Genomic DNA, 115,343 nt, shown 5'->3' on the forward strand with positions numbered 1-115,343 from the left:
TATCAATCAGCAGCACGCGCGCGCCATGTTCACTCGCTGCTACACTCGCCATTAGACCCGCCGAGCCACCGCCGATTACAATAATATCGTATTTCAAAATGAATCGTTCCTTTTATATTAATTAATAAATACATGTTCACTACGAATAGTATACCATGAATCCCAATGAATCAGTGTTCAGCTTGCCAACCACGCGCCAAAGAGACATATTACAACGAGTTGAGGATAGAGACGATCGCAATGTGTTTATAATGGGCAGAAACGCGGGTATTGTATAGGTGATTTGAAAATGCTGGAACAACAAACCATATATTGTAATGCCATCATGGCTGTGCTTTAATCGAAGTACGACAGAGACAGAGGGAGGGGCGCATCATTATTATTGCGGTCAAGGAAATCCTGCTGCAAATGCTTGCTGTAGGCGCTTCCGTTTTCGTATTCTCCGCGGTGGTGGAACGTAGTGGTGACGATTCCCTGCATCCCGGACGGTTGGTATGGCGTGGATACGCTCCAGTGCTTGTCATTTCCTTTGCGCTCAGTATTGTGGTCGGCTGGCTTCTAGCTGCTTATAGCGCGATTGATAGTCGGATTCCGCTCAGTGTAGTGTCGTTCATTGTAGGTGTGCTGTACATAGGTGCATGGCGCGGCTTATGGTTACTGCTGCTTAGTATATTTATGTACATATTGTTTAGTGATAACGTTAACATCAAGGATGGTATTATACAGACTGGCATATTGCTATATCCAGTAGCAGGGCTATGTTATCCAGTATTTCATCGCTCTTCGATCCGTCGTAAGCGGTTGATTGTGATGGCGCTGATTCTGCTGAGTACGTTGCTTACCCTCATCGTCATTGCTTTACATGTATCGTTATTCCAGCTTGGTACGGGGGTATGGCTGCTCATTCTATTTATCGTTGTGGCGGCAATCGTAGCTGGGGATTATTGCACAACCGCCATTGAACAAATTATTGAGAAAAAGCAGCTGAGTCGGCAGATGCTGGATCTATCGAATCGCGTCATTACCGAAGCGGAAAAGCTGCGCCAAATTATGAATGTGGCACCGATGATGGTGACATCGATTGATGCAGAAGGCAGAGTGACAGCGATCAATGAAGCGGCATTTACGCTTCTGGCAAGCACGCTAACTGGTCTGAAGCGCGACCGTATGAATGAGGTGTCTTTTTTCGATCTGGAGAATGGCGACATTCGCGAAGGGTTAAAAAGCACAATCCGACTGATTCGGCGCGTACAGCAGAGTCGAGTCAACGAGAGTGAGATTTTTCGTTTGGAATACGGTGTGTTCTACGTTAACGTAGCGCCGCTATTTCGCAACCCAGAAGAGGAATTGAGTGGATTCGTGATTGTGGGGCAGGATGTGACCGAGATGGAGCAGCTGCGCAATGAACTGAGCCATGTCGAACAGCTGAGTCTGGTCGGCAAAATGGCAGCCAGCATTACGCATGAGATTCGTAATCCGATGGCTGTTGTGCGCGGCTTCCTGCAATTGATGCACGAGAAAAGCCCATCCTCGCTGGATCATTATTATATGATCGTCATGGACGAGCTGGATCGTGCCAATAGCATCATCAATGACTTTCTCTCGCTTGCTCAGAACCGCATTGTGGAAAAGGAGCCGTCCAGTTTGCATGCCATTATTGAGGAATTGCTGCCGCTGCTGTGGGCGGATGCCAATCTGCGCGGACAGACGATTACCTTTGTGCCGGGACGTGATATTCCGCTGCTAGAGCTGAACTCCAAGGAGATCAAACAGCTGATTCTGAATCTGGCGCGCAACGGTATGGAAGCGATGGAGGATAAGGGCGAGCTGACGATTGAAACCGAGATGACAAGCGCCGAGGTCATTATGCACATCCGCGATACGGGACCGGGTATACCGCCGGATAAGATGGACAAGCTATTTGAGCCTTTTTATACAACCAAGACTAAGGGGACAGGATTGGGCTTATCGCTTTGCCTTAGTATTGTGGAACGGCATAACGGACGAATTACCGTCGATTCGTCGGAAGGAAATGGTACCACCTTTTCTGTCATTTTCATGAGAAAACCTGAGGAATTGACGGCGGCAGAGTCGGTCGGCGCACCGAGCTTGCCGTAACAGGGGCGTGCGGCTTGGATCGCAATGCAGGCAGCAGAATATGAAACAAAATAAACCTGTATTTTCCATGAAATCTACAGGGATACGGTGGTATTCTGATACAACCTGTGTATAATAGAGGTAATGCTTATGAAAAGTAAGGAGTGAACCAATATGTCAATGTCATTTGATCAATATATGAGAGATATGGTACAGCCTATGCGTGACGAGCTGACCAGTATCGGTATCCAAGAACTGCGCACACCAGAAGAAGTGCAAGAGCAACTGGACAATGCACAAGGTACAACACTGGTTGTTGTAAACTCCGTTTGCGGTTGCGCAGCCGGTCAATGCCGTCCTGGCGTAGCTCATGCTCTGCAAAGCGATGTAAAACCAGATCACCTGTTCACTGTATTCGCAGGTCAAGACAAAGAAGCGACTGCCAAAGCGCGTGAATACTTCGCGCCATACCAACCGTCTTCTCCATCGATCGCTCTGCTCAAAGATGGCGAGCTCGTACATTTTATCGAGCGTCACCAGATTGAGAACCATTCCGCTGAAGATATCGCGATTGCGCTGAATGACGCATTCGAGAAATATTGCCTGTAATTTGATACAAAATCCACATCCTGCCGCTGTCACTTTCATGTGACGGTTGCAGGATGTGCTTGTTTATGGGTATATATAAAGAGAGCCACTCCTGCGTTGGCGATGTTCAGACGCAGGATCAAGCAAATACGCAGATCGACCGATGTTCGATGTAGCGTATTTCAGACCAGTCGAAGGAGTGAATGATGAGTATGAGTCTTCAACAGGATATTATTAACGATTTGAAAGTACAACCGACGATTGATCCGGCAAGCGAAATCCGCAAACGGGTGGATTTTCTGAAAGGCTATATTGAGAAATCCGGTTCTCAAGGTCTGCTGATCGCCATTAGCGGCGGGATCGATAGTGCAGTAGCAACGGGTCTGTGCAAACAGGCAACCGATGAGCTGACCGAATCGACCGGACGCGAATACAAAACCGTTGGCGTGTTCCAACCATACGATACCCAATCGGATATTGAGGACAGCTACGCGGTTGCACAGGCATTTGACCTGAAGTACAAAGTCGAAACCAATGTGCACAAAGCAGTGGATGCCATCGAGCAAACCGTTAATAGCGTGATGCCACAGCTGGAACAAGATCCGCTTAGCCCACAAGCGAAAGGGAACGTCAAAGCGAGAACTCGCATGGTTGTTCAATATGCTATCGCCAACTCGCTTAACCTGCTCGTTGTCGGTACAGACCACGCATCCGAAGCGATCACTGGTTTCTTTACCAAATATGGTGACGGCGCAGTCGATATTACGCCGCTCAGCTCGCTCAACAAACGTCAAGTGCGCGAACTGGCTTCGCACCTGAGTATCCCGCAATCCATTCTCGACAAAGCGCCAAGTGCTGGTCTTTGGGAAAACCAAACCGACGAAAACGAACTCGGCATAACCTACGCCGACAACTCTGATTATTTGGAAGGCAAATCCATCGCACCAGAAGCGGCAGAACGTTTGGAAACGTACTACAAACGCACTGCCCACAAACGCGATCCGATTCCGGGTATTTAAGGTAAGAGAAGGATCAAGCAGCATTCCCATATGCGTAAAAAAGCGACTTCTATCCAATTGTGGATTGAGTCGCTTTTTTGTAGTGTAAAAAGAAAGAGAGCATGCAACCTTCATTGATGATTACCTGCAAGCAGAAGATTTTACCCATGTCATTTGATACAATAAAGAAATCGAAATGGCAGGAGGTCACTCAATTGATTCACGGAATAGGACATGATGTACTGGAGATCGCTAGAGTTGTCGCCTTGCTAGAGGGCAAACAAAAACAACGTTTCCTCCAGCGCATTCTGACGCCCGCCGAACAGACACTGGCTGAACAACGCGGACCCCGACTAACCGAATTTACCGCCGGTCGCTTTGCCGCCAAAGAAGCCATCACCAAAGCCTTCGGCTGCGGCATCGGCAAAATCATAAGCTTTACCGACATCGAAATCCTGCCCAACGCATCCGGCAAACCACAGGTCACCCTGTCCCCCGAAGCGTGGCAGCGACTAGACCTACAACAAGACCATAATACCTACCATATCCACCTAAGCATCACCCACCAACCCACCCTAGCATCCGCATTCGCTATCGTGGAACGATCCACCTAGATGCTCAGTGAGAATGGAAACGAAACAGATGAGAACTACGACTCCAAATACAGACACAAATTCATCTGTTACAATGAATAGATGCCTAAAAACAACAAATCAAGCACGAATCCCCTATTGCTTCGCACAAAAAGAATGTTGCACGTTGCACTAAGCGTAGGGAAGGGAATTGGAGAAAAGGACGACTTCTAGTGTTTGCGATTTTCAAACACGGGGTTCAATCAAGAATGATTTTTGCGAAAGCAAAATATCTTACCTCTTTGGAGCTGAGGGAATCTTCATGTACTCCCATTCCAAAGATTCCCGCGGCTCCACCGGAGTTCCGTTCTCCAATCCCTTCCCGGAGCGCCTGGTTGCACCAAAGCCAACGTTCAAAATAAGGGCGTTCGATGGGAACCCACGCCCCAAAAGGAGATTGATGATGTCCAACATAACAGAACAACACGAAGCCAAACGTTATTTCAGCCGCGAATTGCTGGCATGGTATGACGAGCATAAACGAGACCTGCCGTGGCGACGCAGCCGCAATCCATACCATATCTGGATTTCCGAGATCATGCTGCAGCAGACCCGTGTCGCTGCCGTGATTCCTTATTTCCAGCGCTTTATCGAACGCTTTCCAACCGTTGAATCGCTTGCCGAAGCTCCAGAGGAAGACGTACTAAAATGCTGGGAGGGACTCGGCTATTACTCGCGCGCGCGCAATATTCAAGCAGCAGCGAAGCAGGTGGTCGAGCGTCATGGTGGCATCGTACCAAATACACCGGAAGAGATTTCCGCATTAAAAGGGATCGGTCCCTATACCGCAGGCGCTGTACTCAGCATCGCCTACAATGTACCGGAGCCAGCAGTAGACGGCAACGTGATGCGTGTATTGTCGCGTTATTTTTGCCTGAGCGATGATATTGCCAAAGCCTCTACCCGCGTCAAAATAGAAAAGCTTGCGCGCGAATTGATCCCGACCGGACGTGCTTCCGATTTTAACCAAGCACTGATGGAGCTTGGCGCCATGGTTTGTACACCCAAATCGCCGCATTGTCTGACCTGCGCAGTCATGAAGCACTGTGAGGGACGACTCAACGGTATGGAAGAGCAATTGCCGATCAAAACGAAAGCCAAACCGCCGCGTCCAGAGCATCGCCTCATGGCAGTAGTCGAAGGACGTGGTGAGCATGCAGGGAAAGTATTGATCCGTCAGCGTCCAGCAACAGGTCTGTTAGCACGAATGTGGGAGTTGCCGCATGTACTGGCTTCCGACGCTAAAAAAGCCGGTTCTGGCTCGGATCTGACGCAGCCCGCTGCGATGGAACGGCTGAATCATGTGCTCAAAAACGAAGGCATCGACGTTCGTCCAGACCAGGAATGGATGAGTGCCGAGCATACATTTAGCCATATTCAGTGGTATATGCGTGTGTTCCACTGCACCGAAGCTGGGCAAATCGATGTACCGATTGATGGCAAGGACTGGCACGGCATCGGCGTGATTTCTGGCGATCAGGCGGCATCTGACGCTACTTCACACGCATCCGAGCAAGTAGAACAGAGCACAATGGACATCCGTTTGTCAGGTTCAACGCCAGAAGTGCGCAGCGCAATTCGTCAGCAACTGGCATCCAGCACAACTGCGGATACATTGGAGCCGTTAGAGCAGGCAAAGGTTGCTGAACAGCCTGCCCACTACGAAGTTGTACCGAGTACGCTTTTAGGCGAAGCCTTTGCGTATGATTATCGCTGGATCGGACCCGACGATATGGAAAAGTATGCTTTTCCGAATCTGTTCCTCAAAATTTTGCAGCAGCACTTTGGCATTCAAACATAGCACGAAAGCATAATCCAAGCAGCGAATCATCCAGTGACTAAGCGCTGAAGCATCGAAGTCCATACGTATCCAAGTAGGTAAAGACTGAAGCTGAATTCAATCACGCGGAGGGATCAACATGTCCAGAACGATCGCTATGGTCAAAGGCACCATATGGGCGCCAGAGTGGAGCACGTACACTGACCGTCGTACCGGTTTGAAGGTACACCAGCTGACCGATTATCGCGGTCATAGTCGTCTGCCGTATTTTACCGAACAGCCATTGTATGACAATGGCAAACGACTGTTGTTTATTTCCGACCGGGATAATAGTGCCAATCTATTCTCCATGCAATTGGAAACTGGTGAAATGACGCAGCTGACCACATATGCGAATAACGACGATCTGGATGTGGCGCTCACACCGGATGAGCAGTATGCGCTTGTATCGGACAAACAGGTGATTCGGGCGCTGCATTTGACCCATTTTCGGGAACGGATCAAGTATCGCTGCCCAGAAGGTTATGTGCTAGGCAATATCACCTGCACCGCAGACAGTCGTACACTGCTCACCTGCATTACGGAGGATCTATCACAGCGCATCGATACCGATCTGGGCAACGGGTATGTCGGGCATCGCGAATGGATGGATGCGCAGCCGAATAGCATCATCATTGCGGTCGATCTGAAAAGCGGTCAATCGCGCGAGGTGTTCCATACCCGCCATTTTGTGACGCATATCAACGCATCGCCGACGCTGCCGTGGCTATTGACCTTTTGCCATGAAGGACCATGGCATCTGGTGGATCATCGGATATGGGGATTGGACCTGCGAAATGGTGAGGTCTGGTCTATCCGTCAACGCCGCGAAGACGGAGAAGCAGTCGGTCATGAATGCTTTTTGCCAGATGGTGAGCAGATTGGGTATCATGGGATTTCGACGGATGGAACCTGCTTTTTTGGGCGGATACGCTATGATAATACTAGGCTGGAGGAGCAGGAGATTCCCTTTTCCACTTGGCATTTGTATCAGAATGAAGCATTGGCGGTAGCGGATGGACAGGGCGCAGTGGATACGCTACATCTATGGCAGCGTGATACAAACGGAAGCTATGATGGTGCTTACGAGGTATGCGAGCTGCGATGCAGCTTTCATTCGCAAAAGCTGCACGCTCATCCTCGTCTAAGTGAGGATGGACGGCGATTGTTCTTTAACAGTGACCGCCACGGATACGGCAATCTATATATGGTAGAGTTGCCTGAGGAGCTAGGGCAGCTGCCGCGCTTTAAACGTTCTGAGCATGATGGCGTTTGAATATAATGTAAATACAATAAGTAGGAAGATTATGAGGATGCTTCCATATAATGCTGTCATTGCATCCATACAAAAAGACGACCTGCATGATACAGGTCGTCTTTTTTGTATGCGCTGTGCGCTGATACGATGCTGGAATTACTTCGCAGCAGTGTAACGTGCATTTACAGCATCCCAGTTTACTACATTCCAGAAAGCGCTGATGTAGTCAGGGCGTTTGTTTTGATATTTCAGGTAGTAAGCATGCTCCCATACGTCCAGACCCAGCAGTGGAGTCAGACCTTCAAATACAGGGCTGTCTTGGTTAGGTGTGCTAGTGATTGCCAGTTTGCCGTCTTTGCCGACAACCAGCCATGCCCAGCCGCTACCAAAACGAGTTGTAGCTGCTTTTGCGAAATCTTCTTTGAATTTGTCGAAACCACCCAGCTCGCTGTCAATAGCAGCTGCCAGTTCGCCTGTTGGTGCGCCACCAGCGTCAGGGCCGATTACTTCCCAGAACAGACTGTGGTTATGGTGACCACCGCCGTTGTTGCGAACCGCTGTGCGGATGCTTTCTGGAACGCTGTCCAGATCGGAGATCAGCTCTTCCAGGCTTTTGCCTTGCAGTTCAGGAGCGCTTTCCAGAGCGGTATTCAAATTGGTTACGTATGTGTTATGGTGACGATCGTGGTGGATCAGCATCGTTTGCTCATCAATATGTGGTTCCAGAGCGTTATTCGGGTAAGGTAGTGCCGGTAATTCAAATGCCATCGTAAAATACCTCCTGAGATTTTGAATTTGAAGCGGAAGTTCCACTCCATATGTAGATAAACATCTTACCCTATATATTAAACCGTATATTTTGGACTAAATCAACATTTATGTTTAGAAAGTCCCCTGCATCGCCCTGACATCGCAAAAATATTTTTTCGCTGTTCATGGATATTTATTCAAAAATTGACCGCTGGAAGAAGGATCGTATGTTCGTTTTGTTAGCGCAATGTAAATACGGGGAAATAACCACTCTTTCCCTTATGGAATGGGTAAATCAGGAAGCTGCTTTCTACACTCTTTTCTTTTGTAGAGCGCTTTCATAAAAAGATCATGTAATTTTATGGTAAAAGAAAACCTGACGTCATTATGATAAAAAGTATAGTTACAGCCTAAAACTAATGATATAATCGTTTTTGTCGCTCCTATGTTTTCGCATTAAGATATCATTTTTCGGGGGAATATTTATAATTGGAGCTTTATAAACATAAATCAAAGCCCAATGTTGCCTAAAAGTATCCCGATCTATGGATATTTGGAATCATTTTTGGCGAAAAACGGAGTTATGAAGCGCTTTCACGAGAAAAATGATGTAATTGTCAGAAAGTTATGGTTTAATTAACACTGAGATTATATTGTGCAATAATATGAGGTTTTTTGCCGAAATTTGGGTACAATATAACAGGGGATTTTACACAAACCGAGATGTAGGGCTTATGGCTGGTATATGCAGATGTCCTTCTTTTTTGTGCTTCCCATATGTAGTGTTAAGGGGTATGTTTGCAAACGTTGCTTGATTAAGCTGATAAAGAGGGAGTTTGGATGATGAATATTCGTTCCTTTAAGCTGAGTGATTTGAACCTTGTCCAGGAGCTGCTCCAGGTAGCTCTGTCCGAAGAGTGTTACGAACACACAATGGGACCTTTTGCTAGACAATTGTCCTGGGATTCCGAACTGATTATTGTTGCGGAGCAGGGAGAAGAGATTATTGGCTTGTTAATTGGTACGATTGACCGCAACTTCGGTTGCTACTACCGTATTGCCGTTCATCCTGATGTGAGAGGCAGAGGGATTGGTACTGCATTGATCACGTCGATGGAGAAACGCTTCCAGCAGCGTAACGTTAGCGGCATCATGGTTGCCGGCGACGAGCACAATGAAGTGGTTATGCCACTGTATGCTGCACTTGGATATGACGAAAGCAAAGTGCTGCGCACATTTGAAAAGTTAAGCATTGTTGCGGCAAACGCCTAATTTTCTAATGGTACACTAGAGATAACAGAACAGAAATCATACTTGAATATACACGCTTGCACGAGCGGCCCGCTATCCTGTTAGGGATAACGGTGCTGCCGGACATTGCGGTGCGGACAATCATTGGGATAGATGACGGTTCGAACACCTCGCGATGATCTGGTCACCACGCTTTAGCTGCGTATGCTTTGTTAATGTAACACATTTTGTTTTCCGACAAGGATCGGATAAACGGATGTGTTTTTCTATTTTTTAGACGTTTTTCCAATGGGATGGAGTATAATGGAAGAGAAGTTTTGTGATGAATTACAGGAGGACTGTGTGTCTTTGATCATATATATACAACAAGAATGGCAGCACAAGATACAGGTTTGCGGCTTACCGCAACGGGAACAGGCAAACCGGCAATACGGAGATGGGGAAAGGAGGGCCGCTTCATGACACAGCAAACCCTTGCCGGAGAGACCGGCGCGGAATCAAACCGCTGGGAGCGGCTGAAGCAGGAAATCAAGGACGCGGGACCGGCACTCGGTATCGACGATATCGGCTTTACGACCGCCGATCCTTTTTTATATTTGCGTGAAGTATTGGAAGAGAATCGTCGGAAAGGCTATGAATCTGGGTTTGAAGAACCGGATCTGGACAAGCGAATTGATCCGTCGCTGACATTGGGCGGGGCGCGTTCTATTATTGCGATTGCGGTGACGTATCATTCCAAAATGGAAAATCCGCCAAAGTCTGTGCCTGGTGAATATCGCGGCATTATGGCGCGGTCAGCGTGGGGGCTGGATTATCATACTGTGCTGCGCAATCGGATGCAGCGGTTGGAGGATTTTATCCGTAAACGTGTGCCAGAGGCGCGCATTGAGAGTATGGTCGATACGGGCGCATTGTCTGACCGCGCAGTTGCGCATCGAGCGGGAATTGGCTTTTATGGGCATAACTGTGCGATCATCTCGCCGAAGCTAGGCTCGTGGATTTTCCTCGGAGATATGATTACGGATATTCCATTTGCCCCAGATACGCCGGTAACGGAGGATTGTGGAACCTGTACAAAATGTATTGATGCGTGTCCGACCGGTGCACTTGTGAATCCGGGTCAGCTGAATTCGCAAATTTGCGTTTCCTTTCTGACTCAGACCAAGGGCATGTTGTCCGATGAGCATATGCGCAAGATCGGCAACCGCTTATATGGCTGCGATACTTGCCAGATCGTTTGTCCGAAAAACAAAGGCAAAAGCTGGAGCCATCAGGAAGAGCTGCGCCCTGATCCAGAAAAGGCGAAGCCACTGCTGCTGCCTATTCTGGAGCTGAGCAACAAGCAGTTTAAGCAGGAATTTGGCGATACCTCGTCGGCATGGCGCGGGAAAAATCCGATTCAGCGCAACGCGATCATCGCGCTTGGTAATTTTAAAGATAAAAGCGCGGTACCCAAGTTGGCGGATATGCTAATCAAGGATGTGCGTCCCGTTATTCGCGGTACGATTGCATGGGCACTGAGCCGAATTGGTGGCGAGGAAGCATTGGCTGCCGTACAAAAAGGGCTGGAACGTGAGCAGGAGCATGAAGTGATTGAGCGGCTGCTGACTGCGCAGCATATATTGGAGGAGGCACTGGCGGATGAACAGCAAGCAGGAGAGCAGACAGGGTCTGCACAGCAAGTCTGATCAGACGGTACATCATCTATTTTACGATGAATTGGATACCCCACTTGGTACGCTGACACTGGTTCATTCCGGTACTGGATTATGCCATATCAAATTCCGTTCCTATGAGCAGGCTGCCGAACGATTAGCAGTCTGGTGTCAGCGTTGGTACGGCAAGCATGTGTTAACGCATTCGCCAGACCAATTGGCGGAAGTGACAGCGCAGCTCAAACAATATTTTGCTGGGGAGCGTCGGGAATTTGATCTGCCGCTGGATATGCGAGGGACAGACTTTCAACTGCGTGTCTGGGAAGCACTATGTAATGTGCCGTATGGACAGGCAGTGTCGTATAAACATATTGCGACGGAGATTGGTATTCCGTCTGCTGTACGCGCGGTAGGCGGTGCGAACAACCGCAATCCCGTTTCTATTATTGTGCCGTGTCATCGAGTGATCGGCATGAATGGCAAGCTGGTTGGTTATGGCGGTGGTCTGAACAATAAGGAATGGCTGCTTGGACTGGAAGGGTATAGTTCGTTGCACAATGAGCCTGTATTGTTTTGACAAGTAAGATAGATCGTATGTTAAACAAGAGATTCTGTTCAGGGCAGGGAATTGGGCAGGCTGTCTCATGATCGTAACACACCCTAGAATGTTCATATCAACGACGCAGCGAATCATGTATCGCAGCGGTAATCGTCATTCCGATTCCGGTTCTGTACCAAGGAGGATGTTGAAGTGAGATATGTAAGTATAGAAAATGTGGAAACCGGGCAGTATCTGGCAAAATCCGTCTATTCGGGCAACGGCACCATTTTGTTGTCTGCCGGTGTCCAGCTTACTGTCTTTATGATCAACACACTCAACCGGATCGGCGTCACGATGCTGTATATTCGGGACGAGAATTATGCTGATGTGGAGCCGGAAGAGATTCTGAGTGAGCAGACGAAGCAGCAGATGATTCGTGAGATGAGCGATACGTTTGAAGCGTTACGTTCTGGTAAGGAGTGGCATCCGATGCGGATTGCGCTTAGTGTGGATGCGCTGCTGGAAGATGTAATCGGTGCGCGTGAAGTGCAGGTGCAATTGACAGAGATTCGCACCGCCGACAACGCCGCGTATGTGCATGCGATGAATGTTTGTTTGCTATCGGCGATTATCGGCATGAATATTGGGCTGAATCAGCAGCAGCTACGTGAGCTAGCAATCGGTGCGCTGCTGCATGACATTGGCAAGCTGGGCGGCTCCGATATGCTGGATAGCATTCCGGGCTCGCGCATGCACCATACGTGGCGAGGCTTTGAACTGTTGAAGTCCAAGCGCGAATTCAATCTGATGATCGCCCATATTGCCCTTCAGCATCATGAGCGAATAGACGGCAGCGGTCAGCCGCGTGGATTGCCGGAGGAAGAGATTCATCGGTACGGACGTATTGTGGCGATTGCCAATACGTATGACAATCTGATCACTGCCAAGGAGCAGCAGGGCAAAGGCTTAATGCCGCATGAAGCTTGCGAGGAAATGATGGCATTATCCGAAACAGGACTCGACCGCCAGCTGCTAATCGAATTTAACCGAATCATCTCGGTCTATCCAAATGGTACTGGTGTGCGATTGTCCACGCGCGAAGCAGGTGTTGTCGTGCGTCAGCATCGCGGATTGCCCGGACGACCAGTCGTGCGGATCGTCAATGGCAGCGGTGATGCCTTAGAAATTAAGGAAATTGATCTAGCAAGCGCCACGACCGTATTTGTCGAGGCAGTCATGAATTAAAATAACCAATACAACCGTTCCGAAAAAGTTTGCCTGTCCCTACCTGAAAATGGTATGATAATTGCTGTTCATGCCTGGAACGGCAGGGAAAGTGAAGGCGCTTTTCCGCGAACGAACGACAATGAATATACAGGGGTGGCTTTATGATGTGGTGGAACTGGGTCATACCGATTGTGACTCTGATTGTAGGTCTTGTCGGGGGATTCTTTATCGGTGCGTACTACTTGCGCAAACAGCTTGAGAAAATGCAGAGCGATCCGCAAATGCTGCAAAAAATGGCGAAGCAAATGGGCTACAACCTGAATGCGAAGCAAATGCAGCAAGCACAGCAAATGATGAAAAACGGTGGCGGTCCACAACAAAAAGGTGGCAAACCACAAATGCCTCCAATGGGACGCGGCAATCAAGGCAAACGCAGAAGATAATCAACATGACAGGCGTCAGTACATGAAGGCCTTGAGTGTGGAGGGAGGTCAGCATGGCTGGCATTAAGGACTATACCAATCTGAAGGTCGGTGAACACCGCGACCAGATTGAATACCATATCAAAGAAATCCTGAACCTGATCGGTGAGGATACAGAACGTGAAGGGCTGCTGGAAACGCCTGCGCGGGTAACACGCATGTACGAGGAGATTTTTGCTGGATACAGCGTCGATCCGCGCGAGGCGCTCGGCGTTACGTTTGACGAGAATCATCAGGAGATGGTTATCGTAAAGGATATCGTGTATTACAGCCAGTGCGAACACCATATGGCACCTTTCTTTGGCAAGGTTCATATCGGCTACGTACCAAGCGGCAAAATCGCTGGTCTGAGCAAATTCGCTCGTCTTGTCGAGGCGGTCAGCCGCCGTCTGCAAGTACAGGAGCGCATCACTACACAGATCGCCGATATTCTGGATGAAGTGCTGCACCCAACCGGTGTCATGGTCGTCGTGGAAGGTGAGCATCTGTGCATGTGCGCACGCGGCGTCAAAAAGCCGGGTAGCAAAACGATCACATCTGCTGTCCGTGGTGGCTTCCGTCATGATGCTCCACTGCGTGCAGAGTTTATGTCTTTGATTCGGAATCATTAATTCCAGACACAAATAAGCGATGCTTCAACAAGGTATCGCTTCATGATTTGGTGATATATTCCAAAAACAGGCGATTGTCGATAAGACGATCGCCTGTTTTTTTGTATGAAATGATAGATGAATTGTATTCGCATTCTTCATAGTAAAGTCAATTTATACCTTCATTTATCTATTTCATCCTATCTATGCGATGAGCATTCTTATAGAGTACATATGTAGCGATTATGTTTATTTTTGGTATTTTATTAAATTACTAAAATAGTTCACATATATATTACAATTTTTATTGTAAATATACGTATAGAAGTAGTAATATATTCCTGTAAAGAAACATGAAAAAGGAACTATATAAAAGTTTGTTTATTCGTTGTTTCTTGCTTGTATTACACCATTCATCTCCCTGTATGCTTCGTATTCGATATGAATTCTCTTCTGAACGTATTCTCACTTCCTACCGCTACATCTCATACATACACACAAGCTTCTCTTCCAACAATATGATTATTATGCTTCTTCACCGCGTATCAGTTTTCCTTTCGATTCGGTAGTTGTTCCATCAAGGATTATTCTGCATGTCTGCTCGATATTATATAGTTTATAAGCTTATGTTTTATATAACCATTTTTTGTATCAAAATAAAAAAATATGAAATCAAAAGGGGCAATAAGAATGGAAAAATGGTTGAAGGTATCTTTGATACGAGTACTCTGTGTGCTACTCGTTATTAGTCCATTCCCATGGGCGGCGCATACTTCGTATGCGGCCACTCTCAGTTATGCACAATTAGGTTCACATGATTTTGAGGCGGGATATACCTCTTATCCAGATGATTATTTATATATGGGTGGTACTTCTGGTAATGCAAAAGTATCGCACAGTTTTGCAGTGTATAATGTGCCGAGTTCCTTTCCAGCAAGCGGGAATAAAGCTGTGTTATCTCTAAAAGTAAATCAAATTCAAGACAATAACGACGGATACCCGCCGATTCTTCAAGTATGGCAATATACAAGCGCTACAACATTTAATGTGAATGACAATAACGCTTGGCCGGCATCGATGTCGGCATTACAGAATGATTCCAGATTTACATTGCTAGACACGAAAAATTCAGACGTAGTGAAAGCTGGAGCAACATTACAGTTTGATGTGGATTCTGCTGTAAAAGCAAATGCAGGAGGATCGGTTAAGTTTCTTATTACTGGACCAGCAAGTTCGGTTAGTTCGGGTAGTCAGAATATGATTATCGTTACAGATGCTCCTCAAATTATTGAAATCGCAGGTGGTGCGCCAGCAAGTGCTGCACAATCCACTGTATCTGCATCTCCAACTACGGTTACAGCCGACGGAACATCTAGCTCTACTATTACGGTAACCGTCAAAGACGCAAGCAGCAATGTTCTTAGCGGAAAGACCGTTACATTAGGAAAAGGAACAAGTAACTCCACCATCTCACCAGCTTCACAAACAACCAATGCCAGTGGTGTAGCTACATTTACAGTAACCAATACAAAAGCAGAGCAAGCAACATATACAGCATCTGTAGCGGCTGACAGTGTGACGATTAACCAAACGGCAATCGTAAATTTCCAGCCGGGAGCGATCAGCGCTTCTACATCGACGGTAACTACTTCCAAAGCGAACGTCGTTGCTGATAATTCCGATAGTGCTACGATCAGTGTGACACTGAAAGATGCGAATAATAATGCAATCAGCGGACAATCTGTAACACTCAGTCAAGGAAGCGGCAGTTCCACGATTACGGCAACTCAAGGTACAACAGATGCGACTGGTGTTGCCACCTTTGCTGTAAAAAGTACAAAAGCAGAGGGTGTTACCTATACAGCAATGGCGGGTGGTGTTACGGTAACAGCGACAGCAACCGTGACCTTCAATGCGGGAACGACCAATGCAGGGCTATCAACAATAACTGCATCCAAAGCGAATGTTATAGCTAACAATACCGACAGTGCTACCATCACCGTTACGTTAAAAGATGGCAATAATAATGTGGTGAGTAATAAAGTGGTGACATTGTCACAGGGAAGTGGTAGCTCGACGATTACAGCCACTCAAGGTACAACCGATACCAGTGGTGTAGCTACGTTTACCGTAAAAAGCACCAAGGCAGAAAGTGTTACCTATACAGCATCCGTCGCATCAGACAATGTGACGATCACTCCAACGACAAGCGTGACGTTCCAGCCCGGAGCAGTTAGCGCTTCTCAATCTACTGTTGGTGTATCCAAAAATAGCGTATTTGCAGATGGAACAGATAGCAGCAGTGTGACCGTTACGCTGAAGGATAGCAATAGTAATCCGATCAGTGGCAAAAATGTAACGCTATCGCAAGGAAGTGGCAGCTCTACTATCAATCCATCTACCGCAGTGACTACGAATGCAAACGGACAGGCTGTATTTACTGTAACCAACACCAAGAAAGAGAGTGTGACCTATACAGCTACCGACACCGATGACAGCATTACCATTACGCAAACAGGCAACGTGACCTTTACTGCGGGCGCTGTAAATGCAGCAGCATCGTCTGTAGTTGCATCCAAATCGACTGCGACTGCGGATGGCATAGATAGTGCTACGATTACGGTAACGCTAAAAGATGGGAATGGAAATGCGATCAATGACAGAGCGGTAACGCTAAGTCAGGGTAGCGGCAGTTCTACGATTACAGCAACGCAAGGTACAACGGATGCTAACGGTGTAGCCACTTTTCAGGTGACAAGCACCAAGGCAGAACGTGTAACGTATACCGCCATAGCAGGGGGCGTCACGCTTACAGCAACAGCGGGTATAACGTTCCAGCCCGGAGCAGTGAGTGATTTTGCTTCTATCGTTCAAGTATCCAAATCCAATGTAGCGGCAGACGGAACCGATAGCAGTACCGTAACCGTAACGTTGATGGACGAGTACAACAATCCGATTGCCGGTAAAAGTGTAATCCTGTCGCAAGGAAGCGGCAGCTCAGCGATCTCACCATCTACCGGTGTAACGACCGATGCCAATGGGCAGTCTTCCTTTACCGTGACGAATATGAAAGCTGAGACGGTCACGTATACAGCGAAGGATACGACTGACAATGTAACACTTACTACAACGAAAACGGTAACGTTCGATCCAGGCGCAGTAGACGGAGCGCTGTCGAATGTAGCGATATCGAAGACGACTGTAGCAGCAGACAATACCGACACTGCTACAATAACGGTTACGCTACGCGACAATCAGAATAACGCCATTAGTGGTAAAGCGGTCACATTGTCACAGGGAAGTGGCAGCTCGACGATTACAGCTATACAGGGAACCAGTGATGCAAATGGTGTAGCTACCTTTACGGTAAAGAGTACGAAGGCAGAAGGTGTAACGTATACCGCGATCGCAGGCAATGTTACGTTAACGCTACACCCGGTACCTGTTACCTTTACACCAGGCGCTGCGAGTGCAGCAACATCGCAGATCAGTGCATCCAAGGCTAGCGTTGCGGCGAATGGATCTGATTCCGTAACTATTACTGTAACCGTCAAAGACACGAATGGTAATGTGATTGCAGGTCATACTGTGAAGTTACAGCAAGGAAGTGGCAGCTCGCTCGTTACGCCTTCAGAGGCGACAACGAATGTGGATGGAGTAGCCACCTTTGTCGTTACGAATACAAAGACTGAAAATGTGATTTATACAGCAAATGTGCTGAATGAGAATATTACGCTTAGTCAGACCGTAAATGTGAATTTCTTATCCAGTAATGCCAATCTGTCATCTGTACAATTGTCGGAAGGCGTATTGATTCCGATCTTCACTCCATCGCAGACGAGCTATATGGCTTCTGTACAGAACGATGTGTATCGTATTACCTTTACACCAACAGCGGCAGATCTCAATGCGACGATTCGAATCAATGGAAATGCTGTTCAAAGTGGAATGGCTTCTACACCAATCGAACTGCAAACCGGAACGAATACCGTTGTTATTGAAGTGCTAGCAGCCGATGGGCAAACAACTAAAACGTATACCATTCAGGTGATGCGTGAGCCGAATAAAGACGCACGTCTTAAAGCGTTAAACGGTACACCCACTGCTATAACACCTGCCTTTGATCCAGCCATTACGCAATATACAGTTAATGTTGCTAATAATGTAGAGCAATATTCTGTTCAGGCGGATGTGTATAATCCGTTATCTACGTTGACGGTAACAGGGGCAACTTACGATAGCAGCACTAACGTGTACAGCACCAATCTGCAAGTCGGTACGAATACGATCAGTCTAAAAGTGACTGCGCAGGATGGACAGACATCTACCGATTATACAGTTAACGTGATTCGTGCGGACGCGCTCACTGAGGTGAAAAACGCACTGAACAATCTCACGATTGGCTATACAGGTAATGATTCTTGGGAATTCGTTACTCGCGATCTGATCTTGCCGACAACGCAGGATGGGCTTCCTGTTACATGGATCTCCAACCAGTCGCAGGTCGTACAAAGCAATGGTGCCGTAACCCAACTAGCTAGTGATGAAGCCACTGTCATTCTGACTGCTACGATTCAGCATAATGGCGCGCAGCTCAGCCGTACCTTCCTCGTTGTGGTGAAACCACAGGGGTTACGTATTGTTAGCTCGGAAGTCACACGCAACGTACCCATTCGTATTGGCGACAATGGTGCAGACATAGAGCAAACGCCGATTACGCGCAAGCTGCTGTCTGATGGAAACAAGATCGACAAGGTTGTAGCAGGAGCTTCCCAATTGAATTCGGCACTGCAAGCAGCCATGACCAACAATGAAAGTAAAGTACGTATTGTTGCTACGGATGTGCCGAATGATCCAGCAAGTGAAGTGACGATTGATGTACCGTCAACTTCATATGAGACACTGGCGAACAAAGTGGATCTGAATCTGGATACCGAATTTGCTGGAGTCATTTTGAGTAAGAGTACCTTGTCACAACTGCAAACGGCGGGACAAAGCCTGTTCTTCCGTTTTGTACCGATTCGCGACGCAGGCGAAGTATCGCAGGTGGCTAATCAGGCGCTGAACGATCCGATAGTGAAGCAGACTGTATCTACAGGCACTGTAGCTCAGGTCGGCACACCGATGATGATCGAAACGAACTACAACTCGTATAATACAACGCTGTTGTTCCCAGCATCGAAGCTGAATCTTCCAACTGGTACACCAGCGCAGCAGGCAGCTTATGCGGCTGGACTGTACGTATACATTCAGCATAGTGACGGTGAAATCGCTCTGCAAAAGGGCACTGTACAGACAGCAGCAAACGGACAGGTGGAAGGTATTACAATCAACATTAGCAAGTTCAGTACCTTTACCATTTTGCATGTAGAACCGAAACGTTCTTCTAGTGGTGGAGGCGGAGGAGGTGGCGGTGGTACTACACCGGCGCCTACCCCAACACCAAGTAATCCGTCTACACCGACTCAACCATCAACACCAGCACAGCCGGGAACAATGGGTGAGCATACCGCTTATATTAACGGATATCCAAATCACACATTCCGCCCTGCACAAACGACAACTCGTGCAGAGCTGGCTGCAATGTTGTGGCGTGTGATGCAAGCAAACGGTAGTTCAGCTGTAACGTCTACATCGGCGCGATATAGCGATGTACCAGGCACACACTGGGCATCGGATGCGATTCGTCAGCTACAAGCACAGCAAATTATGATGGGTGTATCGGCAGACCGTTTTGCACCGAATCGTCCACTCACACGTGCTGAATTTGCAACACTGGCTGTACGCTGGCAGAAGCTGACTTCTACCGGCGCAGCAACAGCTTCGTTCAGCGATGTGAACGGACACTGGGCTGCATCCAATATCGCGATTCTGGTACAAACTGGTATTGTCAAAGGCTACTCCGATGGCACGTTCCGTCCTAATGAAGGTGTAACACGTGCTGAACTGGTAACGATGATGAACCGTCTGCTCAAACGTGGGCCACTTACTGGTGTTACCACGTCCACATGGAGTGATGTTCCTGCGACGCACTGGGCATTTGGTGATATTGAGGAAGCTTCGCTGTCTCATAGCTATGAGATACAATCCGATGGAACAGAGAAATGGATCAGTAAATAATAAGTAGTAAGTAGTAAGTAATCGTTCGTCTCGATAGTCGTATATACATCCTTGAGTCTGTTCGGGCTGGCTACCAAGCTCATACTATGGATGCCGATCAGGTGAAGCTGCTACGATGCCAAGCTGCATATCGTAGCCTTCACCTGCCCGGACAGACGGGATATATACGTTACAACTTCAATCAACCTTATCGCGGGAAATGGGGGAACGATATGCTCATATTCACGGAAGCAACACAACAGAATGAGGTTTTCTTGTTTGAAGTATTCAAAAGCACCAAAATGGAACAATTTATACCAATGAATATGCCAGAAGAACAGCTTGAAGTGCTCATGCATATGCAGTTTCGTGCACAGCAAATGTCTTATCGCAGTCATTACCCGTCAGCGCATCATGAACTAATTATGATTCAGGATCAGCAAGCGGGCTACATAATTACGGATCAGCATGGGGATGAGATCCGACTTGTTTTTATTGCACTGTTGCCACACTTCCGTAATCAAGGATATGGCACATCTATACTTGAACAATTGCAGAACAAAGCTGGGGTTATTTCACTGCAAGTGGATGAGCACAATCCTGCCAGATATTTATATCGTAAGCTCGGTTTTATCGAACAATCACTAGCATCTCCTTATGTATGGATGCAGTGGCAACGACAGTAAGTAAGCACCTGGAGAGGGGGAGAGGCCAGCTGAATGCGTTGCTGCGAATAACCATCAAGCGCGTATCCAGGCCCACATATTCAGTGAGACAACACATGGACTACAGTTCTTCAAAGTTGCACAAACTGAACGGAAGGGAGTTTATACGATGAGCGATCAGTATCTTGGTGAGATTCGTATGTTTGCAGGGGCAGGAGGAACGAGAGTTCCTGCAGGTTGGTCATTTTGCGATGGTAAGCTATTAAGTGTGAATGAAAACCAAGCTTTATTTGCATTAATAGGCAATGTGTATGGTGGAGATGGTAAAACCACTTTTGCATTGCCAGATTTGCGTGGACGCGTGCCTATTCATGCAGGTACTTCACCAAAGTCAGCAATGACGTATAATCTTGGGAGTTCTGGTGGGGCTGAGACGGCAACGATATCGGAAATCCAATTGCCTGCACATACGCATGCTGTAAATGTAGTAGATGGGTCGGGGAAGGCAACGACGGCTAATCCGGGCAATACGGTTCTTCCTGCCACTTCATTAGTGAATTTCTATATGACACCTCCTGCGACACCTACAGTGGTCAATATGAATACTGCAAGTGTTACAACAACGGGGGGGAGTGTGGCTCATAGCAATATAATGCCATATGTAACAATAGGTTTTATCATCGCGTTACAAGGAATTTATCCAACACCTTCATAATATATGAATAGGAGATGAAGCACGATGGCAGATCCTTTTATTGGCGAGATTCGAATGTTTGCTTTTGGAACGATTCCGCAGGGCTGGATTCAGTGTAATGGGCAATTGTTAGCAATCGCAAGCAATACAGCTTTATTTTCTCTTTTATCAATTACGTATGGTGGAGATGGGAGAACTACTTTTGGTGTACCTGATTTGCGTGGATGTGTTCCGGTACACCCAAGTGCAAATATTGCGTTGGGCAAATCAGGTGGGGAAATAGCTCATGCGCTTACAATAAATGAGATGCCGACTCATAATCATATGTTACAGGTCAGTGATGCGACTTCGACTAGTAAAACGCCAAAAGATAATTTTCTTGCAGCAACGACAACGGCGAATTCGTATGCAGCCGGAGCGACTTCGAATGCTGCTATGACGGCAAGTACAATCAGTACGGCTGGAGCCGGTGCTCCACATACCAATATGCAGCCTTATCTTACATTCAGTTTCTGTATTGCGACAATCGGGATATATCCTCCTCATCCTTAATCATTTATCTCTTATAATAGAAGGGAAGATAAAACAATGGATGCTTACGTTGGCGAGATTCGTTTATTTGCAGGCAATTATGCACCGGCAGGTTGGTTAATGTGTAACGGTCAAGAGCTTTCGATGCCTAACTATCAATTGCTATATGCTGTTATTGGAAGTGAATTTGGAGGTAATGGAAGTACTGTTTTTAATGTGCCTAATTTGAGCGGCAAAGCGCCCGTTCATAGAGGACAAGGTACTGGATTAACAAATTACCCATTTGCAAGTACAGGTGGTTCTGATACAGTCACTCTAGATAGTTCCCACATACCGAGTCATACACATACTGTCCATGCACTAGGTTCAACATCGAATGCAGGGACACCCAAAGATATGATGTGGGCTGTTATTCCCAAATCTGGTCAAATCTCAGCGTATAGCGGTACAAGCAATACGACATTAAGTCCATTGACGATAGGAGTTGCAGGCGGCGGTCAAGCACATAATAATATGCAGCCGTATGTAGCCATTAATTATATTATTTGTTACGAGGGTATCTTTCCTAATCTGAACTCTTGATAACGTATCTATTCCTTCGCTTTGTCCAATAGATTAGTAATCGCCAAAGACGGTATCTTCTACTGATATCGTCTTTGGCTTTATTCGTATAGTTGAGCAAAGCTCCAACTCAATTGTATGCTATGAATAGATTCCCTTTTATATGTGAGATGAGATAGAATTGCGTGATTATGACCAATATGGTTGCTTCCATACACCGCCTTGTATTAGACTGTTCAGCAAGCAGCATTTTCGGATTCGTGGAAAGAGCTGGGGATTATAGAGTGGATTTTGTTCTCAGCCGTGAAACGGATGGAGGCAAATATTCAAATACGGAGGGGTAAGATATATGGATATTCGTGAAAAGCTGGATCAACGTCTACTAGAGATGACAGAAGAGGAAAGAAACGAATTTATCAAACAGGTTTGCCTTGTGATGAACAACCGCAACAATTCAGACCTCATCGTTCGGGCGAAGATCAATGAACTGGTTCAACGGTTCGGTCTGTACGATTGAGATGCGTTCCCATTGAACAATAAGTAAATAGCTTTTCGTTGTTATCGACGAAAACCAAGAGGGCAATTCTGATATCATGCAGAATTGCCCTCTTGGTTTAAGATTAACCTAAACTCATTCAGCGCTTGCTCTTACGCACCACGTTGCGGCTTTTCTCTAAATAGGTAACGGATTGCTCATAGTCGCGACTGGCGACAGCGAGATACAGAATATCGATCACATTTAGCTGTGTGATGCGGGAGGAAGTCGCGCCGCTACGGATTTCATTTTCGGTAGAAGAGATATGCAGCGGGATGTCTGCTAGACTGCCGACAGGAGTATTGCCATAGCGCGTGATGGAGATAGTACGCGCACCAGCTTCGCGGGCGATCTTCATACACTCTACGGTCACTGGAGTTTTACCAGAATACGAGATGCCCACAACGGTATCATCTGGGGTTAGCATCACGGAGGAGATCAGCTGTAGGTCGGCATCCGCGAAGGCGAAGCAGGTTTTGTTAATCCGCAGAAACTTATGCTGGGCATCGGTCGCGATCAGGTTGGAAGCACCAATGCCAAAGAAGAAAATACGCTTCGCTTGCAGCAATGCCTGTACAGCCTGCTCAATGCTGGCAGGATTGAGGATTTTGATAGTATCGCGAATGGACTGAATATTGTTGGCGGATACGTTCTCAATGATGCGCTCAATTGAATCATCCGGGTTAATCTCCTGATAGCCGCTCTGCGGCTGGCTCTGCTCCTGCAAATCGCCAGCAACCTTGAGCATCAGCTCCTGATAGCCCTTGAACCCAGCGGATTTGCACAGTCGGATGACTGCTGCCTGACTGCCACCACTCTGTTCGGCGAGCTGTGCCACCGACATGCCGACTAACCGTTTTGGTTGCTCCAAAATAAAGCTGGCTACCTTGCGCTCGGATGGGGTGATCGTATGAATAATTTCCCGTAATCGGACTAATCCGCCATTCATAATCATTGCTCCTTTGTCGGAGAGTATGGGTGAAGCGCCTTCATGAGGGGGCTTACTGCTAGGCTGATCTATAGCAGGTTAGACCATGTATCCAGTTGTTGTGCCAGAGCAATATGGAAATCGCGGCGCAGCTGCTGGATGGGACGCTGGCGACCGTAATGCACCCGATTGGTCAGCAGCACAACGGCTAGCTCGCGTGCTGGATCTATATACAGGCTGGTGCCAGTGAAGCCAGTGTGCCCATAAGCAGCAGATGAAAAGGCTCCGCCAGACACATCCATTTCGTCCCCATCCAGCACCCAGCCCAAGCCACGGTGTATGTGGGGTATAGGAGGCGTTTGACGCTGGATAGCCGCTTGGTGAATATGGTGACAATCCGTATCGCCGGATGGGTTTAACCAAGCAAGACCATATTTCAATACATCATCGGCAGTGGCAAATAAGCCGGCATGCCCAACAATTCTACCCAATTGCCGTGCATTCTCATCATGAACGATGCCTTGTAAATAACTAGCCGTTACAGCGTCATATTCGGTTGCAGCGATGCGTGGCACCCATTCTGATGCCGGACGGAAGCAGCTATCCTGCATATGGAGGGGCTGGAAAATATACTGGGCAGCTCCTTCCTGTAGCGATAGCCCAGTTATGACCGTAAACAGCTGCCCCAGCAGCATAAAGCCCGGATCGCTATAGATACGTCCTGTGCCGGGCTCATACTGTAGCTGCATCTGCGCAATTTGTACAATCGCTTCATCCATAGTCCAAGGACGTTGCGCAAAGTCTGCCATCGCTGGCAAACCGGATGTGTGCGATAGCAGCTGACGAATGGTGATGATATTGTGCGGCGAATGATTCATTTGGGGGAGATAACGAGCGATGGGATCATCTACGTCCAATTGCCCATTGCGCCATAGATGCAAAATTAACGGCAGTGTAACGATCACTTTGGTCAGAGAAGCACAGTCGTATAAGGTATGTATATCTGTACGAATACGCTGATCTGGTGTATCGATTGCCCAGCCACCAGCATAGCGCAGAACCTGTCCACGATAGCTAATCGCAACGGATGCACCGGGAATGAACGTGTCCTGCATGCCGTGTCGCAGCGGCTCCCAGATCCGATCCAATTCAGCCGCTTGGATTAGCGAATCTGGTAGCTCGCCGTAATTGATATATTCGCTGTGTGCATCGTATGAGTATGGAGACACCGGAAAGCTCCTTTCTGATGAGAGTGAAATCGCGTTAGGAGAACCAGAATGGAATCACTGGACTGGATGTAATAGATGGTTACGCTCTAGCATTATATTTTTCGTTATTAAACGTATGATACGTCATCAAAGGGACGAATGGATATACACATTACGAATTTTATGCAGAAAAAGCGAAATATTTCGATTGTTATCAATGGATTCTAATGTGATTTCGGCAGGTTTTCGACAAACATAAGGTAATGAATTGTCTAGATGGTAGAGGTAATATGGAATAGGAAGATGAAAAGGAGTATGAAATAAAATTTTAAATGAAAATATAAAGAGTGTAGTACATCTCATTGAGGACGATCCTATATAGATGCCAATAATAGTATAGGTACTTGATAGACGAGTCTAAGTAAAACTTTGAATGATATAATAAAGTGAATTTTATTAACATATATCATACTGTGATTGATAAATAAACATAAAATTTTATTTTACAAATAGAAATCGGTGAACTAAAATATAAGCAATTATTCAGATGTGGAAGATAGTGTACACTCCAAATCGATATGTATGTCGGAAAAGATAACACCTATGTAGCGGAAGGGTGAGTCGATGCAGTTTGTACTGGGTTTGGATAGTGGCGGGACGAGGACAGAGGTGATGGCTTGGCAGTTGGATGGTGTATGGATTGGTAGTATGCAGGGGGCAGCAGGGAATCCGAAGTCAGTGCTGCATGGGCATGAAGTGGATGCGGTTATGGACACGATTGTTCGTTTATTAACCACGTATGGATTGGAGCAGCGGAACTGTATCGGCATCGGTGCTGGTATTGCTGGGGTATATACAGAGGAAGAATGCGAAGCCGCCGCCACAGCGATTCGTTCACGCTGGTGTGAGCAGGATGAGCAGATTGCCCAGCTGCATCAGAATCATACGGTATTTCCGATTCAGGTGATCAATGATGCGGAGATTGCTTTGTTAGCATCCAACCGTACGCGGCATGGGATTATCGCAATTGCTGGAACCGGCTCGATTGTACTCGGTATTTTGCCATCGGGGGAACGAGTACGTAGCGGTGGATGGGGGCATATTCTTGGGGATCAGGGCAGTGGCTATGCGATTGGGCTGCGCAGCTTGCAAACGGTCATGCTGAGCTATGACGGTGTGTTGCCACCTACGAAGCTGACAGAAGATGTGCTAACCCATTATGGAGTGACCGATCCGCCGCAGCTTCGCGATAAGCTATATACCGCCGATATTGGCAAGCAACATATTGCAGCAGTAGCAGGTGATTGTCTTCGCGTCGCAGCGGAAGGGGATATGCTAGCACAGCAGATCGTAACGGATGCGGCTCAAGATATGGCGCTCTCCATTATCGCTTTGCGCAATCGACAGGAGTCATTGCAGCAGATGACGGTAACTGTGAGTGGCTCGATGTTTACGCATTCCGAATGGTATCGTACTGCCTGTGTGAACCGTCTTCATATGAGCGATCCGCATGTACAAGTGATTCCGCTACAGCAATCTCCATGCTATGGCGCTGCGATGCTAGTAACGCCAGCGCTATTTTTGTAAGCGTGTATCAAATAGGGACGTCAAACAATTGTAGATCCATCCGAAATGATGATGAATTGATTCAAAGGTATTGTGCGCGTATCCGCCACAACATACATGTAAGGATGATCCAACTGCCATTATCGTTTGCATATGCCCTATATGTACCGCACAAGAATGACACGATTGTCAAACCCAAAGGAGCTGAATACTATGAAACCGCCTATCGGACAACTGGTGACCGAGCAGCAAAATCCGCGTACCATCCATATTGATGAACAATCGACTGAAGGTATTTTACGTATGATCAATCGGGAGGATCAGCTGGTACCGGCTGCAGTGGAAGCGTGCATTCCACATATTGCCGCTGCCGTCGATCTGATCGTGGAACGGTTTGCCAAAGGTGGACGCTTACTGTACATAGGTGCAGGCTCCAGCGGTCGATTGGGCATACTGGATGCTGCCGAATGTCCACCGACCTACGGCACGAATCCGCAGCAAGTAGTTGGTTTGATCGCTGGTGGACAGCAAGCCATTCAATCGGCAGTGGAAGGCGCGGAGGATCGTATGTCTCTCGGTCGCAGTGATCTGATCGCGGCAAAGATTAGCGCCAACGATACACTGGTTGGCATTGCTGCTAGCGGACGTACACCGTATGTGATCGGAGCGATGATAGAAGCGCGGGAGCAAGGCGCGGCAGTAATCGGCATCAGCAATAATCCGGGAAGCGAGATGGGTTCCTATGCCGATGTGATGATCGAAGCTGTTACAGGTCCTGAAGTAGTGCTTGGCTCCACCCGGATGAAGGCAGGCACCTCGCAAAAGATGATTTTGAATATGCTGACGACCGCCAGCATGATTCGCAGCGGCAAAGTGTACCGGAATCTGATGATCGATATGCAGCCAACCAATGAAAAGCTGGTCCATCGGGCGAAGCGACTAATCATGCTGGCAACAGACGCCGATCAGCAAACGGTAGAGCGTGTATATCTAGAAGCGGGTGGGCATATGAAGACAGCGATTGTGATGATTTTGCTGGATATAGATGCCGAGGCGGCGACGCAATTACTGTTGCAAACGGACGGCAATATTGGCAAAGCGGTTCAGCGGATTCCTTGATTCCATAGACATTTACCATATTACGCATCGGCTCAAGCGTAGCATAGGACCACGGCGTTCACACGATATGTGGACAAGGCGGTCTTTTTGCTGTTTCGCTGGGCGTTTACGGAAATCGCTTATCTGAATGTTCAACGTATCCTAGCACAAAAGAGGTTACAGAATCTGCGTCCTATTGTAAAAACATCCCTGTAAAAACTGGTATAATGAACAGATCAACAAAGCGGAAAAGTATATCGAACAGCAGACATCATGCCGCCAAAGGCAGGAGGAAACAACGCAATGGATGAACAGCAATATAAGCAGCATGGAGATGAACGCTATAGATTATCAACGGTGCCGGAAGGGCTGGAGCAGGCGATCTGGTACAAAACGCCGCTGCTGGGCAGCGATGTGTCCATATTAGAGCCGATGGCTTGGGAAGAACTGATGTGCCGTAAAGTTGGGCTTGGGCATCCCCCCGTTATTCATATGTGGACGCATAGTGATGCGATGACTATCGGTCTACGTGATCGCCGCTTGAGCGGAGCAGTGCAGGCGATGGAGCTATTTCGGCAAGAAGGGACATCGGTAGCAGTACGAGCATCTGGTGGAGCAGCAGTTCCACTGCATCGTGGTATTCTCAATCTGTCGATTATGCTGCCAAATCCGCGTAGTCGGATCAATATTCATGACGATTTTCGTTTTATGGCAGAATGGATTAGCCGAGCGGTACATCCGTGGACTACGGACGTGCAGACGGGTGAGGTAGAAGGCGCTTTTTGCCCGGGGGATTATGATATTGGCATTCATGGACGTAAGTTTTGCGGGATTGCTCAACGTCGGCAAGCCAAAGCGTATATGATTACCGCCTTCGTCATTGTGAACGGGCATGGCGATGAGCTGGCAGCACAGATTCGCCGCTTTTACGATCTGGCAGCCGGACCGGAGGATGCCGATAAAAATTATCCCATCGTTCGCTCCGGTACGATGGGTGGCCTGGATGAATTGGCAGGCGTGCCGTCGGTAGAGAGTTATATGGAACAATTACAAAAGCTGTTGAATCATGGTCAACTGGCGAAACTGCAATCCACGCACAGCGTATTGGATGAGCAGGAGGTACAGAAAACGATGCAGGAACTGCGCACTCGTTATGACGATTAGCTAGAAGTAGTAGGACAACGAAGGCATATAGATAGATGTAGACCACATGGACAGAGAGAGCACATATACCAATAGACAAGTATTTTAAACGATTAGAGGGATCAGTATGCAGCATCGAAAAGTAAAGATCTTGGGTACAGGCAAATACATGCCTAGCAAGGCAGTGACGGACGAACAGGTAGACCTTCGTCTTGGTGTCAAAGCAGGCTGGGCAGCCAAAGCGGGCGGGGTTGGAACACGTTATTATGTGAGAGAAGGCGAGACGGCTTCGTACATGGGAGCCGAAGCGGCAAAGGCTGCACTGCAAGCGGCAGGTCTAGAATTTGGCGATATTGATTGTCTTGTTTGTACAAGCGGTACGAAGGAGCAGCCGTTGCCAAGCACAGCGTCGTTTATCCAGCAGGCGCTGGGACAGCAGGATTCTGGTGTACCGGCATTTGATATAGACGGCACATGTCTAAGCTTTGTATTCGGACTAGACACGCTATCGTATATGGTCGCTGCTGGACGGTATCGTCATGTGCTGCTAGTTGCTACCGAGGTAGCATCAGCGGGCTTGGATTGGAGTCACAAGGAAAGTGCGGTATTGTTTGGCGATGGAGCGGCAGCGGTTGTCATCGGTCCATCTGCGGCAGATGAGTCGTCTGGCATTGTGCATACGTCGCTGCATACGTATAGTCGTGGAGCACGCTATTCCGAAATTCCGGGCGGCGGTACACGCTTTCCACCGGGCGATACACGGAATATGGATAATGCGTATCTGTTCCAGATGGACGGGCATGGTATTTTCAAAATGGCATCCAAGCTGCTGCCAGACTTTGTGGACGAATTGCTGACTGGTGCGCAAACGAAGATGGAAGATTTCAAGCTGGTGATTCCGCATCAGGGAAGTGCGATGGCGATGCGTTTGATGCGGAAAAAGCTGGGGATCGGCGAGGAACAATTCATGAACATTACGCCTAACCACGGCAATACGATTGCGGCGTCGATTCCGATGGGGCTGCATGAGGCGATTGTGCAACAACGAATCCGCCGCGGCGACCGCATTCTGTTGATCGGTACAGCTGCCGGTCTATCACTGGGAGGCATGGTGCTTGATTACTGATAGGGATTCCGCTGAGCTACAACGAACCATTTTGCTGACTGGCGGGCGTGCTCCGGCGACGCTAGAACTGGCACGTTTGCTGCATCAGGCGGGGCATATTGTCGATGTTGCTGAAAGTCTACCACAGCAGCTGTGCGCTTGGTCAAAAGCAGTACGGCGCAGCTTTGTGGTACCGCCACCACGTCAACAGCCACAAGCGTATATTGATGAATTGGTGCGGATTGTGAAGCAGCAGCAGATTGATTTGCTGATACCGACGTGCGAGGAGATTTTCTATGTAGCGCATGGTCGTGAACAACTGCGACAGGTGTGCGAGGTGCTGGTTCCCATGGCAGATCAGATGCGTTCGCTGCATCACAAGGGCGATTTTATTCGGCTTGTTCATGCGGCGGGAGTGGATGTACCGGATACGATGGTAATCAGTAGCGCAGAGCAGTGGGAAGTGGTACAGCAGGGGCATTGGAGCAGTCGATTGCCGCTATCCGATTCTATGCAAGACTTGGATGCGATGTATGATGCACCTAACGTTCATCCCTCTCGCTCGCTTGTATTCAAGCCTGCCTATTCGCGTTTTGCTTCTAAGGTCATCATGCCTGCACATAATGTAGCCGTGTCCGATCATTCTGCCATAGTTGATGATCAAGCTAAACGGTCCACAGCTCCATTTATTCCAGCGCCAGATGATATTTCGGAACAGCAACCGTGGATCGCACAGGCTTATGTGCCGGGAGAACAGTTATGTACATACAGTATCGTATATGAAGGAATGGTTGTGGCTCATGCCACCTATCAGAGTCGTTATCGCAGCAGTGAATCAGGAGCAAGCGTGCATTTTGAAGCGCTGGATTGCCCCGATACACTGGCATGGGTACAGCGCTTGGTGCAGCAGTGGAGCTTTGAAACCAATACGGCTGCTCCGTCATCTGATGATTCACACATGAATAATACAGCATCACCCACCAGCCAATCATCAAAAAAGCCGCTATCACCTAGCACATTTAGCGGACAACTGAGCTTTGATCTGATTCAGGAGCGGGAGACAGGCAAGCTCTATCCGATCGAATGCAATCCGCGGGCGACGAGCGGGATTCATCTGTTTCGCGCAGAGGATGGATTGGATCAGGCGATTACTGCGCCGCACCTCCTCGTGAAAAAAGGGCAAATGATCACACCGCAGCCCGGCAGACGGGTGATGCTGACTTTACCTATGCTGACAAGCGGCTGGGGACGAAGCTGGAGCAGCGCGCAGTGGAAGCATTGGCTCAAGGCGATGAAGGGATCACAGGATGCGGTATTTCGCTGGCAGGACCATAAGCCCTTTTTCGGACAATTTGCACTGGTCTGGGCGGCGCTTCGTATCAGCAGGCGAGAACAGATTACGATAACGGAAGCGCTGACGCATGATATTGAATGGAACGGTCAGCCGCCGGAAAGGAGCAGTATATGACCAAAGCACTTGTAACGGGCGCAACTGGATTTCTCGGCAGTCATCTGGCATATCGTCTGGCACGTATGGGCTGGGAGGTCACGGCAACTGGGCGTAATGAGCAGATTGGTCAGCAGTTGGCGGCGGCAGGGATTACTTTTGTCGCTGCTGATCTGCGCGATCGTGAGCGGATCATGAATGCATGTGCTGGACAGGATTATGTATTTCATTGTGGAGCGCTCTCGACGCCGTGGGGCAAGTATCGTGATTTTTACGGCAGCAATGTCGAAGGCACGGCGCATGTGGCGGACGGCTGCCTATCTGCTGGGGTAAAGCGATTGGTGCATGTCTCGACGCCAAGTGTGTATTTTGACTATCGTGAGCGCCGAATGATCTCGGAAGCCGATCCGTTGCCAGAGCAGCCTGCCAATCATTATGCAGCGACCAAGCTGGAAGCGGAGCAGTTGTTGAAGCGCTATCGGCGTGAGCAACAGCTACCGGTGATTATGCTGCGACCGCGTGCGATCTTCGGACCGGGTGAGCAGGCATTATTGCCGCGCTTGCTGCGTACCAATGCACAATCCGGCGTGCCGCTGCTCAATGGTGGGCAGGCGGAGATTGATCTGACCTATGTGGATAATCTGCTGGATGTGATGCTGCTCTGTTGCGATTCTCCAGCATTCACGCTAGGACAGGTGTACAATATTTCGAATGGGGAAGCGATGCCGTTTGAGCAATTGGTGCGGCGATTATTCAACTTGCTGGATATTCCGCTGCGGAGTAATGTGGTTCCGTACAACGTTGCCTACAGCGTAGCGGCAGTGCTAGAGACGATCTATCGGATCTTGCCGCTATCTGGTGAACCAGCGCTTACCCGCTACACGGTCGGCTCCATTGCGGTGCCGCATACGCTGGATATTAGTCGAGCACAGCAAGAGCTGGGTTATACGCCGATTGTCAGTGTGGACGAGGGCTTGCAGCGATATGCCGATTGGTGGAAAAGCAGTGGGCAACAATAAGGAAGACACGTATACACATCGCTACATCAAGCGGTGATGTATTGCAAAATAGTAGGTAGAAGACGAATGCGACAAGACGGAGCGATGATCCAAATCGAAAGCGAGGTGCAGTCCCCATGAAGCATAGCAATGTATCCCTGTGGCTTGGCGCTGCGGGATATTGCACACATCCAGAGATATTGACGATTCGTGGTGGAACATGGCGTCCGACAGCATTCCCCGCGGGCTTTGCCTGTATTCAGCATCCACAGCATGGGATGATCTTGTTTGATACGGGGTACAGCATGCGCTTTTTTGAGGAAACGCGCAGATTACCGCAGGCGTTGTACCGTTATTTGACCCCAGTGGTGTATACCGAGCAGGATCATAGTGGCGTACAGTTGGAGCAGGAAGCAGGCGTGCGGGCAGAGGAGATTCGATATGTGATATTGTCCCATTTTCATGGGGATCATATTGCGGCGGCGCGAGATTTTCCGAATGCACAGTTTATATATTTGCAGGAATCATATGCGGCGGTGAAGCGGCTAAATACGTGGAATGCAGTCCGAGCGGGATTTTTGGCAGGATTGCTGCCGGATGATTTTGAACAGCGATCCTTGCCGTTTACCCGCAGCGACCTGCAATACGATCATGAGCGGCAATTGGATGAACGAACCCAATCGGAGCAGAGTGGGAATGACGGATATGCAGCTGGCGGCTTAGCGACTACGATATTATCTACGTTGGCTACTCCGTTTGGTGTGGCGGCTTCTGTACTGCCCGATCTGGGCGTGCCGTATTATGATGTGTTTGGCGATGGCAGTATTCGTGCCTTGGAGCTGTCCGGTCATGCAGAGGGGATGATTGGTCTACTGCTCCATGCGGGTGGGGAACCGTATTTGCTCTGTGCCGATACGGTGTGGAGCAGCCGTGCCTTTGCTGAGAATCGTCGTCCGCATCCGTTAGCTGGCTTGATCATGTCCAATCGTCAGCAATTTCGCAGCAATATGGATCGTCTGCGCCGCTGGCATCTGAAATATCCGCAACTGCGCATCGTACCGACCCATTGCAGGGAAGCGCTAGCGATGTGGGGAGGGAGATGGCTGAAATGAGCGTGCTGCGCATTGTATATCATTACTGGCAAACGAGACAACGACGCAAGCGCTGGACCAACCGTCAGGCGCTGGAACGATGGCAGCAGCGGCAGGTACTGCGCCATATTCGCTGGGTACGCGCCCATTCTTCGTTTTACCAACGGCTCTGGAACGGGATGGATGATACGGAGTGGTGCGAATTCCCGTTGATCGATAAAAGCATCATGATGGAGCATTTTGATGTGCTGAATACGGTTGGGATCACGCGCCAGCAAGCGCTGGATACGGCGCAGCAGGCGGAGCAGACGCGCGACTTTGCACCGGTGCTACATGGGGTGACGATTGGTTTGTCGTCGGGTACATCGGGCAATCGGGGGATCTTTCTCGTTAGTCCGCAGGAGCAGGACGCGTGGACGGGCAATGTGCTGGCGCGGCTGCTGCCCGGTAGCTTGCGGGAGCGACATCGGATTGCCTTTTTCCTGCGGGCGAATAGCAATCTGTATGAATCGGTGCAGCGAGGAAGCTTGCAGTTCCGTTACTTTGATCTGACGCTACCAATGGATCGGCATATCACTGATATGCAGCAGTATGGGGCGGACATCTGGGTTGCGCCGCCTTCGCTGCTGCGAATGCTGGCAGAAGCAGCAGCGAATGGCAAGCTGACCGTTGCACCGTCCAAGCTGATTTCGGTTGCCGAGGTGCTTGATCCGCTGGATCGTCAGTATATTCAGCAGGTCTTTGGGCAAACGGTGCATCAGGTGTATCAATGCACCGAAGGCTTCCTTGGCACCAGCTGTGAGCATGGCACCATTCATCTGAATGAAGATGTGGTACATATCGAAAAGGAATATATCGACGAGGAGCGGCGGCGGTTTATGCCGATCATTACGGACTTTTCGCGTAGAGCACAGCCGATTGTGCGCTATCGGCTGAACGATATTTTGACGGAAGCGGCGGAGCCTTGTGCATGCGGATCAGTATATACGGCGATTGAGCGGATTGAAGGGCGCTATGACGATATTTTGTATCTTCGTCGTGTACATGAGCAGCAGTTAGATGGGCAGCATGCGAATGCGCAATATGTTCCACTATTTCCCGATCTGGTCACCAGGGCGATTATCGCGGCATCGCCAGATATTCAGCATTATCGGGTCGTACAGCATGATGCCGACCGATTGGATATTTCGTATCGGTTGCCACAGGGGATGGATGCTGAGGTGGAGCAACAGATACGGCAACGCATCGAGCAGCTGTGTACAGGACTAAACGGACATATGCCACAGCTTGTATTCAGCGAGTATGATTTTGTACCCGGACTGGTTAAATTACGCAGGGTGGAAAGAGGCTGGAAGCTATGAATCCTTCGATGATACGTAGGCATGATTATCCCGATGTAGGTTGTACAAGTTCCGATGAGGTTGATGTGGAGATTCGCTGGTATGACCAGCTGAATCGACATGAGATCGTGTGGCAGGATACCGAATACGGGCAATATGCGCGCAGCTATCTACTACCGCTATTGGAACACGGCACAGCCTCGCTATTTGCCAATGTGCAGACGCAGCTGCGTATTCTGACGGTGGATGGCATTCCACTACCGATTACCGTGAATGATGCACAATATGATAATTCCTACGTCTGCTCTCCATATACGCATTATGTCAGCTATGCGCAGCAGGAGCTGAGTATGCTAAAGATGCCATGGCTGGAAAAGGGGCTATCGCTGCTGCTACGCGGCATTGGCGCAGGCATGCGGGCAGCGCATGTTAACCGAGTGGTACAGATCAATAATTGGCTGCTATCCACCAATCTATATCCGACACTCACCGAGGCGCAAATTGAAAAGGTACAGGCGGAAGTCAACGCACAGTATCCACGTCATGTGATCATCTGGCGCTCCCTTAATGAAGTGACCACGCCAACACTCTGGCATACGCTACGTACGAGGGGCAATCGTTTCATACCAAGCCGTCAAATTTATCTGTTGGATCATACTCATATCCCTTCCAAGGCGCGCTGGATCATCAAACGCGACCGCAAGCTGATGGACACCTTCCAGTATACGGTGGTGCGTCCGCATGAATGGATAGAGGACGATATTCCGCGTATGCTAGAGCTGTACAATATGTTATACATTAAAAAATATTCGATACATAATCCGCAATTTACGGCTGCCTTTTTGCGACTTGCGCTGGAACAGGGAACCTTACAGCTATATGGATTGCGAACCGAAGCCGAAGGGCGGCTGGATGCGATTTTGGGCTTTTTTGCCCGCGATGGTGTGATGACCACGCCATTGTTCGGATACGATACATCCTTGCCAGCGGAAACAGGGCTGTACCGGATGTTGTCCGTATTGCTGATTGAATTGGCAACAGAGCGTGGTGATCTACTGCATGAAAGCTCCGGTGTTGGTCAATTCAAGCGCAATCGCGGAGCATACGGAGCGCTGGAAGTGTCTGCCGTTTATACTGCTGGACGAGGACTGTCGGTACGCTGCTACTGGTGGTTGCTAGAACAGCTGCTATATCGAATCGGTGTGCCGATCATTCATAAAATGAAATTTTGAGCAGCGATTGCATCAAGGGGAAGGGAGAGCTACCATGTCGACTTCGTTTCAACAGCAAGGGGTTCATCATGCTCCATCAATCGACGGCAAACAAATCGTGCTGATTACTGGCAGTTCCAGCGGCTTCGGGCTGCTGACGGCAATTACGCTGGCGCGTCAGGGCTGGCAGGTGATTGCTACGATGCGTGATGTATCTCGCAGGGATGAACTGGATCGACAGGCAGAAGAGGCAGGTGTACAGGGGAATATTCACTGTTTGCGTCTGGATGTGACAGAGCCTGAATCTATCGGCGAAGTGCTGTCTATCGTTATGAAGCAGTACGGACGGCTGGATGTGCTGATTAACAATGCGGGCTATGCGGTAGGTGGCTTTATCGAGCATGTGCCGATGGACGTATGGCGCGCGCAATTAGAGACGAATGTGTTTGGACTGATTGCGGTGACTCGTGAGGTGCTGCCGATCATGCGGAAGCAGCGTAGTGGACAGATCATCAATATTAGCAGTATCAGTGGCATTGCTGCTTTTCCGGGGTATGCGCCGTATGCGACATCCAAATTTGCCATCGAGGGCTTTAGCGAAAGTCTGCGTCATGAGATGGCAGCGTTCGGCGTTCATGTGGTGCTCGTCGAGCCGGGCGCGTACCAAACTGCGATTTGGAGCAAAGGATTGGACGATATTCATACCGGAGCAACAGGTGAACCTTCTCCATATGAACGTCAGCTTGACAAGATACTGGACTACTCTCGTCATTCTGCTGAGCACGCGCCACATCCGCAGCAGGTTGCCGATGTGATCGCTCGCATTGTACGCAAACGAAGACCGCGTTTACGTTATCCCATTGGACGTGGTAGCGGTCTGTTGGTATGGGCGCGCCGCTTGTTACCTGCTGGCTTGCTAGAATATATAATCCAGCGCGTATTGCGTTAAAATACGTTATTCCGTGATTAGATTACCGCTGCATAGGTTAATACTAGAATGGGCATGAGAAGCTGACTGATGCAATCGTCGCTAGCCCTTTTGTAAAAACTTCTGTACACAAAGGTGAGAACATTGAATAACACATATAACAGCAAGAAATATGTCGCATGTAACAAATGTGGGCACGAAATTCAAAACGTACTGGAACATGTAAAATATGTATTGAATGGTCATTGCGAGCACTGCGCGGATGCTCCTGTGCACGCTGCTATGACGCTGAAGCATACGTCCTGAAACGATCGCAATGCCGAAGACGATCGACCATATGAATGATAACCGTCCCTAACTCTTCCTATTACAAACTATAGCTGCAACGACAGTGTTGCTGCATCCATTACCATATATGCTTGTTCAAAGTCTGATGCCGGCTGCAAGGTCGGAGATCAGACTTTTCTGCATCTATAGGAAGAACTTTTATAAATATAAAAGAAGTGTAGGGTAAAGCTTAGACGCTTCATAAAGGGATGTTTCAAAGCATACATTCCTTATATCCTTTATTTATCTATCTATCAGGAGGACCCTACATGATCATTCCAACTCGTCGCACTCATCCTGTAATAACGATTCTTCGTATTGCCACACAATCCATTATTTTGTTGTTCGCCGGATTGCTGGCGTTGTGGGCGATTCTGGCGCAGCTACTAGCGATTATTCCTTCGCAGTGGCTAGTGCCTGTGCTGCGCTTTGGTAGCGCGCAAACGGTCATCTTGACCATTTCTATTATTCGTGACGGCATGGGCGTGTATGGTGTCATCTACACATTCGTCCCACTCGTATTGCTGTTGCTGCTTCTATGGTGGTTCCGACGCAAACCGCGTTGGCTAAAGGTATTGGTTACGTTATGTGCCGCAGCGTTTGTCGTCAGCCTGATTACCTATATCAGTCTGGTGGTGACGGTAGCGCGCGAGGGGGGCGGTGTCCATGCCTTTGCGCCAGCTACGATGCAGATGCAGCAATGGGGCAAGCCCGATCAGACCTTGACCTTTGGTAAGCCGGAGGGAACGCCGTTGAAGGCAGATTTATATATGCCCTCAAAGGCTTCCGCGTCAGCCACACCAGATGGTAAAATACCTGTCGTGGTACGTGTGCACGGCGGCGGCTTCACATCAGGCGATAAAGCGCCAACGCCGTATAATCGGTTTCTAGCAGATCATGGGTATGCGGTGCTAGATGTACAATATCGACTTGCAAATCCGCAGCAGCATACATGGCAGACCGAAGTGGGCGATGTCGGCTGTGCGCTGACTTGGCTAAACACCAAGGGCGCCGACAATTACCCGCTGGATCTTTCGCGGGTCGGCATATTCGGTGACTCGGCAGGCGGGAATCTGGCAATCAATGCAGCATATATGTCCAATAACAGTACTCTTCAGCCGACCTGCGGTAGTAGCAGTGAGTTACCCCATATTAAGGCAGTGACGGCGCTGTATCCAGTCGTCAATATGGTTGTTGCACAGCAGCAGTCAGCGATTGGGTATACCGTAGGGCAAAGCTATATAGGCGGTACGCCAGCGCAATACCCAGAACGATATGAATTTACTGCTCCGATGACCCATGTGAGCAAGCAGGCACCGCCCACGCTGATTATTCAGGGCGGACGAGATCATCTGGTGCTGCCGAGACCAGTGCAGGAATTCGCGACACAGATTGCCGAGAAGGGCATCGTTACACGATATATTGAGCTGCCATTTCTAGATCATCAGGCAGGAGATGGATTGTCTACGATCACGGTAGGCACGCTAGCACAGCAGCAATTTCTGCTAAGTTGGATGGATCAGTATGTAAAATAAAAAGCTAGGCAGAGTATGAATTGGATTTGCTGCATCCAATATACCTAATTCAGTAGAAAAAGCGCTCATTCTTCCCATGGGAGGAATGAGCGCTTTTTATTATTTAGAATGTGATTGATTGAAAAAAGAATGCGATGGATTAGAAACCAAGATTGATGATCGTAGCATAGATAGCCTTTGAAACTATTCTGTCGGATTACTGCTGTTTTCCTTAGTATCCGTAGATTGCTCCGATTGGGACTGCTTCTCCGCTTCCGATGCCGGAATCGGTACAGAGTCGGTAGTCGGATTCGTTTCATTACCACCTGTAGCATCATTCAGCATAGGCTCGTTGTTCACTTCATCCTCGCCCGCCAGATTCAGATTACTGAGGAAGTTGGACACATTGCGCAAATACTCGCGCGGATGCTCGCGGAATTCCAACTCATGGTGCGCCCCCGGAATAATCCATACTTCAGAATTCGGGTTCGTCTGGTGCGAGGCGAGCAATTGAGCAATCTGGTACGGTGCCTTGCTATCCTGCGTCCCGTGGATAAAGAAGATCGGGAACGGATAATCTTTACTTTTTACCTGTTGATACGGAATCTGATTCAGACTTGTGCCGTTAACGATCGGCAACAGGAATTCCAGAATCTCAATCGATGGATGCTGCGGCAGATCCAGCTGCTGGCGGATATTGTAGTACAGGGTATCCGGCTCTAGCAGGAAGGTGCTATCTAGAATCATCGCATCCACTTGGTCAGTCAACAGACCTGCCTGTAACGCGGTTCCGGCTCCCATGGAAAAGCCCCAGACAACCAGCTCCTGCGCACCGCGCTGCTTGGCCAGATCAATAGCGCCTAGCAGTTGCTGTGCTTCCTTTTTGCCGCCCGTGGCGACTTCCTTGTTCGTTTTGGCTGCGAAGCCGTAGTCGAACATAATCACATTGAAATTCAGTCGATGGGCGTAATGGGCGAGGTCATACATCGGAATCCATGTTTCCTCACGGTTCGCACCATAGCCATGACTAAAAATAATCGTTTTGCTAGATTTGGTTTCAGCCGGGATATACCAGCCCTGCATCATCCGGCTGCCATCGCGGGCAGGGAATGTAATGTCTTCGTACGCCATGTTTTTCGCCTGCATCGGGTTGGAATAGACGCTGGCTACCGTCGGATTGGACAGTACCCAAGCGATGTACGCATGCAGCGCGACAAAGCAGAATAAAAAGAAAAATACGATAGACAGCAAAAAGGCGATAATGATGTGCTTGAAGCGTAATTGCCGCGTTAGCACAATCGGTGTGTCTTCATGCTCGGATGATGGGGTCCCGTTATTCGGCTCGAGAGTTGTAGACATATGGGCCCTCCTGAAAAATATCGTTCCATTTCATCATTGTTCATTTTCATAAGTATTCATTGTAACAAAGACCTTTTTACGACTCCAGTATACCGTTTGAAGATTACAGTATTATATCGTCCTATTTTCCTTTACCTTTATAGATAGCTTCGATATAATTTATGTAACCAGGTTTCATTCAGTGAAACCAAATGACTGTATGTAGAGACATGGACCTTACGGTATGGAATTAATACCTATGATCATACGGCAATCGCAGGAAGATGGCAAAGGGCTGCCGAGTTATGGGTAGTCATCACAATAATGGACAGCCAATGGAGGCGAATGCAATGGAAGACCGCAAACTGACTGTGCGCGCTGTAGAGCGTGCGCTTGATATACTACTTTGTTTTACCCGCTCCGGCGATCTGGGACTCACCGAAATCGCTTCAGAGATCGGACTGCACAAAAGCACTGTCCATCGTCTGCTGGCAACGCTAGAGGATAAGGGCTTTGTTGTGCGTAATAGCGCGACTGACAAATACCGTCTGGGCATCAAAATCTGGGAGCTATCGACACATCTGTCTCAAAGCGATGATCCAGCGACGATGCTGCTGCCGGATATGGAGCAGCTACGCGATCGGTTAGGCGAGACGATTAGTCTGTACATCCGTGATGGTGCTGAGCGTCTGCGCATTCAAGCTGTGCAAAGCAATCAAGCCATTCGCCGTGTGGCTCCGGTCGGCGCACGCTTGCCGCTGACCGTCGGCGCATCCAGCAAAGTGCTAGTCGCCTTTTCTGGGGAATTGGAGCGTGAGCAAATTCTGAGCACAGCTGAATGGCCGACCAATGTCGATCCGGTGCTGTACCGTCAGCAATTGGAGGAAGTGCAGCAAAGCGGCTATTCTACCAGCTACGAGGAGCGCGAGCCGGGAGCAGCAGCGGTTGCTGTACCGGTGTTCGACAGTGCTGGACAGCTGCGCGCATCGCTGTCGTTATCGGGACCCGTTAGCCGATTATCGCTGGACAAGCTGCATGAATATGCGCCTGTGCTGGTTGAGGTGGCACATGATATGGGCATCAAGCTTCGCTAAGTGAAATGATAAATTGGAAACATAAATATGTAAAATAATGTATCTAGAGCAACATTTCTGTCTATCTGGTGTGTGTAAAGTATACGCACCCATTGTAGATAGGAGGTTGCTCTTATTATGTTTTCAGCTATTTATAAAACCTGTACCTCACCACCGCTTCTTTTTAAAGGGCTGGCGGTCCTTGTGCTGCTGCTTATCAGCTTATCGCCACTATACACTGCTCAGCCTGCGTATGCTTGTAGCTGCGCCCAAACCTTCGATGTAGCGGGGAAAATGAAGTATGCAGACACGGTATTTGCCGGGCAGATGACCAATGTCCGGCAAACGGTATCGATCTCCGAAGATCAGCCGCTATTGTACACGTTTAAGGTACAACAGGCATGGACGGACAATGTGCATGAGCAGACGTCAGTCATCACCAGTCGTGAATCCGCTTCCTGTGGCTATGTATTTGAAAAAGGGAAACACTATCTCGTCTACGCGCACACTCAAAATGGTGAATTGAAAACCGATATGTGCATCGGCAATGTCGTATACGATACCGCAGCTGCTCAAACCGATCTAGCACAGCTTGGCGAACCGCATACACTATTACCGGGTAGCAATCACATACTGGGTGGGAATCGGATGAATGTAGCTATCGCATTTCTAATCTTATTGGGACTGATCGCATGGATCTGGTTGTATCGCCGTCGACATTATCGCCGTATATCGTAACGGATTGCATGAAAAAGCCCGCTGCCTCCATAAGGAGCAGCGGGCTTTTTGGTATGCTATCGTGTATGCCAATGGGCAGGTGAATTATACGGTTTCACCTTTGTTGGCGCTCTTCATCATTTGACGCAGAACGGTTTGCAGGATACCACCGTTATGGTAGTAATCTACATCCACTGCGCTGTCCAGACGAACGGTAACAGGGAATTCAAACGTAGTGCCGTCTTCGCGTGTAGCGGTAACGTTCAGCGTTTGACCCGGTTTTACATCGTTGTTCAGACCGACAATATCGAATACTTCGGTACCATTCAGACCCAACTGTTTCCAGCTGTAGCCTTCTTGGAATTGAAGCGGCATAACGCCCATACCCACCAAGTTACTGCGGTGAATACGCTCAAAGCTTTCGGTAATAACCGCTTTGACACCTAGCAGGAATGTACCTTTGGCTGCCCAGTCACGGGAACTACCTGTACCATACTCTTTACCAGCGATCACGACCAGATTCTGACCTTCTGCTTGGTAACGCATGGAGGCATCGTAAATGGACATCACTTCGTCGGTTGGCAGATACTTCGTTACGCCGCCCTCTGTGCCCGGAGCCACTTGGTTACGGATACGAATGTTGGCAAATGTACCGCGCATCATAACTTCATGGTTACCACGACGGGAGCCGTAGGAATTGAAGTCTTTGCGTTCTACATTGTGCTCTTTCAGATACTGACCTGCTGGCGAAGATGGCGAAATGTTACCCGCTGGCGAGATGTGGTCAGTTGTTACGGAATCGCCCATCAGCGCGAGTACGCGTGCATGGCGGATATCTTGAATGTCGTTCATGCCTTTTGCCACGCTTTCGAAGAATGGCGGGTTCTGGATGTACGTGGAATTCGGGTCCCATTCGTACAGTTCGCCCTGTGGTACAGGGATATCGTTCCAGCGTTTGTTGGCAGTGAAGACATTTTCGTAACGGCTGCGGAACATTTCAGGGCTGATCGACAGACCGATCGCATCGCGAATTTCCTTCGCTGTTGGCCAGATGTCTTTCAGATAAACTGGCTCGCCTTGTGGATCATGTCCGATTGGATCGTTTGTCAGGTCAATGTCGACTGTACCAGCAAGCGCGTAGGCTACAACGAGCGGTGGCGAAGCCAGATAGTTCATTTTCACCTGAGCATGGACACGACCTTCAAAGTTACGGTTACCGGACAGCACGGAAGCAACGGTCAGATCGTTATCTGCAATCGCTTGGCTTACTTCGTCTGGCAATGGACCGGAGTTACCGATACATGTTGCACAGCCGTAACCAGCAAGGTAGAAGCCGAGTTGTTCCAGTGATTTGTCGACGCCGGCTTTTTGCAGATACTCGGTAACAACCAAGGAGCCTGGAGTCAGACTTGTTTTCACATAACCTGGTACAGTCAGACCGCGTTCGACTGCTTTTTTAGCAAGCAGACCTGCGCCGATCATAACGCTTGGGTTAGAGGTGTTCGTACAGCTAGTGATCGCTGCAATGACAACTGCGCCTGCGCCCATTTCGCTTGTTTTGCCGTTAGGATGTTGAACTTTGATCTTCTCGGCAATTTTTGCGTCGGACAGACCGTAGCCGCCGGATTCAACCGGTGTGCGGATCGCTGTATTGTAGCTCAGTTTCATATCAGTCAGTTCGATACGGTCTTGTGGACGTTTTGGACCTGCAAGACTCGGTACAACGGAAGCCAGATCCAGCTCGATTACATCGCTAAATACCGGATCAGGAGTTTCAGCTGTACGGAACATGTTTTGTGCTTTGTAGTAAGCTTCTACCAGTTCTACTTGGTCATCAGCACGACCTGTGTTGCGCAGGTAGAACAGCGTTTCGTCATCGACAGGGAAGAAACCGATTGTTGCGCCGTACTCTGGAGCCATGTTGGCAACTGTCGCACGGTCAGCCAGACTGATGTTGCCCAGACCCGGACCGTAGAACTCAACGAATTTGCCGACAACGCCTTTTTTACGCAGCATTTCGGTAACAGTCAGCGCGAGGTCGGTTGCAGTTGCACCTTCGCTCAGGCTACCTGTCAGTTTGAAGCCGATAACTTCAGGCATAACGAAGTACAGCGGTTGACCGAGCATACCAGCTTCGGCTTCGATACCGCCGACACCCCAGCCGACAACGCCCAGACCGTTGATCATGGTCGTGTGGGAGTCTGTACCAACGAGGGAATCTGGGAATACTTGCGTTTCGCCGTCAACTGTTTTGGTTGCTGCGACGGAAGCCAGATACTCCAAGTTTACTTGGTGAACGATACCAGTGGATGGAGGTACAGCACGGAAATTATCAAATGCCGTTTGCGCCCAACGCAGGAAACGGTAACGCTCTTCGTTACGTTCAAATTCAACATTTACGTTATATTCAAGTGCATCCGGTGTACCGAACGCATCTACCATGACGGAGTGGTCAATAACCAGGTCAACCGGTACAAGCGGGTTGATCTGCTTCGGATCGCCGCCCTGACTTTTTACAAAATCGCGCATAGCTGCCAGATCGACAACGACAGGTACGCCAGTGAAATCCTGCAATACGATACGTGCAGGGATAAATGGAATCTCTTTTTCCTCACGGCCTTCAGCCCATCCCGCGAGTTGTTTTACATGCTCCTCAGTGATCGCGTGTCCATCGAATTGACGAACAGCTGCTTCCAGCAATACGCGAATGGAGAATGGAAGCTTATCAATGCTGGAAAACCCTTGCTCTTTCAGCGCTTCAAGGCTGAAATAACGGTAACTTTTGTCTTTCACTTTCAGTTCACGGCCAACGGAAAATGAATCTTTAACGGACATAGATGAACCTCCTTGAATGAAATACGGCTTTACAAGTTACAGGAAAAAATAAACATGGGTGAAAAAAGAGTCAATCTGGCGGAAATGATTCTGGATATACAGAATCTAAGTTTCGCAGAGTGAAACTTGATTTCAAAATTAACCACTACTACAAGTATACCGTTTACATGAGGGCGCGTAAAGTTATTTTTGGGAAGAAATTGGGATTCTATGGTTGATAAAACCTATAAAACAAAAACAAGTTCCTCATTCGCTGGGAACTTGTTTTTGTTTTGCAGATTGGATGTGGATATAGAAAGCGGATCAGTCGCATAGGATGTGTAGATCGGTTGTTTGAGTATATCTGCATTATTCGTCTGCTTCTTTATATATGTAGAATAGTATCTGTTCATGGGTAGATTACGGTTGAAGAGGCTATATTCATGGAAAAGGATACAACATCGTTTCTATTGATCTCCATGAACATGCTTGTTATTCCGCGTCTGACCATTCAAAATTTGCTCATTCCCATCAATATGATACTCGTATACATTTTGCGGCTCGTCTTTAAATACAACCATAGCAGCATACGCATCCTTGTCCGTTTTGAACGAGTACGCACCTTCCACACTTGCGATGTCATCCGTTGTATAGCCTTTTTTCTCTACCAGATATTGCTTCACTTCATGCGCTACCGCGTATGTTTTAAACGGATTGCCATGCAGACCTACATATACGGCGGACGAACCGATTATCACCACGGCAGCCAATCCACCGAGAAAAGGAATCAGCCCCTTCGGAATGTCATACTCTTCTTTCCATGTTTTCCAGCTCATTTGCCAATCACCTCCTATGTAAATGGTACAAAAAGCTTGGTTCTTATTGCAACTTTTGCCATGATCCTGCTCCACCAAAGGGAAGATGAAGGATGCTGTTTGCGTTGCGAAGGTCTTCGTTTCTTCCATTCCTTCCAGTTCATTTTGGCAAAAACAGGGTGGAGTGTAGGGAGTCGGGTAAATAATAGAATATGCTGATCCAACACTATATGCTCACCCTATAGTCAAATCTCAGATTATAAGATTCGGTAGGCAATCTCCAATCTCTTTTCTATCCATTCCTCATGACATAAAAGGAAGCGGAGGCGCACAGATGCAGCAAGCAACTCGGATGAATGATCAAGACAAGCGGCATGGATTGACCGCATTGCTTCCATATATCGTCGCAGCCGTCATCGCTCGTGGAGCGGACGCAGGCGCTGGAGTCGGGCTGGTGCTGTTAGCTTCATCGAATCAGCAATTGGCGCATCCGCAGCTAACTGGCGCGCTGCTGGCAGCAGCCTTAACCGCGCCGCATGTGCTAGGACCGTTAACCGCTCGCTTATTGGATCGGGCAAACGATCAGCGGCGTGTGCTGGCTGCTGCTTCGCTATTATACGGATTGTTCGTGCTGCTCACTGCTTGCACGGTTGGACAGATTCCGTTGTTCGTTTCGATTGTATTTGCTGCTTGTGCAGGGCTGTGTGGTCCGTTACTGACTGGTGGACTCAGCAGTGTGCTGTCGGGATTGGTGCAGGGAGATGAGCAGCAGCAGCGCCGTGCGGAAAGCTGGGATGCACTCACGTATGGCATTAGTGGTACACTTGGGCCAGCAGCGGTGGCAGTGATAGCGACGATGTTCAGTCCGCTACTGGCGCTAATTCTGCTCTCGGTAAGTGTGCTGGTGGCGGTAGTGCTGATTCTCTGGCTACCTTTGCAAAGGCGAGATCCACATACCAAGGAGAGTGCCGTATCATCGGAGCAAGGTGTATTCCATATTTTGCTGCATACAGGACCGCTGCGACGAGCGATTATAGTGATGATGGCGGCGGCATTTCCGGGTGGGGCGATCTCTGTCATCGCCGTTGCTTTTGCCTCAGCGCAGTTGGGAAATTCGGCAGGCGGTGGCTGGCTGGTAGCAGCGTTTGGGCTGGGGAATCTGGCGGGATCGCTGTTGCTGACGCTGTTTCCGCTACGTGGAGAGCCGGAGCGTAATATGCTGCTGTATACAGCGCTGGTGGCGGTTGCCTTTGGCATTTGTGCATTGGCGGCACAGACGTATGTGGCGCTGCTATTGGCATTGGCGGTGGCTGGTGCGGCGAATGCGCCGTTTTTTGCAGCGACGCTCGGTGTGCGGTCGAATTACGCGCCGGATCATGTGCGAGGGCAGGTATTTACAGGGATGGCAGGCTTTAAAATTGCCAGCAGCTCAGCAGGCACAGCGCTTGCGGGTGTGTTGACTGGATTCGGTGCGCCATTGCTGCTGCTTGCTGGCGGTATTGTGGTTGGTGTGGCATATGGCTATGCGCTGCTGGATCGGAAAAGGAGCAAGTAAGAATTATTTACTGAGAGTCAGAATGAATCATATGATAAAATGCCATATCAGGATCATCACTATCATAGTAATCTAAAAATTCTTGGTAAGTACCTTGGAACTCAAATTCTCCATGATGAAGTAAATGCAACTTACAAGGATAGTTTTTAAGCTCATGTAGTGTATGTGTTGAAAGCAAAACTATCTTTTCAGGATCATTAACCAGCTTTGTAATTCTATTTAGTACACGTACTCGAGCTTCAGGATCTACACCTGAAGTAGGTTCATCAAAAATATAAAATTTCCTTTTAATTAAAGTTATAGCTAGTATGCTTAGATATCTACGCTCACCTATAGACATATTTCCGTATTTAGTATTCCAAATATGATTCATGAAGTTGACTTCATTTTTACTCATATCTTCATCAGTATAAGGTTCATTTTTTATTTTTAAATTACTAGAAATATCAGTATATAAAAAGAAGCGAAATAAATCTTTTCCAGTTAAAGTGGTTGGGAAAAATAATCCCTGTAATTGATAAATAATATCTTTATCAGAAGGCAAACCAGTTATAGTTCCTTCTGTTCTAATTATACGAGTTAAAATATCAAAGAGTGTTGTTTTTCCAGCTCCATTTTTTCCAATTACTACATTAATGACACCAGGACAAAAAGTTACTGATATGTTTTTCAGTATATGATGAGGGGAATTTTCATATTTATAACTCAAATTATCTATAGTTATCATGCTGTAAACTCCTTTATTTAAGTGCGTTGAGTAATAGATGATACTTTTATATATGGCATAGATAATATTCCTATAAGTAAGTAGACAATCAATATACATATGATTAGCGGGAGTGAGTGTACTGGAATTGAAGTTTGAATGATTAAATTAGATAATTCAAAAATAAATTGTCGTATAACTTCTAATGGATTAAAAATAAGCATTATAATTTGGATTGTGTCTGGCAATTTAAAGTTATTTGCAGATATTAAAAAGAAACATAGTATAATTATGTTTAATATTGTAATTAATGATTCTTGTTTAATTGGCAAGAGAAGTAAGCTAAGAAAAAATAATGATAAAGGTAAAGCTGTAATTAGAACTACTAAAAGTACAACTGAGATAAGCATTACAAATTCAATAGGATCTCTTATAAAGATTATACCTATAAAGCCTGAAAATATAAGGCATGCCATAATCATTGTTATTATTTGTGTTAGAACTTGAGCCCATATAACGATATACTTAGATCCTGAAATGAACTTAAATACTTTAAAAGCACCTGTCTCACGTAGACGAATCAAACTTACTGAAGCATCGAGGGAAAGTACAAAAATAATATATGCTACAAAAACACTAAATTGAAAATAGAATTCTCCACTCTCAGGTTTGTTTAAAAACCAACTATAGTGTGAGAAGAAAAAGAGTGCAGTAGGTAATATTAGATACCATAAAAAAGTGATTTTACTACTTATAATCATTTTGAAAAAGAGTATTATATATTCTTTTAATACTCTTTGATAAATATAAGCTTTCATAAAATTAATCTCCTAACCAAAAGGAATAGTTTGATAAATATTTGGGTATGTTGTTGATTTCATTTTTTTTAAAAAAGGAATGCTTTCTGGATTGATTGTTTTTGTATGCATATGTGGAAATCCTTTAGTAGTTAAAACTTTAATTATTTTTGTATTTATATTTAAAAAAACAGGAGGAATATAACAAACTATAAAGTCTAAGCCGATATCTTCAAAAATTTCTTTGGTTATCTTTTGTAAACTCATTTTTCTATAGGATTGATATAAATTAAAGTTGTCGATAGGTAAACTATTATCAATTAAATAACTGAATTGTTTTACGAATTCTTTTGTATCTAATTTTTTGAAAAAGTAATTACCATAATAGTAGGGATCATTTTCTGATAGTTCCTCATATTCACTTCCCTCTTGTTCGACTGTTATATATTGAAATAATTCTAGCAAAGCTCCTTTGATTGCATCAGAATAGTTCCAACCAGCGCTTACTCCAGTGCCTTTAGTAAATTGCCCATATCCTAAACATACAATTACTTTTACAGATTTATGTAAGGATATATCAAAAAAATGCAAATGATTTGTATATTTTTGCGCAATAGAGATTAATTTCTTTAAGGTGTAATCTTTTTCGATTTTATTTAATTCGATTTTTTTTCCGGCTGATTTGGTTAACCAATTATAAATTAAGGATTGTCGTTCAAAACATTCCAAAAAACCTGAATTTATAGAAGAATCAGAATCAACATGACTGGCCAAACCACAACTATCATTAAAGAAATCCTCTGTTTTATAATCTTTGAATACAGAAGATTTAAAAGATAAAAGAATGCGATGGATTGGAATAGCTTGTATGTCTCCAGTAGCAAGGTTGATTCCTTGTATATTTTTAGTAGTAAAGCGATTATTATTTGTAAATAAAGAAATCCGTTCTAAATGCTCTCCTATTGCTGCTTTTATGGTGTTTTTTAAATGAATATTAGAAGCAGAGGCCACAACACCATGTTCTTCAAATGGGACAATTTCACATGTTTTCATTGATTCACGAAAGAGACTTCTTGTAACATGCATATGGTTTAAAATAAAAGGTGTTCCAATATTCGGTGTCAAATACATATTAGCTCTCCTTAATGTTAAGTGACTATACAATCTGGTATTTTAGCCATTTGTTCACTTTTTAAATTTATAGTATAAACATTCATAGGATTATTTAGATTTATGTTTTTTTTAGAAGGAATGTGATTATACATATATGGTGAGAAAATCTTAATACATTTTAAATGCTTTGAAATGCACTGTGTCAGTGGAATTAAATAAATCTTTTCAATCCATGGTGGCAAAGTATCTAATAAATCAGGTATATGCTTATTTTGACTTTTGTAGGAGAAAATCTGATTTATTTCTTTTGCTGTAGGAAATTGATTTAGATAGGTAAGAATATTTTCTGGGGATTCTGAATAAGTCCTATAATCAGAATCATTTCGATAAAACAGAAGTAATGATTCATTTTTCCAAAGTAGTAAATAAGCTTCGTTGAAAGAATGTTGTAATGCTTCTTCAAAACAAAAAGAAGACCCTACACCACTGCTAACTATAATGTTTTGATCTATAACGATTGTATAAACAATATGAAGTGGGTGAAAAAAATCCGATTCAAAAACCATTAATTTTTTAGTGTTATTTAAATGATTAAAAACAGTATTTTTACTTAATGACTTTACCTCTTTTAACTGTTGATTCGTAATTCTATGTCCTTTTTTTCCATACCAAAATAAAAACAAAGCATTTTTTTCAATTAATTCTAACAAAGCAGAGTAAATTGCGGATTTTGATGAGTAATGCGCAGCACTTCCAGTTGTATCGGTAAAAAGGTCTTCTTCTTGATTATACGTAGCATAATTACTATTAAGTACTGCAGGTTTATTACTTATTAATTCAAATGCATCAATATATGGTGTGTTATTAATATTTCCAAACATCAATGCTCTTCTTTCAACAATTTCTGAGAATGCTTTTTTAATAGATAGCTGTTTATTTATATCAATAGCTGAAGCAGTATCGGGACCAATATATCCATTTTTTACTGTGTTTCCAATTCTACATATTGAAGTGTATATAGAATTCTCTATAAATTTTGATTGCGGAATATTAAAATGATCCATAAACCTCATATGCAGCATAAATTCACGTCCCTTCGGTATAACCAAACCATTGCAGTAAAGTGATGGGGGCTAACTTAACATTTAAACCCGAAAGATAAGTTAATTGGTTATCATTAAAACCTGACCAACTTACTTCTGCTAAATTTGTATCGAATTGATGCAAACATTCTTTAAAGCATTGTGTCATAGCTCCAATTTCTATTAGTGCATGTCTATAGCCTCTATAACGATATTTGAATAAAGCTTTTCGCATATCTATACTGTACGCTATACATGTATCTGACAATGTTTCTGTAAACATACAGCAATCTTTTTTAATAAATAATGCTTCTTTCGAAGACCAAGACTTAATTTGCAAAAGTTGATTACTCTTTTCGTTGTAAGCATAAACACCTGGAAGAGCATAATCTTGTTCTTTAAATATGAGCAATAGAGGCATAACAGGATATAATGCGCCTGCAGAAGGATATTGTTTAGAGTTGGATGCTTTTCCTCTACCAAATGCATTGTACAAAAGATGAGAAAGATGTTCTAAAGTTAATTGTTTATCTTTAGATAAAGTTCTATTGCTACTAACTTTATCGTATCTATCGATTGGCAGAAGATTGATTGTATTCTCATAATAACTAGGTAAAGTATCTGTATTCTCAATTGTGTAAGCCCAGTCCAATACTTCTTCAGAAATGTATTTATGTCTTTTTGAAGCTGCTAAGGTAAAGTTACCTGATTGATGAAATTTACTGACAATATTTTCGATTTTTGAAGGTAAGTATTTGTACATATAATCTGTAAGAGATCGTTCTACTGTATTAGTATCAAGTTTGTTATTCATAGCAATCACACAACTCCCAATGAAGAGAATAGTCAGTAAAAACTTTCCCAGACTGTAGATCAAACATAGTACACTCTTGAAACTCTTCGTTATTGATTGTTAACTCATCATAATCCACAATATGTTTATAAATAAGTTTACTTAGCATAGAAGTTATTTGTAAAAGTTGATTTTTATTTAAATGCATATAAATTGAAAATTTGGGGTTATCATAATAAATAGAGTCTATAATTTGTTGATAAGTAATTTGATTGTCTGTATTAACCCGCAATTGCGATTCTATATGCCCCATATGACAAAGATGACATGGGACATACAAATCTGGGAAATACAAAGAGTCTATATAAAAATTACTATTGTATGTATAGCTCATTAATAATAAAGATCCGCTTGTTTTTCTTAAAGCTTCTCGAATAGCAAATGCTAATTTTTTATTATAAGGATTAAGAAAAACCACTATCAAAGAATTATTAGTAAAATTTGCAATGTTGTTGTCAACAGAAGAGTGATAGATTAATTCTTTGTTTTCTATATTTAGATCTTGAAAATAAGTTTTTTCGGAAAGTTCAAGAAAATCTTTGTTATTGCTAAGAATACTCAAATTTTTAATATCATAGTTTAAGTGCTTTTCTTCAAGAAGAACAGCGTTCTCAATTAAGAATGTAATAGCTTGATGGCATTGCTCTTGAAAAGTATTCTCTAATGTAAAATATGTGACGATTTTATCATCTTGAGTATCCCACTCTGTTATAAGCTCAATCATTCTGGGATCGTAGATTTTGACTATACCTTTATTATGCATTACTACCAATTCATTTGGAGCTAAAGCATAAATCACAAAGCTATTAATCGAAAATTTTTGATTTACATCATACATGTAAGTTCCCTCCGCATTTTAAACGCGTCTGTTGCTTGTTATGAGCAACAGACGCAATGAAATTAGTATTTTTTACTGCTATCTGCGCCGCCGCCGCCGCTAACACAGCAGCAAGCGAGTATACAGCTGACATTTACACTGCCACTACCACTACTATTTCCGCCACTACTACCAGAGCCTTTGAATCGAACAGAGCCTTCTCCAAACATTCCAGCTGACATAGTCTCGTACTTATTAGATTCTTTTTTTCCGATGTACATAGTATCGCTCCTTTATACTACTTTCGAAATATGTGTTTAAAAACTTGGGTAATGATTAGTATTTTTTACTGCTATCTGCGCCGCCGCCACCACTAACACAGCAGCAAGCGAGTATACAGCTGACATTTACGCTGCCACCACCACTGTTATTTCCGCCGCTACCACCAGAGCTTTTGAATCGAACAGAGCCTTCTCCAAACATTCCAGCTGACATAGTCTCGTACTTATTAGATTCTTTTTTTCCAATATACAAAGCAATCACCTCCTTTTCGAGGATAATATACCAGTATATTCATATCGGTGTCAAATTTACTAAAAACCAAACTTTTTTTGCAGCCATCCATCTGAACATTTATACTAAGAAAGGGCCATAACACAGCCCGTTCGTCTGACTTTTCCTGTATGCACAGGATCGTGCGGCGGACGATTCCGACTGTACACTTTGACCTTACCTTTTATGCATGGTTTCTAAATATGAACAATAGTAACGGGGGTTCCAACATGACAGCAACAAAATTGACCGTAGGCTTGATCTACGGCGGCAAATCCGGCGAACACGAGGTATCGCTGCAAACCGGATTTTCGGTATTGAATGCACTGGATTACAACAAATACAACATCGTCCCGATCTATATTGATCGCGATGGACGCTGGAATATGGGGCAAACGTACACCGCGCCACCTGCCCAACCGGAAGAACTGCAAATCCACGGCGGCGAACAAGCCACATCCGAAGCGATGAGCGTACTTTGGCGCAAGCTGGGCGGACAGGAGAGCACAATTGACGTCTTGTTCCCGCTGCTGCACGGTACATACGGCGAAGACGGCACCATTCAAGGGCTGTTTGAAATGATGGATATGCCTTATGTTGGTGCTGGCGTGCTAGCATCGTCCGCAGGCATGGACAAAGCGATTATGAAAAAGCTGTTCGCTCAAGCTGGTCTGCCGCAGTGCAAATACGAAACCTTTATCGCTGCCGAGTATCAGGAGCATGAGCATGAGATTCTGAACAGCATTGAGCACAATCTCGGGTTCCCTTGCTTCGTAAAACCAGCGAATCTCGGCTCCAGTGTCGGTATTACCAAAGCCAAAGACCGTCATGAGCTGGAACGCGCAATCGAATACGCACTGCGTTTTGACCTGAAGGTTGTCGTGGAAGAAGCCGTGGATGCACACGAAGTAGAAGTGGGCGTACTCGGCAACGAACTGCCGCTTGCTTCCGTGCCGGGAGAGATCGTATCCAGCGGCAGCGACTATTACGATTATCAGGCAAAATACATCGATGGCACGTCCCGTATGATTATTCCAGCGGAGATCGACAGCGAGCTGGCGGAGAACCTGCGCGAGATGGCATTGCGTGCATTCAAAGCGATTGACGGTAGCGGTCTGTGCCGCGCGGACTTCTTCGTTCGTCGCAGCGACAATGCCGTGATGATCAACGAAGTGAACACGATGCCGGGCTTTACCGCATACAGCATGTATCCGCTGCTGTGGCGAGAAACAGGCAAATCGTATCCAGAGCTGCTGGACCAGCTGATTCAGCTTGGACTGGATCGCTATGCAAAGCGCCATGCCCTGCAATTCGGACGCGATTAAATCAAAGTATATAAATAACATAACGGTCGTACTGCACAGATTTGGCGGTGCGGCCGTTTCTTCGTTTACCAAGGAAGGCTGTATATTCTGGCTGTGATTGGCATGGAACTGTTAGGACGATGCGCCAAAAGGTTTATAAATGAGACGACACTTTAATTCAATGATTAGGGAGGCGAAAGGGATGGGTTTTCAAACTGAATTCAATTCCGTATGCAAATTCAAAAGCGAACAGGAGCTGCTCGACCTGCTGGAATACGGCAAGGGCAAGATGGTCAAGCAGGGCTTTCGCGTCTATCCGACCGGGCAAAAGGTAATCGCCTATAACCCGGAGAACACGGCAATCGCTATCGTCAAAATTACCGGCTGCATCGCAGAGATCAACTTCCAAGGCAACGAGGTCACCGAAGTCGAGATGGAACTGATCCGCAAGCTAACACCAGAGGAATCCAGCGTGCAAACGCATCTCGCCTATGAAATGTTCTTTGGCGAGCAGGATCAGGACGCCTGATGATCGTCCGTTTTGGGTATGTAGCGATCTCGCTGGAAGTGAAAGATTCCTCTCCTTCCAAAACGATGACCATGTCCAATTTCCGCAAGCTACCCGACCGGGAAGCGGGTCTGCGGAGACTGGAACAGATCGCCCGTACCAATTTGCAAAATACACTGCGTCTGCTCAAGCATAATGTGGCAGAGGATATTCATATGTACCGCATGAGCTCCAAGCTGATCCCGCTCGCGACGCATACTGAGCTGGCAGATTGGGACCCGTTTCCGGCGCTGGCAGAGGATTTTGCCGCGATTGGGGAGTATGTGCACAAGCATGAGTTGCGGGTGTCGTTTCACCCGGATCATTTTACCGTGCTGAGCACACCACGCCCAGAGGTGCTAGAATCGTCGATCCGCGATCTGCGCTATCATGTGAAGATGCTGGATGCGATGGGGTTGGATGCGCGCTCCAAGAACAATATTCATATTGGCGGAGCCTACGGGGACAAGCCGACAGCGGCAGACCGTTTTGTCGAGCATTTTGCTACATTGGATGACGATATTCGCTGCCGGATCACGCTGGAAAATGACGACAAAACATTTACCACACCGGAGACGCTTGCGGTAGCGCAGCGTACCGGTTTGCCGATGGTGCTAGATATTCACCATCATCTGGTCAATTGCGAAGGCGAACCAGCATCAGACTGGTGGCCGCAGGTAGCGCAAACATGGGAATCATCGCTGTCACGTACAGATGTGCCAGACGGTGTTCATTTGCCACCCAAAATCCATGCGTCTAGCCCGAAAAGTCCAACGGATCGTCGCAGTCATGCGGACGGGGTAGAAGCCGGACCGCTGCTGGACTTTTTAAGGGAGGCGGCTCGTACGTCCAGCCATCTCGATGTAATGCTGGAAGCGAAGCACAAGGATGCTGCACTACGCCAACTGATGAACGATTTGCGTAACTATACCGAGGATGGCGTGCGCATCATCGACAACGGAACCATTGAAGTGTTACCTTAATAGTAGGCATATCGAAACAACACAGGCGGACATGCCACCGTGTATGTCCGCACCTATACTTAGCTTACAGCCATCTGGCTTGCGGCGGCAGTCACACACTGTACGCCCATCATAATCAGGGGGATTGAACATGGAAAAAGACCAAAAGCAGCCCTATGTTGTCAGCAGCAAAAGTCGTGTTGCCGTAGCGATCAATGCGGCATCCAAAACCGGCGAATGGATCAAAAGCAAAGTCGGTGACCATCGCCAACTGAATACCAAAACATCGTCTCAAGATCTCGTTACCGAAGTCGACAAAGGCGCAGAGCAGATGATTCGCAAGCTTGTCCAAACGTACTGCCCCGGCGATGAATTCCTCGGCGAAGAGAGCGCAGGCATCGGTGCGGAAGCATCTACCAACGCCGTGAACGCGGTCAAAGACGCTGAATACGTCTGGATCGTCGATCCGATTGATGGCACGACAAACTTTGTGCATGGTTTCCCATACTTTTGTGTATCCATCGCTGTCGCACACAAAGGCGAAGTGATCGTTGGTGTTATTTACGACCCGACCCATGACGAGCTGTTTGTAGCTGAAAAGGGTAAAGGAGCGTATGTACACGGCAACCTGATGAAAGCCGCTGACCACGCCACACTGAACGAAAGTCTGGTCGCAACGGGCTTCCCACCAAGCACAAGCGTGGAAGTCAAAACCAAAGCCCTGACCGACATCCTGCCCAAAGTCCGCGGTGTCCGCAACGTCGGCTCGGCTGCCCTGCACTTGGCTTACGTCGCAGCTGGACGCATCGACGCTTACTGGGAAATCGGCTTGAACGCATGGGACCTCGCCGCAGGCGCCCTACTCGTCACCGAATCCGGCGGAACCGTCACCGACGTCGCTAACAACCCATACGACATCACCGTCCGCAACATCGTAGCCAGCAACGGCAACATTCATAACGAACTGATCCAACAACTACACGATTCCGGCTTAAACGACTAATAAACGAACTAAGCATTCCAATAGCACCCAGATCACTCACAACAAACAATCATCACACTGACCGAAATACTGAACCCTACACCCACCCTATCCTGGTCAGCTATCAACTGATTTTCCAAAACCCAAAACGGGTAAATAACCGACAGGCCCAAACGCCCGCCGGTTATTTGCTCATACCAATAATCTCTAAACACAATTAACCATCGGCATTACGCGAACGTTCCAAATAAAAAAGAAAAAGCCAATCCCTTCCCGAAGCGGCCCCACGCATCCAAGAGGCAAAATCTTGCTCCATCCTACTAAAAAAACAAGTGAGGTGTCTCCCCATGTCATCCGATGAACTCGAACGCGAATTATCCGAACGCCTAACTGAAGGCGAGATGCAAGAAGAAGACCGAGAAGCCCGTGAACGTCGACTGATCCAGTCCAAATACGAAGTGCGTATCCAAGCCGAGCATGACCCGATCGTCGAAGAAACGCTGCACTACCGCAAGCTTGCCAAAGAACTCGACGACCGCTACGACAAATACTTGGAACGCACCAAGCACAGCGATACGGACGGCAATCATCCAGACGACAGCGACAATCCACCGAAGTAACATCACACGATCACCATGCACACGCATGAAATCAAAAGGAGTACCTGAATGCGCACCAATACACCTGCCGACTATCACAGCGGCACCCTTCATTCGTTGCACCCGAAGCATGCCCAACCGGCAGTACGCCGCACACATCAGGTCAGACAGGAGACATGGCGCATGATTGTACCATACATGATGATACTTACCCTACTGCTCGGCGGTAGCGGTATTACCGGAACGACTCCCGTATACGGAGCGGCAGCGAGCGGAGCATCGGCGACCCAAGCCTATGAGCATATGGTATTTCTCGGCGATTCGCTCACCGTCGGCTACGAGCCGGGTGTAGCTGCTGCCGATTATGACGGCTTTGCTCCACGCTTGGAAGAGCAGGAGTTATTCCGTGGACATGCACAGGCAGACAACGAGGGCATTCTCGGTCTGACCAGCACGGGTCTGAACAATTATATGAATGCAATCACCGCTGGACGCAGTGTGAGCACAGCGACCATTCAGAGCACCTTACCCGGTGCAACGCGCACACTGGATGGAGCGGCAACCCGCAAGGAGATTCAAGCTGCCGATCTGATCACCATTACGATTGGGGGCAATGATTTTCTGAATGCGCTCGGTTCGTTGACCGCATTGCCGCACGATTTGTCGCAAATCAACTTGCAGCCGGTGTTGAATACGTATCGTACCAATCTAGGATCGATACTGGATCAGCTGACTACGTTGAACCCGGATGCCGTCATTGTCATCGCGGATCAGTATCAACCAGTACCTCTGCTGGCAGGCGCCACGCTGTATCATGATCTGAACGAAACGGCTGCTAAGTTCAGTAGCATTATCGACGATACAGTGTCCACCTATACTGCCAAAGGCAATGATATTCGGGTTGCTCATGTCTCGCCGTCCTTTCAAGGGAAAGAACTGGCGATGACCCATATTGCGGCGGGGGATATTCATCCCAATGCGACGGGTTATCAGGCGATGGCTGTTGCGTTTAGCATGGCAATCTGGGGCGAAAAGGGCTATATGACGCCATCTTCGGCAGTGAATGGTACCGACAATACGGTTCTGTATACCAATGGCAAATTACTGCAAAGCCAGTCCAAGCCTATCGTTCGCAATGGGCGTACGTATGTGGCGTTGCGCGATGTAACGACCGCTTTGGGTGCTAAGGTCAGCTGGTCTAGTACTAGCAAACAGGCAACGGTTACCAGCGGCAGCAATACAGTGATCGTACCGCTGAATAGCAAAACGCTGACGGTAAATAAGCAATCCGTCACCACCGATGCGGCATCCTTTATGCAGCAGAGCAAGGTATATGTACCGATTGCTGTCCTTGCCGATCAATTTGGCTATGATGTGCATTATGTGAATCGTTGGAAAGCTGTCTTTATCCGCCAGTAATCACGAGTCGCAGTGGAGTGATATAAAACCAAGGTAAGGGAAGCAAGCCAAGGTAAGAGAAACAAGTTTAGCGACATCTCTTTTCACTTTTTCATAACCGCTGTACCCACTGTGTTTGGCAGGAAGGGTACAGCGGTTTTTTGGTCTGGAGCAGAATGACTTTTTTCACTTGTCGGATAAAACAACTGCAATTTTCTATATTCCACGCTATAATATACATTAAATTACAAATGATAAATAAATATGTAAATGAAGAGACAGATGTAGATGAGTAAGAAGAACGCTGGCTAGCGTACCACGCTTAAATCAGGGCTACAAACTGCTTTACATGATAGACGGGACAGAAGATCATCCTTTGATGGGGGAAGGCATTATGCTATCTCGTTTTAAAAGCGCTTACATTAATCTAGGTATTCATCGGCAAATGCTGTTGCTCATCTCGACGTTGATGCTGGTTAGCTTTGCTTCGTATCTGATCGTGCTGAACACGGTGTACAGCACGTACGACAATCAGATGTACGAGAAGACGTCGGAGCTGCTCAATATGTCGTCATTCGAGATCGAGAATCAGCTCAAAGATATGGAGAATCTGACCTTTCGTGTGGTGACAGATGAACAGCTACAGCGCTACTTGCTGCAATTGCAGGAAGAGCCGTCTGTGTATGAAAAAAACGTGATCCGCAAAAAGATTACCAACCGACTCGTCGCGTTTGCTGGATCGGAGCAGTTTGTCTATTCCATGATGGCGATTGATCGTGAAGGGGAGATTATGTTTGCCGGGAATCGCGAAGGTGTGCCTGCTGATTTGCGTCCAGCATTAACCCGACTGGCACAGCAGTACAGCGGCTCGAACGCATGGTATGTGGGCGAGCAGGGGGAATTGCTGGCGGTGCGACAGTTTAAGCAATTCAGTGATTCTACCTTTACCCTTAATGATCTGGGTACGATTATGATCCGCGTACGCATCGAGCGGATTGTGCAGGAGCAGGTGGAGAGCAGTGCAGGCAGCCAGCTAATCATCTCGGATGGCAATAAAATCGTATACCCAGAGGAGCCGCCGTTTTCGCGCGGACAGATCGATAACCAGCTGCATAATAGCAAGCCGTATGGCGTCATTTCTGAACCGGAGGGAAGTTATTTCTCCGCGCGTATTCAATCGCCGTACACAGGCTGGACGTACTTGCATATTACACCGTTTGACCGCATGTTCCAGCGTATTATATGGATCAAGCAGCTGGTGACGATTATATTTATCGGTATCTTCTTATTGGCATTACTGTTCGGTACACGCTTGTCGCGCAGCATTACTCGCCCGATGGAACGACTGCTGCAAAAGATGCGTACCGTCGAAACAGGCAATCTGGATCAGCTGGGCGAGCTGCCTGCCGATCCGTCCATTACCCGTGCGCAAAATGAAGTCGGTCTGCTGCATCGAACGTTTAACCGCATGCTGCGCCGCATCCGCGAGCTGATCGACGAGAATTATGCCAAGCAACTGCTGATCCGCGAAACGGAGCTGAAAGCATTACAGGCGCAGATTGATCCGCATTTTCTATACAACACGCTGGAATCGATCAACTGGATGGCGAAGATGAACAAGCAACCAGAAATCTCACGTATGGTAGAGGCACTCGGCTTTCTGTTGCGGAGTTCAGTCAATATGACGGAAAAGGTCATCTCACTGGAACGAGAATTGGACATTGTACGCAGCTATGTAACGATTCAGCGGATGCGATTCGAGGAACGGCTGAATTTTGATATTGATGTACCAGAGGAATTGTACGACACCTGTATTCCCAAATTCACGCTACAGCCGCTAGTAGAGAATGCCATCCATTACGCGCTAGAGCCGAAGATCGAGGAATGTCATATTCGTATCGCTGCCCGACTGGAAAGAGAAACTGTGCATATTACCGTACAGGATGATGGACCGGGAATGACGGCGGAATTTCTGGAACGGCTGTATCAAGGGCAGGTGCAGACACGCGGCAAAGGCATCGGGCTGAACAATATTACGGAGCGTATCCAGCTGACCTTTGGACCGGAATACGGCATTGATATTGAGAGCGAGCCGAACGTGCGAACTGCATTTCATATTCGGATTCCATATCAGAAAGGGGATCAAGATCATGTACAAAGTGCTGTTGGTGGATGACGAGCGTATGATTCTGGAAGGCATTTCTAGCGTAGTAGACTGGCACGGTAGCGGAACGGAGCTGGTTGGAACCGCACGCAACGGATTGGAGGCGTACGAACGCATTGCCGAGAAGCGACCGGATATTGTGATCAGCGACATTTCCATGCCGGGTCTGGATGGCATTGGTCTGGTAGCGAAGACATATGAGCAATTTCCCGATGTGCGATTTATTATGCTATCAGGGTATAAGGATTTTGATTATGCGCGTCGTGCCATGCAGTATGGGGTGAAGCATTATCTGGTTAAGCCATGCAATGAGCAGCAGATTCAGGAGGCGATTGCCGAGCTGCTATCTGAACGTGCCGCCGAGCAGGAGCGTGAGCTGTTCGTCAGCAGCATGCGTGACCAGTTTACCCGGATGCTACCGCAGGTGAAGGAGCAATTTTTGAAGGAATTTATCTCTAACAAAATGTATGGCAGTCGTGATCTGGCGTATTACGAGGGATTATTTCATATGCAGCTGACCGAACGAACCGTACGGATTGTGCTGATGCGGGTGGAGGAGTCGCATGAATATGAGCATCTGTTTGCACTGAAAAATATCGCTGAGGATGTAGTGGAGGGCGTGCTGATGGGCACGACAATCCAGCTTCAAGACGAGCTGCTGCTGCTGATCGATGATCCAGCAGATACAGCACGGCTGATCAAGGAATTGAATGAAGTGAAGGATGTATTTGGTAGCTTTTATAAGCTGGATGTGACGGTGGCGCTTAGTGAGCCAGATGCGCTAGAACAGCTACGGCGCATGTACCGAGATGCCCAGCAAGTAATGAATCACCGCTTTTATATCGGTGGTGGTAGTCTGATGACTCGTCAGGATATTGCGCTGCACGATTGTCGCATGGGCAGCGGATTTGAGTTGGATGAGGAACAGTTTACGCTGATCATCAAGTCTGGTCAGGTGGAGCAGGTGGAGACGGAGATTGGACGATTGTTTGCCACGCTATCGGAGCTGCGGTTAGACATGGCGGTGACACGTTCGTATGTATTGCAGCTGTATGCGGTCATGCTGCGATTGTACCCAGAAGAGGAGCGTTCCTTGCCAACAGCACAGCTTGCCGAGTTGTCACAATTAGATACGCTGACTGGACTACATGACTTTATTCGTCATGCGGCGATTGAACTGACGGGCAGCTACTACAAAAGCAATATTAATCGCCAATCCTCCGTCGTGAACAAGATGCTACAAATCATCGAGGAAAACTACACCAATGCCGAATTATCCTTGAACGGCGTCGCTAACCAGATGCTGTACATGAACCCCGATTATCTAGGGAAGATTTTCAAAAAGGTGACGGGCGATAATTTCTCACATTATGTGAATCGGTATCGGATTGAGCGTGCAACCGAGCATATTCGTCGTAGTGGCGATGTGAAGGTGTTTGAGTTGGCGGAGCTGTTCGGATTCGGTGGGAATTCGCAGTATTTTAGCCAAGTGTTTAAAAAGGTGACGGGCATGACGCCGACAGAGTATCGGCGGGGATAAGAGGTAGCAGTCAAGGGAACGATAAGGAAATGACCAGATACAACAAACCAAACAACCGTATTCACCACTGTTGATGAGAGCATCGAACAGCATGAATACGGTTGTTTGGTCGGATATGAACAAAGGAGGATACTTGCCTCTCGTTTAATTCAGCTCATCCGTAATAGGTTGGGTTGGATACAAAAATGTACCTTGATAATCATCAATCGTAAAAGTAAGCGGCTGCTTGTAATTGGCAGCTCCATCCAGCACTAGCTGGTATAGGATGCGGCCACTGGAAACATGCTGTTCCTGACTCTTGATCGTATAGCTACGATTCATTGCATCGCGGAACTCATAATTTATTTTCAATTCATACCATTCACCGGAAGGAAGAGTAGGCACGGATAGATCGACGACCATATCACCAGTAGCTGCATCTTTTTTGACATTCGACAGTTGAATATCCGAAGTAGGGGAATCCAACAATTTGGATTGAGCTACATCTGCGACCAGAGGAAGAGGTTGTGCCAACTGGAATTTGATCCGCTCCAATTGAAGGGACAGACGCTGATCCTGAGCAAAATAACTGCCCTCATAATACAATGTAAAATGAGTGGTACCCTTCTCCTGATAACGGTTAGAGCCTTGAATCCCCAGCATCGTAAGAGCAGAGGTATCAGGGTCTTTGGAAAAGAGTCGTACATCGGCACTTTCGATTGTTTTGTTATGCTGCTGTACCCACTCTAATTCCGCATCTGTACGTAATGGAGTGCGCGTAATACGAGCAAGCTTTACCTGATAGCCTTGAATCGTATAGGTCTTGTTCCATACTTCCGTACGCTTGAGATCATCCAGCTGGCGATTGTTCCATGTAAAATCAACCTGCACCTGCTCAGTCTGCTGCTTGTTCAAACCGCTATACATATCCGCTTCTAGTCTAAGCGTATGGGGAATCGACTGCCCATCAGGATAATCAAACACAAGCGCGCCATGACTAGTAGAAGAGTCGGTTGCGGGTAGCTCTACATTATAGATATTGGGCAGACTCTTGTTGTGCTCGGAATCAATCAGCTGCGTATATTCGCTATTGTTGATCTGCGGTGCATTCTGTCCGGTGCGATCCACAGCGGTATACAGGATAATCATCCGCTGGCTATCCGCCACTATACCGTCAATCGTTAGCTTATAATGCTCTGATCCACTGCTGCGATGGATCGACTGATACAGCCCATGCTGAATGGCAGGTTGGAGCGACAGCTTGAACATCTCCTGTTGATATAACTGAGTCACATAGTCTGGAAGATCGGCAGGGCTTTGCTGATCTGCGGGAGCAGCAGTATGAGCAAAAGGTGCATGTTGATCATATAGGAATGCTCCGGTTCCGATCAGCAATACGATAGCAGCCGTGGCGCCGATCAGTGCTTTCCAATGCTTGCGCCAGCCATCGCTTCTACGCTGACGAGCCTGCCGCATACCGCCCCGAATCGCTGCTTCCAATTGTGCATCGTCCGTTTGTGCCGCTTGCTGCTTGCGTTCCTTCGCTTGGTCATGCAGCGATGAGTTAGATGGGCTCATGGGGAATGTCGCCTCCTTTATCTAGTTTTAAGCGAATTTGCTTTAAGCCTTGATGCAGCCAAGTTTTGACCGTACCCTCTGGACGTTCTAGAATACTCGCGATTTCGGTTAGCGTGAGGTCGTTATAATATTTCAAAATCAATACGTGTCGGTATTTGGGTTGCAGCCGCTGCAAGGCATGCTCTAGATCAAGGCGATCTTCATTCTTCATCTCGACCATCGATTGATCTGTATGATGCTCCATCAGCGGAACACTGCGGCGCTTGCGTTTCAGCTCATCCATACAGCAGTTGATCATGATGCGAATCAACCACGGGATAAAGCGTTCAGGATTGCGCAGCTTCCGACATTGCAATAGTCCACGGCATACCGTCTCCTGAAGCATATCAAGTGCGTCCTGTTCATTGTGCATATATCCATAAGCGATGCCGTACAGCTTACGGCGGTGCATAGATACAAGTTGGTAAAAGGCTTCTTCATCGCCCTTACAGGCTGCGATTGCCCATTCCCTTTCTTCCATAGATGATTCCTCCGTCCATGCGTCTCTATCTACTCTGTTGCTACGATCTTTACCCATCCGGCTATGTACATCGATTAGGCTATACATATAAATAAGACTGCTCAACCGTATAAACGGTTTTTTTATTTTTTGACATTCTAGGTTATGACATGAAATTGCTCGGCAATCTACACTGTAAATCCGTTTTGTCTCATTTTATGTCCCTCTGTTTTTTAAACCAAAACCTCGGATTTGTGTATTCATTTGCGTATGCCCATCTGCGAGAATAAAGATAGTTCAAAAATGTAAGCGTTAACAAAATAATTGTTTTTCAGAGTCGCTTCCACGTCCAGCTACATATCGGCTTCGCTCTCTTCACGTATCCACCATGCTTTACATGTTATGGATTGTCCATTATCGAAAGGGGAGACTACGCATGAATTTTAAAAAGACAGCTTCTATCTTAACCCTGATCGCCATTTTGCTCACCATTACTGCGTGCGGCAATTCCGGTAGCAGCAGTTCTGGTGCAAGCGGCGGACAAGATGGCAAGACGATTCGCATCGCTTGGTGGGGATCGGATACACGCCACAGCTATACCCAGCAGGTTATCGACATGTACAAAAAGGAAAATCCCGGCGTGAATATCGACATCGAGTATGCGTCCTTTGACGACTACTGGAAAAAGCTCGCTCCGCAAGCAGCTGCCAACCAATTACCCGACATTATTCAAATGGACATCTCCTACATTAGCCAGTATGCCAAAAATGGTCAATTGGAAGACCTGAAGCCATACATCGGCAACCAGATCAAGCTGGACGATGTGAGCGAAAGCGTCGTTAGCACAGGCGTGATCGGCGGCACACAGTATGGTATCCCAACTGGGGTCAATGTACTCGGCTACCAATACAACCCCGAAACGCTGAAAAAAGCAGGCATCACCGAAATTCCCAAAGACTGGACATGGGATGACTACGAGAAGCTTGCCGGACAAGCCAAGGACAAAGGCATTTACTTTGACGAGTCGATGGCACCGGATATTTTCTTCAACTATTTCCTGAGAACGAATGGCTTCTCGCTCTACAATGCGGAAGGCACTGCGCTCGGTTACGAGGACGATGCACTGTTTACCGAATTCTTTGGTCGCCTTGCCAAGCTGCTTCAGGAAGGCGCTGCGCCATCTCAAGAAACATTGAGCCAGAACAAAGGCATTATCGAGGAATCCACCGTTGTTAAAGGCACAGGCATTGGCACATGGCAGTGGTCCAACCAGTTTGTCGCGCTGCAAAAAGTAGCGGACAAGCCGCTGGAACTGGCACCGATGCTCGGACCGGATATGCAAAAAGGTATCTACATGCAGCCAAGCATGTACTGGTCGATCTCCAAAAACTCGCAATCCAAAGACGAAGCTGCCAAATTCATTAACTTCTGGATCAACAACCAAGACGCCAACAAGCTGATCAAGGGCGAGCGTGGTGTACCGATCTCCGCCGCTGTGAAGGAAGCGGTAACGCCAGATCTGACAGAAGCCGAGAAACAGGTATTTGATTTTGTCAGTGAAATGGAGCCGATCGCATCGCCGATGAGTCCACCGCCACCAGTAGGTTCCGCCGAGGTGATCGCGACACTGGCGGATTATGTAGAGCAGATTAACTTTGGACAAATCACAGCCGCGGAAGCCGCACCGAAGTTCCGCGCCGATGCCAATTCGATTTTATCCAACAATCAGCCGTAATGCGTAAAGGAATGGTGCAATCGTGATACTCAGCCATCATGACATGGTGTAGTCGTAAGCAGACGGGAATTGGGAAAGAGACGCAGGGTAGCATCTACACGCTGCTATGTGGTCGGCTTTCCTTTTCCCGCTCATGCCTATGCTGTTACTTATTGCTTCATGCCAGAGATATCGGTCATGCTCAGTTTTATATTTTCCCAAGGAGGTGTGCGGATTCATGCGGAATACTCATTCGCTAAAAGCCAATTTGACTGGGTACGCGTTTATCAGCCCATTTATTATCGGATTTCTGGCGTTTACGCTGATCCCGATGTTTATCTCGCTGTATCTGTCGTTTACGAGCTATAACCTGTTCAGCCCACCGCGCTGGGTCGGATTGAATAATTTTGAAAAAATGTTCACAGGTGATACGAAGTACTGGAACTCGGTCAAGGTTACGCTGTACTACGTGTTTATCGGCGTACCGCTGCGGCTGACGTTTGCGCTATTCGTAGCGATGATCCTCAACACCGGCTCACGCATGATCGGTGCGTATCGGACAATTTATTATTTGCCATCCATTATCGGCGGCAGTGTTGCCGTGTCGATCATGTGGCGCAATATTTTCAGCGAGCAGGGGATCGTGAACGGTCTGCTGATGGCGCTAGGTGCCGCACCGATTCAATGGTTCGGCGATCCGGGCGCTGCACTCGGTATGTTGATTACGCTGTCGGTATGGCAGTTTGGTTCGTCTATGCTTATCTTCCTCGCTGGTCTGAAAAACATTTCCCCGGAAATGTATGAAGCAGCAAGTGTCGATGGCGCGCGTCCGGCACGTAAATTTTTCAGTATTACACTCCCGCTACTCAGCCCGATCATCCTATTCAACCTGATCATGCAGACGATTAGCGCTTTTATGACCTTTGTACCCGCGTATATTATTTCCAAAGGGGAAGGCGGCCCGCTGGACGGCACGATGCTGTACTCACTGTATCTGTTCCGTCAGGCATTCATGTTCAACAATATGGGATATGCGTCTGCAATGGCATGGGTGATGCTGATCTTCATCGGTGTGTTGACGCTCATTCTGTTCAAAACGTCGAAGTTCTGGGTGTTCTACGAATCGGAAGGAGGTCGCTGATCCATGGCAGATACCAAAGCGGAACGTTATAACAATACGCTCGCTGGTTCAGCGGCAAGTCAGGGCAGTCTGTGGCGGCGCATCAAATGGCCAGTGTACCATATCTGCGTCGCTGCACTGGCACTGCTGATGCTGTATCCGATCATCTGGATGTTTTTCAGCTCGTTCAAGGAAAGTCGGACTATCTTCACGACGGCAACGACGTTAATTCCAGCAGAATGGATTTGGAGCAACTACGCGTCTGGCTGGAAAGGTATTGGTGGCTACTCATTTGGGCATTATATTTGGAACTCACTAGTAATCGTCGTACTGTCTACGCTTGGCGTAGTAGTATCGTCGGCATTGATCGCGTTCGGTTTTGCACGGCTACAGTTTGCCGGCCGCGCCTTCTGGTTCGCGGTCATGATGGTAACGCTGATGCTGCCGCATGACGTAGTACTCGTGCCGCAATATATTATTTTCACCAAGCTGGGCTGGCTGAATACGATCTGGCCTATCGTCGTACCGCAATTTTTCGGCGCCCCGTTCTTTATTTTCCTGATGGTGCAATTTATCCGTACCATTCCCAAAGAATTGGACGAAGCTGCAACGATTGATGGCTGCGGGAAGTTCCGGTTGTTTATTCAGATCATCATGCCGCTGATCAAGGCATCGCTGGCGACGGCGGCGATCTTCTCCTTTTACTGGAGATGGGAAGACCTGCTCGGACCGGTACTGTATCTGAATTCGCCGGATAAATACACTGTCTCGATGGGGCTGAAAATGTTCCTCGATAGCGAATCCGCATCCAACTGGGGCGGTATGTTCGCAATGTCGATGGTCAGTCTGCTGCCCGTTATTCTCGTATTCTTCCTGTTCCAAAAGCATATCGTGGAAGGCATTAGTAGCAGCGGGATCAAGGGCTGATTATGGGAGATTCCACACATTCGGAGCATGAGCAGCATTCGCAATCACAGGAAGACTATGCATCATTACAGGAAAAACATTCACCACCACAAGGACAAGATGCATCACCACTGGAACAGGAGCAACGCACGCAATCCGAGCAATCCAATGAATACCAGACAAATCTTGCCGCTGTGCCACAGGATATAGCACTGGATGCAGAGCGGCAAACGGCAGAAGGCTGGCGATTCGATGCGGGTCCCGGCATGCCGGTTGAAGGATATTTGCCATTAACGCCAGATACGGTCTATACCTCAGAACTGGGCTATGGATTCCTGCCCGGCAGTGAGGTGTATGCACGTGATCGCACTGCCTATCGGGAGGAGGAAGGTACGCCAACCTGTAAACCAACACAGCATCTGCAAGCTGCCTTTTGCATCCCACTGCAAGCAACCTTTGTGCTGGATGTACCGGATGGCTGTTACCTGATCCGCATTCAGCTGGGCGATTGGCAGGCTGCTACGCATACGATCCTTCGCGCCGCAGGAAGTAAGATGATGGTACCGCCGATTCGGACGCTGTCAGGACATATGCAGGAGGTGCTGTTCAGCGTTCCAGTGCATGGCGGACGGCTAGAACTGAATATGAGCGGACAAGCACCGCGCTTGAACACACTAAACATCACACCCGCACCGCATACGCTGCAACTGCTGCTGGCAGGCGATTCCACTGTAACCGACCAGCCAGCGGATGGGTATCCATATGCAGGCTGGGGACAGCTGCTACCGGAGCGATTCAAGCATGATGTGTGCGTGGACAATCACGCCATCTCTGGTCGCAGTTCCAAAAGCTTCGCCGATGAAGGCAGGCTGGAAACGATCCGGGAGCAGCTGCGCGCAGGTGATTATCTATGGATCGCATTTGGACATAATGATGCAAAAACGGACGCTGCTCGCCATACCGACCCATTTACCACATACAAGCAGCAGCTGACCGAGTACATTTTGACCGCTCGTGAGAAGGAAGCACATCCGGTGCTGCTGACGCCGATTCAGCGTCGTTATTTTACCGAGGATGGTCAGCTGGAGGATACGCATGGTGACTATGTGACCGCCGTACGAGAGCTGGCAGTCGAACAGCAGGTGCCGCTGATTGATCTGGCAGCGAAGACCGCAACCTTATTGCAGCAGCTTGGACCGGAACAGAGCAAAGAGCTGTTCGTCTGGCTGTATCCGGGCGAATATATGAATTTCCCAAATGGGGTGCAGGACAATACGCATTTGCAGGAGCAGGGCGCACGGCAGATTGCCGGACTAGTGATCGAAAGCATTCGAGAATTACATTTGCAGCCGTTGGTCATGTATATGAGATAGACATTTGGATATTGAGTTTACAGGAGGAAAGGATGGATCATATGCCAGCATTGCATTTTGACGAGGAACATATTCAACAGGTGATCGATCGTGTCGTGGAACGTACGTTTAATATGGATTTTAGTTGGGATTGGCCGGGCGGTGTTGCCTTTTATGGTGTGTGCGAAGCGTATCAAGCGACGGGCAAGCGACAATATCTGGATCAGCTGCGGTTATGGGTGGACGAGAATATTGCGGATGGGCTGCCGCCGCTATCAGTGAATGGCGTATCCATTGGTCACTGTCTGCTAACGTTGTACGAAGCGACGGGCGAAGAGCAGTATTTGCAGATTGCTACGGAGATGGCAGAGTTTCTGGATAAGCAAGCCGAGCGGTTCGGAGAAGGGATTTTTCAGCATACCGTTAATTCGGTGACGGATGTGTTTCCAGAGCAGGCTTGGGTGGATACGATGTTTATGGCAGGGTATTACCTATTGCGCATCGGTCATCTGCTGGGCAACAAACGCTATTTTGACGACGGCTTACGCCAATATCATGGGCATGAACAGGTGTTGCAGGACGAGCAAACGAATCTGTATTATCACGGCTGGGATAATGTGAATCAGAATCATCTCTCCTCCATCTTCTGGGCGCGCGGCAACTCATGGGCATCGTTAACGATGTCAAAAGCATTAGCATTCGTGCCTGTACAGCATCCGTCGTATATGATCATCGATGGTTCGCTGCGGGATCAGCTGAGTGCGCTAGTACGTCTGCAATCACCGGAAGGATTATGGCATACAGTACTGGATGATCCAACCTCATATTTGGAAACATCCGGTTCGGCAGGTATTGCTACTGCACTGCTCATGCGCGGCAGACTGTATAACAAATATTCGCAAAAAGCGATTGACGGCATTCTTTCCCGCATCCGAGAAGATGGCACTGTGACAGGTGTTTCGGCAGGAACAGCGATTATGAACGATATTGACGGCTACCGTGAAGTACCAGAGAAACGTATTCAAGGCTGGGGACAAGGATTAACGCTGGCATTTCTAGCACAGCTGCTGCGCACTCGCGACGATCTATATGGACAAACAATGAACCCAACCAACAAAGCCGCCACCCCAGAAACTACCCAGCCGCCGTCGCAGCTGGAAGAAGACCCTACTAATACCCAGACTGGTGTAGAGTCGCTGTAAATTTAGGTTACACCACATAGCGAGCACACCATATAAAACAAAGACCGTATCTCCTTTACTGGAAATACGGTCTTTTATTATGGAAACCATTATGGATCATCACGGTCATGCCAGATGGATGCCCAATCTATACTACCGCCTCCATCGTACTGCACCAATACCATTGCGATCGTTCTCTATACGAGTGGCTGCTTCACGATCCGAAATTGCCGATTCTGATCCTCTACCAGTAGATACAGCATTCCCTTCTCATACTTGATAAATCGAAATAGCAATTGATCCGATAAGGTAGGCATCCGCCACAATTCCTTGCCATTTTGATCCCATCCATACAAGCGCTGCTCGCTATCCACCTGTACAAATACCTGACCATTGTTATAATCGGTACGCCAATTCTGCTGCGCATTCGTAAAGACGCGTGTTTTTTGTAACAGTAGCTTGCCCGTTGTTACATCATAGCGAGAATAGATCGGATATGAGGTGGAGCCGTCCTTTTGCAGCTTGTTGCCGGTATCATTGGAAAGGTAGATCACTGCTTGCCCCTGTTCCAGCTTAAACTCGCCAATTGTACTGAGCGGCGCACGCACCAGATGGGAGCGAGGGGAAGCAGCACTCGTATCCAGCAATTCAAATATATATCGCTGCTCATGCAGCTTGCCACTGCTGTAACGAATCACCAGCTTGTTCGATTGATAATCCATATTCAGCACGGTGAGTGCTTCATTGTTATTCTGGCTGTACGCCTGCAATGCCAAAGTACGTATCGGTTTGTTCCACGGGGAACGGTAGATCATTACCTGCTGCCCAATTTGCAGTGCCAAACGTTCGGCAGAACCAGCGGTCGGAGCCGACCAGACGAGATGAGCCTGCTGCCCTTCGTTGCTAGTTTGCAGCTTGTTCAGCAGAGTCGTTGGGTAGGTGAAGGTAGAGAGCGTTTGACCATCGAGTGACCATACGATCTTTTGCAGCTTATTGTTCTGCTTAGCAATCACGACGATTTTGCCGCTATCATCCAGCACACGGTAGCTATACAGATGATCATACGTATGACTCCATAGCCGCGTACCACGGGACAGACTGGTCATATACAATGTGCCTTTTTTGGTATTCACGAACAAGGTACGCTCACCGGACAGATTGACAATATCCGTCTGAATGTAGAAGTCACGCGGAAAGGACAACTGGTCTTCGATCGCCTGACTCCGACTGCTATCATCGTGAAAGTCGGGCAAGATCGGTGTCGCCGCTTCGCTGGAAACAGGCAATATCGTTGCTGTCAGAACGAACAGCGTTATAACCAATAGCAGTCCCTGTTTGATATTCACGTCCCATTCATTCCTCTCCGTATAAAATAATGAAGATATAGTTAGGTATACAATGTAATCCTCTGTTACTACTATACCTTATTTCGATACGGAAGCGGTAGAACGCGTCGTCATTCACATCTTATCTTCACACCTCATATGATCAGCTCAAGGACGATGGGACTGCCCACGATCTGTATCTGTTTGCTTATCAAAGGATTGTTGCTTACTTGCTCTTGCGTCGCCCGTTCCAGTTCGTACCGAGCACGCCGCCAATAATTAGCACTGCACCGATCACATGATATACCAGCAATTGCTCATGTAAAATCACCGTTCCAGCAATCATCGACACAATCGTAGAAATATTGCTGAATACGCTCATCTGCGTTGCTTTTAGCCGCGACAAAGCATAGCTCGACAGCAAGGTCGTACCGAGCGAAGAAAGTACACCGAGATACAGCAATGCCAGCACATAGCTTGGCTGCGTAAAGGGCTGCACATAGTCAACTAGGTTGCCTGCTGCCAGATGGCGAATCAGCGCGATGCCGTTGAATATAACTGCTGCTGTCAGCATCGTCACCCATGTCAGCTCTAGCGGACGATATACCTTAGTCAGCGGACGCATCAGTACACTATATCCAGCAAATGCCAATGCTGACCCGATCAGTAGCACAATGCCACCAAGATGATCCGCCTGAAATCCGGCATTGCCCTGCATGACGAAGATCAGAATGACGCCAGCGACGGATATAAGTAGCGACAGCTTTTGCAGCCAGCGCGTTCGTTCTTTGAGAAAATAAGCAGCCAGCAGTAACGTAAACACAGGAACGGTCGCCTGAATAATGCCTGCCTCCGAAGAGGAAGCATATAGCAGCCCGAATGCTTGCAAGGTAAAATACAGCACGGGCGATAACAGCGCGAGCGGCAATATGCGTTTCAAATCTGCCGCCCGTACCGAGATTTTGATCCAGCCTAGACGAATCGGAACCGCCATCACCAGTACAGACAGCAGAAAGCGGTGAGCCAGCACATCGAGTGGACTGGCGATATACACGGTCATTTTTACAAAGATAAACGAGAATCCAATAATGAGCGCATACGCAACAGCCGCCGCATAGGATGTCCATGTACGGGATGGAGCCAGCTCTGTGTTGGATACGGAAGATGTAGATACGGAATGTGGAAAAGAATGTGATTTCATCAGTGTAAAACCTCCTGCTCACGCATAGCGTGAATCGAATGGAAGCGATACTGTGCACAAGCATCGTCTCTGTGTCTTTCACTATAGTCTTCGCTTCTACGTAGCAGCAACGCTTATCTTTGCGATCTGTATCGGTACAGATGGGCACAACAGCCCAACGATATATGGTGTGTATACGGTATAATGATAAAAAAAGAAACGGAGGATACACGATATGGCGAGCAAGCACAGCAAATTAGCAGCTGAGCTGCGTCAGCAGATCATCTCACGTGCTCGTCCAGCAGGGGAAAAGCTGCCTTCGATTCGGCAGATGGCGACCGAGCAGCAGTGCAGCGCCGCTACGGTGATTCGTGCCTATGAACAGCTGATTGCGGAGCATTATGTATATGTGCTGGATCGCAGTGGATATTACGTGGCATCTCACGGACCGCAGCAGCATAGGCTACAGGAGCAACTGCTGGATCTAGCATCGGCAGCACCAGCGGCGGAGATTTTCCCTTTTGCCGATTTTCAGAGCTGTTTGAATCAAGCGATGCAGCTGTATCGGGATCAGCTGTTTACATACGGGATGCCGCAGGGATTGCCAGCGTTACTGGAAGAAGTGCAGCAGCAGCTGGAAGAGGTACAGGTCTTTGCACCATTATCACGGCTGTATATAACGTCCGGCGTACAACAGGCACTGTCGATTTTGACGATGATGCCATTTCCCGGTGGACAGCAGGCAGTGATGATTGAGCAGCCGGGTTACCATTTGCTTATGGAATTGCTGGAAGCGCTGAATGTACCGATTGTGCAGATCGCCCGTACGATCAACGGATTGGATCTAGGGGAGGTAGAGCGACAGTTTCGCAGTGGAGAGATCAAGTTCTTTTATATCATGCCGCGCTTTCACAATCCGCTCGGTCACTCGCTGAGTCATGCTGACAAGAAGAAGCTGGTGGCATTAGCCGCACAGTACGATGTATATTTGGTGGAGGATGATTATCTTGCCGATCTGGAGCAGCATAGCGGCGCCGATCCGTTGTATGCGCACGATCTATCCCAGCACGTCATTTATCTGAAAAGCTATTCCAAAATGCTCTTCCCCGGTCTGCGGATCGGTGCGGCTGTCTTGCCAGAGAAGCTAAAAGCGTCCTTTGCCCGGTACAAAAATCTGCTAGACATCGACAGCTCGATGCTATCGCAGGCAGCGCTGCATATGTACATTCATAATGGCATGTTCGCCCGCTATCGCCGTCTGCTGCTGGATGCGTATCATCGCAGAAGCAGACAGCTGCATACCACCTTGCAGGAGCTCATCCCTGTTTGCTCCTTATTCGCCTATGTGTATCATGTGGATGCGATTCATGCCGTTCTTCCACTGCCCTCACATTTTCCGACCAAGGCGCTTATTCGCCAGCTGGCAGAGCAGCAGATGATCGCCGATTCGCTAGAGCGTTATTTTTTGCCGGACAGCCCACATAGCTGGAATGGATTGCGCATCAATGTATCCAATGTGCCAGAGGAACGTATCCCATCGGCACTGCATACAGTTGCGCTACAGATCAACAAACTATGGATCTCATAGACGTTATCAAACAATAGATATGTCGAATTTGACAAAGGAAATGAAATAGTTTAATTTGAATACAGAACGTTTCGTTTCTTAAATAAAGGGGTTACGAAATGAACAACATCAAACGAAAGCCCGGTCGACCACCGAGCCAAACATCACGCCAAGCGATATTTACCACGACCATGGCATTACTCAAAGAATACGGCTTGCGCAAAATGACCATCGACAAAGTTGCTGAGCAGGCGGGAGTGAGCAAAGCAACCATTTACCGCTGGTGGAGTGACAAGGTAGAGATGTCGATGGATGCCTTCCTCTATCACGTAGAGTTGGATGGGGTAATTGAAGATAAAGGAAATTTCATCGACGATTATATGGATTGGTTCGGCAAGCTTAATCTGTTTTACGGCAGTGCGGAAGCGCGGATTTTGGCGCAGATTATTGCCGAAAGCCAGAGCCGACATGAGCTGCTGGTGCCGTTTCAGCGTACGCTGTTGGATATGCTGCTCGACAAATGCAGCATTATCTGGAAACGTGCAGTCGAACGTGGGGAAGTGGATGCGCACGCGTCCGCCGATACCGCGATTGAACTGCTTCATTCGCCGTCCAGCTACCGGATGCTATCCAACCAACCGCCGCTGGATGACAAGACGACTCTCGATATGATTCGGATCGTATACGACGGTATCAAAAAGCGCTAGCGCTTTTTTAGATCATATAGACGATACATTCATGGGGAAATCTCAAGGATTTGTACATCAAGGAGGAATTACCAATGAACATGGCAAAACACATGCAAAAAACAGGACTCGCTATTCTCGTTACCGGAGCCGCTACACTGGGTTCATTTGCAGCAACGACCGCTATCGTGCCGTCTTCATCCGTGTATGCCGCAAGCACAAGCATGGCATCCAGTCAGCAAAGTGGAGCTGCTCTGCTGAACACCTTTTACAAGCCAGCGCTGAAAGGGCACTTCCCAGAAGCAAATGGCAATCCGGTTGATAAGCTGATTGTAGGCGATACCACGCGTGCATCCGCTATCGCGATCTATGGCAAACCGACGACTTCGCGTACAAGTGCATCCGGTTATGATATGTATCATGCTGAGATGGGAACGCCGGGTTACGCGTTATCCTATAATAGCTCCAATGTGCTCAAGGAAATTCGCTATCTGGGTACAACCGTCGAGCGCAAGCAGACGATTGGCAGCATCACCATGAGCGTGCTGAAGAAAAATTGGTATGCCCCAAGCTCAACAGCGACCATCACTAGCGGTGGCAAGAAGCAAACCAAGCTGACTTACAACCGTGGTGACTACAAGCTGGAGTTCATCTACAACAGCCCAACCGATCTGGATCATATCAACCTGCTGAAAAAATAATTCCGGCGTTTGCAACAGCATCGCCGCTGTATAATCAACACAGCCGTACCGCACAGTGTTCCACTGATGCGGTACGGCTTTTTTGCGGGATTGGATATGTATGTGCTACAAAATGGTTCATGTGTACGAATAGAGCTGCAGCTGATTCCCTGCAGAATGGCACCCTGTACAAAAAAGCGCCGATCCACGGCACAGTGTAAGGTGATTTCCTTCGCACTGCACCGTATATCGGCACCTTTCTATCTTATATCGTTGGCTATACTTATACTGCTTATCTTATTATTTTCCTTGGGATACTAGCTTCATCGCTTCATCCGCTGCTTGCAGCGTCAGATCAATATCACCATCGGTATGCGCAGTTGTCAGGAACCAAGCTTCGTATTTGGAAGCAGCCAGACAGATGCCGCGATCCAGCATATGACGGAAGAACGAAGCGAATTGCTCGCCATCTGTATCCTGCGCCTGATCGTAATTGGTCACTGGATGATCGCAGAAATGAGTAGAGAATGCCCCTTTGATCCGGTTGATCGTCAGCGGTACACCATAACGTTCGGCGGACGATTGAATCCCGTCGGTCAGACGAATCGCTAGACGCTCCATTTCGTCGTATACGCCCGCACCTTGCAGTACTTCCAGACAAGCGATACCAGATGCGATGGATGCTGGGTTACCCGCCATCGTACCCGCCTGATACGCAGGACCGAGCGGCGCAACCTGCTCCATAATATGCTTGCGACCGCCATACGCACCGATTGGCAAGCCGCCGCCGATGATTTTACCTAGAGCGGTCAGATCGGGCGTAATATCCTCATGATTGTCCAGACCGGCATACGTTTGTGCCGATCCATAGTGGAAACGATAAGCGGTAATGACTTCGTCGTAAATAACGAGCGCGCCATACTGATGAGCCAGCTTGCACAGCCCTTCCAAAAAGCCTTTTTCCGGCATAACCATCCCGAAGTTGCCGACGATCGGCTCCACCATCACAGCTGCCACTTCGTCGCCCCAGCGCTCCAGCGCTTCTTTTAATCCATCCAGACTGTTAAATGGTACAGTGATCACTTCATTGGCGATACTTGCCGGTACACCAGCGCTATCTGGCGTGCCGAGTGTGGATGGACCAGAGCCAGCAGCGACCAGAACCAGATCGGAGTGACCGTGGTAACAGCCAGCGAATTTGATAATTTTGGTGCGGTCGGTATATGCGCGTGCTACCCGAATGGTGGACATCACGGCTTCTGTACCGGAATTGACGAAACGAACTTTATCCAGTGAAGGGATGCTGTCCTTGAGCATTTTCGCCATTTGGATTTCTAGCTCGGTTGGTGTGCCGTACAGCACGCCATTTTCCGCTGCACGCGTAATGGCTGCTGTAATATGCGGGTGAGCATGACCAGTGATGATCGGTCCGAAGGCTGCCAGATAATCGATATATTTGTTGCCGTCCACATCGAAGAAGTGCGCTCCTTTGGCAGAAGACATGAATACTGGCGCACCGCCACCTACTGCCTTGAACGAACGTGACGGGCTATTTACCCCGCCGACGATATGTTCTAATGCCTGCTCATACAATTGTTCCGAACGTTTGCGATTCACATTCATCTTGATATATCTCCTTTGTTAACCTGTTGTATGGAAGAAAGCGTCCGTATACATTGGACGCTGTAACCGTGCGATATGTCTGTTCCAGACCGTATCTATTTTAACACGGGAGTAGAGCTAGGCAAATGACGACTGTATGAACAAACCGCATGATGGCATGAAAAAAGGAAGCTTTCGTGAAGAAAGCTTCCTTAGATGTCGCCGCATGTAGCGGCGGAATTGGATTCATGCTGGTAATGATGCGCTCTGTTCTCTCTGCCTTATATGGAGCGACGATTTGGCTTCATCCGGTTCCATTACCCCATGTACCGGATGATGTTCAATGGAATGCTTGGCATTGCCATCCTGTTTTAGTTGCTCGACGAATTCGAGCTGGAAGACGTAGACGACGATCCATTGCTGGATGAAGCATCCGAAGAACTGGAAGTACCGGTGCTGCTCTGGGAATCAGTCATAGAGCTACTGCTTGAACTTCCAGATGTAGAGCTGCTGGATGATGTGCTGTCTTCGTTAGTACCCGTTTGACCATCACTGGATACCGGAGTTGGCTCGACGGTTGTTTTGTTCAACGCATCCTGTACAAATTGCTTCAGCTTCTCATCACTGCTGACACCGATTACTTGAGCACCGCCTACATGCTTCTCAGCAAGCAAGTCATTCGGCGGAAGCTGTTCGCTGCCACTCATATTGCTGTCATATGCTACGCTGGCAAGCTTCCACAGATCGTCCACACTCAGATTGGTATCAATGTACGGATTCACCTGCTGTAGAATATCCGGCAGATTCATAATCGAGGTGGTCGATTTCAGCTTGTCACCCACCGCAGTCAGGAAAGCACGCTGACGCTCGGTACGGGAGAAGTCGGACATCGCGTCATGACGGAAACGCACATATTCCAACGCCGTTTTGCCGTCCAGATGCTGCGTACCGGCTTTGAGATCAATATCGTATTCATGCTTGTCGGCTGCACTGGTATAGTGCATATCTTTTTCGACCGTGTAATCAATACCGCCTACCGCATCCACGAGCTTAATAAAGCCTTGGAAGTCGGTATATACATAATATTGCACCGGAATGCCCAGTAGATCGCTCACCGTCTTCATCGCGGTATCTGGACCGTGCGTAATCGCGGCATTGATACGGCTTTCTCCATGTCCGGGGATGTCTACATACGTATCACGCAGGATGGAGAACAGATGAATGGTTTTTTTGACTGGATCAAGCGAGGCGACCAGCATCGTATCGGAACGCGGGATTTCCCCGTCGTCGGAACTGCGTGAGTCAACGCCCATCAGCAAAATGTTGACCGGCTCAGTACCTGTCCAGACCGGCGGCTCAGCAGCCACAGCGGTGTTGGTTGGCAGATTTTTGAATGGAGAAGCATCTCCTGTTTTTTGTAGAGCACCAATTTGGTTGTAAACTGCGGTAAAATAGTAAATGGCGTAGCCGATGATCGCCACAGCGACGATGATCAGGCTCCAAAGCAGCGTGCGCTTTGTTTTCAAATTCATGCACGTTCTTCCTTTCAAAGATAAGGTTCACGATGTATAAGGCTATACCTCATATTCAGTGTTAACGGTTTGTCGATTGTTGTCTGTAGCCTTACATTCTGCGAGATGCAAGGCAGGTAAAGGCGTGAAGCTTAGCATTGTCTTCACAACACCCGTACATTATAATTTCTTTTCAGGCAACAATCAATTGTGACATATCGATGGAACAAGCAGGTCAGCATCTGTCAATCCCTGCCCCTTTTCATATGATAGTGCGAGGATTTGTCGAAAAAAAGAGCAGAACGGTTACAATCCGGTCTCAATCCGGCAAACAACAGCAATCGCTGTACCCACATTTTACCGGTAAGCCGGTACATCAGAAGGAGAACAACATGCAGGCGATTGAAGTTCACGCATTACGCAAAACCTTTCAAATCCAGCAAAGCCGTGGTGGTTTGAAAGGCGCATTACAGGATTTATTTGCACGTCAATATCATGAAGTAACGGCTGTAAATGATATTGATTTTAGTATTCCGCAGGGCGAAATCTGCGGATATATCGGCGAAAATGGTGCGGGCAAGTCAACTACCATCAAGATGCTGACCGGTATTCTCGTGCCAACCTCCGGTCAGATTCGGGTGAATGGCTATGTGCCGTACGAAGAACGAGAGAAATTTGTACAGGGCATTGGCGTCGTATTCGGTCAGCGCAGTCAGCTATGGTGGGACATTGGCGTGATCGAGTCGTTCCAGCTGCTGCGCAAGGTGTATCGAGTATCTGAGCAGGATTTCCGCAAGCGGTTGGATGAGCTGGTCGAGCGCTTGGAATTACAGGAGTTGCTTAGTCGTCCGGTACGTAAGCTGAGTCTCGGTCAACGGATGCGCTGTGAGCTGGTAGCAGCGCTGCTGCACAATCCGTCGATCATTTTCCTCGATGAGCCGACGATTGGACTGGACATCGTCGTAAAGTCGGAGATTCGTGAATTTCTTAAAGAACTGAACCGTACGCAGGGCACGACGATTCTACTGACGACTCACGATTTGCAGGACATCGAAGCGCTCTGCTCGCGAGTGATTATGCTGGATGCAGGCAGCATCATTTATGACGGGGGCTTGGATGAGTTGAAGTCCCGCTGGGGAAGAGGGCGCGAGGTGCGTTTTCAGTTTGGCGAACCTGTACAGAACGATCAGCTCCGGCAATGGACAGCTGGCTTGCCGGTCACATGGACACAGGAGAGCGAACTGGTGGCGACTGCGCTTGTACCGGCAGAGCTGACCGTATCGGAATTGTTCTCACGCGTGCTGGCGGTAACGCAGGTGACGGATGTGCAGATTTCCGAGACGAGTACCGATGAGATCGTGCGCCAGATTTACAGCTCCGGTTCGGCGGAGAAGCCGGGAGGCACGCTGCATGTCTAGTTTGTACTGGGATTTTATCCGCATCCGCTTTCTGACGATGCTGGCGTATCGGGTCAATTATTACTCTGGTATTCTCGTGTATACGCTCAATATCGGGGTGTATTATTTCACTTGGCAGGCGATCTACGGTGGCAAGGAGGAATTGGCGGGCTTTACCGCTGCTCAGATGACGACTTATGTGGCAGTATCGTGGATGGCGCGGGCGTTTTATTTTAACAATCTGGATCGAGAGATTGCGACCGAGATTCGGGATGGTACGATTGCGATTCAGTTTATCCGTCCGTACAATTATCTGCTGGTGAAGATGATGCAGGGATTCGGCGAGGGATTGTTCCGGTTCACACTGTTTATGATTCCGGGCATGATTATCGCGGTGCTGCTGTTTCCGGTGCAGCTGCCGACCAGCCCAGCATCGTGGATTGGGTTTCTCGTGATGCTATTTTTCAGCTTTTTGATCAATACGCAGCTGAATATTCTCGTTGGTCTGATGGCATTTTTTATCGAAAATAATGATGGTCTGATGCGTATGAAACGGGTTGTGGTCGATCTGTTCTCTGGTCTGCTCATCCCGATCAGCTTCTTCCCGGGCTGGTTGGTTTCCATTATGAACTTTTTGCCGTTTCAGGCGATTACGTATTTGCCCGGCTCGGTATTCACCGGACGCATTGCTGGAACCGGTATATGGGAAGTGCTCGGCATTCAGGTGATCTGGTTTGTGATCCTGCTCGTGCCGATGATCATCGTATGGCGCGCCGCCCGGGTGCGACTGTTCGTGCAGGGAGGTTGAGAAGATGCGCATGACATACTATACCGGGCTGATCTGGGAATATTTCACCAATTATATGAAAACAAGATTGACCTACCGCGCCGATTTCTGGGTCGAAGTGATCTCCGACCTGCTATTTCAGGCGACCAACCTGATCTTTATCTTCGTCGTGTTCGCCCATACGGAGACGCTGGGTGGCTTCACGGAGGCGGAAGTGGTATTTGTATATGGATACTTTATGGTTCCGTATGGATTGTATAGCTGCTTTATCAATCTATGGAACTTTGGCGACCGTTATATTGTCAAAGGCGAGATGGATCGCATCCTCACTCGTCCAGCGCATAGCCTATTCCAGATTTTTCTTGAGAATCTTGATCCGCCATCGCTGATCGGCTCGGTGATCGGACTGATTATTATGGTCTGGAGCGGTGGACAGCTAGGCTTGGAGATGGAGTGGTGGTATATTCCTGCGCTGATACTGATGACGATTGGCTCAACGCTGATCTATGCAGGCATTTATATTATTCTCACCTCGGTATCGTTCTATTCTGATTCACCGACTGGTATTATTCCATTGATGGTCAATATCCAGACGTATGGACGTTATCCGATTACCATCTACAACCGCATTATCCAGATCGTACTGACTTGGGTGCTGCCGTTCGCTTTTGTCGGCATTTATCCAGCAGCATTGTTTTTGGAGCGACCGGAGATGATGAGGATGGCATGGCTGACACCAGTGATGGGGCTTGTCTTTTTCACAGCAGCTTTATTGTTCTGGAATAGTGGGGTGAAACGCTATCGGGGTGCGGGGTCGTAATCGAAGGATTCTGTTCGTTGGTGCCATGGTAGTGCATCATTTCATTGTTTGCAAATAGCAGACGTTGCCTGTCGAATCGCAAGTACAAGCATCGCAATCTATTCTATGGTGTAGATGCGTAAGGAACACCTTTGATGAACGATAGCTAGCACAAAAAAGCCCGATCCAATAACACATTGGATCGGGCTTTTTGCATGATATTCCATGTTAATAGAGAGGAATTACTTCTTATCTTCTTGCCAGCGTAGCGATGATGAGTCGCCGTACGCCATTACGGAGTGTCTGTTGGTTCTGGATTCGGCGTTATAGTCGGTGTTGAGGTATCCGCTTCTTCCGTATTCTGAGCTGGTGTCGAGTAGTCATAATGCTGCTGATCAGGCTCGAATACATTCGAAGGTTGGTTTGAATCGGCTGGTTGGGAAGCTGGCTCCTCGCTCGGATTCGGTGACGGATCGGTATCTGGATTTTGCGTCTTCGGCGTCTCGGAGCCGGACTCTGTTTCTGTTCCAGAAGTCGGATTACTATTCGGATCGGATGTGGACGTATCTCCCGTTTCGGAAGATGGCGCCGTCGGATCAGAAGAAGGATCGGTTGTACCAGTAGAATCTTCTGGCGTGGACGATTCTGGCATGTTGTTAGCTTCCGATTGGTGTTTTACAAAGGCACGATCTGCTTCTAGCACAGCAATATACATATCCCGCAGTTCCACAAAAGGAATCATATTGGAGTCAGACTGGCTTACTGCCGATTGCAGATGATTGGTGGCATCTTGAAGACGGATATAGTAATAATCTGATGAATCATGAGCTGCATCCATATCCATGTAAGCTGTATTTAAAGCATTTTGGATCATGTCAGAAGAAATCCAGTCTTTGCTGTAATCGGCAAGCGCAGCTTTCAACTTGAGTTCATATTGATCCAGATCGTTTTGCGTTGCTTGTGTACTGTTTACCAGTTCTCGCGCATTGTTAAATACATGGAAAAAGTTTTGATTGTACTTGTAGCTGCTTGGCTCGTAACTGCCCAGTACATAGCTGTTAAGATGATATCTTGCATAACTGTCGTATTCGATTTGTGCTTGTTCAATCAAGGCGAGCAGTCGACTAGCATCTTTGGCTTTCAGGTTGCTCAATGCCTGATCCAGCATGGATTGAGCGGATCCCAATAAACTGACTCCAGTATACGGATCGTTCACCCATCTTTGTGCTCTTTCTTGCAGCGACAGCAGTTGTTGACGATTCTCTTCACTCAGATTGCTGTTATCGTCTCTGACCATATGGTCGATAGAAAGAAGCTGTTCCTGAATACGATTGCGCAGCTCGCTATCTTTTTGGTTATACGCCAAATGGAACATAGTCCATGCCATATTCAGTTGGTTGAAGGCTTCTTCGTTGCTTAACTCCGTATTCTCGCCGGATAGCACCGAGTTACCTTGTTGGAGTGCCTGTTTGATAACTGGGAATTCATTCGGCATATACAGTTGCAGATTATCATTAGCATCATAGAGAAGTGTTTCCACTTGACCGGTCAGCATCCGCAGTTTGTTATGATAATTTTCTTCGGAATTCTCTTGATGACCGAGACCGCTAGAACTCAGTTCTTCGTTCAATTGTTCAAGTAGACGGTCCACCTGATCCTGTGTCATCACCGAGTGCATCATATCCGTATAACGGTAGTATATGCTCATCAGCTTTTGCGAATCTTCCCGGTCGATGATGCCATGGGACAGATCGTAGATGTTTTCCAGTCTCAGGTTCAATTCGTTAAAGTTCACATCTTGAATCTGTTCAAATTGCTTTCTCATCTCGTCAACGATCGATACATACTCGTCAAACTGAGCTTTGGTAGTGAGTGGATTAAAATAATCCTCTTCAAAATTGTTCATGCGATCTTTGAGCATGAAGCGTCCTACATCCGTATAGTTGATCGGAATGCGTTTCACAGTCATTAAGAAATCGTAGTAGTTATACAGCGATTTTTGCGAAGCCTTATATTGCTCTAGCGACGCTTTCAAGCTTATTACAGCGGTATCGATATCCTGCTGTGTATGGTCCGCTTGATTGAGTGTGCTTGTCGCCTGTTCAATCGCTTGCTTCAGCATATCTTTCCAAGGCCCCGGTTGTTCGTCCAGTACTGGAATGTCATTCGGACGCATGAGCATAGTATTGGCTTTCTCAATACCTGTTATCAGTTTGGAAATATCCAGTGTGATGGTTGGGATGTCTTTTTCTTTGTCCTTGTCTTTATCTTTTTTCTTCGTGTTGATATTGGTAGCTGCTGGTGCGGGGCTATCTGTATTTTTGCTGCCGTTGATATTGGATACGGCAGATTTCTGATCCATATAGTTGCGGATGACATCGTTGGCGGATTTATCCTTGGACAATGTGATATTGCCGATGACAGCAGCGGGTTGAAGCGTAACCAGTGGGCTACCATCATACTGAGAAGCATCCAGTACATTCACGTTGCCATCCAGTGTAAGTTGCTTCAAGTTCGGTTGGATCGCAAGCTGCTGAATCGAAGCGTTGCCTTGGGTCTGAACGGTAGCCGTATTGTTCAGCGTCAGTTTGCCGATGGTCGAGCTACCAGACGCTTGAATGATGGAGTTCAGGGAAGAGACAGTTACATTACCCCAACTGCTGTTATCCAATTGCGCAGTCAGTGGAGTCGCACCGGTACCGTTAATTTGCAGATTGCCAGTCGATTGGATATTTTTCAACGTGACCGAGCCGTTTACAACCAGATTGCCGTCAAACGAAATGCCTTTACCATCAAAGACGCCGCCATTGGCGTTCAGCACGATGGTGTTGATATGAGTGACAGTGCGCTGACTGCGATCAATATCCAGCTTGGCACCTTTCAATACAGCCCCATTATCCACGCCGAACAATCCTTGCAGACTGCCGTTGATCGTATATGGAATATTGCCGACACGTACGGTGTTGCCCTGTGCATTCACTTGACCTACGGGGTGATCCAGCAGTTGGACGAACAGATCGGCACCGGTTTTGCGATCAAGTGGTGCATTGACATCTGTGTTGCTATCAGCAATAACCATTCCGTATGAACGTGCAATGTCCATTGCGCTTGGGGAAGAACCATCGCTGTTCTCGCTTTGCAGGTCCATCGCTTTGACCAAAGAAGTAACCAATTCTTGACGGGTTATCGGTTGGCTCGGATGGAACAGTTCGCCCGTACCTTCCATATATCCGGCTGCTTGTACGGCTTCTATATAGGGAGCACTCCAATTGGCGGAGGATACGTCTAGATATGATGTTTTGGATGTAGGATTTACATCCAGTTCGAATATATTGCACAGAATCTTAGCCATTTCTGCACGTGTCAGCACTTTATCGGGCATAAAGTCGCCTTTAGCACCACCAGTCATCAATCCAAGTGTGCGTACTTCCGCAATGGAAGAACTACCTGTTTCTGCAGCGAAAGCTGTAGATGGGGACCAGAGGGGGGACGTAAATGGTGCTGCTGTAATACCGAAGATAATGGCTGTAGCGATTAATTTTTGACGATTGACTAATTTCAAGATGAGCGCTCCTCGTTCATTCAGTTAGGTTTTATGAATACTGTGTATAAAACAAACACTGTTCTCCGTTATTTTATTTCGGTCGTATGAATCAATAATTTAGTATTTTTTATAAAAAAATAAAACAATGTCATATCTTTTAAAAAATGGATGTATGATATCGTTGTTAATAGAAAAAGCACTAGAAACATAAATGTTTCAGTGCCAGCATGGGTTTTTGTCCGTATGTCCAAAAGATAGGGGATTATTTATTGTGTAAAATTAAATTTTATTATCTCTATTTTAGAAATAGATGCTTCGCGATCATTTGGTATCATTTTTTCAATATACTATTATTTTTTAATTGTGAAATGTGCTGAATCGTACGTTTATAAGTTGTCTAGCGAAGTTAGTAGATATGAAATCAATAGGCGAAGCAGAATGTTCATTTCTTCTTTTTCTAAATTTAAAAATAGTTGGAAATCCTGTGTTCAACATGGTACTATAAACGGCGGGTATAAAATAGATATAAATACCTAGTTCTAAATAACCAAATTTGAAAGGGGCAATACTATGGCTTTTTGTACACAATGTGGTACAGAACTACGAACAGATGAGGTACATACTTGCTTAGCAAAACAGCAATCTGTAGCAGTACCAGTAGCTTCAACCGCTTCGGCGGCAACCGTATCCACTCCAGCACCATCCGCAGCACCAATGCTCAACAATGCAAGAGAGCAGCTTTCCAAAGTGGACAAGCATAAGATCCTAAACCTGCTCAAAAATCCAATGTCCGCCCTGCAACTACGCGGCGACAGCGATTTGCTGTATGGCATCATGGGCATCGCAGTCTCCCTGATCGGCTTTGTATTATGGGCTTGGGCATTCAAGCATCAATTGATCAAAGCGATGATCGGTCAATTGAGCAGCATGTTCGGTGGTGCTGATCAATATGATCAAACGTATCGCTCCGCCAGCGACTCGATGTCCATCGTCGGTCATTCGCTGATCCTTTCCATCGTATCCACGTTGGTCCTACTAGTAGCTGTCTTTTTCATCGGCAACAAGCTGGGGACGCAGCGCCTTCATTGGAAAGATGCACTGGTGAAGCTGGGCGGTTTGCAGCTGGTAACAGGAGCTGCCTTGCTCATTACTACTCTGCTGATGCTCGTTACGATGAAATTCTCGTTTGTGTTGCTGTTTACTGTACTGACCGCTTCTTTGATGCTCACGCTGTATGCAGGGATTGAGATGTTCCGCCTGTCACGCGAGCGTGCAGTATGGTTTATCGGTAGTACTGTGTTGATTCAAATTGTAGCTATTTTGCTGGTGTTCAACTCGTTTGGTAATGAGATGGTCAGCAGCCTGCGCGATATGTTCTAAACTGCGCCTGCCTATATCATTTTATGGACCAGAGAGGAAGAGACATCCCTATGTATTGTGGCAATTGTGGTACTCCTACGGAGAAAGACTGGGCATTCTGCAAGCAATGCGGACACCCGATTGAACAAACCAATCCAACAACCGAAACAACCGATACAAACGTCATGACCGACAACGAACCGGCGATGATGACCGCGGATACACCAGCAGCGTCCGACATTCCGGTAACAAGTCCGGCAGCACCACGAGCACCATTATCCAAAACAGCCAAGCGGAATCTGTTCATTGGCGGCGGTGTACTGGTGCTGGCGCTGGCAGCATTCCTGATTTTGCGTCTGACGAACGGTCCGAGTACACCAGAACAGCTGGCAGAAAAACTCAATGCTGCGGTCAATGCAGGCGATGCTAGTCAGCTGGCGTCATATTTGGATGACAAAGATTCACCGCTGCATGATCAACAGAAAATCGCTTTGCTGACCGAAGCACTCAAAAATGAAGATACCCGCGAAGAATACGAGTATGAGATTAGCGAGGCACTGGATGAAGCGAAGATCAATGAAGAAGATAGCGCTTCTGCTGCCGATGCGCTCAAAAAGCAGCTTCAAGCCGTACTCAGCAATGATTCTAGTTGGATCACCTTTGCACCAGAACAATCGTGGCGCGGTACTCGCTGGTCGGTACACATCGAACCAGTAGAAGTAGGCAACGACGTATCTTATATGCAGGAAGGTGTCAAATCAACGCTCAAAATTGGCGATCTGACATCCAGCAGCGATACACTGAGCGATCTGTGGCCAGCAGTCTACAATTACACTGCCACCATCGACGGAACCTATGCAAGTGTACCAGCGCAAGGAACGGTCAAAGCCTTCAACGTCAAGCGTGTAAACGAAACCGAGCTGGATCAGCAAAAGATTCCGTCCATCACACTGCTAATGCCAGATGGCGATGCAAAGGTCACGCTGAACGATAAACCGGTCAGCAGCGATCAGGGCGACTATGTGACCATTTTCCCTGCACCTACGGAAGCCAAATTCACCGTTAGCACTAGCGTACAAGGCGTCGATCTCAAGGGCGACCTGACGGTCACACCGACAGACGATCAAAACTACGATCTGAGTAAAGTATTGCAGCAGCCGATTGCGGAGAAGGCACTGGACATCGTGTACAATGCGTCCGACAGTCTGGCAACAGCAATCAATACAAGCAATCCTAAAGCGCTCAAAGATGTGAATCCCGATTCGGATTACTACAACCGTGCGACATGGGAGATGAACGAATTCACGTCCGCGCCTAAGTACAAGCTGAAAAAGGTTGTTATTGATCTTGATTCCGTCGATATCCGTAGCGACGGCATTCAGTTGACTGCGACGCAAGTCTACAAACGAACCAATGAAGATGGCTCCGTCGAAGACAAAAATGTAAATTGGGATTATACCATCACCCAGCAGCCGAATACTGATCATTGGTGGGTACATTCCGGCTACGCAGGCTGGAACAATGCGATTGGTTCCCAGCACACGATCGATAAGTCTGCGACGGACTCGTCTTCCGCAGCATCTGATTCCTCATCCACATCATCCGACACATCCTCTGATGCAGCACCATCGGATGAAGCAAGCACAACAACAGACGCAACCTAATCGCAATCAACAGCTCATTTTGCTACGATGATGAGCAACACAAAAAGCATCCCTTTCTAAGCGGATTGGCGCCAACTGTACTGGTTTCCCATCTGCTATCTGAAAGGGATGCTTTGTTATGTGGTCATGCGTGGATCAGTCCCGTGGATTCACAATCCCCAGCGTCACATGATCCTGCCAGACGCCGTTGATCTTTACATTTTTACGAGCCAAGCCTTCGCGTGCAAAGCCCACCTTTTCCAACACGCGGAGTGACCCGATATTATGCGGCATCACGCCCGCTTCCAGCCGATGAAGATGCAATTCCTCAAACGCATAATCCACCACCATCTTCACCGCCGCCGTCATAATGCCCTTACCATTATGCAGATGATTCAGAAAATACCCAATCCAGCAGCTCTGCAAATTGTCTCGCACTACCTCCGTCAGCATAATCAGCCCGATGATCTGCTCCGTCTCTCGGTGTACAATCACAAACCAATACCCAACATCCTGCGCCGCTCGTTCCATCCGTTTACGAGCCAATTCCTGCTGTCCTTCTAGCGTATAAAAGGATTCTTCCCGTGCTCCGGTAAATTGTTGGAAAAACTCACGGTTAGCGGTTTCCATATCCAGCAGTTGTGCGGCATCCTCCACCTGCACCAATCGCACCTGAATGGTTTCATTTTGCATCATAGTCTTCATACTTCATCGCTCCTTTTGCTTATTGCGTTGTCCAAGCCCATCTGCATTGCAGATCCTAACCTCGCCATGCGACAACGAACGATTGCCGCCATCTTGTTGACTACCATATCCGATTGCTTACCACATCTGAGACTCTGCCCGCCGTATCACCCAATGCTGCCATCCCATACCAACGCTGTAAACCACGTCAAAAAAACCACAGGCAACAACGTCCTGTGGTTACGTTTCACGCTTTATACCAAATGAGTTCACAGGCGTTAACCTGCGTGCAGTTCCGGTGCTTCTGTTCCACTCCGTTCGTAGACAACGGTTGTGGGAAAAGAAAGCCTGCACACAAGTCGGCAATATCCAGTTTTGGACAGAGCAATCCCGTTGACACCCGCTGCAAAAAACACAGCGGTTGAATAACCGACGCCTGCGGACAGGGAAGAGAGTACTCTTTTCTTCACGGGATTGCCTCCTTTAACAAGAGATTTGGATGGTGCAGGGACACAATACTGTATGAGACAGTGTGGGATGAATGGTCGCGTGCCAACATTGTATTGGACAGTGTATGTATAATGGGCATGTGCCAATATGGCATCGAACTATACAAAGATTATAGCTATATCCCAAGTTGTTATGTCCTAGCTTTTTTCTGAGCTTGCTATTGTAAATCTATTCCGAGTTTGCTACTTGCCTGCTATTATATCTGCTCTTATTATGCTTTTCAAATGAGTATGTAGACTATTCCATATAGCATCAGCCATCTTTTTCGTTCAACCAACGTGCGTTTGCGTAGGATTAGCGGCTGTGCGGGTATACAATAGAAGAATAACATGGATATACAGATCGACCTGCACGATACGAATAAGATAAGCGCCTATCGTTGATCCAAGTCACCTATCATCCGTTGAACAGGAGTGTTGATGATGTACAATCATATTCTGATTGCCGCCGATGGTTCTAGCAATGCCGTTCGTGCTGCCACCGAAGCCGTCCAGCTAGCACAATTGAATCCACAGGCGACCGTGGAAGTACTGTTCGTCGTCGATCCAGATAAAGTCAAAGACGAAGTGCTGCATGCTCACAGCCACGACGAGATCCAATACCATCGTCAGGAAAAGGTACAGCCGATCCTCGACACCTTCCATCAGGCAGGGATTGAGCCGAAGCTGACCACCATCAATGGCGACCCCGGTTCCACGATTGTCGATTATGCACACAAGCATAACGTCGATCTCATCGTCATCGGTTCCCGTGGACTGAATGCTCTGCAAGAGCTTGTTCTCGGCAGCGTCAGCCATAAAGTCGCCCAGCGTGCCCACTGCCCTGTCTTACTCGTCAAATAATCCGGCATGAAGCGCATAAAACAATTCAAATCTACAGGCAATTCACCGCGTTCAACATGATAGCGCGCTAACAGCTCATCTCCGTTGTATTGCCACCTTGCCGTTCTTAAACCGCAGCAGGTGAGGATAAACAGATGAGGCTGACTTTTCATCGTCTCACCGTTCTACTATGATAGAAACATACAATGTATACCGAGCTATTGATCTTATTTCAAAAGGAGACTTACTCATGAGTGAACTGCAACTCGGACAACCTGCACCGGATTTTACATTGGAAGCATCCGGCGGCAACGAAATCTCCCTGAGCGATTACCGTGGCAAAAAAGTTGTGCTCTACTTTTACCCGAAAGATAACACCACTGGCTGTACCCAAGAAGCCTGCGACTTTCGCGACAGTACTGCGGGCTACGAGCAATATGGCGCCGTCGTGCTAGGCATCAGCCCAGATAGCGTTACCTCCCACGACAAATTCGTCGCCAAACATGAGCTACCCTTCCCACTATTATCCGACCCTGATCACGCAGTTGCCGAAGCTTACGGTGTATGGCAATTGAAAAAGATGTACGGCAAGGAATACGAAGGCATCGTACGCTCTACTTTCCTGATCGACGAAGAGGGGAATCTACAGCAGGAATGGCGCAATGTGAAGGTGAAGGGGCATATTGAGAAGGTGCTTCAGGCAGTACAAGGACAAGCATGATGAAATACGATAAAGACCGAACTCGTATTGATGAGTTCGGTCTTTATCAAAAACTTATTTTATAAATTCATTTATAGCTTCCGTTTTGAGAGTGTTGAAATGTTCGGTATCCTCACCAATATAATCTAAATTTTCTAATTCTGAAGAAGTTATGGTATTGGCTGTGAATTGTTGTGCTGCTTGTTGCTCTTGTATATTAAATTTACCTTGATAAACACCTCGAACAGTATACGTGTCTTCTCCAGTTTTACGTAAGAAAAGAAGATAGGGATCTACGTCATTCATTTTTACATAACCCTCAATATTCTCATATACTCCATTATCAATTCTGCCATGTTCCATAACAGTTATCAAACTACCATTTCCAATCTCTCCTTTTACAACCTTATCAATTTTAAAAGGAGTTTTACCCATTGTGTCTATGACTTCTCCTGAGTCGGTTTTGATCTCATAAACATTTTGTTTGTCTACTGCATGACCTGTAACGATAATATCTGATTGGTCTGCTAGACTATTAATATTTTCATAGTAAGGGATTTTAGCATGAGAACTAGCGAGTTCATACTTCTTATCATTAGAGATAGTTGTTTTATTCTGTGCTACAGATATTGGTTTTGCTTCTGTAGTAGTTTCATGTAAGCTTGCTGCCACTATACCAGATATTGCTACCAACGATGTGAGTCCAATTAATAATTTTTTCAAGTGAATCACTCCTTAAATTTAGTACTTATAATCTACATTTGCATAATCCAAAGATGTTGGACCACCATATTTAGTTACTCGAGTAGCTGCCATTACGGAATTAGCTTCATCGGGTTGATGGCGAAGATTTAGAGTATGTCCTAGTTCATGTACCGCAACATCTAGTACTTCATTAGAAGAACTCAGTGTTTGAATGTTTCTATTAGCCATTATTAAATTTGCGCTATAGTAAGAGACGGAAGGATTATCAACTTGAGAACCGGTCACCAATTTACCAGATGAATCGTAAGGTTTTACTACTCCGTAGTATTCCAAATTTGCATCATTCGTTGCGTAAAATCTTAGTGAAGCATTGCTCATAGAAGAAGCTTTTGAATAACCGATGTTAGCAGCAGCTGCGGCATCCCATTTGGCTCTAGCATTACTTAGGATAGTTTCATACCCTAATCCAGCAACAGAAGAATCATTATACCAAGGCATGGCAGCAATCTTTGTTTTTGAAAAACCTTGGTTTTTAAAAAAGGCATTGTCTCCATTATATTCGGCGGCGTGCGTTACCGAAGGAAGAAGAACAATAGTGGAAATTGAAATTCCAAGTAGTGAAGCTAAGGCTTTCTTTCTAAACATAAGTATTCCTCCTAAATCTTATAAAAGTACTTTCTAATTAGTGTTGCTTAATAGATTAGACGTTAAAAAAAGAAAAAAGTTTCTATTTTATAGAAACTAATTCCTTAATAGATTATTTATGTTAAAAAAATACATTGTAGATTATTCATCCGACTTCTTCTTCCCAAACCGATTCACCAGTTGAATGCCCAGCCATCTGCGGTACTTCACAATCACTACCGCCAACACTAGACCAACCAGAACCGCAATCGCTTCAAAGGAATACTCATGAATCCAGTGAAACACCATATTCCATTGTGGTCCAAAGATCTTGCCCAGCAGCAGAAACACCAGCACCCATAGCATCGCTCCGCTATACGCATACGCGGCAAAGCGCCAAAACTTATAATTCATTATTCCAGAAAAGTAACCTGTAAAATGCCGCACCCCCGGAATGAAATACCCGACAAACACCAGCGTATACCCATACTTGTTAAACCAAGTTTGCGCCTTATCTAGCTTATGCTCTGGCAGTAGAATCCACTTCCCGTATTTGCGCATAAACGGTAAGCCTGCCTTTTTCCCGATAAAATACGTAATGGTCATCCCGATCGTCGTTCCAGCAAAGGCGCACAGGAGTAACCATCCAAAATGCAAATGCTCCAAATACGACAAATAGCCTGCATATGCCATCGTCGTTTCGCCCGGAAAAGGAAGAGCGACAAATTCCAACAGCAGACCTAGAAACAATACCAGATAGCCGTGATGAGTAAATAATGATTCCAAATATTCTACAATTCCCATGAGATTGCCTCCACAAGCTAGAATGATCCTCAGTATAGTACAAGGAAGTGGCATTTCTGTGCCCATGTCCGAATAAGATGGGGCAACCGTTTTCTTCTATTTTCTTCTATAATAACGGAAATTTCCAGTCAGATATGTATAGTATACAATATCTGTGTAACGCGAGTTGAAGGATCGCACAAGTGCAGGTGGGCGATAGTGCCATTACTATCTCAGTAGCATCGCTTAACGCTAACTACGTAACAGGATGGCTATCGATCCAATCCTGCACAGCCTCGAATACCTCGCCTTTACGCTCAGCATAACAGACCAGATGTCCGCTGGCAGGTATAATCACTACTTTCGTATGCGGTGTGCCTAGATGCTCTGCCAGATACGAAGCGCTTTTGAGTTTGACAAGATGATCTTGATCACCTTGCACAATCAGTGTAGGGATATGGATATGCGGATAGATCGTAAAGGATTCGTGAACGATCCGATAAAATTCACGTGTTGCTCTGGAAGGCACAACGAACATATTGCGAATATACGCTTTTACCATGGACCACTTCGACAGCGTTCGGATAATCTGCTGCGGATTGAGTGGGAACACAGGCGCAGCCAGCATTGTTAATGAGCAAATCTGATTCGGATACTTCATCACCAGATGAGCCGCAATGAGTGCGCCTGTAGAGAAGCCAATCAGATGTATGTGGGAAGACGTAATGAGCAATTGTTTTAATTCAGTCTCGGCGCTCTCTATCCAATGATGACGAGTGGCGTCTCGAAGCTCGGCTTTGGTGCCACCATGCCCTTGCAAAGTGAATCGTTTGACCTTGTACCCTTGCGTTTCTAAATATTCAGCTAATGGAGATACTTCATGCTCTCCTCCGGTGAATCCGTGAATCAGCAGACATACGTTCACATTAAGCTCCTTTGATTTTCATTATTGTAAGATACTTATAGAATACGTGTATTCTTCCAAATACTAGATTCTTATCATAACGGTTTATCCTGTCCGATGGAAAGTTTAGAAACAGAGTGGAGATTACTCCAGAATGCTGGGAGTGATTGTATTTCAGTATCTACGTACGAATCAGATCGGTACAGGTGACTCTTTCTCATCGACTTCCTTCGATAAGATGCTCCCTTCTAGCTAGATGTTACTGCCATATCCGTGCTTCTCATTTAGCTACTATGAAAAAAATAATGAGATCATTTGAAAAATGATCAAATCTAGATACGACAAGCCTTGACGGTCTCTTTTAGGGATAGGTATAATTAGACTCATTGAAAAGTGGGAGGCACATGAATGAACAGTCCAAATGAAATAATCGTTGTCCTTGATTTTGGTGGACAATACAATCAGTTGATTGCAAGACGTATCCGCGACCTTGGCGTATATAGCGAACTTTTGCCTTTTAATACCCCTGTTGAACAAATCCGCGAACTGAACCCGAAAGGGATCGTGTTCTCCGGTGGTCCATCCAGCGTGTATGCGGAAGATGCACCGCACGTGGACCCAGCAATTTATGATCTGAATGTGCCAATCTTCGGTATCTGTTACGGTATGCAGTTAATGGCTCAACAATTGTCCGGTAAAGTAGAACGCTCCGCAAAACGTGAATACGGCAAATCCGATGTGGATTTCATGCCGCATTGCGCGCTGAACAAAGGAATGGAACACAGTCACACTGTATGGATGAGTCACGGTGACCACGTAGTCGGTCTGCCAGAAGGCTTTGTACTGGATGCTAGCACCGAGTCTGCACCAATCGCTGCCATGAGCAACGAAGCGCGCCGTCTGTATGCTGTCCAATTCCACCCAGAAGTGCGTCACTCCGTATTCGGTAACGAAATGATCCGCAACTTCTTATATGAAGTGTGTCAATGTCACGGCGAGTGGAGCATGCAAACCTTCATCGACGATACCATTGAAGATATTCGCAAACAAGTCGGTAACAAAAACGTACTGTGCGCACTGAGCGGCGGCGTAGATTCCTCTGTTGTAGCGATCCTGCTGCACAAAGCGATTGGCGACCAGCTGACTTGTATGTTCATCGACCACGGTCTGCTGCGTAAAGGCGAAGCCGAGAGCGTAATGGAGACCTTTGTTGGTAAATTCGATATGAAGGTTGTCAAAATCGACGCACAAGAGCGTTTCCTGTCCAAACTGGCAGGCGTAGACGATCCAGAGAAAAAACGTAAAATCATCGGTAACGAGTTTATCTATGTATTTGACGAAGAATCCAAAAAACTGGGCGACTTTGCTTTCTTGGCACAAGGTACACTGTACACCGACATCGTGGAAAGTGGTACAGCAACAGCCCAAACGATCAAATCTCACCATAACGTCGGCGGTCTGCCGGAAGATATGGACTTTGAACTCGTTGAGCCGCTGAAAACCCTGTTCAAAGACGAAGTACGTAAAGTCGGCGAAGAATGCGGTCTGCCACGTGCCATCGTATGGCGCCAACCGTTCCCAGGTCCAGGTCTGGCGATCCGTGTACTCGGCGAAGTAACCGAAGACAAACTGACCATCGTTCGTGACTCCGACTATATCCTGCGCGAAGAAATCGCGAAGGCAGGTCTGGAAAGCGAAATCTGGCAATACTTCACAGCGCTGCCGAACATGAAGAGCGTTGGTGTTATGGGTGACGCGCGTACGTACTCGTATACAGTAGGTATTCGTGCGGTAACATCCATCGACGGTATGACTGCCGACTGGGCGCGTATCCCTTGGGATGTGCTGGAGAAGATCTCGGTGCGTATTGTCAATGAAGTGGATAACGTGAACCGGATTGTGTATGATATTACCTCGAAACCACCAGCAACGATTGAGTGGGAATAGGAATTAACTTATTATATGTCAAACGACCTTTTATTTTTTTTAAAAGGTCGTTTATCATTTTTTAAGCATATTTAAATTGTGTTTGAAAAATAATAATTAGATTCACATGTACTTATTATAAATATGATAGGACAAATTAAAAAATACATTTAAAAAGCAGTTTGGATATCTAAAACATGAACTAATGACTTTACGCAAGCTAATCGCATTATAGAGAAAGGCTTTTATCATCCATATACTAGTTTATATTTGTTGACTTTTAAATTTAAAAACTAAATGAGTTCTGTCAACTTTGTCTGCTAAAAAATGTGATAATGAGAGTAGGGGAGATATTTTTTTTGTGCTCGTTTACTTTCTTAGCACAAAGGGCTAATCAGGTTTAAAATTAATCTAGGAGGAAGCTTAATGCAGACATAGTTTTAATTAGCATCGCAGATTAAATTTTTTTGATTTATCAATAATATATTCGTGAATATCTAAGCAGAGGGAAAATATAATACAATTTTTATCTATATTTACCAATTTTTGTAAATAAAAACACTTCTTTATCTAGCTTATAAGGTATCTATTGTTGTATAATGTTTTTTTATAAGTTCGCATAGTGATATATTCATTTAAGGGGATTTAATTCCAATTATTTTAGGAGGGAAAATCTAATTGGACCTGCAAATTATAAAAACAGATATTTTAGAAAAAGATATTGATTATGTATATAGAACCTATTTACTCGGCAATAAAGTTTGGTATTTTGAAGAATATCTAGCACAAACGGATTATTCTCAAAAATATGATGATTTGAAGGATTTTGTAAGTGGAAAATTGAAGGTTCATTTTAATGATGTAGCTATCTTTGGAAGTGCAAAGACAGGGTTTAGTTTTTCTCCGAGTAAAAACTTTAAGGCGTTTCATGAAAAATCTGATCTGGATATAGTAGTTGTCTCACGAGAGAAGTTTGAACAATTTTGGCAGGCATATTCTGATATACATTTCAATAACGTCAAGCCAATTAATGAATATACTTATGTGACTAAAGCCATTTTTCAGAAATATATTGTTTTTAATGGTTTTGATTTAAGTAGCGAAGTATATAAAGAATGGAGCAAATTGGAGTCCGAATTTAAGAAGGATTTACAAACGGAATTTGATATAGAACATGATATCAATTATAGAATATTTGAGTCTTGGAATGCTGTGAAAAATTATTATACAAGAAATATAAGATTTTTAAAATCTAAATTAGGAGGATGAAAATTGGTTAGTAGAAAAATAGACTTAATTAAAAATGAAACAAGAGATGTAAAATGGCTGGTAGATAATATGAGAAAAGAATTACTCAAAGTCGACAATAGTTTTCAACGAAAATATGTTTGGTTGAAAAAACATCAAGTGAAATTGATAGAAACTATCTTATTAGGCTATTCTATTCCTGAAATATATTTATGGGGGATAGAGACTAATGCTGATACTGGAGATACCATATACAGTATTGTAGATGGTCAACAGAGAATTGGAGCTGTTTTGGATTTTATAGACGGAAAATTCAAGTTGTCTGCAACTTATGATAAAAGAGGATTTCAAGATCTAACTCAAGATGAGAAAAAATCTATATGGGATTATCCGTTTTCGATAAGATTTATACGGTCTGAATTAGAGAGACAAGATATTGTAACTATGTTTTTGAGATTAAATAGCACCAATCTGTCTCTGAATCCTCAAGAACTAAGAAACGCAGAATTTAATGGGAAGTTTCTTGAACTTGCTGAAGAAATTTCTGCTCTTCCCTTTTGGAACAAATATAAAGTATTTAATGAGCATCAAATTCGCAGAATGCAAGATATACAATTTATAAGCAATGTGCTGATATTTTTTAGACAAGGAATTGAGGGAGATACTAATCAAACTAATATAAATAAGGTATATGATATGTTTAACGAGGTATACAAAGAATCAAAGCAAGATAAAAAACTATTTGTACAGTTAATTAAAGAAATAGAAAAAATTATATCCATTTCAAAAGCGGTGAAAGAATTTATCACTAAACTCACACATTTATATATCTTCATTACTGTGAGTTATTATATTATTCAAAAGTACGATAATATTCAAGTTAAACACTTATCTAAAATAGAAAATTTCATAAAAATATATAATGATTCTTCTGCCAACAACAATTTATTTAATGATGAACTATTGGAAGAAATAGAAGAATATAAGCGGTTAAGTTCTGAAGGAACTCAAAATAAAACAAAAAGAATACGAAGATTTAAAATTGTTAAAAATATTTTAGAAAGTGATAATTAGAGTATTTATTATTTTTGTTTTATTTTTTTATTATAAAACAAAGAAGCTCCCTAGTAAAATATTAGGGAGCTTCTTTGTTTTATAATAAAATAGATAATAAACTGTGAAAGGAGGTTTACATGAACTTCTACACCATCACCTACCTAGAAGGACAATCCACCATCAATCTCTACCTCAAATACATCGTCATCTTTGTCGCACTCATCATCCTGCTGGTCGTATTCTCTCTCTACCTGCACCATCGCATCCAGACCAAGTACCGCGACCTCAGCATCATCCTGCTGCTGGTCATCGTCTTCCTGCTCGGTGTGCAGTACTCCGACTATACCCAAGATCAGAGCACCTATTCCAAATACTCGCAAATGGTTCAGTTCATGCACCAACTCGCCAGAGATCAGAGTTTGGATGAGACGACGATCAGCGTCAACTCGACCACACTCAGTGACGACATCATCGTCAAAACACCAGACGCCTATTATTCCGCACGTTTTAATTCTGACATGAGCGCCTATACGTTGCAGGAAGTGCATCTGGTCAATCCCGACATTCAACTGGTCGACAAGTAAACAAGTAGAGGAGATAAGCCCCACATGGACACGTACTACCCCGTTATGATCAAACTCGCGCTGGGCATTCTCTGCCTGATTTTCCAGATCAATCTGATGGGCAAGGGCAATCTGGCTCCCACCTCGGCGATGGATCAGGTGCAGAATTATGTACTCGGTGGCATTATCGGCGGTGTCATTTACAATGAATCGGTCAAGCCGTTGCAATTTTTTCTTGTGCTGATCATTTGGACGCTGCTGGTGTTTATTATTAAATTTCTCAAGGAGCACAATCGTCATATCAAACGCATCGTCGATGGCAGACCTGTCACGCTGATCGCCAACGGCAAGGTGGATGTGGGCGAATGTCTCCGCTGCGGCATGTCCGCCAATGAGCTGATGTTCAAGCTGCGCTCCAGCGGTATTTATGAGATCCAAACGGTAAAACGCGCGATATTGGAGCAAAATGGGCAGCTGTCCGTGATCCAGTACGGCGATGAGACGATCCGTTATCCGATCATCGTGGACGGACAGGCGAATCAGGATGTGCTTGATCTGATCCACAAGGATATGGACTGGCTGCATGAACGTGTGCGCGAAGGTAACTTTAACGGACTAAACGAAGTGTATCTTGGCGAATATATTTCTGGCGAAGTACGATTGCATGGGTATGTGAAGGGATAACCGTATCTATTCCGCCTCATTTATGATAGGATGAACACCTATATTGAAAAAGGAAGTGACCCCCACTTGATTCAAATTACAATTCCTGAAGTGGATGTATCCATTACTAAGCAAAGCAATCCACAGTTGAGCCATATTTATGGATTTACCGATTTTCACCTGATTACTCGTGAAAAGGGCGGCATCTACATGTTCTACAACGAGCAGGATGAACTGCTGTTCGTCGGCAAAGCACGTAAGCTCAGACCACGCATCAAAAAGCATTTTGAAGATACCGTATCGCCGATCAAGAATCACCGCGATGAAGTGACTCGGATCGACGTTTGTGTGGTAGAGGATGCGACAGAGCGCGAGATTTATGAGACGTATATCATTAATAGCCTACAGGCGCGTTACAATATGGAGAAAGTCTTTTATAAATAAGTCCCTGATCACAGACCATGCCCCTAGTTAGCCAACAATATGAAACAGGCTAACCATTGTAGGGGACGACCATCCAATTGGATGTATCAACTGTGAATTATGTATAGGCTATATCATGGCATTGCTCTATAGCCGTCATACGAAAAAAGCTGCTTCCATTGTGGACAGCAGCTTTTTTCGTATCACTTTTCTATTCGTATCCGCATAGTTACATTCTATTACGGTATCTGCATCATTTCATACGTGTTGCATCTGTATAATATTAAAGCATTACAGCGGACGTGGCGTATAATCCAGATCGCTAAACAGCTGCTCTCGTTCCTTATCCGTCAGATCACGCCATTTGCCAATCGGCAGGCTACCAAGACGGATATTCATGATACGCGTACGGCGCAGCCCATGCACCTCATAGCCCAGCGCCGAACACATCCGGCGAATCTGACGATTCAAGCCTTGCGTAAGAATGATTTTGAATACATATTTGGATTGCTGGGTCACTTTGCACGGCAAGGTAACGGTATCCAGAATCTCTACACCGGATGCCATTTTGTTTAGAAAAGCTGGCGTGATTGGACGATCCACGGTGACGATATATTCCTTCTCATGCTTGTTCTCCGCACGCAAAATCTCGTTGACGATGTCGCCGTCATTGGTCAGCAGAATCAATCCGTCGGAATCCTTGTCCAAGCGTCCGATATGGAAAATGCGCAGGGGATGATTGACAAAATCGACGATATTGCCCTTGATATGCCGCTCGGTCGTGCTGGTGATACCAACCGGTTTGTTGAGTGCAATGTACACATGCTCTTTTTTCTGCTCGGCACCGATTCGTTTGCCGTTGTAGCGTACATCGTCGCCGGGCTGCACTTGGCTGCCGAGTTCGGCAATGACGCCGTTGATCGTTACTTTGCCTTCGTTGATCCATTTATCCGCCCCACGGCGGGAAGTCGCTCCAGACTCACTAATATATTTATTGATTCGCACGTATGACACACCTTTAACTCGTTTTTTGGAAATACAGCGCTTGGCTATTTCCAGTCTATATCTAAGATACCCTTTTTAGCGCTTTTTTGAAAGGTGTGACATCGGTTAATATACAGAGTAACACTATGTACTGTACAAATGAATGAGGTGAGAGCATGCAATATATTCCGTATAATACAGATCGGCTACAAACAATGTTTCCACCGGAAAGTCAGCAGGTACAGGATGAACAGTTGGTTGTGCGTAGTCTGCCAGATAGTGATTTTTGGCTGAAAACGCATTACGGATTTGAACGATATAATGGTCATGTGCTGTATGATGAGATCAAGGGCGACTTTGACGCGACGGTGGAGCTGAGCATGAAGCCGCAAAGTACCTTTGACCAGTCGGGGTTGTTTATCGGCATCGACCGAGACAATTGGCTGAAGACGTCGATTGAGTACATAACGGATGGACCGTGTCATCTGGGCGCAGTCGTTACGCGGCTAGGCTTCTCGGATTGGTCGACCCGCGATATGGAGCAGCAGATTTTCACAGAGCGGCTGTCATTCCGAGTGAAGCGGGAAGGCGAGGACTTTTTTGTGTACTTCCGAATTCCGGGCAAGCAGCAGGAGTGGGAGCAGCTACGCATCGCTCATCTGGATTGTCCAACAGGGCAGCCATTGCGAGTAGGCATGTACACGGCAAGCCCGATGGATCGTGGATTTGAAACGACCTTTTACAGCTTTGAGATTAAACGGCTCGATTGAGAGCAATACCGAGGAATATGTCGTTGAGATGAAATGGCGATAGGAGGGAAGAGGATGACTCCGCTCATACTGGTGCTTTGCTGCGCTGGACTGCTGGTGCTGTTCGCGCTGGCGATTATTGTGCTGCCTGCCCTACAGCGGCGGGGGAATCTGACTGAGCGCATTGTGCAGGAGGGATATACAGCGCGTGGGCTAATTTTGGATTTGACGCCGACGGGCAATTATCGCTCTGGGCAGCCAGAGCTGGCACTGCATATGCGCATTGAAAAGCCGACACAGCTGCCCTTTGAAGCGACAGCGGTGGTGACGGTATACAGTATTCATCGTGCCAAGTTTCAGGAAGGCATCCATGTGCCTGTCCGTGTACTAGAAGACCGGAAGGGCAGGCATATTGCCGTAAAGGGAACAGTGGAGTATCCGTAATCTTAGCCTTTTACACATGGGGGAGTGACGAGATGATTGAATTTCAATCTATTCATCATGCAAGTTTGGCGGTACGCGATATTGAAGTGTCGCGGCAATTTTATTCAGGTGTACTGCAATTGCAGGAGATTCAGCGTCCGCCGTTTGATTCGGTCGGTATCTGGTATGGGTTGGGCAGTCAGCAGCTGCATTTAATCGAACAGCCGCAGGGAGAGACGCTGCGCAAAGGCGAGATTGATTCGACGGATGGGCATGTGGCGATCTGGGTAGGTAGTTACCGTGGTACGCTAGAATGGCTGGATGCGCAAGGTGTAGATTATGAAGCAAGACCGCATAGTGTCGCGGGCTTTGCGCAAATTTATATTTTGGACCCGGATCGGAATATTATCGAGTTAGACGCTGCCTATGAGGAATAAATATTCTTACAGCTTATAAGCAACAGTCATCGTAGGCTGGTTATTCGGCGATATGGGTAGGCTGGATATGCCTAGTATCTGTAATAGGTAAAATGAAAGATGGTATAGCAAAAAAGCCCCTTAGGTGATAAGGGGCTTTTGCGTATAATTGTGTTGCTATGGTTATTCGGCTTTGATCGTAGACAACGAAGTGGTGAGTTTCTGTTCAATGGTGCCTGCATCTTCGCCTTCTGGAATAACCGTATGGAAAATATAGCCGTTTTCACCTTCCGGTTGCCACACAATATATTCGTAGGTGGAATTGTCCTCCTGACTAATTGCTTGTAGGACAAAATGCGCTCGGCTCATTGGACTTTCAGCTAATAGATCACCGCTATATTCTTTGACTTCGCCGTGCTTTTTCAATTCGGCTTTGCCTTGTTTGCGCAGATCATCCAAATTGATTTTAGACGACAGCTTTTCGATGCTAGCCGTATTACGAGGTTTGTCCGTCATCATAAGCTGATTGGCGCTACTATCAAAAGTAAATCCGTCAAATACATACAAGGAATAGCCATTCCCTTTTTTCAAAGTGGCAGGAAATTTCTTCAGTCCATCTTTGGTCAGCATCTCAAAAGATTGAGAATCTGGGCGCGCGTCCGTTTGTTCCGTAGTACCTGATGAGTTGTTGGTACTTTCGTTATCTGTCGCTATAGGCGTTTCTGTACCTTCATTGCTAGCGGCAGGATCACTGGTTTCCGTCGTAGTTTCTGGAGAAGTGGCTTCATTGGATGGTGCTGGTGTCGTTGCCGATGGTGTTGCGGTGTTGCTGGCGGTATCGCTACAGGCACCGAGCATCAGTCCAAGTAGCACAGTTGCAGTCAGCGTCATGATTTTGCGGTTGGTTTCCATGTTGATACACTCCTTTGTATTGGAATCGTGGATAAGCATAGGACAACGCGCCTTCTAAGTATAGACGATCACAATGTCCATATGGTTACGGTTTCAGGCAAATTCATTGCACAAACATGAAAAAAGCCCGATTTATCGCACCTTTTCATGTTGGGGGCATGAAGAAGGAAACGACAAATCGAGCGTGAAAACCAAGGTGAATCGAAATCTTGTGAACAAGCATAGTGCAGTAGAAGAAGCTATCATTTGCAAGAAGCAAGAAGCAAGAAGCAAGAAGCAAGAAGCAAGAAGCCAAAGTCAGCGAGTGTAACGTATTGTATCCATGTAAGACTTTATCATGCCAGAAACCATGAGTATTCTTATCTCGACTGCACCTGTTCCCGTTTAGCGAATAACAGACTAGTAACATACTTGCGTGCATCGGCAGTTAGCAGTTGTAGCTGCGTCTGATCTTTGGAGTTGTTGCTGCGGGCGAATACGATTAGCGCACCATCCAGATTTTCACGGATAGCAAGCACCATATAGCCCTGTGCCATAATCTCGTCGATCTGCATTTTTTCCTTTTCAAATTCGGCAAAGGCGGACATTACATCACTCCTTCGCTAATTTCTGTTTCCGGCATCATCTTCAGCTCCGTTGTAGGTGCTGCTTCAAAGCGATTACGGTGCAAATACTGTCCACTGCCCGGTGTACCGACAAACTCTTTATCGCGAATGACAAACTCCCCGCGACTTAGCACCGATACTGGCTCGCCCGTCACTTCCATTCCTTCAAAGGCGCTGTAATCCACCTTCATATGATGGGTAGCAGCGGACAGCGTCCGCTTGACATTCGGATCGAAAATAACAATATCTGCATCACTGCCAATCGACAGTGTACCCTTTTGCGGGAACATACCGAATAGCTTGGCGCTGGTCGTCGATACCATCGCCACAAACTGGTTGAGCGAGATACGACCTTTGGCAACGCCCTCGGAATAGAGAATACTAAACCGATCCTCAATGATCGGACCGCCGTTCGGAATTTTGGAAAAGTCGCCGCGTCCCAGCTCCTTTTGCCCTTTAAAGTCAAAGGAGCATTGATCCGAGCCGATCGTTTGCAGACTGCCATTCCACAGACAATCCCACAGCACATCTTGATTCCATTTCTCCCGTAGTGGCGGTGACCAGACGTATTTGGCACCTTCAAAGTCCGGCTTTTCCAGATACGTTTGATCCAGTACTAGATATTGCGGACAGGTTTCTCCATAGATGCGTAGCCCTTGCTTACGCCCTTCGGCGATTTTGAGTGCGGCATCGGCGCAGGTGACATGTACGACATACAGCTGTGAATCGGTCAGTCCAGTCAGAGAGATGGCGCGTCCAGTCGCTTCGCCTTCCAGCTCCGGTGGACGAGTGAGTGCATGGTAGATCGGATCGGTCTGCCCGGCGGCAAGTGCCTGTTCGATCAGAAACTCGATCACATCGCCATTCTCGGCATGTACCATGACCAGTGCTCCTTCACGGCGGGCGGTTTGCAGCGTTTTGTACAGGGTTCCGTCATCCGCCTGAAAGCTGTTTTTGTACGCCATGAATACTTTAAACGACGTAATGCCTTCGTTTTCCATAATAACCGGCAATTCGGCTAGCACCTCATCGTTGATCTCGGAGATCATTAGGTGAAAGCTATAATCGATCACAGCTTTGTCGTGGGATTTGGCATGCCACGTATCGACAGCGCTTTGCAGACTTTTTCCTTTATTGGTCAGGCAGAAATCAATAATAGTCGTTGTTCCGCCGAATGCAGCAGCCTTTGTACCCGATTCAAAATCATCCACAGTCGTCGTCCCGCCAAACGGCATATCTAGATGGGTATGCGGATCAATGCCACCGGGGAAAATGTAACAGCCGGAAGCGTCGATAATCTCGGCGTCCGGCGCATCCAGCTGTACAGCAATCGTAGTAATGATTCCATGTTCGATCATCAGATCGGCAGTATACGTTTCGGCTGCGGTGACAATGGTACCGTTTTTAATGATTTTTTTCATCACATAACCTCCACGGTGTGAGAATCATTGAGTGAGGCAATCGTGCGTTGACGTTCATTCCATGTCATCGGCGGCAATCCGCTATCGACGGCTACCATGTCGATTGCATCATCGACTGGACAGACGATAGAGCAGAGATTACAGCCAACGCAGTCCTCCTCGCGTACCTGTACGATGCTTTTGCCCTCGGCATTGGTGAGCATATCAATACATTGATGCGAAGAGTCCTCGCAGGCGATATGGCATTTGTTGCAATTGATGCAGTTATCTTGATTGATGCGGGCAACCACCTGATAGTTGAGGTTCAGATCGCCCCAGTTGGAATATTTCTGCACCGAGCGTCCAACCAGCTCAGATACCGATGCCAATCCTTTTTCATCCAAATAATTGCTTAATCCGTCGATCATATCCTCGACAATGCGGAAGCCGTGGTGCATGGCGGCGGTACATACTTGAATACCGGTAGAACCCATCAGCATAAATTCAACTACATCCTGCCACGTACCGATACCGCCGATACCGGAGATAGGTACATTAATCTCGGGGTTACGCGCACATTCGGCAACCATATTCAGCGCAATTGGCTTCACTGCCGGACCGCAGTAACCGCCGTGTGCTCCCTGACCACCTACATGCGGAATCGTATTCCACGTATGAATATCGACACCAGCCAGACTGTTGATCGTATTGATCATACTGATTGCGTCAGCACCACCACGAACCGCATGACGGGCGACGACTGTAATATCTGTGATATTAGGCGTGAGCTTCACGATTACTGGCGTAGTGGCGACTTCTTTCGCCCAGTAGGTCTGCTTTTCAACCAGATCGGGCTGCTGACCAGATGCCGCCCCCATCCCACGCTCTGCCATTCCGTGTGGACAGCCGAAGTTCAGCTCCAGCCCGTCTACACCGACATCCTCCACACGCTTGACGATCTCATGCCATTTCTCCTGATTCGGCTCCACCATTAGCGAAGCGATAATCGCATGATTGGGGAACCGCTTTTTCGTTTCGTAGATTTCCTTCAAATTCACATCCAGCGGACGGTCGGTAATCAGCTCAATATTGTTAAAGCCAGCCACCCGTTGACCATTAAAGCTAACAGCAGCAAAGCGAGAGGAGGTGTTGATAATCGGATCACCTAGCGTTTTCCAAACGGCACCACCCCAACCAGCTTCAAAGGCACGCTGCACCTGATAGCCTGTATTGGTCGGCGGCGCTGAAGCGAGCCAGAACGGATTCGGCGAACGGATACCTGCAAGATCAATACTCAAATCTGCCATAATCAAATTCCTCCAGTCATGTATAAGCCATTCCATACGGTCCTTATTGCTTACAAAGATTACACAGCCGAGCCGATCACATGATCCTGCTGAGGCAATAGCTGGCGAACGATCGCATGGGCGGCATCCTTGCCTTGCTGGGCAGCGGATACGACCATTGCCTCACCTCGTCCAGCTCCAAAAATAATATCGCCCGCAGCATATACTTTCGGATTGGATGTTTGGTATGTTACATCGTCTACCTCCACCACACCCCATGTATGATGAAGCCCGAATTGTTCAATCAGTCCCTTTTGACGTTCCTGACCGATGGCTGTTACAACCGCATCGACTGGTAATAGAAACTCCGAACCCGCCACTGGCATTGGAACGAGTCGTCCATCTTTGCCGGTTTCGCCAGTTAACGTCATCTGCACACATTCCAGATGCGTTACTTTCCCACTCTCATCACCAACAATACGCTTCGGCAAGGTCAGCCAGCGGAACTCCACGCCTTCTTGCTTGGCAAACTCGTATTCAAAATCATATGCCGTCATTTCCTCGCGGGTGCGGCGATAGATCATTTTTACATTGGCGGCGCCGAGACGAACCGAGCAGGTAGCGGCATCAATCGCCGTATTCCCTGCACCGATCACAGCGACCTGCTGCCCGATCAGATTGACGGAAGGCAATCCCGTTTTGGTCTGCTCCACCAGCTTGATTGCATCGTATACGCCATCTAGCTGTTCCCCTTCGATGCCGATCGGCGGTACATAGCCCATACCGGCAGCGAGTACGACCGCATCGTATTGTTCCAGCAATTCATCGGCGCTAATATCGGTACCGACACGCATGCCTGTTTTGATCTCCACACCGAGCTTTTGCACCTGCTCCACTTCCCACAATGAAATGGATTGTGGCAGTCGGAAGGAGACGATGCCGTATGTATCCAATCCGCCTGCTAAGTCGCGCGCTTCATAAATAACAACGTCAAATCCTTTACGCGCCAATTCGCGTGCCGCTGACAGACCGGCAGGACCGCCGCCCACCACCGCAACTTTATATCCAGTACTTCGTCCAGGCTTGAACAATTCTGCCTTGCTTTCAATCGCCCAGTCGGTTGCATAACGCTGCAACAATCCAATCTGAATCGGAGCGGAAGCGTCATTCAACACACATGCACCTTCGCACAATTCCTCGGTCGGACAGACGCGTGCACAGCTAGCACCGACTGGATTCGAGTCCATAATCGTTGTAGCGGCTCCACGCAGATTGTCGGTCGCGATTCGTTTAATAAAAGAAGGAATATTGATGCTGGTTGGGCATGCCTTAATACAAGGCGCATCATAGCAGTAGAGACAGCGATTCGATTCTTCCATCGCTCCCTTACGCGACAGTCCAGGCTCAGCCTCGGCAAAGTTATGCATAAACATATCTGGCGAAAATGTAGTCAATGGTGAAGAATGATTCATCGGTCAGCCTCCCTGTCTATCCTGCAAAATAAAAACAAGTAATGTAAACTAAAATAACATAAAATAATAAAATTCAAATAAATAGTCAAAAAATCCATCACAATATATCTCTTTATATCCTATAATGAATCCATACAACTATATAACTGTTCTTATAAGTTATATATACTAACATATAATATACAAACTATAGTCAATTGCTGGTTTTATTACACTAGACAGACTGTCTAATTTCAAAAGTCTATTTTTTGACGGGTACCGGAAGGCGGGAAGTGAACCATTCAAACCGATGGGGGGAGCATACAATGAATGGACATCGCATGTTTACAATGGAGGATGCGCTGCAACGACCGTTGTTTACCGAGGCGCAGGTAGTAGGAGGGACAAATGGGCTGTACCGAGCGATCCGCTGGGTGCATGTGCTGGAAAGCGCTAATTTTGAAAGCCTCATTCATGGCGAAGAGATGATCTTGACGACAGGGCTGGGCTTTCATACCGATACGGAATCCGCATTATCCTTCATGCACAGCTTAATTCAGAAAAAGGCGGCATGTCTCTGTATTGAATTAGGTGATTATTTTACTTCCATTCCAGTAGAGATGATGGAGCTGGCGGATCAGCATGATTTTCCGCTGATTGTATTCACAAAGACGGTCCGCTTTGTGGATATTACGCTCGATCTGCATTCGCTCATTATCAATCGTCATCACCGGATGCTACAGGAATTGGAAAGTATTTCGCGTGAGTTCAACCGATTAACCCTCAGCTCGCAAGGCACTGGCAAAGTACTACACCTCCTGCACAAGAGTACGGAGCATCAGCTTGTTTATCTACAGCTGGATGGCAAGCCATTATTTTATCCAGCACTTGCACCAGAACGGCAGCAGGAGTTGCTAGAGCAGTTTGCGCAATTTAATGAGGGGATGGACGGTGTACCGCATGATGCTGCTCCCTATTTCCGCCAGTTGGATACACGTACGCTGGTACTCAAGCCGGTAGGCGCGCTGGATCAGACATGGGCGTACATTATGATGGTCTGCCCGCATCGTCCACAGGAATATGATTGTCTGCTGCTGGATTCGGCTGCACTATCGATTGCGCAGGAGCTGCTACGTACTCGTTATATGGAAGAACGCCGTCTCTTTTCGGAGAATCTATGGGTTGAGGAATTGATCAACGGGCGATTGGAAGATGAGAATCGGCTCAAAGGTCTGGTCGGACCTGATTTTAATCTGATGAACGAATGGCACTACCGCGTCTGCCTAATTGAGATTGAGAATCCGCAGGATGTACGCTGGAATAGCTCGGAAAATGAATGGGAATCGATCACCTTTCACCTGTCCATCGTGCTGCGTTCTATTCTGGAAAAGTATCTATTTCATCCACTGATCACGTTGAAAAATAACCGACTTACTGTTATTGCGCTGGATCGCCAATCGCGTTTGCCATCCAAGCCGCGTCTAGAGCAGGCGTTGCACGCCTTACAACATATTCGCTCTGACGATAAGCTGAAAGATCTCAATCTAATCATCGGCGTCAGCAAAATCGGCAAATCATTAAAAAACGCCTCCACCAGCTATCAGGAAGCGGTGCAGGCGTTGTATATGCATTCATGCTCACAGCATTCGTTGCTTTTTTATGAAGAACTGGGTGTGTACCAATTGCTGCTCAGTTTGAACGATGGCAAAATGCTGCAAACGTTCGTCCGCAATTATCTCGGTCCGCTGATCGATCACGACGAATCCAGAGGCAGCGAATTGCTGCTGACGCTGCGCGTCTATCTGGATCACGACGGCTCCAAGCAAATCGCCGCCCAGAAGCTGTTCATCGTGCGCCAATCTCTATACTATCGGCTAGATAAAATAACCGAGCTGCTGGGCGAGGATTTTATGTCACCAGAAAATCGAATCTCCATTCAAGTAGCGCTGCGCGCCTATCAACTGCTGTACCCAGAAAAGCTGGCGCTGCCTAATGTTCACTCATCACATGTTTGAAGGTAGCAATCAGGAAGTCCAGATCGGCATCGGTAGATGATAGCGGCGGGGCAAAGGTCAGTATATTATTGAAGCCAGCGACCGTATCGCCATTTTTGCCGATGAGCAATCCGCGCCGTTTGCAGCCAGCAATGATGCTTTTGACCATATCGAGCGAAGCAGGCTGGCGCGTTTCCTTATCGGCAACCAACTCGACGCCGCTCATCAGGCCGAAGCTGCGCACATCGCCGACAAGTGGGTGCTCCAGCAGCTGAGATAATTCCTGGTGCAGACGTTGTCCTAGCACGCGAGATCGTTCGATTAACTGCTCGTCTTCCATCAATTGCAGATTGCGCAGCGCCAGTGCACATGCCGCTGGATTGCCGCCGAATGTATTGATATGGCGGAAGTGCGAATACTCATCCGACGAATCCTTGAACGCCTCATAAATATCTTTGCGTACCGCAGTCGCCGATAACGGCAAATATCCGCTTGTTAATCCTTTGGCCATCGTAACGATATCCGGCTTAATGCCGAAGTTATGATGGCCGAACTTTTGCCCAGAGCGCCCGAATCCGCAGATTACCTCGTCGATAATGAGCAGCACACCATGCTTGCGACAAATCTCTTGTACCTTATCGGTATAGACGCGATGCGGCACGATAACCCCACCACCGGTAATGGCAGGCTCCATAATGACCGCGCCAATCGTCTCTGCGCCTTCCCAGACGATCATATCCTCAATCGCCTGCGCACATTGCAGATTAAACTCCTCCACCGATTGTCCAACCGGACGACGGTAACTGTCCGGCGGCGCCACATGTAGAAAGCCTCCTGCTAGTGGCTCATATTTATATTTGCGCTGCGCCTGACCAGTTGCCGATAATGCGCCGAACGAATTGCCGTGATACCCGCGATAGCGGGAGATGAATTTGTGGCGGTATGGCTGCCCAATCTGCTGATAATACTGTCGTACCATTTTAAAAGCCGCTTCATTCGCTTCCGATCCACTGTTGGAAAAGAAAATCACATAATCGCCTTCCAGCCATTCATTTAACTTTTCTGCTAGCTTGATCGCGGGCAGATGGCTTTGCGTCAGTGGAAAATACGGCAATTGCAGCATTTGCTCATACGCCGCTTCCGCCAATTCCTTGCGTCCATAGCCGACATTCACACACCATAAGCCAGACATGCCATCGAGATAACGCTGACCATTCATATCCGTGACCCAAGAGCCTTGCCCTGATTCCGCGATCATCGGCGGTGCGGCTTCGTTGTAAGGGGTAATATTGTGCCATAGATACTGACGGTCCTTTTGCAGAGCGAGTTCATGTGCGGTTTCTGACTTGATCATGATGGGTGTCCTCCTGGGTTATTGGGATTTGGTTGCCATATCCATGATTTCATTGGTATAAGCAGTTTGCGTATCGGCTGCTTTTTTGATGACACCGAATTGGAGCGCAATATCGGCCGTTTGCTTGAACATCGCATCATCGGTATAACCCATTTTTGATGCGTCAAAGCCTTCTGGTACGATCAGCTTCGCTACTTCCTCCATCATTTTGAGCTGATGATCTTTCGTTGTACTGCCGGATTCTGCTTGCTTCATCACAATATCTACTGCGCCTTCAGGGTCTTTGATGGCATCCTGCCAGCCCTTCAGCGATGCACGTACAAATTTGGCTGCGGTCTCCTTGTTGTCCTGTAGCCATTCACTGTTGGCAAATAGATTATCCTCCAGCATGGCGACGCCTTCCTTGTTCATATCAATCACATTCATATCAGCTGCCTTCACACCGGACTCCAGCGCCACCTGATACTCGTTGTACGTCATCGCGGAAGCGGCATCCAGCTCACCATTTAGAAATTGGTCCATCGTAAAGCCCTGCTTGGTAAAGCTCAGGTCTTTATTCGGATCAAGCTTGTACTTGTCGAACAGCGCCAACAATTCAAACTCGTTGCCACCCATCCAGTTGCCTACTTTTTTGCCCTTCAGATCGGCAGGGGAGTTGATATTGGCAGATTTTTTGGAGATCAGCACCAGACCGCTTTTTTGGAAAATCTGAGCGATCTGCACAAGCGGCATTTCCTGCTCCTGACTGGTTAATAGACTAGCCACCCAGTCCACGCCAATATCGGCAGACCCGCCAGCAACTTGCTGCTCCGGTACAATATCCGGGCCGCCGGGCAGTATCTCAACATTCAGCCCTTCATCCTTGTAATAGCCTTTATCCAGCGCCACATAATATCCGGCAAATTGTGCCTGTGGCACCCATTTCAATTGCAGCTTGACTGTGACTGGCTCTGACGAACTGCCTTCACTGCCTGATCCGGCAGCGCTTGAGCTTTCATTGGAGCCTCCACAACCGGCTAGCATCAACGCCAGACACAACATTACCGTGACCATCATACTTGCCCGCTTTTTCCAGCCCATGCCCTTCATATTTCCATGCCCCCTGTATAATTGGATATCGTACCCATGACCAGAAGTGGTCGAGAATTGCCAATATCGGACAAGATCAAGATGACAAGCAGGCAATCCACCGTTGGAACGGTTACCTTTATGCTTCGGTACGCTGGGACGAATGCCAGCGAATGAATACCTTCTCTAAGCGCTCCACAATAAGATAAAAGAGTACCCCTGCCACTGCTGCTAATACGATACAAGACCAACCAAGCGGCATCTTTGCCACCTTGACGGAATTGGACAGCAAATATCCAAGCCCTTGCGAGGAAAAGAAAAACTCGCCCACAATCGCACCGATCATACTGGCGGTCGTATTGATCTTGAGCGCCGTAAATACAAACGGCAGACTGTTCTGGATACGCAAATATCGGAATACGGATGGCTTGCTAGCCGCGTACGAATACATTAGATCTAGCGCTAGCGGGTCAACCGAACTCATGCCTTTGTAAGCATTGATCGCCATGGCTGCCATCGTAGTCACTGTCACTATAGCGATTCGCGAGCCAATACCATCGCCAAACCATAGATTCATTACCGGAGCGAGCGCAACAATCGGCACTGCGTTCAGTGCAGCGACTATAATCAGACTGGCGCCACCCCAGCGAGGCCAAGCTGTTGCCAGCAGCGCAATGACAAAGCCAAGCGCCGAACCGCACACCATGCCCAGCACCGCTTCGGTCAGCGTATAACCGGTATAAGATAACAGCATGCTCCAATTCTCTTGAATGGATTCTGCAATAGCAGAGGGGAGAGGGAGCTGATACTTTTTCAAATCAAACAGGGAATGGAATACTTCCAGCTGCCACAGTACCAAAAATCCAATGCCCGCCAAGATCGGCAACCAGACCTTTGAACTGTCCACTAGCATCGCGCGCAAAGAGAATGTTCGTTGCGTATCTGACTGATTTGAATGATGGTAATGTTGATCGGAATCGTGAGAAGAATCAAACGGCTCTGCATGATCAGAACGATCAGAAGCGCCATTTACATTGTCAGCATGAGTAGGCATGGTATGTAGACCAGTCGAGCGATTGTCGCTAGTATATCTGCTTTCCATTACCGCTCACCTCCTGCCGAACGAAATTCCGGCTGCCACGGCGCCACCAGTCGTTCGATTAAGCCAATCACCCAATAGCTGAGAATGCCGAGCAATGCGCCGACAACCACTGTTGCCCAGAACATATACACATGAGAGGGGCCGTAATACAGATTGCGTAGCATAATAACGCCAATCCCATGTTGCGCTCCCATTAACTCCACCAGAATTGCCCCCGTTACGGCGAGCGGTGCAGCAATTTTTAGACCGCTGAACAGACTTGGCAGCGCGGCAGGCAACCGTAGCTTCCAATATACGGTCCACGGACGAGCCGCATACGAATACATCAATTCCAGCGAAGACGGATTCACACTGCGTAATCCGCGTAGCATATTCAATGCCACTGGGAAAAAGGTAATATAGCCGGAGATAATAATGCGCGATATGTATTCATCCCGCACGATGCCATAGATGATTGGAGCAAGTCCCAGAATGGGAATCATCTGTGAGGCAATCGCATAGGGAAAGGTCAAGCGCTCCACCCAACGCGACAAACTCATCAGAATCGCCAACACCACACCCGCCGCCGCTCCGATCACAAAGCCAATGCCCGCATTACCGAATGTTGCACTGCCTTCTCGTAGTAGCGTTCCGCTATACTGAATACTAGTCAGCAGAATTTCATGTACATACGGCAGCTTGGACTGTGCAAGCGGCACCTGTGCGAGATGCAGTAGCGCCCATGATCCGGCTTCCCACAGCAGTAAAATCAGTGCAATCCAGACCAGCACTGGCAACATGCGATGCCGCATCAGCAGCAGATTCATTTTCATGCCTGTCGTCACACCCCTTCAAAGCTGTTGCGAATCGTGGCAATCAACTCAAAAAATTCTGGGCTATTGCGCATTTCCGCAGTACGCGGACGTGGCAGCGGAATATCGACCACTGCGGATAAACGCCCCGGATGCGGAGATAGAACGAATACTCGATCCGATA

102 protein-coding genes and 1 pseudogene (2 of these 103 cut by a window edge) are annotated in these 115,343 nt (G+C 47.2%); 64 read left to right on the forward strand and 39 right to left on the reverse strand.

What is annotated here, in order from left to right; all coding sequences use genetic code 11:
- Nucleotides 1–97: the start of a BaiN/RdsA family NAD(P)/FAD-dependent oxidoreductase gene (locus ABXR35_RS15720; protein ID WP_367062491.1), read on the reverse strand. 1,172 nt of this gene lie to the left of the window's left edge; the window shows 97 of its 1,269 coding nt (coding positions 1–97); it begins with the start codon at nt 95–97; the stop codon falls past the left edge of the window.
- Nucleotides 98–408: 311 nt separating this feature from the next.
- Between ABXR35_RS15720 and ABXR35_RS15725 the strand changes: the two genes are divergently transcribed.
- The 6 genes from ABXR35_RS15725 (at nt 409) to ABXR35_RS15750 (ending at nt 7,410) form a co-directional block, all read left to right on the forward strand.
- Entirely contained in the window at nt 409–2,118 is a 1,710-nt protein-coding gene (locus ABXR35_RS15725) for a two-component system sensor histidine kinase NtrB (RefSeq protein ID WP_367062494.1), read from the forward strand.
- Nucleotides 2,119–2,271: 153 nt separating this feature from the next.
- Nucleotides 2,272–2,706 (forward strand): BrxA/BrxB family bacilliredoxin, encoded by a 435-nt coding sequence (locus tag ABXR35_RS15730; RefSeq protein ID WP_367062497.1) that lies wholly within the window; start codon nt 2,272–2,274, stop codon nt 2,704–2,706.
- A 191-nt stretch (nt 2,707–2,897) separates the two neighbouring features.
- Nucleotides 2,898–3,704, forward strand: a complete 807-nt coding sequence (gene nadE / locus ABXR35_RS15735) for an NAD(+) synthase (protein WP_367062500.1) — start codon at nt 2,898–2,900, stop codon at nt 3,702–3,704.
- A gap of 194 nt (nt 3,705–3,898) precedes the next feature.
- Nucleotides 3,899–4,297, forward strand: a complete 399-nt coding sequence (acpS, locus tag ABXR35_RS15740; protein ID WP_367062823.1) for a holo-ACP synthase — start codon at nt 3,899–3,901, stop codon at nt 4,295–4,297.
- 418 nt (nt 4,298–4,715) lie between these two features.
- A complete protein-coding gene (mutY, locus tag ABXR35_RS15745) occupies nt 4,716–6,116 on the forward strand; it encodes an A/G-specific adenine glycosylase (protein WP_367062503.1) in 1,401 nt (466 codons plus the stop codon).
- Between the two features lie 118 nt (nt 6,117–6,234).
- Nucleotides 6,235–7,410, forward strand: coding sequence for an oligogalacturonate lyase family protein (locus ABXR35_RS15750; protein WP_367062506.1), 1,176 nt, complete (start codon nt 6,235–6,237; stop codon nt 7,408–7,410).
- Nucleotides 7,411–7,548: 138 nt separating this feature from the next.
- Here ABXR35_RS15750 and ABXR35_RS15755 read toward each other — a convergent pair whose 3' ends face one another.
- Nucleotides 7,549–8,160 (reverse strand): superoxide dismutase, encoded by a 612-nt coding sequence (locus ABXR35_RS15755; protein ID WP_367062509.1) that lies wholly within the window; start codon nt 8,158–8,160, stop codon nt 7,549–7,551.
- A gap of 825 nt (nt 8,161–8,985) precedes the next feature.
- Between ABXR35_RS15755 and ABXR35_RS15760 the strand changes: the two genes are divergently transcribed.
- The 11 genes and pseudogenes from ABXR35_RS15760 (at nt 8,986) to ABXR35_RS15815 (ending at nt 22,955) form a co-directional block, all read left to right on the forward strand.
- Nucleotides 8,986–9,414, forward strand: a complete 429-nt coding sequence (locus ABXR35_RS15760) for a GNAT family N-acetyltransferase (protein ID WP_367062825.1) — start codon at nt 8,986–8,988, stop codon at nt 9,412–9,414.
- A gap of 437 nt (nt 9,415–9,851) precedes the next feature.
- A pseudogene (gene queG / locus ABXR35_RS15765) lies at nt 9,852–11,625 on the forward strand (tRNA epoxyqueuosine(34) reductase QueG).
- A gap of 174 nt (nt 11,626–11,799) precedes the next feature.
- Entirely contained in the window at nt 11,800–12,834 is a 1,035-nt protein-coding gene (locus ABXR35_RS15775) for an HD-GYP domain-containing protein (protein ID WP_367062518.1), read from the forward strand.
- Between the two features lie 146 nt (nt 12,835–12,980).
- Nucleotides 12,981–13,259, forward strand: a complete 279-nt coding sequence (locus ABXR35_RS15780) for a YneF family protein (RefSeq protein ID WP_367062826.1) — start codon at nt 12,981–12,983, stop codon at nt 13,257–13,259.
- A 53-nt stretch (nt 13,260–13,312) separates the two neighbouring features.
- Nucleotides 13,313–13,909 carry a GTP cyclohydrolase I FolE gene (folE, locus tag ABXR35_RS15785; RefSeq protein WP_367062521.1) on the forward strand — a complete coding sequence of 199 codons (597 nt, stop codon included), beginning with the start codon at nt 13,313–13,315 and terminating at the stop codon, nt 13,907–13,909.
- Nucleotides 13,910–14,578: 669 nt separating this feature from the next.
- A complete protein-coding gene (locus ABXR35_RS15790) occupies nt 14,579–20,008 on the forward strand; it encodes an Ig-like domain-containing protein (RefSeq protein ID WP_367062523.1) in 5,430 nt (1,809 codons plus the stop codon).
- A gap of 212 nt (nt 20,009–20,220) precedes the next feature.
- Nucleotides 20,221–20,673, forward strand: coding sequence for a GNAT family N-acetyltransferase (locus tag ABXR35_RS15795; protein WP_367062526.1), 453 nt, complete (start codon nt 20,221–20,223; stop codon nt 20,671–20,673).
- Between the two features lie 148 nt (nt 20,674–20,821).
- A complete protein-coding gene (locus ABXR35_RS15800; RefSeq protein WP_367062529.1) occupies nt 20,822–21,367 on the forward strand; it encodes a phage tail protein in 546 nt (181 codons plus the stop codon).
- A gap of 24 nt (nt 21,368–21,391) precedes the next feature.
- Nucleotides 21,392–21,898 carry a phage tail protein gene (locus ABXR35_RS15805; protein ID WP_367062532.1) on the forward strand — a complete coding sequence of 169 codons (507 nt, stop codon included), beginning with the start codon at nt 21,392–21,394 and terminating at the stop codon, nt 21,896–21,898.
- A gap of 36 nt (nt 21,899–21,934) precedes the next feature.
- On the forward strand, nt 21,935–22,459 hold the full coding sequence (locus tag ABXR35_RS15810; protein ID WP_367062535.1) for a phage tail protein: 525 nt from the start codon (nt 21,935–21,937) through the stop codon (nt 22,457–22,459).
- Nucleotides 22,460–22,787: 328 nt separating this feature from the next.
- Entirely contained in the window at nt 22,788–22,955 is a 168-nt protein-coding gene (locus ABXR35_RS15815) for a hypothetical protein (protein ID WP_367062538.1), read from the forward strand.
- A 118-nt stretch (nt 22,956–23,073) separates the two neighbouring features.
- On the opposite strand, the gene ABXR35_RS15820 is transcribed toward ABXR35_RS15815, so the two are convergent.
- On the reverse strand, nt 23,074–23,922 hold the full coding sequence (locus ABXR35_RS15820) for a MurR/RpiR family transcriptional regulator (protein ID WP_367062541.1): 849 nt from the start codon (nt 23,920–23,922) through the stop codon (nt 23,074–23,076).
- Nucleotides 23,923–23,990: 68 nt separating this feature from the next.
- Nucleotides 23,991–25,130, reverse strand: a complete 1,140-nt coding sequence (locus ABXR35_RS15825) for a serine hydrolase domain-containing protein (RefSeq protein WP_367062545.1) — start codon at nt 25,128–25,130, stop codon at nt 23,991–23,993.
- Between the two features lie 603 nt (nt 25,131–25,733).
- Between ABXR35_RS15825 and ABXR35_RS15830 the strand changes: the two genes are divergently transcribed.
- From ABXR35_RS15830 to ABXR35_RS15880, 11 genes are all read left to right on the forward strand, one after another.
- Complete coding sequence (locus ABXR35_RS15830) at nt 25,734–26,696, forward strand: N-acetylglucosamine kinase (RefSeq protein WP_367062548.1); 963 nt, start codon at nt 25,734–25,736, stop codon at nt 26,694–26,696.
- Between the two features lie 192 nt (nt 26,697–26,888).
- Entirely contained in the window at nt 26,889–27,794 is a 906-nt protein-coding gene (gene murQ, locus ABXR35_RS15835; protein ID WP_367062551.1) for an N-acetylmuramic acid 6-phosphate etherase, read from the forward strand.
- A gap of 282 nt (nt 27,795–28,076) precedes the next feature.
- On the forward strand, nt 28,077–28,937 hold the full coding sequence (locus ABXR35_RS15840; RefSeq protein ID WP_367062554.1) for a lipoate--protein ligase family protein: 861 nt from the start codon (nt 28,077–28,079) through the stop codon (nt 28,935–28,937).
- A 106-nt stretch (nt 28,938–29,043) separates the two neighbouring features.
- Complete coding sequence (locus tag ABXR35_RS15845; RefSeq protein WP_367062557.1) at nt 29,044–30,042, forward strand: beta-ketoacyl-ACP synthase III; 999 nt, start codon at nt 29,044–29,046, stop codon at nt 30,040–30,042.
- On the forward strand, nt 30,032–31,489 hold the full coding sequence (locus ABXR35_RS15850; protein WP_367062560.1) for an ATP-grasp domain-containing protein: 1,458 nt from the start codon (nt 30,032–30,034) through the stop codon (nt 31,487–31,489). Before ABXR35_RS15845 ends, ABXR35_RS15850 begins: the two co-directional genes overlap by 11 nt.
- Nucleotides 31,486–32,487 carry an NAD-dependent epimerase/dehydratase family protein gene (locus tag ABXR35_RS15855; protein WP_367062563.1) on the forward strand — a complete coding sequence of 334 codons (1,002 nt, stop codon included), beginning with the start codon at nt 31,486–31,488 and terminating at the stop codon, nt 32,485–32,487. Before ABXR35_RS15850 ends, ABXR35_RS15855 begins: the two co-directional genes overlap by 4 nt.
- Before the next feature lie 116 nt (nt 32,488–32,603).
- A complete protein-coding gene (locus ABXR35_RS15860) occupies nt 32,604–33,578 on the forward strand; it encodes an MBL fold metallo-hydrolase (RefSeq protein ID WP_367062566.1) in 975 nt (324 codons plus the stop codon).
- A complete protein-coding gene (locus ABXR35_RS15865) occupies nt 33,566–34,918 on the forward strand; it encodes a F390 synthetase-related protein (protein ID WP_367062569.1) in 1,353 nt (450 codons plus the stop codon). The genes ABXR35_RS15860 and ABXR35_RS15865 overlap by 13 nt, the downstream gene beginning before the upstream one ends.
- A complete protein-coding gene (locus tag ABXR35_RS15870) occupies nt 34,915–36,129 on the forward strand; it encodes a GNAT family N-acetyltransferase (RefSeq protein ID WP_367062572.1) in 1,215 nt (404 codons plus the stop codon). Before ABXR35_RS15865 ends, ABXR35_RS15870 begins: the two co-directional genes overlap by 4 nt.
- 34 nt (nt 36,130–36,163) lie before the next feature.
- Nucleotides 36,164–37,057: an SDR family oxidoreductase gene (locus ABXR35_RS15875; protein WP_367062575.1), complete on the forward strand. Its 894-nt coding sequence runs from the start codon at nt 36,164–36,166 to the stop codon at nt 37,055–37,057.
- A gap of 575 nt (nt 37,058–37,632) precedes the next feature.
- Complete coding sequence (locus tag ABXR35_RS15880) at nt 37,633–38,898, forward strand: alpha/beta hydrolase fold domain-containing protein (RefSeq protein WP_367062578.1); 1,266 nt, start codon at nt 37,633–37,635, stop codon at nt 38,896–38,898.
- Nucleotides 38,899–39,081: 183 nt separating this feature from the next.
- Here the strand turns inward: ABXR35_RS15880 and ABXR35_RS15885 are convergent, their stop codons facing one another.
- Nucleotides 39,082–40,236 carry an alpha/beta hydrolase gene (locus ABXR35_RS15885; RefSeq protein WP_367062581.1) on the reverse strand — a complete coding sequence of 385 codons (1,155 nt, stop codon included), beginning with the start codon at nt 40,234–40,236 and terminating at the stop codon, nt 39,082–39,084.
- Nucleotides 40,237–40,565: 329 nt separating this feature from the next.
- Between ABXR35_RS15885 and ABXR35_RS15890 the strand changes: the two genes are divergently transcribed.
- Nucleotides 40,566–41,309 (forward strand): IclR family transcriptional regulator, encoded by a 744-nt coding sequence (locus ABXR35_RS15890; RefSeq protein WP_367062584.1) that lies wholly within the window; start codon nt 40,566–40,568, stop codon nt 41,307–41,309.
- Nucleotides 41,310–41,426: 117 nt separating this feature from the next.
- On the forward strand, nt 41,427–42,026 hold the full coding sequence (locus ABXR35_RS15895) for a hypothetical protein (RefSeq protein ID WP_367062587.1): 600 nt from the start codon (nt 41,427–41,429) through the stop codon (nt 42,024–42,026).
- An 84-nt stretch (nt 42,027–42,110) separates the two neighbouring features.
- Here the strand turns inward: ABXR35_RS15895 and acnA are convergent, their stop codons facing one another.
- Nucleotides 42,111–44,840 carry an aconitate hydratase AcnA gene (acnA, locus tag ABXR35_RS15900; protein WP_367062589.1) on the reverse strand — a complete coding sequence of 910 codons (2,730 nt, stop codon included), beginning with the start codon at nt 44,838–44,840 and terminating at the stop codon, nt 42,111–42,113.
- Nucleotides 44,841–45,286: 446 nt separating this feature from the next.
- A complete protein-coding gene (locus ABXR35_RS15905; RefSeq protein WP_367062592.1) occupies nt 45,287–45,655 on the reverse strand; it encodes a DUF3139 domain-containing protein in 369 nt (122 codons plus the stop codon).
- Between the two features lie 313 nt (nt 45,656–45,968).
- Here ABXR35_RS15905 and ABXR35_RS15910 point away from each other — a divergent pair, with 313 nt between their 5' ends.
- A complete protein-coding gene (locus tag ABXR35_RS15910; RefSeq protein WP_367062595.1) occupies nt 45,969–47,189 on the forward strand; it encodes an MFS transporter in 1,221 nt (406 codons plus the stop codon).
- A gap of 7 nt (nt 47,190–47,196) precedes the next feature.
- Here ABXR35_RS15910 and ABXR35_RS15915 read toward each other — a convergent pair whose 3' ends face one another.
- From ABXR35_RS15915 to ABXR35_RS15950, 8 genes are all read right to left on the reverse strand, one after another.
- Nucleotides 47,197–47,916 (reverse strand): ATP-binding cassette domain-containing protein, encoded by a 720-nt coding sequence (locus ABXR35_RS15915; RefSeq protein WP_367062598.1) that lies wholly within the window; start codon nt 47,914–47,916, stop codon nt 47,197–47,199.
- Between the two features lie 17 nt (nt 47,917–47,933).
- Complete coding sequence (locus tag ABXR35_RS15920; RefSeq protein WP_367062601.1) at nt 47,934–48,713, reverse strand: hypothetical protein; 780 nt, start codon at nt 48,711–48,713, stop codon at nt 47,934–47,936.
- A gap of 12 nt (nt 48,714–48,725) precedes the next feature.
- Nucleotides 48,726–49,823: a YcaO-like family protein gene (locus ABXR35_RS15925; protein ID WP_367062604.1), complete on the reverse strand. Its 1,098-nt coding sequence runs from the start codon at nt 49,821–49,823 to the stop codon at nt 48,726–48,728.
- Between the two features lie 17 nt (nt 49,824–49,840).
- Complete coding sequence (locus ABXR35_RS15930; RefSeq protein WP_367062607.1) at nt 49,841–50,869, reverse strand: YcaO-like family protein; 1,029 nt, start codon at nt 50,867–50,869, stop codon at nt 49,841–49,843.
- Between the two features lie 22 nt (nt 50,870–50,891).
- Nucleotides 50,892–51,701 (reverse strand): nitroreductase family protein, encoded by an 810-nt coding sequence (locus ABXR35_RS15935; RefSeq protein WP_367062610.1) that lies wholly within the window; start codon nt 51,699–51,701, stop codon nt 50,892–50,894.
- On the reverse strand, nt 51,694–52,578 hold the full coding sequence (locus ABXR35_RS15940; RefSeq protein ID WP_367062613.1) for an McbB family protein: 885 nt from the start codon (nt 52,576–52,578) through the stop codon (nt 51,694–51,696). The genes ABXR35_RS15935 and ABXR35_RS15940 overlap by 8 nt, the downstream gene beginning before the upstream one ends.
- Before the next feature lie 62 nt (nt 52,579–52,640).
- The gene (locus ABXR35_RS15945) at nt 52,641–52,838 is read right to left on the reverse strand and encodes a hypothetical protein (RefSeq protein WP_367062616.1); all 198 of its coding nucleotides are present in this window, start codon (nt 52,836–52,838) and stop codon (nt 52,641–52,643) included.
- A 55-nt stretch (nt 52,839–52,893) separates the two neighbouring features.
- Nucleotides 52,894–53,091, reverse strand: a complete 198-nt coding sequence (locus tag ABXR35_RS15950; protein WP_367062619.1) for a hypothetical protein — start codon at nt 53,089–53,091, stop codon at nt 52,894–52,896.
- A gap of 248 nt (nt 53,092–53,339) precedes the next feature.
- On the opposite strand from ABXR35_RS15950, the gene ABXR35_RS15955 reads away from it, so the two are divergent.
- The 8 genes from ABXR35_RS15955 (at nt 53,340) to ABXR35_RS15990 (ending at nt 62,605) form a co-directional block, all read left to right on the forward strand.
- On the forward strand, nt 53,340–54,434 hold the full coding sequence (locus ABXR35_RS15955; protein ID WP_367062622.1) for a D-alanine--D-alanine ligase: 1,095 nt from the start codon (nt 53,340–53,342) through the stop codon (nt 54,432–54,434).
- A gap of 181 nt (nt 54,435–54,615) precedes the next feature.
- Entirely contained in the window at nt 54,616–54,942 is a 327-nt protein-coding gene (locus ABXR35_RS15960; protein WP_367062625.1) for a hypothetical protein, read from the forward strand.
- Nucleotides 54,942–55,943, forward strand: a complete 1,002-nt coding sequence (gene uvsE / locus ABXR35_RS15965; RefSeq protein ID WP_367062628.1) for a UV DNA damage repair endonuclease UvsE — start codon at nt 54,942–54,944, stop codon at nt 55,941–55,943. The genes ABXR35_RS15960 and uvsE overlap by 1 nt, the downstream gene beginning before the upstream one ends.
- 130 nt (nt 55,944–56,073) lie before the next feature.
- A complete protein-coding gene (locus ABXR35_RS15970; RefSeq protein ID WP_367062631.1) occupies nt 56,074–56,925 on the forward strand; it encodes an inositol monophosphatase family protein in 852 nt (283 codons plus the stop codon).
- 326 nt (nt 56,926–57,251) lie between these two features.
- On the forward strand, nt 57,252–57,524 hold the full coding sequence (locus ABXR35_RS15975; protein WP_367062634.1) for a hypothetical protein: 273 nt from the start codon (nt 57,252–57,254) through the stop codon (nt 57,522–57,524).
- A 48-nt stretch (nt 57,525–57,572) separates the two neighbouring features.
- Nucleotides 57,573–58,922 (forward strand): stalk domain-containing protein, encoded by a 1,350-nt coding sequence (locus ABXR35_RS15980; protein ID WP_367062637.1) that lies wholly within the window; start codon nt 57,573–57,575, stop codon nt 58,920–58,922.
- 373 nt (nt 58,923–59,295) lie between these two features.
- Nucleotides 59,296–61,077: a sensor histidine kinase gene (locus ABXR35_RS15985; RefSeq protein ID WP_367062640.1), complete on the forward strand. Its 1,782-nt coding sequence runs from the start codon at nt 59,296–59,298 to the stop codon at nt 61,075–61,077.
- Nucleotides 61,052–62,605 (forward strand): response regulator transcription factor, encoded by a 1,554-nt coding sequence (locus tag ABXR35_RS15990; RefSeq protein WP_367062643.1) that lies wholly within the window; start codon nt 61,052–61,054, stop codon nt 62,603–62,605. The genes ABXR35_RS15985 and ABXR35_RS15990 overlap by 26 nt, the downstream gene beginning before the upstream one ends.
- A 144-nt stretch (nt 62,606–62,749) precedes the next feature.
- Here ABXR35_RS15990 and ABXR35_RS15995 read toward each other — a convergent pair whose 3' ends face one another.
- Together ABXR35_RS15995 and ABXR35_RS16000 are read right to left on the reverse strand one after the other, a co-directional pair.
- Nucleotides 62,750–64,162: a DUF4179 domain-containing protein gene (locus tag ABXR35_RS15995; RefSeq protein WP_367062646.1), complete on the reverse strand. Its 1,413-nt coding sequence runs from the start codon at nt 64,160–64,162 to the stop codon at nt 62,750–62,752.
- Nucleotides 64,149–64,682: a sigma-70 family RNA polymerase sigma factor gene (locus ABXR35_RS16000; RefSeq protein ID WP_367062649.1), complete on the reverse strand. Its 534-nt coding sequence runs from the start codon at nt 64,680–64,682 to the stop codon at nt 64,149–64,151. Before ABXR35_RS16000 ends, ABXR35_RS15995 begins: the two co-directional genes overlap by 14 nt.
- A 415-nt stretch (nt 64,683–65,097) precedes the next feature.
- Here ABXR35_RS16000 and ABXR35_RS16005 point away from each other — a divergent pair, with 415 nt between their 5' ends.
- From ABXR35_RS16005 to ABXR35_RS16025, 5 genes are all read left to right on the forward strand, one after another.
- On the forward strand, nt 65,098–66,396 hold the full coding sequence (locus ABXR35_RS16005) for an ABC transporter substrate-binding protein (RefSeq protein WP_367062651.1): 1,299 nt from the start codon (nt 65,098–65,100) through the stop codon (nt 66,394–66,396).
- Nucleotides 66,397–66,613: 217 nt separating this feature from the next.
- The gene (locus ABXR35_RS16010) at nt 66,614–67,516 is read left to right on the forward strand and encodes a carbohydrate ABC transporter permease (RefSeq protein WP_367062653.1); all 903 of its coding nucleotides are present in this window, start codon (nt 66,614–66,616) and stop codon (nt 67,514–67,516) included.
- A gap of 3 nt (nt 67,517–67,519) precedes the next feature.
- Nucleotides 67,520–68,422 (forward strand): carbohydrate ABC transporter permease, encoded by a 903-nt coding sequence (locus tag ABXR35_RS16015; protein ID WP_367062655.1) that lies wholly within the window; start codon nt 67,520–67,522, stop codon nt 68,420–68,422.
- A 2-nt stretch (nt 68,423–68,424) separates the two neighbouring features.
- The gene (locus ABXR35_RS16020; RefSeq protein WP_367062657.1) at nt 68,425–69,774 is read left to right on the forward strand and encodes a rhamnogalacturonan acetylesterase; all 1,350 of its coding nucleotides are present in this window, start codon (nt 68,425–68,427) and stop codon (nt 69,772–69,774) included.
- Between the two features lie 41 nt (nt 69,775–69,815).
- Nucleotides 69,816–70,955: a glycoside hydrolase family 88/105 protein gene (locus ABXR35_RS16025; RefSeq protein ID WP_367062828.1), complete on the forward strand. Its 1,140-nt coding sequence runs from the start codon at nt 69,816–69,818 to the stop codon at nt 70,953–70,955.
- A 176-nt stretch (nt 70,956–71,131) separates the two neighbouring features.
- Here the strand turns inward: ABXR35_RS16025 and ABXR35_RS16030 are convergent, their stop codons facing one another.
- Together ABXR35_RS16030 and ABXR35_RS16035 are read right to left on the reverse strand one after the other, a co-directional pair.
- On the reverse strand, nt 71,132–72,280 hold the full coding sequence (locus ABXR35_RS16030; protein WP_367062660.1) for a hypothetical protein: 1,149 nt from the start codon (nt 72,278–72,280) through the stop codon (nt 71,132–71,134).
- Nucleotides 72,281–72,485: 205 nt separating this feature from the next.
- Nucleotides 72,486–73,460: a DMT family transporter gene (locus tag ABXR35_RS16035; RefSeq protein WP_367062663.1), complete on the reverse strand. Its 975-nt coding sequence runs from the start codon at nt 73,458–73,460 to the stop codon at nt 72,486–72,488.
- A 214-nt stretch (nt 73,461–73,674) separates the two neighbouring features.
- Here ABXR35_RS16035 and ABXR35_RS16040 point away from each other — a divergent pair, with 214 nt between their 5' ends.
- The 3 genes from ABXR35_RS16040 to ABXR35_RS16050 all read left to right on the forward strand — a co-directional run bounded on the left by ABXR35_RS16040 (nt 73,675) and on the right by ABXR35_RS16050 (nt 76,393).
- The gene (locus ABXR35_RS16040) at nt 73,675–75,027 is read left to right on the forward strand and encodes an aminotransferase-like domain-containing protein (RefSeq protein ID WP_367062666.1); all 1,353 of its coding nucleotides are present in this window, start codon (nt 73,675–73,677) and stop codon (nt 75,025–75,027) included.
- Nucleotides 75,028–75,125: 98 nt separating this feature from the next.
- The gene (locus ABXR35_RS16045; RefSeq protein ID WP_367062669.1) at nt 75,126–75,713 is read left to right on the forward strand and encodes a TetR/AcrR family transcriptional regulator; all 588 of its coding nucleotides are present in this window, start codon (nt 75,126–75,128) and stop codon (nt 75,711–75,713) included.
- Nucleotides 75,714–75,787: 74 nt separating this feature from the next.
- Nucleotides 75,788–76,393, forward strand: coding sequence for a YjgB family protein (locus tag ABXR35_RS16050; RefSeq protein WP_367062672.1), 606 nt, complete (start codon nt 75,788–75,790; stop codon nt 76,391–76,393).
- A gap of 279 nt (nt 76,394–76,672) precedes the next feature.
- On the opposite strand, the gene ABXR35_RS16055 is transcribed toward ABXR35_RS16050, so the two are convergent.
- Nucleotides 76,673–77,989 (reverse strand): glutamate-1-semialdehyde 2,1-aminomutase, encoded by a 1,317-nt coding sequence (locus ABXR35_RS16055; RefSeq protein ID WP_436669380.1) that lies wholly within the window; start codon nt 77,987–77,989, stop codon nt 76,673–76,675.
- A gap of 356 nt (nt 77,990–78,345) precedes the next feature.
- Complete coding sequence (locus tag ABXR35_RS16060) at nt 78,346–79,506, reverse strand: LCP family protein (RefSeq protein WP_367062678.1); 1,161 nt, start codon at nt 79,504–79,506, stop codon at nt 78,346–78,348.
- Between the two features lie 371 nt (nt 79,507–79,877).
- Between ABXR35_RS16060 and ABXR35_RS16065 the strand changes: the two genes are divergently transcribed.
- The 3 genes from ABXR35_RS16065 to ABXR35_RS16075 are packed head-to-tail and all read left to right on the forward strand — an operon-like array spanning nt 79,878 to nt 82,489.
- The gene (locus ABXR35_RS16065; protein WP_367062681.1) at nt 79,878–80,903 is read left to right on the forward strand and encodes an ABC transporter ATP-binding protein; all 1,026 of its coding nucleotides are present in this window, start codon (nt 79,878–79,880) and stop codon (nt 80,901–80,903) included.
- Nucleotides 80,896–81,690 (forward strand): ABC transporter permease, encoded by a 795-nt coding sequence (locus ABXR35_RS16070; protein ID WP_367062684.1) that lies wholly within the window; start codon nt 80,896–80,898, stop codon nt 81,688–81,690. Before ABXR35_RS16065 ends, ABXR35_RS16070 begins: the two co-directional genes overlap by 8 nt.
- Before the next feature lie 10 nt (nt 81,691–81,700).
- The gene (locus ABXR35_RS16075) at nt 81,701–82,489 is read left to right on the forward strand and encodes an ABC transporter permease (protein ID WP_367062830.1); all 789 of its coding nucleotides are present in this window, start codon (nt 81,701–81,703) and stop codon (nt 82,487–82,489) included.
- Nucleotides 82,490–82,760: 271 nt separating this feature from the next.
- Here ABXR35_RS16075 and ABXR35_RS16080 read toward each other — a convergent pair whose 3' ends face one another.
- Nucleotides 82,761–86,030: an S-layer homology domain-containing protein gene (locus tag ABXR35_RS16080; protein WP_367062687.1), complete on the reverse strand. Its 3,270-nt coding sequence runs from the start codon at nt 86,028–86,030 to the stop codon at nt 82,761–82,763.
- Between the two features lie 552 nt (nt 86,031–86,582).
- Here ABXR35_RS16080 and ABXR35_RS16085 point away from each other — a divergent pair.
- Nucleotides 86,583–87,392 (forward strand): hypothetical protein, encoded by an 810-nt coding sequence (locus ABXR35_RS16085; protein WP_367062690.1) that lies wholly within the window; start codon nt 86,583–86,585, stop codon nt 87,390–87,392.
- Nucleotides 87,393–87,442: 50 nt separating this feature from the next.
- The gene (locus ABXR35_RS16095; protein WP_436669373.1) at nt 87,443–89,035 is read left to right on the forward strand and encodes a zinc ribbon domain-containing protein; all 1,593 of its coding nucleotides are present in this window, start codon (nt 87,443–87,445) and stop codon (nt 89,033–89,035) included.
- Nucleotides 89,036–89,170: 135 nt separating this feature from the next.
- On the opposite strand, the gene ABXR35_RS16100 is transcribed toward ABXR35_RS16095, so the two are convergent.
- Both ABXR35_RS16100 and ABXR35_RS16105 read right to left on the reverse strand, forming a co-directional pair.
- Nucleotides 89,171–89,719: a GNAT family N-acetyltransferase gene (locus ABXR35_RS16100; RefSeq protein ID WP_367062698.1), complete on the reverse strand. Its 549-nt coding sequence runs from the start codon at nt 89,717–89,719 to the stop codon at nt 89,171–89,173.
- 257 nt (nt 89,720–89,976) lie between these two features.
- Entirely contained in the window at nt 89,977–90,168 is a 192-nt protein-coding gene (locus ABXR35_RS16105; RefSeq protein WP_367062701.1) for a hypothetical protein, read from the reverse strand.
- Between the two features lie 459 nt (nt 90,169–90,627).
- On the opposite strand from ABXR35_RS16105, the gene ABXR35_RS16110 reads away from it, so the two are divergent.
- Entirely contained in the window at nt 90,628–91,050 is a 423-nt protein-coding gene (locus tag ABXR35_RS16110) for a universal stress protein (RefSeq protein ID WP_367062704.1), read from the forward strand.
- Nucleotides 91,051–91,279: 229 nt separating this feature from the next.
- Nucleotides 91,280–91,750: a thioredoxin-dependent thiol peroxidase gene (bcp, locus tag ABXR35_RS16115; RefSeq protein ID WP_367062707.1), complete on the forward strand. Its 471-nt coding sequence runs from the start codon at nt 91,280–91,282 to the stop codon at nt 91,748–91,750.
- Between the two features lie 54 nt (nt 91,751–91,804).
- On the opposite strand, the gene ABXR35_RS16120 is transcribed toward bcp, so the two are convergent.
- The 4 genes from ABXR35_RS16120 to ABXR35_RS16135 all read right to left on the reverse strand — a co-directional run bounded on the left by ABXR35_RS16120 (nt 91,805) and on the right by ABXR35_RS16135 (nt 94,766).
- Complete coding sequence (locus tag ABXR35_RS16120; RefSeq protein ID WP_367062710.1) at nt 91,805–92,452, reverse strand: hypothetical protein; 648 nt, start codon at nt 92,450–92,452, stop codon at nt 91,805–91,807.
- 18 nt (nt 92,453–92,470) lie between these two features.
- A complete protein-coding gene (locus ABXR35_RS16125; protein ID WP_367062713.1) occupies nt 92,471–93,079 on the reverse strand; it encodes a zinc metalloprotease in 609 nt (202 codons plus the stop codon).
- A 141-nt stretch (nt 93,080–93,220) separates the two neighbouring features.
- A complete protein-coding gene (locus ABXR35_RS16130; protein ID WP_367062716.1) occupies nt 93,221–93,862 on the reverse strand; it encodes a DedA family protein in 642 nt (213 codons plus the stop codon).
- A gap of 235 nt (nt 93,863–94,097) precedes the next feature.
- Complete coding sequence (locus ABXR35_RS16135; protein ID WP_367062718.1) at nt 94,098–94,766, reverse strand: alpha/beta hydrolase; 669 nt, start codon at nt 94,764–94,766, stop codon at nt 94,098–94,100.
- A gap of 387 nt (nt 94,767–95,153) precedes the next feature.
- On the opposite strand from ABXR35_RS16135, the gene guaA reads away from it, so the two are divergent.
- The 6 genes from guaA (at nt 95,154) to ABXR35_RS16165 (ending at nt 100,645) form a co-directional block, all read left to right on the forward strand.
- Nucleotides 95,154–96,692 carry a glutamine-hydrolyzing GMP synthase gene (gene guaA, locus ABXR35_RS16140; RefSeq protein WP_367062721.1) on the forward strand — a complete coding sequence of 513 codons (1,539 nt, stop codon included), beginning with the start codon at nt 95,154–95,156 and terminating at the stop codon, nt 96,690–96,692.
- Between the two features lie 657 nt (nt 96,693–97,349).
- Nucleotides 97,350–97,940 (forward strand): hypothetical protein, encoded by a 591-nt coding sequence (locus ABXR35_RS16145; protein ID WP_367062724.1) that lies wholly within the window; start codon nt 97,350–97,352, stop codon nt 97,938–97,940.
- A gap of 3 nt (nt 97,941–97,943) precedes the next feature.
- Entirely contained in the window at nt 97,944–98,993 is a 1,050-nt protein-coding gene (locus ABXR35_RS16150) for a DUF262 domain-containing protein (protein ID WP_367062727.1), read from the forward strand.
- Nucleotides 98,994–99,112: 119 nt separating this feature from the next.
- Complete coding sequence (locus ABXR35_RS16155) at nt 99,113–99,559, forward strand: DUF3290 domain-containing protein (RefSeq protein ID WP_367062730.1); 447 nt, start codon at nt 99,113–99,115, stop codon at nt 99,557–99,559.
- Between the two features lie 24 nt (nt 99,560–99,583).
- Nucleotides 99,584–100,222 carry a DUF421 domain-containing protein gene (locus ABXR35_RS16160; protein WP_367062733.1) on the forward strand — a complete coding sequence of 213 codons (639 nt, stop codon included), beginning with the start codon at nt 99,584–99,586 and terminating at the stop codon, nt 100,220–100,222.
- 66 nt (nt 100,223–100,288) lie between these two features.
- Nucleotides 100,289–100,645 carry a nucleotide excision repair endonuclease gene (locus ABXR35_RS16165; RefSeq protein WP_367062736.1) on the forward strand — a complete coding sequence of 119 codons (357 nt, stop codon included), beginning with the start codon at nt 100,289–100,291 and terminating at the stop codon, nt 100,643–100,645.
- A gap of 270 nt (nt 100,646–100,915) precedes the next feature.
- Here ABXR35_RS16165 and rluF read toward each other — a convergent pair whose 3' ends face one another.
- A complete protein-coding gene (gene rluF, locus ABXR35_RS16170) occupies nt 100,916–101,629 on the reverse strand; it encodes a 23S rRNA pseudouridine(2604) synthase RluF (protein ID WP_367062739.1) in 714 nt (237 codons plus the stop codon).
- 155 nt (nt 101,630–101,784) lie between these two features.
- Here rluF and ABXR35_RS16175 point away from each other — a divergent pair, with 155 nt between their 5' ends.
- The 3 genes from ABXR35_RS16175 to ABXR35_RS16185 are packed head-to-tail and all read left to right on the forward strand — an operon-like array spanning nt 101,785 to nt 103,217.
- A complete protein-coding gene (locus ABXR35_RS16175; protein ID WP_367062742.1) occupies nt 101,785–102,378 on the forward strand; it encodes a DUF1349 domain-containing protein in 594 nt (197 codons plus the stop codon).
- 54 nt (nt 102,379–102,432) lie between these two features.
- On the forward strand, nt 102,433–102,801 hold the full coding sequence (locus ABXR35_RS16180; RefSeq protein WP_367062745.1) for a hypothetical protein: 369 nt from the start codon (nt 102,433–102,435) through the stop codon (nt 102,799–102,801).
- Nucleotides 102,802–102,833: 32 nt separating this feature from the next.
- Nucleotides 102,834–103,217: a VOC family protein gene (locus tag ABXR35_RS16185; RefSeq protein ID WP_367062748.1), complete on the forward strand. Its 384-nt coding sequence runs from the start codon at nt 102,834–102,836 to the stop codon at nt 103,215–103,217.
- A gap of 162 nt (nt 103,218–103,379) precedes the next feature.
- On the opposite strand, the gene ABXR35_RS16190 is transcribed toward ABXR35_RS16185, so the two are convergent.
- From ABXR35_RS16190 to ABXR35_RS16210, 5 genes are all read right to left on the reverse strand, one after another.
- A complete protein-coding gene (locus tag ABXR35_RS16190; protein WP_367062751.1) occupies nt 103,380–104,108 on the reverse strand; it encodes a DUF8580 domain-containing lipoprotein in 729 nt (242 codons plus the stop codon).
- A gap of 359 nt (nt 104,109–104,467) precedes the next feature.
- Entirely contained in the window at nt 104,468–104,695 is a 228-nt protein-coding gene (locus ABXR35_RS16195) for a hypothetical protein (protein ID WP_367062753.1), read from the reverse strand.
- Nucleotides 104,695–106,134, reverse strand: a complete 1,440-nt coding sequence (gene hydA, locus ABXR35_RS16200; protein WP_367062755.1) for a dihydropyrimidinase — start codon at nt 106,132–106,134, stop codon at nt 104,695–104,697. The genes ABXR35_RS16195 and hydA overlap by 1 nt, the downstream gene beginning before the upstream one ends.
- Nucleotides 106,134–107,420, reverse strand: coding sequence for an NAD-dependent dihydropyrimidine dehydrogenase subunit PreA (preA, locus tag ABXR35_RS16205; protein ID WP_367062757.1), 1,287 nt, complete (start codon nt 107,418–107,420; stop codon nt 106,134–106,136). The genes hydA and preA overlap by 1 nt, the downstream gene beginning before the upstream one ends.
- Nucleotides 107,421–107,479: 59 nt before the next feature.
- Nucleotides 107,480–108,871, reverse strand: a complete 1,392-nt coding sequence (locus ABXR35_RS16210) for an NAD(P)-dependent oxidoreductase (protein WP_367062759.1) — start codon at nt 108,869–108,871, stop codon at nt 107,480–107,482.
- Between the two features lie 305 nt (nt 108,872–109,176).
- On the opposite strand from ABXR35_RS16210, the gene ABXR35_RS16215 reads away from it, so the two are divergent.
- Complete coding sequence (locus ABXR35_RS16215) at nt 109,177–110,865, forward strand: PucR family transcriptional regulator (RefSeq protein WP_367062761.1); 1,689 nt, start codon at nt 109,177–109,179, stop codon at nt 110,863–110,865.
- Here the strand turns inward: ABXR35_RS16215 and ABXR35_RS16220 are convergent.
- From ABXR35_RS16220 to ABXR35_RS16240, 5 genes are all read right to left on the reverse strand, one after another.
- Nucleotides 110,840–112,198, reverse strand: a complete 1,359-nt coding sequence (locus tag ABXR35_RS16220) for an aspartate aminotransferase family protein (RefSeq protein ID WP_367062763.1) — start codon at nt 112,196–112,198, stop codon at nt 110,840–110,842. The two genes, ABXR35_RS16215 and ABXR35_RS16220, sit on opposite strands and share 26 nt — an antisense overlap.
- Nucleotides 112,199–112,216: 18 nt before the next feature.
- Nucleotides 112,217–113,287, reverse strand: coding sequence for an ABC transporter substrate-binding protein (locus ABXR35_RS16225; protein ID WP_367062765.1), 1,071 nt, complete (start codon nt 113,285–113,287; stop codon nt 112,217–112,219).
- Nucleotides 113,288–113,405: 118 nt separating this feature from the next.
- Nucleotides 113,406–114,368, reverse strand: a complete 963-nt coding sequence (locus ABXR35_RS16230) for an ABC transporter permease (protein WP_367062767.1) — start codon at nt 114,366–114,368, stop codon at nt 113,406–113,408.
- On the reverse strand, nt 114,368–115,180 hold the full coding sequence (locus ABXR35_RS16235; protein WP_367062769.1) for an ABC transporter permease: 813 nt from the start codon (nt 115,178–115,180) through the stop codon (nt 114,368–114,370). Before ABXR35_RS16235 ends, ABXR35_RS16230 begins: the two co-directional genes overlap by 1 nt.
- An 8-nt stretch (nt 115,181–115,188) precedes the next feature.
- A protein-coding gene (locus ABXR35_RS16240; RefSeq protein WP_367062771.1) for an ABC transporter ATP-binding protein crosses the window boundary here: on the reverse strand, nt 115,189–115,343 show its final stretch. The gene runs 667 nt beyond the window's last position; only the last 155 of its 822 coding nucleotides appear in the window; the start codon falls outside the window, past its right edge; its stop codon occupies nt 115,189–115,191.

The sequence above is a fragment of the Paenibacillus sp. JQZ6Y-1 genome, from assembly GCF_040719145.1.
GTDB classification, from domain to species: domain Bacteria; phylum Bacillota; class Bacilli; order Paenibacillales; family Paenibacillaceae; genus Saccharibacillus; species Saccharibacillus kandeliae.

Coding starts and splice junctions, on each gene's coding strand:
- ABXR35_RS15970 (WP_367062631.1), top strand. CDS start 56,074: ATGGAAAAAGACCAAAAGCAGCCCTATGTTGTCAGCAGCAAAAGTCGT.
- ABXR35_RS16110 (WP_367062704.1), top strand. CDS start 90,628: ATGATGTACAATCATATTCTGATTGCCGCCGATGGTTCTAGCAATGCC.
- ABXR35_RS15910 (WP_367062595.1), top strand. CDS start 45,969: ATGCAGCAAGCAACTCGGATGAATGATCAAGACAAGCGGCATGGATTG.
- ABXR35_RS15905 (WP_367062592.1), bottom strand. CDS start 45,655: ATGAGCTGGAAAACATGGAAAGAAGAGTATGACATTCCGAAGGGGCTG.
- murQ (WP_367062551.1), top strand. CDS start 26,889: ATGAAACCGCCTATCGGACAACTGGTGACCGAGCAGCAAAATCCGCGT.
- ABXR35_RS16225 (WP_367062765.1), bottom strand. CDS start 113,287: ATGAAGGGCATGGGCTGGAAAAAGCGGGCAAGTATGATGGTCACGGTA.
- ABXR35_RS16230 (WP_367062767.1), bottom strand. CDS start 114,368: ATGGAAAGCAGATATACTAGCGACAATCGCTCGACTGGTCTACATACC.
- ABXR35_RS16175 (WP_367062742.1), top strand. CDS start 101,785: ATGCAATATATTCCGTATAATACAGATCGGCTACAAACAATGTTTCCA.
- ABXR35_RS15845 (WP_367062557.1), top strand. CDS start 29,044: ATGCAGCATCGAAAAGTAAAGATCTTGGGTACAGGCAAATACATGCCT.
- nadE (WP_367062500.1), top strand. CDS start 2,898: ATGAGTCTTCAACAGGATATTATTAACGATTTGAAAGTACAACCGACG.
- ABXR35_RS15855 (WP_367062563.1), top strand. CDS start 31,486: ATGACCAAAGCACTTGTAACGGGCGCAACTGGATTTCTCGGCAGTCAT.
- ABXR35_RS15815 (WP_367062538.1), top strand. CDS start 22,788: ATGGATATTCGTGAAAAGCTGGATCAACGTCTACTAGAGATGACAGAA.
- ABXR35_RS16190 (WP_367062751.1), bottom strand. CDS start 104,108: ATGGAAACCAACCGCAAAATCATGACGCTGACTGCAACTGTGCTACTT.
- ABXR35_RS16160 (WP_367062733.1), top strand. CDS start 99,584: ATGGACACGTACTACCCCGTTATGATCAAACTCGCGCTGGGCATTCTC.
- ABXR35_RS15780 (WP_367062826.1), top strand. CDS start 12,981: ATGTGGTGGAACTGGGTCATACCGATTGTGACTCTGATTGTAGGTCTT.
- ABXR35_RS15925 (WP_367062604.1), bottom strand. CDS start 49,823: ATGTATTTGACACCGAATATTGGAACACCTTTTATTTTAAACCATATG.
- ABXR35_RS15830 (WP_367062548.1), top strand. CDS start 25,734: ATGCAGTTTGTACTGGGTTTGGATAGTGGCGGGACGAGGACAGAGGTG.
- uvsE (WP_367062628.1), top strand. CDS start 54,942: ATGATCGTCCGTTTTGGGTATGTAGCGATCTCGCTGGAAGTGAAAGAT.
- ABXR35_RS15870 (WP_367062572.1), top strand. CDS start 34,915: ATGAATCCTTCGATGATACGTAGGCATGATTATCCCGATGTAGGTTGT.
- ABXR35_RS15725 (WP_367062494.1), top strand. CDS start 409: ATGCTTGCTGTAGGCGCTTCCGTTTTCGTATTCTCCGCGGTGGTGGAA.
- ABXR35_RS16185 (WP_367062748.1), top strand. CDS start 102,834: ATGATTGAATTTCAATCTATTCATCATGCAAGTTTGGCGGTACGCGAT.
- ABXR35_RS15795 (WP_367062526.1), top strand. CDS start 20,221: ATGCTCATATTCACGGAAGCAACACAACAGAATGAGGTTTTCTTGTTT.
- ABXR35_RS16015 (WP_367062655.1), top strand. CDS start 67,520: ATGGCAGATACCAAAGCGGAACGTTATAACAATACGCTCGCTGGTTCA.
- ABXR35_RS16060 (WP_367062678.1), bottom strand. CDS start 79,506: ATGAATTTGAAAACAAAGCGCACGCTGCTTTGGAGCCTGATCATCGTC.
- ABXR35_RS16100 (WP_367062698.1), bottom strand. CDS start 89,719: ATGAAGACTATGATGCAAAATGAAACCATTCAGGTGCGATTGGTGCAG.
- ABXR35_RS16005 (WP_367062651.1), top strand. CDS start 65,098: ATGAATTTTAAAAAGACAGCTTCTATCTTAACCCTGATCGCCATTTTG.
- ABXR35_RS15805 (WP_367062532.1), top strand. CDS start 21,392: ATGGCAGATCCTTTTATTGGCGAGATTCGAATGTTTGCTTTTGGAACG.
- ABXR35_RS15800 (WP_367062529.1), top strand. CDS start 20,822: ATGAGCGATCAGTATCTTGGTGAGATTCGTATGTTTGCAGGGGCAGGA.
- ABXR35_RS15875 (WP_367062575.1), top strand. CDS start 36,164: ATGTCGACTTCGTTTCAACAGCAAGGGGTTCATCATGCTCCATCAATC.
- ABXR35_RS15960 (WP_367062625.1), top strand. CDS start 54,616: ATGGGTTTTCAAACTGAATTCAATTCCGTATGCAAATTCAAAAGCGAA.
- ABXR35_RS16070 (WP_367062684.1), top strand. CDS start 80,896: ATGTCTAGTTTGTACTGGGATTTTATCCGCATCCGCTTTCTGACGATG.
- ABXR35_RS16215 (WP_367062761.1), top strand. CDS start 109,177: ATGAATGGACATCGCATGTTTACAATGGAGGATGCGCTGCAACGACCG.
- ABXR35_RS15885 (WP_367062581.1), bottom strand. CDS start 40,236: ATGTCTACAACTCTCGAGCCGAATAACGGGACCCCATCATCCGAGCAT.
- ABXR35_RS15920 (WP_367062601.1), bottom strand. CDS start 48,713: ATGAAAGCTTATATTTATCAAAGAGTATTAAAAGAATATATAATACTC.
- ABXR35_RS16095 (WP_436669373.1), top strand. CDS start 87,443: ATGTATTGTGGCAATTGTGGTACTCCTACGGAGAAAGACTGGGCATTC.
- ABXR35_RS16235 (WP_367062769.1), bottom strand. CDS start 115,180: ATGAAAATGAATCTGCTGCTGATGCGGCATCGCATGTTGCCAGTGCTG.
- ABXR35_RS16180 (WP_367062745.1), top strand. CDS start 102,433: ATGACTCCGCTCATACTGGTGCTTTGCTGCGCTGGACTGCTGGTGCTG.
- guaA (WP_367062721.1), top strand. CDS start 95,154: ATGAACAGTCCAAATGAAATAATCGTTGTCCTTGATTTTGGTGGACAA.
- ABXR35_RS16040 (WP_367062666.1), top strand. CDS start 73,675: ATGGCGAGCAAGCACAGCAAATTAGCAGCTGAGCTGCGTCAGCAGATC.
- ABXR35_RS15790 (WP_367062523.1), top strand. CDS start 14,579: ATGGAAAAATGGTTGAAGGTATCTTTGATACGAGTACTCTGTGTGCTA.
- ABXR35_RS16210 (WP_367062759.1), bottom strand. CDS start 108,871: ATGAATCATTCTTCACCATTGACTACATTTTCGCCAGATATGTTTATG.
- ABXR35_RS15945 (WP_367062616.1), bottom strand. CDS start 52,838: ATGTACATCGGAAAAAAAGAATCTAATAAGTACGAGACTATGTCAGCT.
- preA (WP_367062757.1), bottom strand. CDS start 107,420: ATGGCAGATTTGAGTATTGATCTTGCAGGTATCCGTTCGCCGAATCCG.
- ABXR35_RS15995 (WP_367062646.1), bottom strand. CDS start 64,162: ATGAGCCCATCTAACTCATCGCTGCATGACCAAGCGAAGGAACGCAAG.
- ABXR35_RS16035 (WP_367062663.1), bottom strand. CDS start 73,460: ATGAAATCACATTCTTTTCCACATTCCGTATCTACATCTTCCGTATCC.
- ABXR35_RS16085 (WP_367062690.1), top strand. CDS start 86,583: ATGGCTTTTTGTACACAATGTGGTACAGAACTACGAACAGATGAGGTA.
- ABXR35_RS15880 (WP_367062578.1), top strand. CDS start 37,633: ATGATCATTCCAACTCGTCGCACTCATCCTGTAATAACGATTCTTCGT.
- ABXR35_RS16025 (WP_367062828.1), top strand. CDS start 69,816: ATGCCAGCATTGCATTTTGACGAGGAACATATTCAACAGGTGATCGAT.
- ABXR35_RS15755 (WP_367062509.1), bottom strand. CDS start 8,160: ATGGCATTTGAATTACCGGCACTACCTTACCCGAATAACGCTCTGGAA.
- ABXR35_RS15860 (WP_367062566.1), top strand. CDS start 32,604: ATGAAGCATAGCAATGTATCCCTGTGGCTTGGCGCTGCGGGATATTGC.
- ABXR35_RS15890 (WP_367062584.1), top strand. CDS start 40,566: ATGGAAGACCGCAAACTGACTGTGCGCGCTGTAGAGCGTGCGCTTGAT.
- ABXR35_RS16195 (WP_367062753.1), bottom strand. CDS start 104,695: ATGTCCGCCTTTGCCGAATTTGAAAAGGAAAAAATGCAGATCGACGAG.
- ABXR35_RS15895 (WP_367062587.1), top strand. CDS start 41,427: ATGTTTTCAGCTATTTATAAAACCTGTACCTCACCACCGCTTCTTTTT.
- ABXR35_RS15750 (WP_367062506.1), top strand. CDS start 6,235: ATGTCCAGAACGATCGCTATGGTCAAAGGCACCATATGGGCGCCAGAG.
- bcp (WP_367062707.1), top strand. CDS start 91,280: ATGAGTGAACTGCAACTCGGACAACCTGCACCGGATTTTACATTGGAA.
- ABXR35_RS15980 (WP_367062637.1), top strand. CDS start 57,573: ATGCGCACCAATACACCTGCCGACTATCACAGCGGCACCCTTCATTCG.
- ABXR35_RS15915 (WP_367062598.1), bottom strand. CDS start 47,916: ATGATAACTATAGATAATTTGAGTTATAAATATGAAAATTCCCCTCAT.
- mutY (WP_367062503.1), top strand. CDS start 4,716: ATGATGTCCAACATAACAGAACAACACGAAGCCAAACGTTATTTCAGC.
- ABXR35_RS16075 (WP_367062830.1), top strand. CDS start 81,701: ATGACATACTATACCGGGCTGATCTGGGAATATTTCACCAATTATATG.
- ABXR35_RS15930 (WP_367062607.1), bottom strand. CDS start 50,869: ATGGATCATTTTAATATTCCGCAATCAAAATTTATAGAGAATTCTATA.
- ABXR35_RS16130 (WP_367062716.1), bottom strand. CDS start 93,862: ATGGGAATTGTAGAATATTTGGAATCATTATTTACTCATCACGGCTAT.
- ABXR35_RS16220 (WP_367062763.1), bottom strand. CDS start 112,198: ATGATCAAGTCAGAAACCGCACATGAACTCGCTCTGCAAAAGGACCGT.
- ABXR35_RS16050 (WP_367062672.1), top strand. CDS start 75,788: ATGAACATGGCAAAACACATGCAAAAAACAGGACTCGCTATTCTCGTT.
- ABXR35_RS15985 (WP_367062640.1), top strand. CDS start 59,296: ATGCTATCTCGTTTTAAAAGCGCTTACATTAATCTAGGTATTCATCGG.
- ABXR35_RS15865 (WP_367062569.1), top strand. CDS start 33,566: ATGGCTGAAATGAGCGTGCTGCGCATTGTATATCATTACTGGCAAACG.
- ABXR35_RS15990 (WP_367062643.1), top strand. CDS start 61,052: ATGTACAAAGTGCTGTTGGTGGATGACGAGCGTATGATTCTGGAAGGC.
- ABXR35_RS15820 (WP_367062541.1), bottom strand. CDS start 23,922: ATGAATGGCGGATTAGTCCGATTACGGGAAATTATTCATACGATCACC.
- ABXR35_RS15935 (WP_367062610.1), bottom strand. CDS start 51,701: ATGAATAACAAACTTGATACTAATACAGTAGAACGATCTCTTACAGAT.
- hydA (WP_367062755.1), bottom strand. CDS start 106,134: ATGAAAAAAATCATTAAAAACGGTACCATTGTCACCGCAGCCGAAACG.
- ABXR35_RS15730 (WP_367062497.1), top strand. CDS start 2,272: ATGTCAATGTCATTTGATCAATATATGAGAGATATGGTACAGCCTATG.
- ABXR35_RS16045 (WP_367062669.1), top strand. CDS start 75,126: ATGAACAACATCAAACGAAAGCCCGGTCGACCACCGAGCCAAACATCA.
- ABXR35_RS16125 (WP_367062713.1), bottom strand. CDS start 93,079: ATGTTTAGAAAGAAAGCCTTAGCTTCACTACTTGGAATTTCAATTTCC.
- ABXR35_RS15810 (WP_367062535.1), top strand. CDS start 21,935: ATGGATGCTTACGTTGGCGAGATTCGTTTATTTGCAGGCAATTATGCA.
- folE (WP_367062521.1), top strand. CDS start 13,313: ATGGCTGGCATTAAGGACTATACCAATCTGAAGGTCGGTGAACACCGC.
- ABXR35_RS16010 (WP_367062653.1), top strand. CDS start 66,614: ATGCGGAATACTCATTCGCTAAAAGCCAATTTGACTGGGTACGCGTTT.
- ABXR35_RS16155 (WP_367062730.1), top strand. CDS start 99,113: ATGAACTTCTACACCATCACCTACCTAGAAGGACAATCCACCATCAAT.
- ABXR35_RS15955 (WP_367062622.1), top strand. CDS start 53,340: ATGACAGCAACAAAATTGACCGTAGGCTTGATCTACGGCGGCAAATCC.
- ABXR35_RS15840 (WP_367062554.1), top strand. CDS start 28,077: ATGGATGAACAGCAATATAAGCAGCATGGAGATGAACGCTATAGATTA.
- acnA (WP_367062589.1), bottom strand. CDS start 44,840: ATGTCCGTTAAAGATTCATTTTCCGTTGGCCGTGAACTGAAAGTGAAA.
- ABXR35_RS15940 (WP_367062613.1), bottom strand. CDS start 52,578: ATGTATGATGTAAATCAAAAATTTTCGATTAATAGCTTTGTGATTTAT.
- ABXR35_RS16020 (WP_367062657.1), top strand. CDS start 68,425: ATGGGAGATTCCACACATTCGGAGCATGAGCAGCATTCGCAATCACAG.
- ABXR35_RS16065 (WP_367062681.1), top strand. CDS start 79,878: ATGCAGGCGATTGAAGTTCACGCATTACGCAAAACCTTTCAAATCCAG.
- ABXR35_RS16000 (WP_367062649.1), bottom strand. CDS start 64,682: ATGGAAGAAAGGGAATGGGCAATCGCAGCCTGTAAGGGCGATGAAGAA.
- ABXR35_RS15975 (WP_367062634.1), top strand. CDS start 57,252: ATGTCATCCGATGAACTCGAACGCGAATTATCCGAACGCCTAACTGAA.
- ABXR35_RS15760 (WP_367062825.1), top strand. CDS start 8,986: ATGAATATTCGTTCCTTTAAGCTGAGTGATTTGAACCTTGTCCAGGAG.